Annotated in this window: 71 protein-coding genes and 1 pseudogene (1 of these 72 cut by a window edge); 30 read left to right on the plus strand and 42 right to left on the minus strand. The window is 70.0% G+C overall.

Annotated elements, in window-relative coordinates; genetic code table 11:
* From ACIRG9_RS27495 to ACIRG9_RS27505, 3 genes are all read right to left on the minus strand, one after another.
* Positions 1 to 644 carry the 5' portion of a protein phosphatase 2C domain-containing protein gene (locus ACIRG9_RS27495; protein WP_402861896.1) on the minus strand. Its footprint begins 154 nt before the window's first position, so the window shows 644 of its 798 coding nt (coding positions 1-644); its start codon is at positions 642 to 644; its stop codon lies off the left edge, out of view.
* 12 nt (positions 645 to 656) lie between these two features.
* Positions 657 to 1,604: a hypothetical protein gene (locus ACIRG9_RS27500; protein WP_402861899.1), complete on the minus strand. Its 948-nt coding sequence runs from the start codon at positions 1,602 to 1,604 to the stop codon at positions 657 to 659.
* A gap of 67 nt (positions 1,605 to 1,671) precedes the next feature.
* Positions 1,672 to 2,487 carry a TauD/TfdA family dioxygenase gene (locus ACIRG9_RS27505; RefSeq protein ID WP_402861902.1) on the minus strand — a complete coding sequence of 272 codons (816 nt, stop codon included), beginning with the start codon at positions 2,485 to 2,487 and terminating at the stop codon, positions 1,672 to 1,674.
* A 231-nt stretch (positions 2,488 to 2,718) separates the two neighbouring features.
* Here ACIRG9_RS27505 and ACIRG9_RS27510 point away from each other — a divergent pair, with 231 nt between their 5' ends.
* A complete protein-coding gene (locus tag ACIRG9_RS27510) occupies positions 2,719 to 3,984 on the plus strand; it encodes an endo-1,4-beta-xylanase (protein ID WP_402861905.1) in 1,266 nt (421 codons plus the stop codon).
* Positions 3,985 to 4,087: 103 nt separating this feature from the next.
* Here ACIRG9_RS27510 and ACIRG9_RS27515 read toward each other — a convergent pair whose 3' ends face one another.
* The gene (locus ACIRG9_RS27515) at positions 4,088 to 4,897 is read right to left on the minus strand and encodes an NmrA family NAD(P)-binding protein (protein ID WP_402861908.1); all 810 of its coding nucleotides are present in this window, start codon (positions 4,895 to 4,897) and stop codon (positions 4,088 to 4,090) included.
* Positions 4,894 to 5,496 (minus strand): glyoxalase, encoded by a 603-nt coding sequence (locus ACIRG9_RS27520; RefSeq protein WP_402861911.1) that lies wholly within the window; start codon positions 5,494 to 5,496, stop codon positions 4,894 to 4,896. The genes ACIRG9_RS27515 and ACIRG9_RS27520 overlap by 4 nt, the downstream gene beginning before the upstream one ends.
* Positions 5,497 to 5,738: 242 nt before the next feature.
* Between ACIRG9_RS27520 and ACIRG9_RS27525 the strand changes: the two genes are divergently transcribed.
* Positions 5,739 to 6,683: an acyltransferase domain-containing protein gene (locus tag ACIRG9_RS27525; RefSeq protein WP_402861914.1), complete on the plus strand. Its 945-nt coding sequence runs from the start codon at positions 5,739 to 5,741 to the stop codon at positions 6,681 to 6,683.
* A gap of 107 nt (positions 6,684 to 6,790) precedes the next feature.
* Here ACIRG9_RS27525 and ACIRG9_RS27530 read toward each other — a convergent pair whose 3' ends face one another.
* The 4 genes from ACIRG9_RS27530 to ACIRG9_RS27545 all read right to left on the minus strand — a co-directional run bounded on the left by ACIRG9_RS27530 (position 6,791) and on the right by ACIRG9_RS27545 (position 11,800).
* Complete coding sequence (locus ACIRG9_RS27530; protein WP_402862111.1) at positions 6,791 to 7,450, minus strand: DNA alkylation repair protein; 660 nt, start codon at positions 7,448 to 7,450, stop codon at positions 6,791 to 6,793.
* A gap of 93 nt (positions 7,451 to 7,543) precedes the next feature.
* Complete coding sequence (locus ACIRG9_RS27535) at positions 7,544 to 9,004, minus strand: nitronate monooxygenase (protein WP_402861917.1); 1,461 nt, start codon at positions 9,002 to 9,004, stop codon at positions 7,544 to 7,546.
* On the minus strand, positions 9,004 to 9,627 hold the full coding sequence (locus ACIRG9_RS27540) for a biotin transporter BioY (RefSeq protein ID WP_402861920.1): 624 nt from the start codon (positions 9,625 to 9,627) through the stop codon (positions 9,004 to 9,006). Before ACIRG9_RS27540 ends, ACIRG9_RS27535 begins: the two co-directional genes overlap by 1 nt.
* 253 nt (positions 9,628 to 9,880) lie before the next feature.
* Complete coding sequence (locus tag ACIRG9_RS27545; protein WP_402861923.1) at positions 9,881 to 11,800, minus strand: N-6 DNA methylase; 1,920 nt, start codon at positions 11,798 to 11,800, stop codon at positions 9,881 to 9,883.
* A gap of 99 nt (positions 11,801 to 11,899) precedes the next feature.
* On the opposite strand from ACIRG9_RS27545, the gene ACIRG9_RS27550 reads away from it, so the two are divergent.
* From ACIRG9_RS27550 to ACIRG9_RS27565, 4 genes are all read left to right on the plus strand, one after another.
* Complete coding sequence (locus tag ACIRG9_RS27550; RefSeq protein ID WP_402861926.1) at positions 11,900 to 12,430, plus strand: DUF4352 domain-containing protein; 531 nt, start codon at positions 11,900 to 11,902, stop codon at positions 12,428 to 12,430.
* Positions 12,431 to 12,526: 96 nt separating this feature from the next.
* Positions 12,527 to 14,287: a DUF6119 family protein gene (locus tag ACIRG9_RS27555; RefSeq protein WP_402861929.1), complete on the plus strand. Its 1,761-nt coding sequence runs from the start codon at positions 12,527 to 12,529 to the stop codon at positions 14,285 to 14,287.
* Between the two features lie 137 nt (positions 14,288 to 14,424).
* A complete protein-coding gene (locus tag ACIRG9_RS27560; protein ID WP_402861932.1) occupies positions 14,425 to 16,857 on the plus strand; it encodes an AAA family ATPase in 2,433 nt (810 codons plus the stop codon).
* Entirely contained in the window at positions 16,854 to 17,270 is a 417-nt protein-coding gene (locus tag ACIRG9_RS27565; RefSeq protein WP_402861935.1) for a hypothetical protein, read from the plus strand. Before ACIRG9_RS27560 ends, ACIRG9_RS27565 begins: the two co-directional genes overlap by 4 nt.
* Positions 17,271 to 17,351: 81 nt before the next feature.
* Here the strand turns inward: ACIRG9_RS27565 and ACIRG9_RS27570 are convergent, their stop codons facing one another.
* Positions 17,352 to 18,611 (minus strand): cysteine desulfurase-like protein, encoded by a 1,260-nt coding sequence (locus ACIRG9_RS27570; RefSeq protein ID WP_402861938.1) that lies wholly within the window; start codon positions 18,609 to 18,611, stop codon positions 17,352 to 17,354.
* Between the two features lie 224 nt (positions 18,612 to 18,835).
* Between ACIRG9_RS27570 and ACIRG9_RS27575 the strand changes: the two genes are divergently transcribed.
* From ACIRG9_RS27575 to fmdA, 5 genes are all read left to right on the plus strand, one after another.
* Positions 18,836 to 19,417 carry a helix-turn-helix domain-containing protein gene (locus tag ACIRG9_RS27575; RefSeq protein WP_402861941.1) on the plus strand — a complete coding sequence of 194 codons (582 nt, stop codon included), beginning with the start codon at positions 18,836 to 18,838 and terminating at the stop codon, positions 19,415 to 19,417.
* Between the two features lie 195 nt (positions 19,418 to 19,612).
* Positions 19,613 to 20,476, plus strand: a complete 864-nt coding sequence (locus ACIRG9_RS27580) for an alpha/beta hydrolase family protein (protein WP_402861944.1) — start codon at positions 19,613 to 19,615, stop codon at positions 20,474 to 20,476.
* Positions 20,477 to 20,574: 98 nt separating this feature from the next.
* Positions 20,575 to 21,417, plus strand: a complete 843-nt coding sequence (locus tag ACIRG9_RS27585) for a hypothetical protein (protein WP_402861947.1) — start codon at positions 20,575 to 20,577, stop codon at positions 21,415 to 21,417.
* 304 nt (positions 21,418 to 21,721) lie between these two features.
* The gene (locus ACIRG9_RS27590) at positions 21,722 to 22,000 is read left to right on the plus strand and encodes an FmdB family zinc ribbon protein (protein ID WP_402861950.1); all 279 of its coding nucleotides are present in this window, start codon (positions 21,722 to 21,724) and stop codon (positions 21,998 to 22,000) included.
* A 63-nt stretch (positions 22,001 to 22,063) separates the two neighbouring features.
* Entirely contained in the window at positions 22,064 to 23,320 is a 1,257-nt protein-coding gene (fmdA, locus tag ACIRG9_RS27595) for a formamidase (RefSeq protein WP_402861953.1), read from the plus strand.
* On the opposite strand, the gene ACIRG9_RS27600 is transcribed toward fmdA, so the two are convergent.
* Positions 23,317 to 23,781: a hypothetical protein gene (locus ACIRG9_RS27600; protein ID WP_402861955.1), complete on the minus strand. Its 465-nt coding sequence runs from the start codon at positions 23,779 to 23,781 to the stop codon at positions 23,317 to 23,319. The two genes, fmdA and ACIRG9_RS27600, sit on opposite strands and share 4 nt — an antisense overlap.
* 75 nt (positions 23,782 to 23,856) lie before the next feature.
* Here ACIRG9_RS27600 and ACIRG9_RS27605 point away from each other — a divergent pair, with 75 nt between their 5' ends.
* The 5 genes from ACIRG9_RS27605 (at position 23,857) to msrB (ending at position 26,765) form a co-directional block, all read left to right on the plus strand.
* Positions 23,857 to 24,321 carry an SRPBCC domain-containing protein gene (locus ACIRG9_RS27605; RefSeq protein WP_402861958.1) on the plus strand — a complete coding sequence of 155 codons (465 nt, stop codon included), beginning with the start codon at positions 23,857 to 23,859 and terminating at the stop codon, positions 24,319 to 24,321.
* Positions 24,322 to 24,324: 3 nt separating this feature from the next.
* The gene (locus tag ACIRG9_RS27610; RefSeq protein WP_402861961.1) at positions 24,325 to 24,684 is read left to right on the plus strand and encodes a hypothetical protein; all 360 of its coding nucleotides are present in this window, start codon (positions 24,325 to 24,327) and stop codon (positions 24,682 to 24,684) included.
* Positions 24,685 to 24,777: 93 nt separating this feature from the next.
* On the plus strand, positions 24,778 to 25,533 hold the full coding sequence (locus ACIRG9_RS27615; RefSeq protein WP_402861964.1) for a phosphatase PAP2 family protein: 756 nt from the start codon (positions 24,778 to 24,780) through the stop codon (positions 25,531 to 25,533).
* A 74-nt stretch (positions 25,534 to 25,607) separates the two neighbouring features.
* Entirely contained in the window at positions 25,608 to 26,216 is a 609-nt protein-coding gene (locus ACIRG9_RS27620; protein ID WP_402861967.1) for a hypothetical protein, read from the plus strand.
* Positions 26,217 to 26,324: 108 nt separating this feature from the next.
* Entirely contained in the window at positions 26,325 to 26,765 is a 441-nt protein-coding gene (msrB, locus tag ACIRG9_RS27625; protein ID WP_402861970.1) for a peptide-methionine (R)-S-oxide reductase MsrB, read from the plus strand.
* Between the two features lie 164 nt (positions 26,766 to 26,929).
* On the opposite strand, the gene ACIRG9_RS27630 is transcribed toward msrB, so the two are convergent.
* The 5 genes from ACIRG9_RS27630 to ACIRG9_RS27650 are packed head-to-tail and all read right to left on the minus strand — an operon-like array spanning position 26,930 to position 31,068.
* Positions 26,930 to 27,592 (minus strand): hypothetical protein, encoded by a 663-nt coding sequence (locus tag ACIRG9_RS27630; protein ID WP_402861972.1) that lies wholly within the window; start codon positions 27,590 to 27,592, stop codon positions 26,930 to 26,932.
* Positions 27,589 to 29,058, minus strand: a complete 1,470-nt coding sequence (locus ACIRG9_RS27635; RefSeq protein ID WP_402861974.1) for a hypothetical protein — start codon at positions 29,056 to 29,058, stop codon at positions 27,589 to 27,591. The genes ACIRG9_RS27630 and ACIRG9_RS27635 overlap by 4 nt, the downstream gene beginning before the upstream one ends.
* Positions 29,055 to 29,789, minus strand: coding sequence for an ATP-binding cassette domain-containing protein (locus ACIRG9_RS27640; RefSeq protein ID WP_402862114.1), 735 nt, complete (start codon positions 29,787 to 29,789; stop codon positions 29,055 to 29,057). The genes ACIRG9_RS27635 and ACIRG9_RS27640 overlap by 4 nt, the downstream gene beginning before the upstream one ends.
* 8 nt (positions 29,790 to 29,797) lie before the next feature.
* Positions 29,798 to 30,517 carry a hypothetical protein gene (locus ACIRG9_RS27645; RefSeq protein ID WP_402861976.1) on the minus strand — a complete coding sequence of 240 codons (720 nt, stop codon included), beginning with the start codon at positions 30,515 to 30,517 and terminating at the stop codon, positions 29,798 to 29,800.
* The gene (locus ACIRG9_RS27650; protein WP_402861979.1) at positions 30,514 to 31,068 is read right to left on the minus strand and encodes an RNA polymerase sigma factor; all 555 of its coding nucleotides are present in this window, start codon (positions 31,066 to 31,068) and stop codon (positions 30,514 to 30,516) included. Before ACIRG9_RS27650 ends, ACIRG9_RS27645 begins: the two co-directional genes overlap by 4 nt.
* 305 nt (positions 31,069 to 31,373) lie before the next feature.
* On the opposite strand from ACIRG9_RS27650, the gene ACIRG9_RS27655 reads away from it, so the two are divergent.
* The 3 genes from ACIRG9_RS27655 to ACIRG9_RS27665 all read left to right on the plus strand — a co-directional run bounded on the left by ACIRG9_RS27655 (position 31,374) and on the right by ACIRG9_RS27665 (position 34,342).
* Complete coding sequence (locus ACIRG9_RS27655; RefSeq protein ID WP_402861982.1) at positions 31,374 to 32,573, plus strand: aromatic acid exporter family protein; 1,200 nt, start codon at positions 31,374 to 31,376, stop codon at positions 32,571 to 32,573.
* Between the two features lie 53 nt (positions 32,574 to 32,626).
* A complete protein-coding gene (locus tag ACIRG9_RS27660) occupies positions 32,627 to 33,865 on the plus strand; it encodes a cytochrome P450 (protein ID WP_402861985.1) in 1,239 nt (412 codons plus the stop codon).
* 117 nt (positions 33,866 to 33,982) lie between these two features.
* Positions 33,983 to 34,342, plus strand: a complete 360-nt coding sequence (locus ACIRG9_RS27665) for a hypothetical protein (RefSeq protein WP_402861988.1) — start codon at positions 33,983 to 33,985, stop codon at positions 34,340 to 34,342.
* Positions 34,343 to 34,998: 656 nt separating this feature from the next.
* On the opposite strand, the gene ACIRG9_RS27670 is transcribed toward ACIRG9_RS27665, so the two are convergent.
* The 11 genes from ACIRG9_RS27670 to ACIRG9_RS27720 form a co-directional block, all read right to left on the minus strand.
* A complete protein-coding gene (locus tag ACIRG9_RS27670; protein ID WP_402861991.1) occupies positions 34,999 to 35,835 on the minus strand; it encodes an alpha/beta fold hydrolase in 837 nt (278 codons plus the stop codon).
* 159 nt (positions 35,836 to 35,994) lie between these two features.
* The gene (locus ACIRG9_RS27675) at positions 35,995 to 37,080 is read right to left on the minus strand and encodes a sensor histidine kinase (protein WP_402861994.1); all 1,086 of its coding nucleotides are present in this window, start codon (positions 37,078 to 37,080) and stop codon (positions 35,995 to 35,997) included.
* 10 nt (positions 37,081 to 37,090) lie between these two features.
* The gene (locus ACIRG9_RS27680) at positions 37,091 to 37,786 is read right to left on the minus strand and encodes a response regulator transcription factor (protein WP_402861997.1); all 696 of its coding nucleotides are present in this window, start codon (positions 37,784 to 37,786) and stop codon (positions 37,091 to 37,093) included.
* A gap of 58 nt (positions 37,787 to 37,844) precedes the next feature.
* On the minus strand, positions 37,845 to 38,498 hold the full coding sequence (locus tag ACIRG9_RS27685) for a VanZ family protein (protein ID WP_402862000.1): 654 nt from the start codon (positions 38,496 to 38,498) through the stop codon (positions 37,845 to 37,847).
* A 341-nt stretch (positions 38,499 to 38,839) separates the two neighbouring features.
* The gene (locus ACIRG9_RS27690; RefSeq protein ID WP_402862003.1) at positions 38,840 to 44,851 is read right to left on the minus strand and encodes a ThuA domain-containing protein; all 6,012 of its coding nucleotides are present in this window, start codon (positions 44,849 to 44,851) and stop codon (positions 38,840 to 38,842) included.
* A gap of 169 nt (positions 44,852 to 45,020) precedes the next feature.
* Positions 45,021 to 45,878 carry a sugar phosphate isomerase/epimerase family protein gene (locus ACIRG9_RS27695; protein WP_402862006.1) on the minus strand — a complete coding sequence of 286 codons (858 nt, stop codon included), beginning with the start codon at positions 45,876 to 45,878 and terminating at the stop codon, positions 45,021 to 45,023.
* Positions 45,875 to 47,050 (minus strand): substrate-binding domain-containing protein, encoded by a 1,176-nt coding sequence (locus ACIRG9_RS27700; protein WP_402862009.1) that lies wholly within the window; start codon positions 47,048 to 47,050, stop codon positions 45,875 to 45,877. The genes ACIRG9_RS27695 and ACIRG9_RS27700 overlap by 4 nt, the downstream gene beginning before the upstream one ends.
* A gap of 32 nt (positions 47,051 to 47,082) precedes the next feature.
* Positions 47,083 to 48,096 (minus strand): ABC transporter permease, encoded by a 1,014-nt coding sequence (locus ACIRG9_RS27705; RefSeq protein WP_402862012.1) that lies wholly within the window; start codon positions 48,094 to 48,096, stop codon positions 47,083 to 47,085.
* Complete coding sequence (locus ACIRG9_RS27710) at positions 48,093 to 49,118, minus strand: ABC transporter permease (protein WP_402862015.1); 1,026 nt, start codon at positions 49,116 to 49,118, stop codon at positions 48,093 to 48,095. The genes ACIRG9_RS27705 and ACIRG9_RS27710 overlap by 4 nt, the downstream gene beginning before the upstream one ends.
* A complete protein-coding gene (locus ACIRG9_RS27715; RefSeq protein ID WP_402862018.1) occupies positions 49,115 to 50,620 on the minus strand; it encodes a sugar ABC transporter ATP-binding protein in 1,506 nt (501 codons plus the stop codon). Before ACIRG9_RS27715 ends, ACIRG9_RS27710 begins: the two co-directional genes overlap by 4 nt.
* A complete protein-coding gene (locus ACIRG9_RS27720) occupies positions 50,617 to 51,744 on the minus strand; it encodes a Gfo/Idh/MocA family protein (RefSeq protein ID WP_402862021.1) in 1,128 nt (375 codons plus the stop codon). The genes ACIRG9_RS27715 and ACIRG9_RS27720 overlap by 4 nt, the downstream gene beginning before the upstream one ends.
* 132 nt (positions 51,745 to 51,876) lie before the next feature.
* Here ACIRG9_RS27720 and ACIRG9_RS27725 point away from each other — a divergent pair, with 132 nt between their 5' ends.
* Entirely contained in the window at positions 51,877 to 53,049 is a 1,173-nt protein-coding gene (locus ACIRG9_RS27725; RefSeq protein WP_402862024.1) for an ROK family protein, read from the plus strand.
* A gap of 320 nt (positions 53,050 to 53,369) precedes the next feature.
* Entirely contained in the window at positions 53,370 to 55,223 is a 1,854-nt protein-coding gene (locus ACIRG9_RS27730) for a xylan 1,4-beta-xylosidase (RefSeq protein ID WP_402862027.1), read from the plus strand.
* Positions 55,224 to 55,536: 313 nt separating this feature from the next.
* On the opposite strand, the gene ACIRG9_RS27735 is transcribed toward ACIRG9_RS27730, so the two are convergent.
* From ACIRG9_RS27735 to ACIRG9_RS27755, 5 genes are read right to left on the minus strand one after another with little or no spacing between them, the layout of a single operon-like run.
* On the minus strand, positions 55,537 to 57,081 hold the full coding sequence (locus tag ACIRG9_RS27735) for a glucoamylase family protein (protein WP_402862030.1): 1,545 nt from the start codon (positions 57,079 to 57,081) through the stop codon (positions 55,537 to 55,539).
* Positions 57,082 to 57,110: 29 nt separating this feature from the next.
* The gene (locus tag ACIRG9_RS27740; RefSeq protein WP_402862033.1) at positions 57,111 to 57,959 is read right to left on the minus strand and encodes a carbohydrate ABC transporter permease; all 849 of its coding nucleotides are present in this window, start codon (positions 57,957 to 57,959) and stop codon (positions 57,111 to 57,113) included.
* Between the two features lie 2 nt (positions 57,960 to 57,961).
* Positions 57,962 to 58,924: a carbohydrate ABC transporter permease gene (locus ACIRG9_RS27745; protein ID WP_402862036.1), complete on the minus strand. Its 963-nt coding sequence runs from the start codon at positions 58,922 to 58,924 to the stop codon at positions 57,962 to 57,964.
* Position 58,925: 1 nt separating this feature from the next.
* On the minus strand, positions 58,926 to 60,194 hold the full coding sequence (locus ACIRG9_RS27750) for a sugar ABC transporter substrate-binding protein (protein ID WP_402862039.1): 1,269 nt from the start codon (positions 60,192 to 60,194) through the stop codon (positions 58,926 to 58,928).
* 39 nt (positions 60,195 to 60,233) lie between these two features.
* Positions 60,234 to 61,268 (minus strand): LacI family DNA-binding transcriptional regulator, encoded by a 1,035-nt coding sequence (locus tag ACIRG9_RS27755; RefSeq protein WP_402862042.1) that lies wholly within the window; start codon positions 61,266 to 61,268, stop codon positions 60,234 to 60,236.
* A gap of 118 nt (positions 61,269 to 61,386) precedes the next feature.
* Between ACIRG9_RS27755 and ACIRG9_RS27760 the strand changes: the two genes are divergently transcribed.
* Positions 61,387 to 61,842: a beta-galactosidase gene (locus ACIRG9_RS27760; RefSeq protein WP_402862045.1), complete on the plus strand. Its 456-nt coding sequence runs from the start codon at positions 61,387 to 61,389 to the stop codon at positions 61,840 to 61,842.
* A gap of 3 nt (positions 61,843 to 61,845) precedes the next feature.
* A complete protein-coding gene (locus ACIRG9_RS27765; RefSeq protein ID WP_402862048.1) occupies positions 61,846 to 62,316 on the plus strand; it encodes a hypothetical protein in 471 nt (156 codons plus the stop codon).
* 101 nt (positions 62,317 to 62,417) lie between these two features.
* On the opposite strand, the gene ACIRG9_RS27770 is transcribed toward ACIRG9_RS27765, so the two are convergent.
* Together ACIRG9_RS27770 and ACIRG9_RS27775 are read right to left on the minus strand one after the other, a co-directional pair.
* Positions 62,418 to 63,107, minus strand: a complete 690-nt coding sequence (locus ACIRG9_RS27770) for a hypothetical protein (protein WP_402862051.1) — start codon at positions 63,105 to 63,107, stop codon at positions 62,418 to 62,420.
* A gap of 145 nt (positions 63,108 to 63,252) precedes the next feature.
* Entirely contained in the window at positions 63,253 to 63,993 is a 741-nt protein-coding gene (locus ACIRG9_RS27775) for a glyoxalase (RefSeq protein ID WP_402862054.1), read from the minus strand.
* Between the two features lie 230 nt (positions 63,994 to 64,223).
* On the opposite strand from ACIRG9_RS27775, the gene ACIRG9_RS27780 reads away from it, so the two are divergent.
* Positions 64,224 to 64,889: an ABC transporter ATP-binding protein gene (locus ACIRG9_RS27780; RefSeq protein ID WP_402862057.1), complete on the plus strand. Its 666-nt coding sequence runs from the start codon at positions 64,224 to 64,226 to the stop codon at positions 64,887 to 64,889.
* 4 nt (positions 64,890 to 64,893) lie between these two features.
* Here the strand turns inward: ACIRG9_RS27780 and ACIRG9_RS27785 are convergent, their stop codons facing one another.
* The 4 genes from ACIRG9_RS27785 to ACIRG9_RS27800 form a co-directional block, all read right to left on the minus strand.
* Positions 64,894 to 65,535, minus strand: a complete 642-nt coding sequence (locus ACIRG9_RS27785; RefSeq protein WP_402862060.1) for a response regulator — start codon at positions 65,533 to 65,535, stop codon at positions 64,894 to 64,896.
* A gap of 14 nt (positions 65,536 to 65,549) precedes the next feature.
* On the minus strand, positions 65,550 to 67,076 hold the full coding sequence (locus ACIRG9_RS27790) for a HAMP domain-containing protein (RefSeq protein WP_402862063.1): 1,527 nt from the start codon (positions 67,074 to 67,076) through the stop codon (positions 65,550 to 65,552).
* 71 nt (positions 67,077 to 67,147) lie between these two features.
* The gene (locus tag ACIRG9_RS27795) at positions 67,148 to 68,299 is read right to left on the minus strand and encodes an ABC transporter permease (protein ID WP_402862066.1); all 1,152 of its coding nucleotides are present in this window, start codon (positions 68,297 to 68,299) and stop codon (positions 67,148 to 67,150) included.
* Between the two features lie 34 nt (positions 68,300 to 68,333).
* Positions 68,334 to 69,431: a peptidoglycan-binding protein gene (locus ACIRG9_RS27800; protein ID WP_402862069.1), complete on the minus strand. Its 1,098-nt coding sequence runs from the start codon at positions 69,429 to 69,431 to the stop codon at positions 68,334 to 68,336.
* A 157-nt stretch (positions 69,432 to 69,588) separates the two neighbouring features.
* On the opposite strand from ACIRG9_RS27800, the gene ACIRG9_RS27805 reads away from it, so the two are divergent.
* Both ACIRG9_RS27805 and ACIRG9_RS27810 read left to right on the plus strand, forming a co-directional pair.
* On the plus strand, positions 69,589 to 70,110 hold the full coding sequence (locus tag ACIRG9_RS27805; protein ID WP_402862072.1) for a hypothetical protein: 522 nt from the start codon (positions 69,589 to 69,591) through the stop codon (positions 70,108 to 70,110).
* A 343-nt stretch (positions 70,111 to 70,453) separates the two neighbouring features.
* Positions 70,454 to 72,415 (plus strand): multicopper oxidase family protein, encoded by a 1,962-nt coding sequence (locus ACIRG9_RS27810; RefSeq protein ID WP_402862075.1) that lies wholly within the window; start codon positions 70,454 to 70,456, stop codon positions 72,413 to 72,415.
* A gap of 248 nt (positions 72,416 to 72,663) precedes the next feature.
* Here ACIRG9_RS27810 and ACIRG9_RS27815 read toward each other — a convergent pair whose 3' ends face one another.
* From ACIRG9_RS27815 to ACIRG9_RS27830, 4 genes are all read right to left on the minus strand, one after another.
* On the minus strand, positions 72,664 to 74,304 hold the full coding sequence (locus tag ACIRG9_RS27815) for an amidase (protein WP_402862078.1): 1,641 nt from the start codon (positions 74,302 to 74,304) through the stop codon (positions 72,664 to 72,666).
* The gene (locus ACIRG9_RS27820) at positions 74,301 to 74,600 is read right to left on the minus strand and encodes a hypothetical protein (protein ID WP_402862081.1); all 300 of its coding nucleotides are present in this window, start codon (positions 74,598 to 74,600) and stop codon (positions 74,301 to 74,303) included. The genes ACIRG9_RS27815 and ACIRG9_RS27820 overlap by 4 nt, the downstream gene beginning before the upstream one ends.
* 425 nt (positions 74,601 to 75,025) lie before the next feature.
* Positions 75,026 to 76,264: a sensor histidine kinase gene (locus ACIRG9_RS27825; protein ID WP_402862084.1), complete on the minus strand. Its 1,239-nt coding sequence runs from the start codon at positions 76,262 to 76,264 to the stop codon at positions 75,026 to 75,028.
* The gene (locus ACIRG9_RS27830; RefSeq protein WP_402862087.1) at positions 76,261 to 76,962 is read right to left on the minus strand and encodes a response regulator transcription factor; all 702 of its coding nucleotides are present in this window, start codon (positions 76,960 to 76,962) and stop codon (positions 76,261 to 76,263) included. Before ACIRG9_RS27830 ends, ACIRG9_RS27825 begins: the two co-directional genes overlap by 4 nt.
* 298 nt (positions 76,963 to 77,260) lie before the next feature.
* Between ACIRG9_RS27830 and ACIRG9_RS27835 the strand changes: the two genes are divergently transcribed.
* From ACIRG9_RS27835 to ACIRG9_RS27850, 4 genes and pseudogenes are all read left to right on the plus strand, one after another.
* Positions 77,261 to 78,655, plus strand: a complete 1,395-nt coding sequence (locus ACIRG9_RS27835) for a ferric reductase-like transmembrane domain-containing protein (RefSeq protein WP_402862090.1) — start codon at positions 77,261 to 77,263, stop codon at positions 78,653 to 78,655.
* 30 nt (positions 78,656 to 78,685) lie between these two features.
* Positions 78,686 to 79,201, plus strand: coding sequence for an FMN-binding protein (locus tag ACIRG9_RS27840; protein ID WP_402862093.1), 516 nt, complete (start codon positions 78,686 to 78,688; stop codon positions 79,199 to 79,201).
* 313 nt (positions 79,202 to 79,514) lie between these two features.
* Positions 79,515 to 80,543 (plus strand): hypothetical protein, encoded by a 1,029-nt coding sequence (locus tag ACIRG9_RS27845; protein WP_402862096.1) that lies wholly within the window; start codon positions 79,515 to 79,517, stop codon positions 80,541 to 80,543.
* Positions 80,540 to 80,832, plus strand: a pseudogene (locus tag ACIRG9_RS27850) (NADH-quinone oxidoreductase subunit I); the annotation flags it as partial. The gene ACIRG9_RS27845 and the pseudogene ACIRG9_RS27850, both read left to right, overlap by 4 nt.

Below are 80,832 nucleotides of genomic sequence, written 5' to 3' on the forward strand. Positions count from 1 at the left end.
AGCTCGTAGTCGGTGACCAGCCGGGCGAAGCCGTCGGTGCAGAGCAGGATGGTGTCGGTTGTCGCCCAGGCGCCGGGGAAGCTGTGTGGACGCAACTGACGCCGCGGATGGCCAGAAAAGACGGATTCGGCGTCGCCAGAGGTCATGGTGTAGAGCCGCCGCTCGTGCATCGCGGCGATCACCCGCTGAGAGTCGGGTTCGCCGACCTCGACTGCCGCCGCCTCTCGGCGGTCAAAGTACCCGGTGGCCAGGACGGCAGGTTCACGACCTGCGACGACGGCTGTGGCGTCACCGATCCGGCTGATGTCATACCGAACGCCCTGGTCAACGCAGAGAGCAATCGAACAGGCGGGCGGGACCCGATCGGTTGGGAACCCCAGCGCTCTCTGCTGCCTGGCGATACCGCCGGCGATGAGCTCAAGCAGAGACGCTGCAGCGCCGTGGTATCCGTCCTCGCCGGCGGAGGTCAAATGCTGGTCGATCGTGTCAACAAGCCACTGCACATCGCTGTCCGCAGGAAGCGCGCCATCCTGGTAGAGGTCGGTGGCACCGTCGATCACCCAGGCCAGGGTGCCCCGGTGGCCGGCGCGGTCTTCGTTCGCCCTCGCGCCACCCGCTGTGGTAATCAGTGCTTGCACCCTCACCGCTGGCTCGATTCACGACATCCACGCGGCCGGCACCAGAATCCCCGCCCCGATCAGTGCGCAGCCGATTACGACCGCGGCAAACACCCGGCGGATGCCGCTGTTGTTGACCAGGGAGAAGGTTCCGAACACGACGCCAACCGCGCCCGACGCCACGAGCATCAACCGGACACCGTCTATCCCTTTGCTCTGACTCGCGATGTTACCCGCAGTGGCAATGAATGCAACGACCGCCGCCAGCAGGCCGAGCAGTTGGAGCTGCTGTGCCTTGAACTCAGCCAGCTCCGTCCGGAACCGGCCATGGGCTTGGGCCCACCGGGCCCGCTCCTGCATCAGGTCGATCCGGATCCGGGTGGTTTGGTACTGGGTCAGTCGGCGAAGGTAGTCGCGGGAGGTGCGTGGCTCCAGCTCGATTGCCTGCGCGACGGCTGATCTGGCTGCCTCGAACTCTCCGCGCAGCGCAAGCAGACGGCCCTTCGTCTCGAAGTAGTGGGCAATCCTGCCCTGCGACAGGGTGATCGCTCGGTCGACGTATCGCTCCACCTCATCGAGGTCGCGCGCGCTTCCCGGCTGCTCCAGACGTTCCAGGAACTCCACCCAGAAGGCAGCCAGTTGGTGCACCACCGCCGCAACGCCGGGCATCGAGACAACTGCCTGCCGGGAGTACTCCACGGCGCTGCGTAGCGAGGCGAGGTCGCCCCGGGTACGGGCCACGATCGCTCGAAACGTGTCGAAGTACGGCTCCGCTCCAAATTCCCCCTCGTACTGTCGGACAACCGCGCTGTATTCAGCATGGCGTTCCTCGCGCCGCAGACGGAGCAGAAGCGCGTACAGCGCCGCGAACCGCAGCCGCGCCCGGGCGGCCCGGTCGTCGACAATTTGACGCAGGGCCGGCTCCGGGTCGGGGTGCGCCTCGAGGACCTCCCGGATCATCAGCGGAAAGGCGCTGTCGGCGGGCACCGGCACCTTGGCCAAGGCCGCCGCCAGCCGGACGCGTTCCGTGCTGAAGGCCGACGTCGGTCTGGGTCTAGGAATCCGCAAGTCGGAACCCCCGGTTCAGCCAGGTGTACGGGTGGCCGTCCTCAACCTCGGCAAGCAGCCGTACCAGGCGACGGCTACCGCTGAACGCTGTCCGCCCGTGCAGGACCCGATGGTTGTGGACGAGATAGCCATCGCCGGGGGCGAGACGAAGGCTGCTCCTCGTCGCGACGACCAGGCGACGGAGCGCCGCCAAGACGTCCTTCCGCCCGCTGGCGCTGTGTGGGCTGCCGATTTGGTCGTCGCGATAGCGAAAGCGTGCGAGACGGCCACGTAATTCGATGAGTGGTGGTCCGTTGCCGCTGCCTCTTGGCCCCAGTCTCAGCCCGGCGATCACCCCGTCGTCGAACTCTCTGCGGAGGAGGGCCAGCACGCGAGCCCCATCGACCAGTACGGACTCTCCGCCGGTGAGCGCTGGCACAACCATCACCGTGGCCAGCACGCTGGGTGGCCGTGCGACCATGCTCCGGTCTGTGTGCGGAGGCAAGGCAGCAGCGGAGAAGCCGGCGTCGTTCGCCCCATCGACGGACCGATGTCGTGGCACGATGACCGTCAACCCGTCGCTTGACTGATGTGGGTGGCTGACCGGCTCGGTCCAGTGACTGAGTAATTCCCTGACCCCATCGACACTGCCCTGCCGGATAAACACCAGCCCGTCGCGGGCGAGAGCGGAGGGCACACGATCGGCATCGATATCGGCTGCGCACCCCGCCGCCAACAGTCGCATGATCCGCCTGGCAATGGTCGAAGTGACGCGCTCCACGATCCATCGACCATAGCTGTTCGGGCAACCGTCACGCAGCATCGCCGCGAGCTGCTTCTGAGACCTGCATCCGGTTAACCGTGCCTATCGGCCACGGACTTTCACCTTGCCCCCGCAGCTGGCGCTCGCAGGCGAACGCGTTGCCCAGCAGTTCATCGCCCCGCCCGACGCGCCGCGACCGCTCCAGCAGCTCGGCCTCGTTGTTCGGTACCCGGATCTGCGATCATGCCGGGAGCATGATCACAATGGCGACCCTGGTGAAGGAGAAACGTCATGTCTGACAGCAGCGTGCGACACCGTATGGGCAGGACCACCCTCGTCGTCCGCGGGCCCGACCGCCGGCCGCTCGCCGACCAGGTTGTGACAGTTGCCCAGCAACGGCACTCCTTCGCCTTCGGCAACATCGGCTTCGACTTCGTCAGCCTGGTCGGCGGCCCCGAGCCGGAGGCCGTCGCGGACGTCGAGGGCTTCGGCGGCACGAACGACGGGGACCTGGAGCGGCTCGGCAACCTGTGGCTCAGCCCCTTCAACACCGCGACCCTGCCGTTCTACTGGGGCCGCTACGAGCCGCGGCGCGGCGTCACCGACACCGAGCGCCTCACGAAGACGGCCCAGTGGTTTGCCGAACGCGGCGTCACGGTCAAGGGACACCCGCTCGTCTGGCACACCGTGCAGCCGCCGTGGCTGCTCGACCTCGACCTCGACGAGGTCGAGCGGCTGCTGCGGGCCCGGATCCGTGACCTCGTCGGCGGGCTCGCGGGGCTCATCGACGTCTGGGACGCGATCAACGAGGCGGTCATCATGCCCGTCTTCGAGAACGGGGACAACGCGATCACCCGGCTCGCCCGGGCCCGGGGCCGCATCTACCTGGTGCGGATGGCATTCGAGGAGGCCCGCGCGGCCAATCCGGCAGCGACTCTGGTGCTCAACGACTTCGACCTCAGCTCGGCGTACGAATGTCTCATCGAGGGGTTGCTCGAAGCCGGCGTCGGCATTGATGCAATCGGGCTGCAGACCCACATGCACCAGGGGTACCGGGGCGAGGAGTACATGCAGCACATGCTCGACCGGTTCGCCCGGTATGGTCTTCCGCTGCACCTGACCGAGACCACGCTGGTCTCCGGCCACCTCATGCCGCCCCACATCGAGGATCTCAACGACTACCAGATCCCGGACTGGCCGACGACCGCCGAGGGCGAGGCCCGGCAGGCCGAGGAGATGGTACGCCACTACCGGTCCCTGGTCGCGCACCCGGCGGTCCAGTCGATCAACTACTGGGGGCTCACCGACAACGGCGCCTGGCTGGGCGCTCCCGCCGGCCTGCTCCGCGCCGACGGCAGCCGCAAGCCGTCCTACGATGCGCTCGAAACCCTCATCAAGGGCGAGTGGTGGCTGCCGCCCACCGACCTGCGCACCGACGCCGACGGCACGGTCACCGTGGAGGGCTTCCTCGGGGACTACACCGTTTCCGTCGGTGACCACACCGAGCGGTTCACCCTCAGCCCCACCCAGACCACCGCAACCGTGAACCTCGGCTAGCACCGACCACGGACGGTGATCAGCGCATAAGAGGGATCGCTGCATTCGTGGTGGACGGGATGATTCGTGGCCTCGCCGAGCTGCACGGGATGGACGGTTCCCGCTATGCCAGGCTCAAGCCGTTGAGGACATCCTGGAGGGAGGCCGGTTCGCGACCGGTCAGTTCGGCGACCGCGTCGGAGGTCGCCGCCCAGCGGCCCTGACGGATGGACTCGAACATGCTCGCGTACGCGTAGGTCCACCATGGCTCCTCGCCGTGGCGCAGCAGCCCGCCGGCGAAGGCGGCCGGCGTGGTGTCGGCGTACCGGTACCCCAAGGCTGAGGCGATCGTCTCCAGGGCGAGGCTCTCGCGCCCGGTCACGTCGTGATGCGCGTTGGTGGGTTCCCGCAGTGCCAGGGCGGCCAGGCAGCGTGCCACGTCACTTCGTGCGACCAGGGAGACGCGGCCGTCGGCGGCCGGGAGCGCGACCGTCCCGTCGGCGCGGCCCGCGCTCGTGCCGACCTGCCGGATCAGACCGAGGAAGAACTCGGTGAACAGGCCGGCGCGGACGATGGAGTACGCAAGGCCGGAGGCACGGAGCAGCCGCTCGGTATGACCGTTGGTGTATGCGTAACAGAACGGGGAGTCCACGTCCGCGTCCAGGCCGCTGAGCAGCACAACGTGCCCGACCCCGCGCCGGGTCGCGGCGTCCAGGACGTTGTGGTGGTGGACGACCACCCGCGCGGCCTCACCATCGCTGGACACGAACACCAGCGTGTCGACCCCGTCCAACGCGGCGCGCAGCGCCACGGGGTCGTCGTACGGCGCGGTCCGGCTCGACAGCGCGACGACATCGTGCCGTCCCTCGTCGGCCAGCAGGCGCACCACGTGACCGCCGATTCGACCAGTGCCCCCGGTGACCGCGATCCTCATTCCTCCCACCCGAACCCGTCCGGGTCGGTGAAGGGCCCGGCATCGCTGCCAATGACGATCCGGTGCGATCCGGTGCCGTCCGGGGAGACGCCGGCATCCTTCGCGGCGGCGCGCCGCCCGTACAGCGCCAACTTGACTGACGATTCCGGGGTGGCGAACTCGACGTACTTGCTGCCGAAGCTCTTCGCCACGACCAGGCCGCGGTCGACGTAGAACTGCTTGCTCGCCTTCACGTCCGCGACCCCGAGCAGCAGCACGATGTCGTCGATCTGCCGGGTCGCCGGGCCGGTGTCCTTCTTTGCCGACGTCGCGACCTTCCAGATCGCCCCGTCCGGGGCCTGCACGACGCCGCCGTACCCCCAGAACCCCTTCTTCGCCGGCTTCAGTGCCGTGGCGCCGGCGCCGAGCGCGGCGCCCATGAGGCTGTCGACGGTGCTCGGCTGGGACACCACGAGCGACATGATGAAGCCACGAAAACCGGTCGTCGCCGCCTCCAAGGCCCGTACCCGAACATGAGTACCCACACCGAACGCACCGTAGAACGCGCCGGCGGCAGTGGAGTCAGGCACTTCGAGGGTGACAGATTTGATCGAGGTCATGCGCATCACGCTACGGGCGGCTACGTGACCCGGGCTTCTTGATTCCTGACCGGTCGGGTCGGGGGCCGCTCGCCGACCAGGTTGTGGCGGTTGCCCAGCATCTGCTGGTACCCCTGACTTGCGATGGTTACGCCAGCGGGTATCGGAGGTCGCCTGACGGGTCACGTCGAGCGGGGTCTTGCGCGGCCGATCGCGGGTTCGGGCCTGTTGCCGCGGCCCCACCGGTCGGTAGGGTCGTCCGCGTGGATCTGGAGGACATCGCCGCCCGGCTCGGGGTGCCCGTCGAGGACGTCGACCGCGTGCACCGGCTCGCCGGCGACCGGCCGTCGGCTCCGCTACCCGCCAAGGCCGACGCTCCCGCGATCCTCGACCGGCTCGCGGTGCGGCCGGACGACGCCGCCGAGATCATGGCCGGCTGGCCCAATCCGGGCTCTCCGCTGTGGACCCCGGAGCTGCGCTGGCTGCTCGACCGCTCGATCGCTCTGGTCCGCGCCGATCTCGGGGGCCACGGCTGGTTGTCGCCCGGTCCGGAGCTGCCACGCGAACGGGGCCCCGCCTGGCGGCATCTCTACGTGTACACGTACCTGGCCCTGGTCGACGTCGTCACGGATTACCACCGCGACCACGACATCGCCGATGCCGTCTCGTGGGTGACCCTCGCGGATCTGGGTCGCAACCTCGCGATCGACCGGCGGATGCACCGCGAGGGCTGGCCGGTCATGCAGAGCTGGCTGACGCTGCACGCGCGCGGCGGCGTCTACGAGCTGGGCCGGCTGCAGCACCATCGCGGCAGCACCGCCATCGACCTGCACATCCCCGATTCGGGGCCGATCACCCCGGAGGCGGTCGCGGCGTCGCTCGACGAGGCCCGCGCATTCTTCCCGCGCCACTTTCCCGACGAGCGCTACACGGCGTTCTCCTGCGGCTCGTGGCTGCTCGACCCGCAACTGCTGGAGTACCTGCCCGGGGACTCGAACATCGCCCGGTTCCAGCAGAGGTTCGAGCTGGAGCCCTACGAGGAGCCGGAAGGGCTGGACGCCGACGTCGAGGTGCTGCGGTTCGTGTTCCGCACCCTGACCACGCCGCTCGACCAGCTACCGCGCCGCACCGTGCTCCAACGCGCGATCATCGACCACCTGAAGGCCGGGCGCCACTGGCAATGGCGCCGCGGCCGCTTCCCGATCTAATTAGATCCTTGGCCGCGAGAATCTGAACACGTGGGTCAGGTCTTCAGGCTGCGGTTTTGGTCACCGTACCCGCTGGGGTAGCGGTACGAGCGTGAGCGAGAACCGTCCTACTTGTCGCGCTGTCGGCTCACCATCTCGGTGATCCAGATGGGCGCGAACGGAGACGTGCAGCCCGAGGAAGTCGGGTAATCCTTAAGCACCTCCAGGCGCTCGCCGATGTCGATCGCACGGGCGCGGTACTCGGCGTGCTCGATCCCGATGTGGCCCAGGCACTCGTTCATCGCCCACTGCAGGCGATCTGGGGCGTCTTTCATCTCCGCCTCGATGACATCGAGCAGTCCTGCGAGGTCGAGGCCCTCGGGCTTCTTCGTCACGCGTTCGGTGGTCAGCGCCCAGCCGGCACTCGCTACGACAGGATCCGGATCGGCGGACCAGGCCAGGCGCAGCTCTTCGGAGTGCGGGTTCTTCTTCACCACATAGTTCACGAGCCAGTCGTGCACCTTGGGTGTGCGCCCCTGGCGCAACATGACATCCAACTCGTCACGCTCGAGCGCCTTCGGGCGGCAGATCAGCGTCGCCAACAGTCTCGCCGCGGTGTCACCCGTCTCCCAGAGCTGGCGCGCGAGTTCCTGCTGCGTCCTCAGCCGCTTCGCGAGCGCGCGCAGCTTGCCGAGGTTCACACCGTGATCGTCACCGTGTCTCTCGTTCACCTCACGTATTCTCGGGTCGTCGAGCTCGGCCAACTCGGCCATCACCTCGGCCACCATCGTCTCGGTCACCTCAGCCTCCAGTCCATCACGTGCGAGATTCAACCCTGCCGGATCGAGCCTCGACGGGCCCGACACGCGGACCCCGTGGTATCAGCCGGTACGCTGTTCCGACGGCCCGAGTAGATACGCGACAACGTCCGCGGCGGTGTAGTCGTAACCTCGGCGAATCAGGTGCGGAAGGAACGCCAGGTCCTGCCCGAGTGTCACCAGCGGAGGCTCGACGTAGCCGTCCGGCCGTCGCTGACCGAGCCCAACGGTGGCGACCAGCCCATTGCACAGACACCGGCTGCCTACCGTGTCGTCGACCGAACCGCCCTTGCGAACATACTGGTCGACCGGTTCCGCAGGGCAGCGGTATCCGACCCAGCCGTCCTGGCGTCGGTACGGCGTACGTAGGTACCCCAGGTCGCAGTGCCGCGGCCGGTCGGCGTAGACCTGCTCGTCGGCGGCGGTGCCGGGCAGGTGCACCAGCTTGAACGGAAACCCCGTCGGGGACGCCGCGGCGTGATTGCGTACGACGAGTGCGTCTCGCGCTGCGTCCCGCAGCATCCGTTGCCGTAACGCCGGGTCGAGGCCCGATTCGCAGCACAGCGCGAACGCGGTCCCTACCTGCACCCCCGTGGCGCCCGCGGCCCGGGCGGCGGCCAGCCGCTCCGGCCCGGTCTGCCCGCCGGCCACCCAGAACGGCAGACCCAGGTTCGCCACCTTCGCCACGTCCAGCCGGTCCCGCGGCCCATACACCGGCTCGCTGTCGGCACTGAGGGTCAGCGGCCCGCGGGGCCGCGCGCTGTGCCCGCCGGCGGTCGGGTTCTCCAGCACGAAACCGTCCGGGCGGGTGCTCTCGTCACGGGCCAGGTAGGTGGCCAGCGTGGCGGACGACACGATGGCCAGCAGCCGCGGCCGCCGCAGCGGTTGGGGCGCCTCGCCGATCAGCTCCCACGGGTCGAAGGCGAGTTGGTGCTGCTCGCCGGGCGCAGCGGCGTTCACCGCGACCGACAGCCGCGCCGGGACGTTGGCGGCCAGGGCGTCGAGCATGCGCGGTATCTCGGTGGGCAGGCCGGCGCCCATCAGCACATAGTCGACGCCGGCCAGCATCGCGCCGTACACCGCCGCCGGCGTGGCCAGCTGGATCTTCTCCAGGTAGTTCACCCCGACCGCGCCATCGTGGCCCTCCTTTGCCAGGAAGACCTCGACAAAGTTGGCGACCACCGTCAGTTCCTGCCCGCGGCACCCGGGCCGCAGCCGCAGCCGCGGCACCGGCCGGAACGGCTCGCCTTCTGGCCGCCCGCCGGGCACGAAGTACCGGTCCAGCACCCGTTGTGCCACGGCCGGGACCGGGAAGTGCCCGAGAGCCCGGCGGATGTGACCGCCGTCGTCGCCGCGCTGCAGGCGCCGGGCCAGCAGGGCATCGAGGGCGACGCCAGAGACCACACCGAGCTGCCCGGTGGCCGCCACCGCCCGCGCCAGCCGCCAACCGGAGATGCCGACCCCCATGCCGCCCTGGATGACGACCGGAGGGTCGAGCACGATCGGGGCCATTTCCCCGGCCATCAGCGGTTCCGCCGGTTGGCGTCGCGTGTGGGCAGCCTTCTCAGTAGCCGCCAGGCCCCGGGCAGCAGGCCGGCCGCCAGCACCGCCTTGAGCACGTCCCCGATCAGGTAGGGGACAAATCCCAGGGCGAGCGCCCTGGACAGGCTCACGCCCATCGCGACGGCCAGCCACGGCACGCCGACCAGGTAGATCAGCGCGTTGCCGGCCGCCATCATGCCGATGGTGCGCCATGGCCGTCGGTCCGCGCCAGCTACGGCGAGCCGGCCGACGAGCGCGGCGGCGAGCACGAAGCCCAGCAGATAGCCGAGAGTGGCGGTGCCCAATCCGGACGCGCCGCCAGCAAACCACGGTACGCCGAGGCCGCCGGCTACGACGTACAGCAGCATGCTGACCGCCCCGCGGGTCGGCCCCAACGCCGCCGCGGCGAGCAGCACGGCGAAGGTCTGCCCGGTGATCGGCACCGGCGACCCCGGCACCGGGAGCGCGACCTGTGCCGCAGCCCCCGTCATGGCGGCAGCGCCGACTACCAGGACCACGTCACGCGGAACGGATCGGCCCCACACCTCCGCCAGCACTCCCGGGGTGCGGCTGTACGCCGCCGCACCTACCACGCCTTCCGCCATTCTCGTCCCTCCTGCCGCCGCGCCCAGGTGGCTCGGGCACGGCTTTCAGCCCCGCTCGTGCTGTCACGACCGGAACGCGCCGCTGCGCTGTGGACAGACCGACAGCGACAGACGCGTTGTGCGAAGCCTGGGGCACACCTACCCGGTACGGCAGGGCCGTAGGTCCCGCCCCTCGGTTAAGAACCCGTGGGGACCAAAAGAACCAGATCCGGGTCGTACTCGGCGAGGGCTGGGAGATTCTGGAGGTCTGACCTCACCGTGACTCCCCGTCGGGGCGGACCACTCCGCGGGCCAACCCGTCGGCGGTGAGCTGGACCAACTCCGCGCCCAGCGTCGCCGCCTGCCGCATCGCAGCCTCGAACGCGTCCAGCCGCTGGAACGCCTCCCCCTGCGCCCGCTGCTCTTCCAGCGACAGCCGGCGCACCTGCGCCCGGCGGATGTCGAAGCGCAGCGTCCCGGACAGACTCGACGCCTGCTTCTCGTTCGCCGACGTCCGCAGCTGCCCGGCCAGGAACCACGAGTCCAGGGCCGCCGCGTTGGGCCGCAGCAGATAGAGGTTGCGCCCGAGCAATGTCCCCTCCGAGGTGACCACCCGGGCGGTGAGCTGCCGGGCGATCATCGGCACCACCACGTCCCCGACCGCGAGCGGGATCTCCTGGCCGAGCTTGCCGTCGTCCCGTCCGGAATGGCCTTCGCCGCTCAGCACGTCCTGCACGGTCAGCACCGGCGGCCCGCCCGCTGACGGTTCGCCCCCCTCGGCTGACGTGGCGCGGATCGGGCCGATCAGCTGCAGCGCGCCGGACCGGGTCAGCTCCCCCACCGACAGATACTGCCCGTCCGGGCCGTCGGGTCCGGGCGTGACCTGCGGCATCAGCGCCGGCAGGTCGCCGACGATGGCGGCCAGCCGCTCTCTGGTGCGTACCAGATGCTCGCCGGTGGCCGCGCCCGCGACGGCGGGTTGCCGGCGCGCGGGGGTGAGGTCGACCTCCTCGTCGAGCAGTTCGATCACCGGGACCGCGCGGGCGAAGCCGGGCTCCTCGAACTCGGCGTCGGGGGCGGCGGTGCAGGCCCGCCACGCGGCGAGGATTCGCGGACCGGTCTCGGTCAGGTCGCCGCCGGCGGCGTCGACCAGCAGCATCCGCGCCGGTGGCGGCACGTCGGGCGCGGGTCGCCGCAGCACCCACAGGTGCAGCGGTACGCCGTGCGGCGCGGCTGCCCCGGGCGGAAGCGCGATGACGGCGCGCAGGGCGCCGCGGCGCAGCAGTTCGGCGCGGATGCGTCGGCCGGCGCGGCGGCTGGCGACGGTGGGCGGCATCAGCAGTACGGCATGCCCGCCGGTCTGCAGGTGGGCCAGGGCGTGTTGGACCCAGGCGAGTTCCGGCTCGGTGCGCGGGGTGGTGCCGACGATCCAGCGTGGGTCGTGGCCGAGTTCCTCGTCTCCCCAGTTGGTGATGCCGAACGGTGGGTGATTGACGACGGCGTCGAAGGTGCGGCCGGCGAACGCGTCGGCGCGCAGCGAGTCGCCGGTGCGGAGCTCTCCCGGCACCTCGCGTAGGGACAGCCACAGTCCGGCGAGCCGGGCCAGGCTGTCGTCGAGTTCCTGCCCGTACGCGGAGGTGCAGCCGGCGCGGACGGCGGCCCGCAGGATGGCGCCGGAGCCGGCGCTCGGGTCGAGGACGGGGCCGTCGCCGACGCCGGAGAGCGCGACCATGAGGTCAGCGAGGTCGTCGGGCGTGGCGAACGGGCGGCCCGGCCCGGGTGCGGAGAACCGCTGCCACAGCTCGTCGAACGCGCCCTGCGGGCCGAGTTCGTCGGCGAGCGCGTCGATGTCGGGTAGCAGCGAACTGAGGTGCGGGTCGGCAGGCACGTGGGGATGTTGGCCGCGTTGCCCGGCCAGCAGGAGTGCGCCGACGGCGGCGAGGCCGGCGGCTGGGGATTCGCTGGCGGCGGCGAGGCGTCGCCACAGCCGCTCGGCGGTGGCCAGCTCGGGGAGTTTGCCCTGGACTCGGAGCCACTGCTCGACCTGGGTCAGGTCGAATTCCGGGCTGGCCGCGGTGCCGCTCACCGGGGCGGGGAAGTTGCCGTGTCGCTTGCGCCAGTTGCTGACGGCGGCGCGACCGACCCCGGCGAGCCGGGCGATCTCCGCCGCCGTGATGGTCGGGGTCTCCTGCACCTCCGCAGTGTGCCACACCCGTCAAGCATCCCGTCTGTTGACAGTGTTCTCAGATGATGCTCTCATTGACGCCGCCACGTTCAAAGCAGGAGGACAGCGATGCGCAAGACCACGACCCTCGCCCTGATCGCCACCGGCCTCGTCGCACTGGGCTGCGGCGCCGGCAGCACCGACGAGGGCACCAGCAGCAAGGCCGACGCCAGTGGAGCCAAGGACGACGACAAGCCGAAGACCGCGAAGATCGGCCAGCCGGCCCGGGACGGGAAGTTCGAGTTCACGGTGAAGTCGTCCAAGTGCAGCGTCGCCAAGGTCGGCAGCGACCTGCTCGGCGCGCAGGCGCAGGGCCAGTTCTGCCTGGTCACCATCAACGTCAAGAACATCGGCAAGGAATCGCAGATGTTCGACGGCAGCAGCCAGAAGGCGTACGCCGCCGACGGCACCGAGTACTCGGCCGATGGCAACGCCGCGCTCTACGCCAACAAGAACGCCGAGACGTTCCTCAACGACATCAACCCCGGCAACCAGGTCACCGGCGTGGTCGTCTTCGACATCCCGAAGAAGGTCAAGCTCGCCAAGCTCGAACTCCACGACTCGCCGTTCTCCGGCGGCGTGACGGTCTCCCTCGCCTGATCAACCGCTCGCCCCGGGGTGGGGCTCGCGACACCCGCCCCGGCGCGCACCCTACCGCACTACCGCCATCACGACTCTCGACGCGAGGAGATCGAAATGGGCCGCGCGAACCACGTGATAACGACCGAATCCGGCAGCCACCCTACGCCTCACAAGGACACCAGCCGACCGGCGAACGATCCGCCGACGCTGTTCGATCTGGACTTGCCCGAGCCTCCGGCCGGCACCTATCCGACTTCGGTCTACCAACTTGAGAGGGTGCCGCCAACGGTCGAAGGTCTCCGCGACGCGCTGGATTACCGCTACCTCCGCAAGCACGACTTTGTGATCGAGGAACGCCTGGTCGCCGGTGCTCCTGCTCTACTCGTGCACGGGATTGTGCCACGCGAGCGAGCCGACTGGTGTGACGTGTTGGCATCGCTGACTGGAGAAACGGTCGACCTGGGGTTCAGCAGTGGCGGCGCTGCCCTGCTCGTTGCGGTCGACGGCCACATTTACGCGCTTGCCTACGGCACTGTCGGTCGGCACATGGTCGACCTCGATCTGGCCAACGCCGGCTTCGGGATCGGCTTCGCGGTGCGTTCTCTCGCGCCAGACGAGATCAAGCAGGTGCGCCGGCGGGTGTTCGGTACCACCGGTCGGGTCGATCGCAACATGGTGCCTGGCGGCCAACACATCCGAATGTATGGAATCGACAAGTGGGGCGAGATCGTCGGTCAAGTCAGCGGCCGGGTGTTCAACCTCAACCTGACCGCCTGCCGGTCCAACCGCAAGGCCACCCCTGTGGAGGGCAGCGATGCCCTCCGCATCCACCTTGGTGTCGACCCGGACAACCTTCTGGCTGACCTTCGAGAGATCGACCGCGTCTGCAGGCAGGAGCCTCCGTTTGAAGACCTGGAGTTCATTACCCAAATTCGTCCCGTACCGGCCCGAGACCCTCGATTGGCGGAGCTCGAGGAGCATCTGGAACTACTGCTCGCGTCTTCCGACCCGGACGAGCTCGATCTGGCCGTGCCAGGCCGGGTCCTCGGTGAGATCGAGCGGATCCAGTCGTACAAGCTTCGGGTCCCTAAGTCTGGACTCCCCGCGGCGCGCCTTTCGGAACTCACGCTGGCCGATATCCTTGCTCAGACCAGCGGCGTGGCCGAGGGCGAGCGATGGGCTTCCCTGTGCAACGGGCGAGTCACTCTCTACACCGACACCGTCGGTGAGGAGGAAGTCGATTCTACAGCCGCATCGCGTTGGATCACTGCCCAGCTCTCAAACGATGCAAGTCAGCTCCTGCTGCATGAGGGCGGCTGGTACGAGATCGGCAACCAGCACCGCGAGTTCCTCCGCCACGAGATAGAGCAGATCTTGGCTAGGCCGGCAAGCATCGCCCTGCCTGCCTGGACTTCCGACTCGCTAAAAGAGGCGGACTACAACGCTCATGCTGCCTCCGTCTGTGGTCTGACTCTCCTTGATCGCCGTCTGCTACGCACGGCGCAGCACCACCGCGGCATCGAGGCCTGCGACCTGCTCGGGCCGGACGGAGAGTTGATCCACGTCAAACGGGCCAAGGGCAGCGCGCCGCTGAGCCACCTGTTCGCCCAAGGAGAGGTGTCAGTCGACGCGCTGCGGTACGAGCCGGATGCTCGAGCCGCACTGGTCGAAATGGTCCGCCAACACAGTTCCAGTCGCCCCATCGGCGTGGACTTCCGTCCTCGTAAGGTCATCTACGCCATTGCCCTCGGCGGTGGGCGGACGGTCACCGCAAAGTCGCTCTTCACCTTCGCCCAGGTCGCCCTCTATCGGGCGATGAAGGCGCTGCGCAACGAAGGCATAGAGGTCGAGGTGATTGGCATTCCGTCGGCCTGATCCGCCCACGGAATTGCCTTCGGCTCCGAGAACTGCGGCGAGTGGCGACCCGCTCACTGCCGCCACGTCCGCTTGCCGGGTCGAGGCGTACGGCTCTGCAAGCCTTCCCCACACCCGCATCAAGCCGAGGTCGCCTGATGAACCGCACCGAACCCCTGGTTGAGCTGATCTTCGACCGGCTCGCCGCCGACCGCGTACCCGATGACACCGCCGAGGTGGTCCTCGCCGCGCTCAGCGGCGAGGCCGACCTGGACTCCGCGCTCGGCGGCGAGCCGACTGCCCTGGAGCCACAGCGCACGGCGGCGGACGAGCCACGGGAGCGGATCTGGCTCTCGTCGGTCACCGTCGCCGGTTTCCGCGGCGTCGGCCCGGAACGCACCCTCGCCATCGAACCCGGCCCGGGGCTGACCGTGGTGGTCGGCCGCAACGGCTCCGGCAAGTCCAGTTTCGCCGAGGCGGTGGAGCTGGCCCTGACCGGGGACAGCGCCCGTTGGGCCGACCGCAACAGCGTGTGGCGGACCGGGTGGCGCAACCTGCACGCCGGTGACCCGTGCCGGATCGCCGTCGAGTTGCGCGTCGAGGGGTACGCTACGCCGACCCGGGTGGTCCGCTCGTGGCCCGCCGGGGCGGAGCTGGACGAGGCCGAGGTGAGTGTCACCAGCGCGCACGGCGGCCACAAGGATCTCGCCGAGCTGGGGTGGGCCCGGCCGCTGGAGCTGTACCGGCCGTTCCTCACCGCCGCCGAGCTGGGCCGGCTCACCGCCGGTACGCAGAGCCAGCTGTTCGACGCGATCTCCGCAATCCTCGGTCTGGAGGCGATCACCGACGCCGACCGCCGGCTGATGGCCGCCGCGCGGCCCGTCGACGCCGCCATCAAGGAGGTACGCGCACAGCGCGTCGCCCTCGCCGCGGCCCTTGCTGAGCTGCCGGACGACCGGGCGCGACGGGCGGCGGCGCTGCTCGTGACCCGCCCCGACCTGGCGGCGCTGGCCGCGATCCTCGACGAGCCGGACGAGCCGACCGCCGACGAGGCGGTGCTGCTGTGCCGGCTGCTGGTGACGATGCAACTGCCGGACAGCGACGCGGTGGCTCGGCTCGCCGGGCAGCTGCGGGACGCCGCCGCCGAGGCGCGCCGGCACGACGGCGGCCGGTCGCGGGCGTCGCTGCGCAGCGCCGAGCTGCTGCGGCTGGCCATCGAGCACCACGACGACATCGGTAGCGGGCCGTGCCCGGTCTGCACGACGGGCCGCCTCGACGGCGGCTGGCGGGTCAGCGCCGCCGCGTCCCTGGGCGAGCTGCGCGACCGTACACTCGCCGCGCAGGCCGCCGCCGCCCGGCTGAAAGCGCTGCTGCAGCAGGCGCACTACCTGATCGACGACCTGGACGTGCCCGACGGCACCGCCGCCGGCGTGCCGATCGACGAGCTGCACGCTGCCACCGCGGCACTGCGGCAGGCACCCGCCGGGCCTGAGGACCTCGCCGACCACCTGGCCGCGCGATACCCGGCAGTGCTCGCGGCCTCACAGGCCACGCAGGCGTACGCGAAGAGCCTGCTGCGCGAGCGCGACACCGGCTGGCAGACGGCGGCAGGCGAACTGCAGGCCTGGATCGTGGCGGCCGGGCTCCTGCCGCAGCGGGAACGCGCGCTGTCCCGGGTGAGGGCCGCGCGGGCATGGTTGCGGGCGACCGGGACGCAGTTGCGCAACCAACGGGTGGCGCCGTTCGCGGAACACTCGCAGCGGATCTGGGCGCAGCTGCGCCAGGAGAGCAACGTCGAGCTGGGCGCGATGACCCTGCAGGGTACGAACACCCGGCGGCGGGTGGTGATCCCGGTCAGCGTGGACGGCGCCGACAACGGCACCGCGCTCGGCGTGATGAGCCAGGGCGAGATGCATGCCCTCGGGCTGGCCACGTTCCTGCCTCGGGGCTGCGCGCCGGAGAGTCCGTTCCGGTTCATCGTGGTCGACGACCCGGTGCAGAGCATGGACCCGGCCAAGGTGGACGGGCTGGCGCGGGTGCTCGCCGAGCTGGCCGAACAGCGGCAGGTGGTGGTGTTCACCCACGACACCCGGCTGCCCGACGCGCTCGGCCGGCTCGACCTCGGTGCCGCCCGCATCATCGAGGTGACCCGCGCCGAGCGGTCGGTGGTGACCCTGCGGCCGGGCACCGACCCGGTGACCCGCTACCTGGACGACGCGTACGCCCTCGCCCGCAACGAGGAGATCGTTGCCGAGGTACGCGGGCCGGTGGTGGCGGAGCTGTGCCGCTCGGCGATCGAGGCGGCCTGCCACCGGATCGTGTGGCGGCGGCGGGTGGCCCGAGGCGTGCCGCACGACGACATCGAGGCGGCCATCGTGGCCGCGACCCGGCGACTGACCACCACGGTCGCGTTGGCGATGTTCGACGACGCCGGCCGGGGCGGGGACGTGCTCGGACATCTGGGCCGCCGACACGGGCAGCGGGCGGTGGGCGCCTACCAGGCGTGCCGGGAGGGCGTGCACGGGACGTACCTGGCGGACCTGCCCGGCCTGGTCGCCGACGCCCGCCACCTCGCCAAGGCCCTGCCGTGACCGCCGGGGTGACCGCGCCGACGCCGCAGCGCTGCCTGGCGGCGGCCGACCAGATGCTGCGCGGCGCCGGCTCGCTCGGCGCGACCGCGGTGACCGCCGGCTGGTGGCCTCGGGCGTGCGCCTGCCTGATCCGGCTCGCGCTGGAAGGCGGCATCGACTCCTATTGGCGGCGGGTCAAGCCGAGCGTGGCCGCGTGCCGGCAGGGCCGGGCGAGGCAGCTGATGCTGCGCGGCCGACTCGGGCCTGGCGTGGTCGTCGCCCGCCGGGTGGCGTTCGCCTGGGCCACCCTGTCGGCCGCCGCCCACCACCACTGCTACGAACTGGCGCCGACGGCCACCGAGCTGCGGCGCCTGCACACCGAGGTGAGCGCCCTGCTCACCCAGCTCAATGGAGGAACGGATCCGGAACGATGAGCTACCCGCAGCCCGCACCCGAGCCCGCCCTCCCGCAGCCGCCGATGCCCACCCTGTTGCTATTGGGGGGCGGGTTCGCGGTTACTGGGCAAGGAAGGCGGCCAGGCCGTCGAGGACGCGCGCGATGTCGGTGTCGTCGCTGTAGGGGGCCAGGCCGAGCCGAAGTGCGTGCTCGTCGTCCAGGCCGAGGCGGCGGAACGGCTCGTACGCGTAGAAGGATCCGGCGGGGGCGAGCACGTCACGGTCCAGGAGGAACTGGTACGCGTCCCAGGTCTTTCGGCCGGGCAGGGTGAGCAGCAGGGTCGGGGTGCGGTCGGCGGCACGGGAGTGGACCACGACATCGGTGCCCAGTGCCGCGAGTCCGTCTTCGAGTAGGCGACGAAGGCGCGTCTCGTGCTCGTCGACGGCATGCAGGGAGTCGCGCAGCCGCTTTCGGCGCGAGGACGTGCCGTTCGTGGCTCGGACGGCCGCGGGGGCGATGCCTGCGAGGAAGTCGACGGCGGCGGTGGCACCGGCGAGGGTCTCGTAGGGCAGGGTGCCAAGTTCGAAGCGTTCGGGGACGACGTTGGTGGAGGGCAGCAGCTTGTCCGGGTGCAGAGCCTCGAGCAGGTCCGGAGAGGCGGCCAGCACGCCGCAGTGCGGGCCGAGAAACTTGTACGGGGAGCAGACGAACAGGTCCGCGCCGAGGGCGGGGACGTCGACGAACTGGTGTGCGGCGTAGTGCACGCCGTCGACGTAGACCAGCGCGCCGACGGCGTGTGCAGCGTCGGCGATCGCCCGCACCGCGGGCTTGGTGCCGAGCAGGTTCGACGCGGCGGTGACGGCCACCAGTCGCGTCCGCTCGGTGACGGCGGCCTCGACGGAGGTGGAATCGATCTCGGCGGTGACGGGGTCGATGTCGATCCAGCGCACGTTCGCGCCGGCGTTCTCGGCGGCGATCAGCCAGGGCCGGACGTTGGCGTCGTGGTCGAGCCTGGTCACGACGACCTCGTCGCCCGGGTGCCACTGCCTGGCGATCGCCCGGGAGAAGTCGAAGGTCAGTTGCGTGGCGCTGCGGCCGTGGACGATTCCGCGGGCGGGGACGCCGAGCAGGTCGGCGTAGGCCTGCCGGAAGGCGGTGACGGCGGCGTCGGCGTTGGCCTCCGACACTGAGCCCGTGCCGCGGTTGGACAGCGGGCTGGTGATCGTGGCGGCGATCGCGTCGGCGACCGCTCGCGGCGTCTGTGTGCCGCCCGGACCGTCGAAGTGCGCGATGCCCGAGGCGAGGGACGGGAACTGCGCCCGCAGCGCGGCCACGTCGAGCTCGGTCGACCCACTGACGGCGGATTCATGGGAGGTCATCGTGAAGTCTCCTGAGGGTCGGGGCACACCGTCGCAGTCGGGGGCAGCACCGGAAGCGAGTCGTGTGGTCAGCTACTGGCCACCAATCGCCGGGCCGCTGCCCTCCGCTCGCCGGCACGTGCAATATAGTGCAGGTCACTGCCGTGTGCAATATGCTGCACGTTCGCGGCCGGGAGCCTGACGGACGAGTCGAGCGCCCCACCGGGCTGATTGCGGAGGTGTCGATGGGGGTCGAGGCCGGCTGGAGCGACCCGTTCATCGAACGGGTCGGCCAGGAGGTGCGCCGGCGCCGCCAGGAGGCCGGCATGACGATGCAGCAGCTGGCCGACGCATCCGGGGTGAGCGTACGGATGCTCAGCCACATCGAGCATGGTGAGGCCAACCCGAGCCTGGTCACCGTCGCCAAGGTCGCCCACGCGCTCGGCACTGACTTCGCCTCCCTGGCCCGTGAGACCCGGCCCGGCTCACTGGTCGTCAACGCCCCCGGCGCCGCCACGGGCATCTGGTCCTCGGCTGCTGGAAGTCACGCGGTGCTGTCCACCGCGAGCACTGTGCGCCCCACGGCAGCCTTGTGGGACTGGACTCTCGTCCCCGGGGACTCCTACCAGGCCGAGCCGGACCCGCATGGCAGTGAAGGGCTGTTCCTGGTCATCAGCGGCGTCCTCACCCTGCTCGCCGACGGCCACGACGACACGGTTCTCGAGCCGGGCGCATCGGCACGGCTCGCCACCGACCGGGACTACGGCTACCGCAACGATGGCAGCGATCCCGTCAGATTCATCCGCGTCACCCACGTCACCGCCTAGTACTCCAACGTCGGAGCCGGTTGTCGTCGGAGCGGCTGCGACCTCAGCCGTAGCAGGCCTAACCGGCAGGGTCGTGGACGGCGTCGGCTTCCCATCGCCGTTCGGCAATGCCACGATTGTCGGGCGGCCATGATCGGGGCGCGGGCCGGCTGGGGCTCGGCGCCCGCGCGGGCCACGACCTTTGGAGGTCGCATCGTGCGCCTGTTACGCCCGCTGCTCGCCTGCTCACTCCTGATGGCCGGCCTGCTTGTCGGATGTGGCCGTGGCGATCCGGCCACGTCCGCCACCATCGCCACCACCCCGCCAGCAGGTGTCACCGAGCGGACCGTGCAGGTCGCCAACGGTGCCGATCGGCCGTTGCCGACGCTGCTGGTCCACCCGACGGCGGCGGGCCGTTTCCCGGTCGTGGTGTTCAGCCACGGCTACACCCGCCGCCCGGAGGACTATCTGCGGCTGTTCCGCACCTGGGCGGAGGCCGGCTTCATCGTCGCCGCACCCACGTTCCCGCACTCGGCCCGCGGCTCGGAACTGCTCGACGACAAGGACATCGTCAACCAGCCGGGCGACAACGCGGCCGTGCTGACGGCCGTACTGGCCCTCGACACCACCCAGAGTGATCCCCTGTACGGACGCATCGACCGTGGCGCCGTCGCCGCGGCGGGGCATTCGTTGGGCGGCATGACGACCGTCGGCATGTTCACGAAACATCGCGACGACCGGCTCAAGGCGGGCATCGTCCTCGCGGGCGGCCAGTGGCCGTTCGGCGTGGGCTACTCGGGTGCCCCGGCGCCGATCCTCTTCGTTCACGGGCGCCGGGACACCGTCGTCGAATTCGCGGGCGGCACCGAGGCGTACGAGCCGCTGGCCTGGCCCAAGGCGCTGCTGGAACTGCCGGACGGCGACCATCTGGCGCCGTACCTCGGCCCGGACCCCGACTTCGACGTGGTGGCCGCGGTGACGGTTGACTTCCTGCGCTGGGCACTGCTCGGCGATCAGCCGGCGCGGGGGCGGATGGCTGGTGACGCGGGCAGCCGCGGAAAGGTGGAGGACCGTTTGTAACGGATCGTCGCGATCCTCCCCGCGATTCCGGCGCGTAGGCGGGTACGTCCAGGTCACCCGCCGACTGTTTCCGGCATCGACGACCCGGGGGGCCGATCATGAATTTTGGCTTCGTGCTGGCGCTGGGCGCCGCGTTCTGCGCTGCCACCGCCGCCACCCTGCAGTCGATCGGGGCGCGCCGGATCGCGGCCACGGAGCACCTTGATCCTCGGCTGCTGTGGCGGTTGCTGCGAGTCGGGCCGTACGCCGCGGGCCTGGCATTCGACGGAGCATCGTCCGGGCTCAGTTTCGCCGCACTGCGGACCGTGCCGCTCTTCGCGGTCCAGGCGGTGGGAGCGGCGAACCTCAGCATCGTCGCGCTCATGGCCATGCTGGTACTGCGGGTCCGACTTGTGGTTCAGGACGCCATCGCGATCGGCGGCGTGATCGCCGGACTGGCGCTGTTGGTGATCTCGGCCGTCAGTGGGCCACCGTCCGAGGTGCCGAGGGCGGCCGGTTGGTGGCTGCTGGGGGCGGTGATCATGTTGGTCGTCGGCGCGTATCTGGGCAGCCCTCGGATGCGTAGACCCGCCCTGCCGGGGCTGTTTGCCGGGCTGTCCTTCGGGTCCGCAGCCCTCGGTGCCCGGCTGCTCGGCCGGGTCGGCGCGGTCGGTGACCTGCTGGCCAATCCGATCACCTACGCGCTGGTGATCGCCGGCTTGAACGGGCTGCTCCTGTATGCGGCGGCCCTGCAACGTGGGTCGGTGACGATCGCCTCCGCGTCGACCATCGTGGGGCAGACCGTGGCGCCGGCGATCGTCGGTTGGCTGTTGCTCGGCGACCGGGTCCGGCCCGGGTTCGCGCCGGTGGCGGTGGTGGGCTTCGTGCTCGCTGTCACCGCTGCGGTGGCCCTCGCCCGGCATGCCCGGCCGCATGCGCCTCGCGCCGAGTGGACCCGGTAGCCGGCACTGACACCGGTGCCGACGCCGACGCGCCCCGACCGGATGGCCGGTACTGACGCATCGGCATCGGCGACCTGCCCTGCGGAAGGGCCGATGTCGCCGCTGAGCCCACCACCGCTCGCCCGCGGTTACACCTGCCCGTGACAGTCGAGGCAGGTAGACGGGGGGACGTGCTGCATCACGACCAGGGCGTCATTCGTCGTTTTGCGCCTGGCTTGCTGGCAGTCGCCCACAATTGGGGGGACAGGGCGAGCCGCCACGGACCGGCCACCGCCCGCACGGGAGGCTGGGACAGGGGACGGCGATGGCCACCTACGAGTACCGCTGCCTGCAGGACGGCAGCTTCGACGTCACGTTGCCGATCGGGACGGCCGGCCCCACGCTGTGCTGTCCGCGCTGCGGGGGCCCGGCCGGGCGGATGTTCTCCGCGCCGCGGCTCGCCCGCACACCGGCGGCGCTGCGCGAGGCGATCGACCGGTCGGAGCGCAGCGCGGAGCGGCCGGACGTGGTCGGGCGCGTACCAGGTGGTCACCCCACTCGCCGTTCGCCGAATCCCGCTCACGCCCGCCTGCCCCGATGGTGACCCGGCTCGGGCGGCCGCACCCACCTTCCCCGCGCCGGCGGGCGGATCGAAAGGCGGTACACCGTGCCTGAGCTGCTGTTCGCTCTCGACTCGAGCAAAAGGTTCACCGACCAGAAAAAGGTCGGGCACAACCGCTGGCATCCCGACATCCCACCGGTGGCGACGGTCCGACCGGGTCAGACGTTCCGCGTCGACTGCCGCGAATGGTTCGACGGGGCGATCCACAACGACGACTCGGCCGAGGACGTCCGGGACGCTCCGCTGAAGCGGGTGCACGCCCTCAGCGGACCGTTCGCCGTGGCGGGTGCCGAGCCGGGCGACCTGCTCATGGTCGACATCCTCGACATGGGTCCCATCCCGCAGGAGGACTCCGGCCCCCTGGCCGGCCAGGGCTGGGGTTACACCGGCATCTTTCCCACCAACAACGGCGGCGGATTCCTCACCGAGCAGTTCCCCGACGCCTACAAGGCAATCTGGGATTTCAAAGGCCACCAGGCCACATCCCGGCACATCCCCAGGGTCTCGTTCACCGGCATGTCCCACCCGGGGCTGATGGGCACCGCCCCGTCCGCCGCGCTGCTGGCCACCTGGAACCAGCGCGAGGGAGCGCTGATCGCCACCGCGCCGGATCGGGTGCCGCCACTGGCCCTGCCGCCCGAGCCGGAGAACGCGATCCTCGGCACCCTCACCGGCGCCGAGTTCGACCGGGTTGCCGCCGAGGCGGCGCGCACCGCTCCGCCCAGGGAGAACGGCGGCAACCAGGACATCAAGAACTTCACCGTCGGCAGCCGGGTCTTCTACCCGGTGTACGTGCCCGGCGCCAACCTGTCCGTCGGCGACCTGCACTTCTCCCAGGGCGACGGGGAGATCAGCTTCTGCGGTGGCATCGAGATGGGCGGCTTCATCGACCTGCACGTCGACCTCATCAAGAACGGCATGCAGACGTACGGCGTCGCCGAGAACGCGATCTTCCTCCCGGGAAACACCCCGCCCCAGTTCAGCCGGTGGCTCGCCTTCTCCGGGTTCTCCGTCACCCTCGACGGCGAACAGCGCTATCTCGACTCGCAGCTGGCCTACCAGCGCGCCTGCCTGCACGCGATCGAGTATCTGGCCCGCTTCGGATACCGGCCCGAGCAGGCGTACCTACTGCTGGGCGCGGCACCGATCGAAGGCCGGTTCTCCGGCGTGGTGGACATCCCCAACTCCTGCGCGACCGTCTACCTGCCCACCGAGATCTTCGACTTCGACGTACGCCCCACCGCCGCCGGCCCCACCAAAATCGACCCGGGCCCCGGCGCGCCGAAGGCCAGCATGCGTTAGCGCCGTTGAAGACGCGTACTCGGCGATCCGTTCGACGGTTCGGCCGGTCCTCGTCTCGACGAGGACTCAAGCCATGGCGCGATCCGTGGCGCGGTCACGACCAGCGCGACGGCGAGCACCGCGATCACCGCCTGCCCGATCCGGCCGGCAGTGACTCCTCCGGCGCGATCCAGCGCGTAGTTGGCGTACCCGTTCGCCAGGGCGTCGGTGGTGAGAACGACGCAGCCCAGCACCAGCCCTTCGACCCGGCGCAACGCCAGCAGCAGCGCGGCGAGCGGATCCAGCACCGTCAGCGACAGGAAGTAGAGGGACAGCCAGGCGGGGGTCGACGCGGGCGGACCGGCCCTGCCGCCGAACAGGTCGATGACGTGTACGACTCCGCCGTACGCGAACACGGAGGCGGCGGCCACGACGGCCACCCGAACCCAGCGCGGCGCGCCCGTCCATCGCCCACTGCCCACCCGGCCATCATCCCTCGCCGGCCCGGTCGATCCGCTCACCCGGTGCCGGCCGGGCAGAGGCACTAGGTTGAGCCCATGTATTCGACTCGCGTCTCGCAGCACGTCAAAGCCCCGCGCGCAGCCGTCTACCGAGCGCTGGTGGATGCCGACGCGATCGCCAGATGGCGGGTACCAGCCGGCATGAGCAGCCACGTTCATCACTTCGAAGCTCGTGAAGGCGGTTCGTTCCGCGTCTCGCTCACCTACGACACGACCGATGGTGCCGGCAAGTCGTCGGCCCGCACCGACACCTACCACGGTCGTTTTCTCCAGCTCGTCCCGGACGAGCAGGTGGTCGAAGAGTTCGAGTTCGAGACCGGTGACCCGGCGTTTCGCGGCGTCATGACGATGACCACCTCGCTCGCTGACGCGGAGGGCGGCACCGAGGTCCTTGTCGTACACGAGGGCCTGCCGGACAGCGTCCCCGCCGCCGACAACGAGACCGGTACGCGCATGGCACTGGCAAACCTCGCCCGGCTCGTCGAGACCGGCGAGGTCTGAGGCATGCTCGAGGCCGGCAGCCGCACGCGGGCGCAGCCGCCCCCACCGGCTGTCGTCTTCGAGGCGCTCACCGAGCCCGACCGCGACCCGGCGCGGCCCTGGCTGCGGCTGCTCGACGACGAGCAAGCACCCCGGATCCTGCACGCCGAGCACCCGCACCTGGTCGTCTGGTCATCGCTGTGGCCCCGGCGAGCGGACGCTCAGGTACGTTTCGACCTGGCGCCCGACGGCGGATCCGGTACGCGGTTGTGCTGGAGTCTGCTGGTCGCCGAGCCTTTGCCCGATCCGTCGCTGCTGGGACACCTGCGCAAACGGCTCAACGAACTGATCAACGCGAACCTGCGCTACGCCTTCGGCCAGTAGGCAGAGCCACCGACCCGGTCGACGTCCGCCGCCCTACGCCGCGGCGGGGTGAAGGTCCCCACGCGCTACTGTCTGCCGGGTGGTGATCAACGAATGAGTCCACGACAGCAGACTGCCGGCAGCATGGTCGTACGCTCCTGGCTGGCCGCCCGCCTCACGCCGGGTGGCGCGCTCGGTCTGCCGTTGACCGTCAGCTTCCTGATGATCGCCGCCGCCGGGTGGGGGCTCGGCGAGCTCGCCGACAGCGTACGGGAGAACGACGACCTGGCGGCAGGTGACGCCGGGGCGACCGCCTGGATGGTCGCTCACCGGACCGGATGGCTCACCGCCGCGCTGCGGGTCGTGACCGACCTGGGCGGGGTCTGGATGGCGTTGGCGTTGGTCGCCGTCGCGGCACTCGGCATCCCCCTGTCCGGCTCCCGATGGCGCACCGCGGCGCTGATGGCGCTGGTCACCGGTGGCACCAGCGCCCTGGTCAACGGTGTGAAGCTGCTGATCGCCCGCCCCCGGCCGACGCTGCCGGAGATGATCTCGACGGCGAGTGGCTTCTCGTTCCCGTCCGGCCACAGCGCGCAAGCGGTCGCGGCGTACGCGTCGCTGGCGTACCTGATCGGTCGTCGCTGGCCGGTGCCGGCGGTGCGGGTGTCGGCCTGGGCGGGCGCCGGGCTGGTGGTGCTGCTGGTCGGCTTCTCCCGGCTGTATCTGGGCGTGCACTGGCTCACCGACGTGCTGGGCGGCTACCTGCTCGCCGCGGCGTGGACGACCGCAGTCTGGGCGGCCGTCCGGCTCGCTACCTCCAGCGGCGGCGCCGCGTCGCGCCGGCAAGATCAAGGTACGGCTGAACCGTAGTCGTTGTCGGGTGCGCCCTCGCGGTCGGCCCGGACCTTCGTATCCTGGCCATATCCAGGACCGTGGGGGGCGGCATGGACGACGACGCGCGCGAGCAGGCACTGATCACCGCCCTGACCACCGAGCATTTCGTGCTCCAGACCTCCCGCAGCGCCACGATCACCGAGTCCGTCGGGCGGGCGACCGTGTTCCTGTCGCTGCTCTCCGCCTCGCTGATCGGGCTGGGCTTCGTCTCCAGCAGCGGGCACCTGACCAAGCCGTATCTCGGCGCGGTGCTGCCGACCCTGGTGATCACCGGGCTGCTCACCTTCGGCCGCCTGGTGCAGAACATGGTGGAGAACTCGCTGGACCTCAAGCGCATCCAGCACATCCGCGCGTATTACCACCGCCGGCTCGCCGGCGAGCACACGTTCTTCGCCGACGCCGTGACCGGCGGGGGCGACGTCCAGGCGATCTCGGCGGCGGTGGCGAGCAAGCCCGTTCGCTGGCAGTTGCTGCTGACCACGGCGGCGATGGTCGGCGCCGTGAACGCGCTGCTGATCGGCCTGTGCGCGGCCCTGCTGACCGGGGTGCTGGGCGGATCGGCGGGGCTGGCGATCGGGCTCGGCGTGCCGGTTGCGCTGGTCGCCTTCGCCGCTCAGGTCGCGTACATCAAGCGGGCCTCGCTCTGGCTGACCGGCTGACCGGCTGACCGTCGCCGTGCCGCGTGGTTAGTCACCCGCAGGCGGGGTACGCGTGCGGCGGCCGGCTGAGCCTCTCCTGCCCACTACCCTGTCCGGGAGGAACAACCGATGTCACACGACTATCGCAAGACCTCCGAGGCAGTCTCCCAGCTGTCGCCGGAGCAGTACCGGGTGACTCAGGAAGCCGGGACGGAACCAGCCTTCGACAACGCGTACTGGGACAACAAGGAGCCGGGCATCTACGTCGATGTCGTCTCCGGTGAACCCCTGTTCGCCTCGGTCAACAAGTACGACAGCGGAACCGGCTGGCCGACCTTCACCATGCCGGTCGAGTCACGGAACGTGGTCGAACGCGAGGAGTCCAGCCTCGGCATGGCCCGTACCGAGGTCCGGTCGGCGCACGGGGACAGCCACCTCGGGCATGTGTTCGACGACGGGCCCGTGGAAACCGGCGGTTTGCGGTATTGCATGAACTCGGCGGCGCTTCGGTTCGTTCCTCGGGACGACCTCGAACGCGAAGGCTACGGCGAGTATCGCCGACTGTTCTGAGCATCGTCGCCGGAACCACCCTGTTGCCTCGGCGGCGGTGCGCTCAACCGGCGAGACGGCGCAAGCCACCGCGCCACCGCCACTCGCCGGTCAGCCGCCCGGTGCGGCCCTCGCGCGAACGCCCTCCATTCCGGTGAACGACGGTCCAATCGGCGTTGGTCGGGTCAGCCGACGGGATCGCGGGCTCCGCGCACCGTGACGAGCGCCAGCCCGGTGGCGAACACCAGTCCGGCACAGAGCATGGCGCCGACGTCATGGCCCGGACGAGCCGGCCAGATCCAGGGGGTGGTCAGGGCCGGGCCGTGCCACTGCGTGTACAGCGCGTACACGGAGATAATCAGGTAGGCCGCCGGGCCGGTCCAGGCCAGCGCTCCGCCGAGCACGGCGGCGCAGAGCAGGCCGACGCCGGTCACCCCCGCCGTGTTGCGCAGCACCTCCAGGGTGCCGCCCGCCAGGTGCATTCCGGTGCCGGCCGCGGCCAGGGCGCCGGCCGCGACGGTGGTCAGCGCCAGCACCGTGCTCAGCCGAAGGATCGGCAGCCACCGGCCGGTGGCGCGTTCCGGGCCGCCGAACGGGCTTGCGGTGGCGACCACGATGACCGCGGCGCACCCGGTCTCGAAGATCAGCGGCAACTGCAGCGCGCCGTACGCGTTCCAGGGCCGGTGCAGCGCGACCCGCAGCAGGACAGCGCAGGCCGCGATCGCGGCCAGCGCCGCCGGGACCCGGCGGCTGGCCAGGTGCAGACGCGTCAGGCGCAGGCCCGGCCGAAGCGCCCGGCCGAAGCCCACTCCCCCGGCCGGCGCCTGACGTGCTTCCTCCGCGGTCATGGCAGCTGCGCCAGGCTGATGTGGCCGGCCCGCAGCGCGGCCAGATGTTCCCTGAGCCAGGCTCGCCGGGCCGCGACCGGCAGCGCGGCGAAGCGCTGAGCCGCGGCGGAGATCTCCGGGTCCGGCTCCGCGGCGTTGGTGTTCAGGATCGCCGCCACGACCGCCTGCTGTGCGGGGCTGGTCTTACGGCCCGCGTCCACGACGCTCGCCACGATCGCGCGTCCGCCGTCCGTCGCCACCGCGGCGGCCAGTTCGCGGGTGGTCTTGGTGGGGCCGAGCAGTTGGTTGGGCAGGAGCAGGTGGAACACCGGCATCGGGCCGCTCGACGACGGGGAGTCCGCGCGGACCTCGACGGTGTTGTCCGGTCCCTGTTGATATTTCGCGGCGGCTTGTTCGATGCGAACCGGCGCGCCGGGCAGGCCCGCCACCTCGTTGAGCACCGGTTCGAGGGCGTCCGCCACCACGGGCAGGTAGAAGGCGTGGGCGGGGTGCAGGCAGACCGGGATCGACGTGTGGCTACAGACCGGTGTGTAGCGGATCGGACGCTCGTCGGCCGGATCGTGCAGGGCGGGGATGGAGATCATGCCGTGCGCGTCGAGCCGCCCGGTGCCGGCCAGCGCGACGGCGGTGCCGGCCGCGAGCAGGCCCGCCGCGGTGCCGGCCGCGGCACACCGGCGCAGCCGCCGACCGCCGGCGCCGGTGGGCAGACCGAGTACGCCCAGCAGCGCCGCGGTGAGGCCGGCGAGGAAGATCACCTGGGTGATGGGCAGGTCGGGCAGGTAAGGGTGGAAGATCGCGGCCCCCTCATCGGGGCCGATCTCCCAGGGACCGGCGACCAGCGGGGATATCTGCCAGTACGACTGGTCGCCGTGGATGAACTGCACGCCGATCTCGAGCGCGAGAAACGCGCCGACCGCGACCAGTGGTGGGGTGAACCGGCTGGGGCGCAGTGCCCCGGCGACGAACCCGAGCGCGGTGAACGCCGGAACGCTCGCCGCGCCGACCACCGCCGGCCACCACAGTGGCCCGCCCCAGGCGCCCTGCCAGGCGGTGGCAACGTACCCGGCACCGACACAGCCGAGGTAGGCGACGACCGCCCACCCGGTGGTGGCGGCCCAGGCGGCGAGTTGGCGGGCCCAGCGCGGTCGGGCGGTCCCCACCACCAGGTCGGCCAGGCCGTGGCGGCCCTCCCGCGACCCCGTCCAGGCTGCGGCGCCGACCACCGTCGGCGCGAAGACCGACACCGCGCCGGTCTGCATGGTCATGGCGCGGACATTCCACAACGGCGGGTACGCCATGCTCTGCCGGTAGCTGACGAGCCAGAACAGCGCGGCGGTCAGCGGCAGCATCCACAGCATCGCGTTGCGACGCAGTTCCAGCCGCAGCAGCCGCCCGGCCGCGGCGAGCCGACGGTGCGGGGCCAGCACCGTCCGGGCCGGTGCTGGCGCTGCAGGCGCGGCGGTCATGACCGTGCCTCCGCCAGCATCGCGCTGTATCCGCGTTCCAGCGGGGAATCTCCCGCCGCGTCGGTGCCCTCGGCGCGGACGGTCAGCTCCTGGGGTGTGCCACGGAAGACGATCCTTCCGCGATCCATCAGGCCGACCTCGGTGCAGGCGGCGCCGACGTCCTCGACCAGGTGCGTGCTGACGATCACGGTGGCGCGCTGGCCGACATCGCGCAGCAGGGCACGCAACGCCACCCGCTGCTCGGGATCCAGCCCGGCTGTCGGCTCGTCCAGCAGCAGCAGTTCGGGATCGTTGACGATCGCCTGTGCGATCCCCACCCGGCGCAGCATCCCGCCGGAGAGGGTACGCAGCTTCGCCTTCGCCTGATCGCCCAGGCCCACCCGCTCGACGGCGGCCGCCACCGCGCGGTGCACCTCCGCCGGCGGCATCTCCTTCAACAGGGCGAAATACTCGACGAACTCCACGACCGTGAACCCCGGGTAGTAGCCCAGGTTCTGCGGCAGGTAGCCGAGCCGGCGTCGGATCTGCTTGCGCTGCCCGTAGTCGCGGGGATCGCGGCCGAGCAGCAGCATCCGCCCGGATGAGGGCGGCAGCACTGTGGCCAGCATCCGCAACAGCGACGTCTTGCCCGCCCCGTTCGGGCCGAGCAGTCCGAACACTCCGCGTCCGGTCGCCATCGTCACCCCGGCCACGGCCTGGGTTCGGCCGAGCCGACGGGTCAGGTCGGTGATCTCGACGTTCACGACACTCCTCTCGGGATCCGGGTCGCGTACAGCACGATCGCCGCGCAGCTGCCGGCGACCGCCAGGTAGGGAAGAACCAGTGCGGCCTCGGTGGCCGCGGCGGTCAGCCGCCCGGCGACCGCCTGCGCGGACAGGACCGTGATCACCCAGCCGGCGACGCCCGCCGCCACGCCCACGTTCGCCGATCTGGCGAGCGTCGCGGCCGCCAGGGCCAGCGCGCACACCGCGGTCATCGGGACCAGCCAGCCGAAGGTGACCGCCGTGGCGACTCCCGACGAGGCCGAGGCGGCCACCCCGAGCACCGCGTTCAGGCCGAACACCGCCAGCGCCCGGACCAGCAGCACCATCCGGTCGCTGACCGCCATGCTGTATGACAGTTCCCAGGCGGGGTCGACCCCCGGCCCGTACGCGTACGCGATGCCCGTCGCGGCGATGCCCGGGGCGAGCAGGGCCACGTACGGTGTCCCGGTCCCCCGGGTGGCCAGCGTTCCGGCGGCCAGCACCACCGCGGTGGCAATGACCCACCCGAGCAGCAGCGACGGTGTGGTCACCAGCGCCCGGGCCAGGCCGGGCGAGCGCAGCACGCGCGCGGTCAGTCGCTCCACCGGCCCGGGGCGGCGCCGCCACACCTGGGCGGCCACCCCGATCCACACCCTGCGCAGATCGACGTCCACCGGCTTCGCGCGCTCGCCGGCCACCTCATGGCCACCGGTCATCGTCCGCTCCCGTCCCGCAGCGGCCGGTGCCGCCGCAGCGCCTCCCGCAGCAGCCGGCGGACCTGGTGCGCGCGGCTCTTCACCGTGCCCTCGGGAACGTCCATCAGCTCAGCCACCTCCGCCACCGCCCTGTCCTCGACGTACATCAGCCGCCACGTCTCGCGCTGCGGGCTGCCCACCGGGCCCAACGCCTCGACGGCGTCCGCCAACTCCAGCCTGGACAGTGCTGCCTCCACCGGGTCCGCGGTCTGCGGCTCGTGGGTGACGCCCACCGCGGACAGCGACGCCTCGGGCTGCCCCCGCCGGCGCAGCCACAGCGCGGCCTGCCGGCGGGCTATCCCCCACAGCCACCCGCCGGCGCCCTCCAGCCGGTAGCCCCCCGCCCCGCGCCAGGCCGCCAGGAACGTCTCCTGCAGCACGTCCTCCACGTCGGCGGCAGGCAGCACCGCGCGCAGTCGGGCGGCCACCCACGGCGCGTGTCGCGAGAACAGCTCGCGTAGTGCCGTGTCGTCACCGCCCGCCATGGCAGCGATCAGCTCATCGTTCTCCATCGCCTTCTCTGTTGCGTCTCGGCCGCAGGAGGTTCACCGACAACCTCACATTCTTTCTCGGCTGTCGCGCGCCCCTCGCCGGCCGCCGTGGTACGCGGGCCCGCCGTTCGGCGCCGCGAAGGAGCCGTCCGGGCGCGGGAGCAGCGCGACGGAGCCGGCGAGGTCGAAACCGGGCGCCGCGCTCACCTCAACGGCGAGCGCGGCTCCGTCGGTGCTCGGGCCGGGCAACTCTGGCCGGGGCTCAATCCTCCCGGATCCGGCGTCCGGTGACGGAATTGTTTCCGGCAGATCGGGAAGGCCGTCCCATGGCCTTTCGGGGTGCCCGGAACCAGCGTCCCCGCGATCCGGCAGGGCCCGAAGGCCGGGCGCGAGAACTCGTACGGCATTTTTTCGCCACCCGGCAGCTGGCCGCCATCGGGGTGATCGCTGTCCAGGCCGGGCTCGCCACGGCCACGGCCTGGATCATCGCGACGGACTTCCTCGGCCGGAACGCGCCGGTCTTCGCACCCGCCGCCGCCCTCGCCACCATCGCCTCCGCCACCGGTCAACGCACCAGGCAGACCGTGGAACTGCTCATCGGCGTGGGGCTGGGCATCACGGTGTCCGACGCCTTGCTCTATTTCATCGGCAGCGGGCCGTGGCAGATCGCCCTGGTCGTCTCCAGCTCCATCGCACTCGGTCTGTTGGTCGCCGGCCGCAGCGGCGCCCTGGTCAGTCAGGCCGGCGCCACCGCCACCCTGTTCGCCACGCTCGCCGGCAACCAGCGCAACCTCGAACTGCCCCGCATCCTCGACGCCGCCGTGGGCGCCTCGGTCGGTTTCCTCGCGGTGGCACTGCTGCTGCCCCTCGACCCGCTGCGGGCCGTCGACCGCGCCGCCAAGCCGTACTTCGCCAACCTCGCCGCCGCCATCCACACCACCGCCCAGGCCCTCGCCGCCGGCGACCGGAGCCTGGCCATGCAGGCGATGGGCCGGCTCGACACCGTCGACACCGAGGCCAAGCGCCTGAACGAAGCGTTGCTGGGCGCCGAGGAGGTGGTGACCATCGCCCCGTGGTGGCGTCGCCAGCGCCGCCGCCGTTACCAGCAGATCCGCGCGGCCGCCGACCATCTCGACGGCTTCACCACCGACATCCGGGTGATGATCCGTCGGGTTGCCACCCTTCTCGAATACCACGAACCACTCCCGCACACCCTGCATCAGGGGGTCAGTGCCCTCGGCGACGCCCTGGCCCATCTTCGCCAAGGGTTCGCCACCGACGAAGAGTCAGGACATACCCGGCAGAGCATCCTGGATGCGGCGCGCTTGGCCGGGCAGAGCGACCGGCAGCAGATCGGCGCGTTCGGCGAGACGATCACGCTGCAGATCCGCAGCGCCGCCAGCGACCTGTTGCGCGCGACGGGCGTCACCCCTCAGGAGGCCAACCAACTGGTTCGGGAAGCGGCCACCGACGCCGGGAGGGACCGACAGGGCGGGCGGAGCGGGAATGACCAAACGGCGACATAACGCTTGGCTATCGGTTGATTTCTGAGCGTACCGGTCGATGAGATCGTGTGGAGATGATCACCGCTGGTCACGACATCGCTGCTGGATTGCCGCACCCCTTCCACGTCGACGCCGACGGCGTGAACCGCCCTCCCGGCCCCGAGAAGCACCCGTACTACGCACGATTCGCCGCCTCCGGATCCGGCGTGGTGCCGATCGTCCGCCAGGTCGCCGGCGAGCTGGTCCCCGCCTTGCTGATCTGCCGGTACGCAGACGTGCGGGAGGTGCTCCGCCGGCAGGACGTGTTCTCCCGGGCAGCCGCCGCGCACGCCGACCAGATCGACGTGACGGGAACGATGCTCGGCATGGACGGCCCGGAGCACGCACGGGTGCGGGGCACGGTCAAGGACTCGTTCACGAAGCCGGCGGTGGCCGAACTGCGCCCCACCGTACAGGCGGCGGCCGAGGCCCGGCTGGCCGAGCTGATCGCCGGCGGCCGCCCGGCCGATCTGGTCCGGGACTTCGCCATCCCCTTCACCCTCGATGTCGTCTGCGACCTGCTCGGCCTGCCCCGGGAGGATCGCTCGCAGTTCCGCCGATGGGGCGACATGTTCCTCGGAGCCGGCGATCTCAGCCGCGCCGACGCCGCCCGGTCCGCCGGCGAGATGGGCGGCTACGTGTGGAGCCAACTCGACCAGCGACGCGGCTGTCCCGCCGGCGACCTGCTGACCCGGATCGCGACGGCCGCCGCCGACCAGCCGACGGACATCCAGGTCAAGTTGCCGATTTCACTGGTGGTGGGCGGTTGGGAGACCGCCGCCAGCTCGATCGCCACCTTCGTCCACGTGCTGCGTTCCCGCCCGTACGAGGGCACCCGGACCGGGTGGGAGCACCTGCTCGATCATCCGGAGCAGGTGGACTCCGCCGTCACCGAGCTGGAACGGCTCTATTCCACCTCCAACGGAGACGAAATGCCGCGCCGCGTGATGGCGGACGTGGAGCTGCCCAGCGGCGCCCGGCTCGCCGAGGGCGACATCGTCATCCCCTCGCACGACGCCGCCAACCGCGATCCGGCGGTCTTTCCCGATCCGGAGCGGATGGACTTCGATCGCGATCCGAACCCGCACCTGTCCTTCGGGTACGGCCCGCACTACTGCATCGGCGCCCACCTGGGCGCTCTCGAGGTCCGTACCGCCATCGCGCTACTGCTGCGCGAGCTCCCCGGCCTGCAACTCGCGGTGCCCGCCGAGGAGGTGTCGTGGAAGGCGGGGCACGCGATCCTCGGCCCGACGGCGTTGCCGGTGACCTGGTGACCGGCCAGCCGTCGCAGCCGAAGATTTCCAACAGAAGTGCCGCCTGACATTGAAGCTTCTTTTCGAAAGCGGATAGGCTCCCGGGAAGATCTACCGTCCACCTTGGAGGTACTGACCATGCGTAAGCTGATGTCAGCGGTCGGAGCGGGCGCGTTGCTGACGGCGGGGCTGTTCGTCGGCGCCGCGCCGGCACAGGCGGCGACCTGCACCCTGGTGCAGTCCGAGATCTACAACGGGGCCAACATCATCGCTTGGGCGCGGGGCCTGCAGGGCTGCGCCGGTGACGTCTACTGGGAGATCCAGTCGGGCGACAGCGGCGGCTGGCAGGTCACCGAGAACGGCACCACCTACTACGACAACCAGGTCGGCAACTACTACGGCGACATCGACCTGCCGTGCTACCTGCGCGTCTACGCGAAGTTCGGCGCTCAGGAGAAGCTGACGCAACCGGTGCGCAACAACAACTGCGGCGGCTGACAGCCGACGCCGGGCGGGGCACCACCCGCCCCGCCCGGCTCACCACCGGTTCGCGCACCGAGGGACGATGTCGGCCACCAGGCAACGGCCTCCCGCCCCTCAGATGGCCCTGGTCCCGGCCCGGGCCCACGCACCTGGCGCACGGGCCCGGAGTGCTCGGGCTCGCTCCGCCACCCGTTACCGGGCGCCAGGCCGGTGATGGGGCCGGCCACGCAATGTCGTCGATGGCGAGCCACGGCGCGACGGCCACGGCCGTGGGCGTAAGCCCGGCGAACGCCTTGACCTCGCGGTGAAGGTGGGCCTGGTCGACGTGGCCGGTCTCGGTGGCAACGCTGCCGCCGCGGCCGGTTCCAACCGGATCTGGAGGCACTCAGCGACCCCGCCACCGGTTGCCCGAAGATCGCCGGGCAGGAGCCCGATGACGACAGTGCCGCAGTCGTGTCGGCCGTGGGTGTCGAAGACGAGGCCCTCACCCTCGGTCAGGTCGACGATCAGGGTGACGGCTGGGTGCGCGACCATGGCGACGTCCACGAGTGCGGGGACACGTTGGCGGAACCCGGCCATGCTGATCCCCGAAGCCGGTCTGACGGGCGCGGGACTGCGATCTCCACCGACGCCCAGTCGGGTGGCAACCCGGTCGACAGCACGTGAACAGTCTATGCCTGAGAAGTCACGGGCGAGGTTCCAGCGGCCGTTGCCGTAAAACCCAGCAGCAGTGCGCTGGTCCTCTCGGGCTCTTCGAGCATGGGCATGTGCCCGACGCCCGGCAGCAGCTCGACCCGCGCCTTCGGCACCGTGTCGTACTGGTGCGCGGACGACGGCTCCCAGCGGGGGTCGGCAGCGCCGAAGATCACCAGCACGGGGACCTTGAGGGCGGCGAGGCGTTGGGGCACGCTCCGCTCGGCGAGGTACGCGGTGTAGCGGCGCAGCAGCGTCCGCATCGCGCGGTACGTGATACCCCGTACGTCGGCGACCAGGTCGTCCGGGATCTCCACCGGGCGGGCGCACGCCACGCTGATCCCCCTGCGGATCATCGCGTCGGAGCGCCTCCACCAGAGCAACGGACCGAAAGGCGGGGCCAACAGGGCCCGAAGAAGGACCGGCTGCGGAAGGAGCGCACCGGTACTCGGGCCGGTGCTGATCAACGCGAGCGACCCCACCAGGTCGGGGCGCTGTTCGGCGAGCGCGGTGGCGAGGTAGCCGCCGCTGGAGTGCCCGACGACGGCGACACGACGAAGGCCGAGATCGTCGAGCACCGCCGCCACCCGGCCTGCCTGCACCGGCACGTCGTATGAAAGGCCAGGCGGCGACTGGCCACAGCCCGGGAGGTCAACCCGGATGACGTGATGGTGGACGGCCAGTGCCGGGACGACCGGGCTCCAGGAGGCGCCCGAGGCGCCCGATCCGTGGATGAGTAGCAGCGGCGGCGCCTGCCGCGGGCCGTCGTGGACAACGTGCATTGCCTGCGATCGCTCGACGTCGTACTCAGTCATGAACGGGATCGTGCATGGTCTGCCGGCCGGAAGTCTTGGACAAATGTCGTCGTGGAGTGCGCCCGGGGCCGACCCTGAGCTGACGCGGCCTGGTGCGAGGTGTGCCTCCGGTCTGCGTTCGACGGCGCCGGCCCGGACGAGGCGCCGCTGGGGAGATCGCTACGGCGTGCCGGGAAGCCGCACCGTGACGAGGAGTCCGCCGGCGGGGCGGGGGACGAGGTCGAGGGTCCCGTCGTGGGCGCGGACGATGCTGTGCACGATGGCCAGGCCGAGACCGACGCCGGCGTGCTCGTCGGCGCGTACGCGTTCCGTTCCGCGCTGGAAGGGTTCGGTGAGGGTCGGTACCAGTTCGGGTGACAGCCGACGACCCGTGTTCTCGACCTGCAGCACGCTCGTGTCGCCGTGCGCATCGGTGTGGACCCGCACGGTGCCGCCGGCGGGGAGGTTGTGGACGATGGCGTTCTGAACGAGGTTCATCACGATCCGCAACAGCAGCTCCGCGGAGCCGCTGGTGTGGGCCGCCCCGCCGGTGACGTCGAGCGTGATCCGGCGCTGTTCGGCGAGGGGAAGCAGCGTTTCGGCGGCTTCTTCGGCGAGGAGGGAGAGGTCGGTCCTCTCGCGGGTGACGTTTCCGCGGTCGCCGCGGCTGAGCAGCAGGAGGGCCTCGGTGAGGTCGATCGCCCGCGTATTGGCAGCGTGCAGGCGTTCGATGAGTTCGTCCCGGTCCCGCGTGGATTCCTTGCGGGCGACGTCGAGCAGCGTCCGCGAGATCGCGAGCGGGGTGCGCAGTTCGTGGGAGGCGTTCGCGGCGAACCTCTGTTGTTCGGCGACGTGGGACTCGAGTTGTTCGAGCATCGAGTCGAACGCGTCGGAGAGCTCACGGAACTCGTCCTGGCGGCCCTGCATCCGGATCCGGTGCGATAGCGACCTGTTTCCGGCCAGCCGTGCCGCATCCGTGATCTGTGTCAGTGGTGCGAGCATCCGGCTGGCGAGAATCCACCCTCCGACGAGGCCGAACGCCAGTAGGAATGCCAGCACTGCGGCTGCCCTCGGAGCGAAAACGTGCAGGAGGTTGGACCGAACAGGAAAAACGCCATTAGCGGGAATGCCGGTGGAGGCGGAGACGATAAGTGCACGCTCGGGGACATAACGCAGGAGGAACACCCATACCGTCGCAAGCAGCAGAACGCCGGCAAGCATGAGGAATCCGGCGTAGCTGAGGGTGAGTTTGACCCGAACGCTCAACCCAGGGGCCCTATCCACGCTCGCCTCCCTCGTGTCCGGCCTCTGATCGCGGGTCGATGCGGTAGCCGACACCTGGCACGGTGGCGATGAGCCATGGCTCGCCGAGTCGTTTGCGCAGTGCGGAGACGGTGATGCGCACGGCGTTGGTGAGGGGGTTGGCGTTCTCGTCCCAGGCCCGTTCCAACAGGTCTTCGGCGCTGACGACACCGCCTTCGGCGGCGACGAGGACTTCGAGCACGGCGAACTGCTTGCGGGTGAGCGCGACGTAGCGTTCGTCGCGGAAGACCTCCCGGCGGAAGGGGTCGAGCCGCAGGCCCGCGATCTCGCGGACCGGAGGCCGGGCGTGCCCGCGTCTGCGGTCGAGCGCTCGCAGACGCAGGACGAGTTCCCGGAGCTCGAACGGCTTGGTGAGGTAGTCGTCGGCACCGAGCGCGAACCCGGAGGACTTGTCGTCGATCCGGTCGGCAGCGGTGAGCATGAGGATCGGGATGCCGCTGCCGGAGGCGACGATGCGCCGGGCGACCTCGTCGCCGGAGGGGCCGGGGATGTCGCGGTCGAGAACCGCGAGGTCGTAGGAGTTGACGGTGAGCAGCTCCAGGGCGGTGTCGCCGTCGCCGGCGATGTCGGCGGCAATCGCCTCCAGCCGCAGACCGTCACGGACAGCTTCGGCCAGGTGAGGCTCGTCCTCCACGATCAGCACGCGCATACCGGAAGCCTATTGTCCGCACGAACTGTCGCCCACACGTGCACACCCGGACAACGGCTCAACCTGCCGATACGGGTGTGGGGCGAGGCTGATCCGGCGACACCTGCGCCGTGGTGCGCCACCAGCGGCGCGACGCCAGCCCGGCCAGCACGGCGCCGGCCGCGTTGACCAGTACGTCATCCACCGACGACACCCGATCCAGCCGGAAGACGTATTGTGCGGTTTCGACCAGAATCGAGCAGCCTGCCCCCAGTGCCAGGATCCGCGGCACGGACGCCAGCGCCGCGAATCGCATCGGCGCGAAGAACCCCAGCGCCGCGAAGATCAGCAGATTGCCGCCGATCCCGACCGGCCCCATCGTGACCAGATCCCGCAGCGGGACCAGGCTCACCCGGCCGGGGACGACGCCGACCCCCGGCCCCGGCATCAGGGTCAGCCATACCATCGGCACCGTCCCGTAGGCCATGCCCACCTCGGCCAGCGACGTCCGCCATGCCGAGGTGACGCCGGCGGCACGCCGACAGCGCGCCAGCGCCCACACCACCAGAGCGGCCAACGGCAGCCCGACCAGCATCATGAGCAGCACACCGTTGAACGTATCGAAGCAGCCGTGCCACTGCCCGGCCATGCACCTCGGAGCGGACATCAGGAGCGGGCGCCGCACGACGAACGCCACGCCCGCCAGACCGAGGATCGCCAGGCCAACGCCCACGATCCTGCGCGTACGGCGGGGCGGTGCCGGCAGGGATGAACTCTGGTTCACGCCCCCATCAGAGACGGAGGGCCGTTGCGATGGCGTATGCAATTTTGCATACGCCCGCGATACACGGCATCCCCGGCGTCCTTGCCCGGCACCGCGGCCCCGACCAGTGCCCGCAGCCGACCGTCGACGTCGATGGGCAACCGGCCCACGACCCGGACGGTCACCGTGTGCTCGGCCTGTTACCGAGCGAACGCAGGCCACGCGGACGTGGAAGGCCGAGTGCCGGAGCACGCAAGGCGTGCTCCGGCACCGGTCGGGGAGCCAGCCGGCACCGGCTCGCCGTCATCTCCTCACAGGCGGGCCTTCAGGTAGGCGCCGGCCGCGAGCAACTGCGTGCGGGCCGACTTGTTGGTGGCGGTGCTGGCCGCCTCCGCGTACCGGTCCAGGGCGGCCTTGGCCTGCTCCGGCCTGCCCGCCGCCGCCGTGCTCTTGGCCGCTTGGAGCTGGCCGAACAGGTGGTCGGCGAGGTCCTCGCTGATCAGTCGGTCCGCCTGGTACCGCCGCACCAACGCCTGGGCGTTGTCGTAGGTGGCGACGACCTCGAAGGCAACCGTCGCCTCCGTGGTGTTGCCGGCCAGGTCGGTCGCCGCGACGGTCAGCTTGTGCTCGCCGGCCGTCGGTGCGACACCCGCACCGCTCTCGATCGCCGCTCCGTCCAGTCTGAGGGCCACCGAGTCGACGCCCGACGTGGCGTCCCGTGCCGTGGCGGCGATCGGCAGTGACCTGCCGAGGTCGTACCTGCCGCCGTTCGCCACGCCGTCGACGGTCACCACCGGGTCCGTGGTGTCAACGTTCAGGGACACCGCTTTCAGCGCGGAGATGTTGCCGGCCTCGTCGATCGCCCGGAGCCGCAGCTCCCGCCGGCCGTCCCCGGTCACCTGGATCGGCTCACGGTACTGCGTCCAGTCGCCGTCGCCGTCGACGAACTCGATGCGGACGGGGCCGCCGCGGTCATCGCTCGCCGAGGCGGTGACCGTCACCGCCGAGTTGTACCAGCCGCGCTTGCCGTTCGGCTCCGCCGGGTCGACCGACACGGTCAGGCTCGGTGCCGTCGTGTCGAGAATCCGGAAGTAGTCGAAGCCGACCGTAACCGGCTGCACCTGCTCCGGACCCAGCGCCATCAGGCCGAACGAGGTCATCGCCGCGTCGTTGGTGACCGGCTGGCCGAGCGAGGTCCAGTTGACCCCGCCGTCGCTGATCTGGGCCGAGTAGGTGTTTCCACTCCGGCTCAGCCGCAGGTAGTACCAGCCGCTCTCGGACGAGTCGGCGATGTCGATCGACCGGTTCCCGCCATTGCCGAACTGTGCGTTGCGTTCCGAGACGAGCTCGGCGCGCAGGTCCGTCGGCGTTCCGACGTTGTTGTTGGCCACGACGTCGAACTTCACGTAGTTGTCGTCGTTGTTGTAGACCAGGAAGCCGGCCAACTGCCACTTGTGCAGCATCGTCGGCGTCAGCCGGGTCTCGATCGTCCAGTCGCCGGCGGCGACGTCAGCGGGGATCTTCTGCAGGATGAAGTTCCGCGGCGAGTCGTTGTTGGTGCCGTTGATGTCGCCCGGCTGGGTCTCGATCCGCAGCGCACCGCCGCTCACCGCTGCCTTGGTCGAGTCGTACCGCACCACCGAGTTCCATCGGCAGCCGTCGAGCGTGCTGCCGTCGAACTCGTCGCTGGGCGCGCGGACACCGTCGTCCGTGCCGTCCGGCGTGATGGTGAAGTGGTCGAACACGGCGTTGACCTGTGCCGTCCCGGTGTCCCCGGCGGCCATCGGGCCGACGGTCGCGTTCGGGATGACGTTCGCGGAGCCGGCGAGCGCCGTCCAGGTCTGGCCGTCGGCGGAGTACGCCGCGGTCAGCTTCTGGCCGTCGCTGACCAGTCGCAGGTGCGCGGTGGACGGGAAGTCGGCGGGCAGGCCCACGTTGGCGTGCCAGGTCCGCGTCCCGCCGGCCTCGGTCTGGAACTCCATGATCCGGCCGCCGGACGAGTTGCGGGTGAACGCCAACTTGACGTAGTCGTTGTCGGTGCCGTGCATGAGCAGGCCGGCGTGCTGCCACTCACGGTTGTGGGGGACGGTCACCTTCGTGGTGATCGTCCACGGTCCGACCTTGGCGCGCTGGCCGGTGTAGCTGATCGGCCCGGTGTTCGCCTCGTTGATGTCGCCGTTGGTGACCGGCAGCACCAGCCCGCCGTTGGTGACCCGCACCGGCAGGTTCGGCGCGTTCCGCACCGTGGTCCACCGGTTGGTGTTCAGCGTGTCACCGTCGAAGGTGTCCGAGCCGCGGATCGCGCAGCCCGGAGCGGTCTCCGGCGGTGCCGGGTGGATGGCCTTGTCGACCAGGGTGAAGCCGGTGAACTTCGCCTCGCTGGTGGCCGAGGCGTTGTGCGCGGTGACCGCGAGGCCGATGTCCTGCGGGCTGGCGGCGCCGGGCAGCGTCACCGGGTCACCGACCAGGGTGAACGACTTCCCGTCCTTGCTCCAGTAGCCGTAGTACTTTCCGCTGTCACGCACGATCCGCACCCAGGCCGGGTAGCTCGTCGTGCTGGCGCCGGTGCTCGCGTCGAGTTGGCCGTTGCCGTCGGTGTCGCGCAGCCACTCGAACCCGGAGCCCGCCCGCATTGTCATCGCCGCGTACCCGGGCGACTTTCCGGGCTGGGTGATGTCGTTGCGGACGATCAGACCGGCCTTGGCGGAGTTGTTCGTGTTCGTCTGGCTCTCGATCTTCACGGTGGCGGTCCAGGTGTTGCCGGCTCCCGCCGGCAGGTACACCGAGCCGTACTGGTCGGTGCCCTGCCACATGTTCTCGCCGCCGGCGTTGATGATCCACGTGTCCTGGTCCGGCCGGTCGAACGCGGCGGTGGTGTTGCCGTAGGTCTGCCAGGCTCCGTAGAGGTCACCGACCTCGACCTGCACGACGCGGGACCTCGTTTGGTGGCCCTTGTTGTTGGTCGCGACCGCGGTCAGCTGGTAGCGCTTCTCCGTGGACGCGTTCCACTTCATGGTGTACGGCGCAGTGGTGTCGATGCCGATCGACGTGCCGTCCACGAAGAACTCGACCTTGGTGATCGTGTTCTCCGCGTCGCTCGCGGCTGCGGTCACCTGGATCTCGCCTGGCTTCAGTGAGTCAGCCGGCGTCGGGGAGGTCACCGCGATCTTCGGCTTGCTCGTCGGCGAGACGCCCTTGCCGTCGGCCTCGATGAAGTTCAGGCGCCGTTCACCGGCACCCGGGAACACCGCGTACAGGGTGAACGTTTCGCCGGGGTCGGACACGTCGACCGGGACGTCCACGTAGCCGCCGCCGCTGGTCGGCGGCACCTGCGCGGTGCCGAGCAGCTCACCGTCCGGCGCGCCCCGCCGCAGTTCGATCCTGCTCGCGGTGGCGGCCGACGCGCGCACGATCAGTCGGTCGACGTTGCGCAGGTTGACCGGGTCGTACGACGCCCAGGCCCCGTTCTGGCCGACGATGGAGCTGCCGTGGCCCTCGACGTCCCGCGACGAGACGACCGTCATGTTCGACGAGTTGTCGAAGAACTCCGCCTCCCGCTGCTTCGGGAACATCAGGGTGGTGTCCGAACCGGTCAGGCTCGGGATGCCGCCCGAGCCGCCGGAGTCGGCGTAGCGGCCGTCGATCGCGTAGAAGACGTTCATGTCCTCGCCGTGCCCGCCGCCGAGGTCGGCGACCACCTTGCCGGTGCGTCCGTGCAGCGGTTCGGCCGGGTGCGCGTGCTCGTCGTGGCCCATCGCCGGCTGGATGATCACGTCGGCGTCGTCGATCTGGGTGTCTTCGGCGTCGGTGACCGACAGGTCCCAGCTGATCTCGTCGCCGAAGTCGAAGAACGCGCCGTTGGGCGGCAGGTTGAACTTCACCTTCGGTCGGGTGTTGCCGACCGTGATCGGCACCGTCGCCGTCCCGGTCTTGCCGGCCGGGTCGGTCACCGTGAGCCGGGCGTTGTAGACGCCGTTCGTGGTGTAGGTGTAGCTCGGCTTCAGCTCGGTGGAGTCGACGGTGCCGTCACCGGTGAAGTCCCACTCGTAGCGCAGTTGCTCGTTCTCCGGGTCGGTGCTGCCGGAGCCGTCGAAGCGGACCTGCAGCGGCGCCTGTCCGGAGTCCGGCGACGCGCCGATCTTCGCCGTCGGTGAACGCGAGCCGGAGATGTAGTCGACCCGGTACAGCCCCGAGTTCGGGTTGTCGCGGCCGAAGCCGCCACCCCAGTCCAGCACGTACATCGAGCCGTCGGGGCCGAACTTGGAGTCGATCGGGGCGAGGAACTCCTGCTGCGGAAGGAATGGGTTGACCTTCTCGACCCCGCCCTGCCCGTCCGGGAGGATCGAGTACATCTTGTTCCGCGACCACTCGTAGAAGAACGGTTTGCCGTCGTAGGACGCCGGGAACTTGGTGTCGGACTCCAGGTTCGGGTCGTAGTTGTAGAACGGGCCGCCCATCGGAGCCAGGCCGCCGCCCTGCGGGATGACCGACGGCACCGAGGAGCGCTTGTAGCCGTACCACATCTTGGCCGGCTTGGCGGCCGGCAGCTCGGTGAGGCCGGTGTTGCGAATCGAGTCGTTGATCGGCTTCTTGCAGTCGAAGTACGGGCCGACCGTCACCGGGTTCGTCCGGTAGTCCACGTCCCGGAACGGCTCGTTGTTGCCCATGCACAGCGGCCAGCCGTAGAAGCCGGGCTCGGTGATCAGGTTCCATTCGGCGATGCCGGCGGGTCCGCGGTCCGGGTTGTCGTTGCTGTTGTCCGGCGAGTAGTCCGCCATCCCGATGGCCCCGGTCTTCGGATCGATCGAGAACCGGAACGGGTTGCGGAAGCCCATCGCGTAGATCTCCGGCCGAGTCTTCGCCGTGCCCGGCGCGAACATGTTGCCCGCCGGGATGGAGTAGGTGCCGTCCGGCTCGGGGCGGATCCGCAGCAGCTTGCCGCGCAGGTCGTTGGTGTTGGCCGAGGTCGCCCGCGCGTCGTGGAACGTGCCGTCCCGTTCGGACAGTGGCGCGTAACCGCCGGACGGCTCGGAGTGCGGGTTCACGTCGTCGCCGACGCTCAGGTAGAGGTTCCCGTCCGGGCCGAACGCGAGGCCGCCGCCGGTGTGACCGGGCTCGTCGGGTAGCCGGCGGGCCGGCACCTCGAGCAGGACCTTCTCCGTGGCGCGGTCGATCTGCGAGCCCGGCCCGACGGTGAGCCGGGACAGCCGGCTGAAGAAGTTCGCCGGGTCGCTGTCGTTCGTGCTCGCCGGCGCGTAGTAGATGTAGAGGTAGCCGTTCTGGGCGAACTTCGGGTCGAGCGCGATGCCGAGCAGGCCGTCCTCACCGCCGGAGTACACCGGGATCGTGATCGCGGTGGAGGTGGTCTTCGTCCGCGGGTCGTACACCCGGATCTGGCCGCGCACCAGCTCGGTGAAGAAGACCCGGCCGTCGGGCGCGACGTCCATGGCGAACGGGGCGCTGGTGTTCTGGTCCAGCGGGACCCGTTCGAACTGGTCCCACACCGTGCCGCCGCAGTCGCCCTCGACCAGGCCGGCCGCCCACCGCACACCGCCGACGATGTGCTGCACCAACCCTGGCTCGCCGGTGTAGTGCGCCCCGAAGTGGCCCATGCCGGTCATCCAGGCGCGGCCGCCGTCGTACGGCTTGCACCACGAGATCGGGTGGTCGTAGCCCATGGCGTTGCCGCCCGGGTCGTACGTCGTTTCGTCCATCGTGGCGAGCACGTGCGCGTTTCCGCGGACGTTGAGCGAATAGTTGTACCACTCGTCGGCGCGATCCCACCGCTGCGGCAGGTGCGCGGTCGACGGGTGGCTGTGGTCCTCGACGCGGACGGTGCCGGGCAGGCCGGGGCTGGTGCCGGTGGCGGCATGGCCGGGCATCAGCGCGCCGATCATGTTGTCCCACCACGCGTAGTTGCCGCGCATGTCGGTCGCGTTGTGGATGGCGACGATGCCGTGGCCGGCCTTCATGTAGCGTTCCATCGCCGCCTTCTGGTCGGCGGTCCACGGGTCGCCGGAGGCCTGGAACATCACCAGGGCGTCGAAGTGCGCGAGGTCTTCGTCGTTGAAGATCGACGAGTCTTCGGTGTGCTGCGAGGTGATCCCGGCGCTGGCGAAGGCGGCCTGCAGCACGGGAACGCCCTGCTCGATCGCCTCGGTGTGCCGGAACTGCGTGGTCTTGGTGAAGATCAGCACGTGGGCTTGGCCGTGGTCGCCCGGGTGTGCGGCCGCCGGCGCCGGGCTGATCATGGACAGCGCGAGCGCGCCGACGACGGGTATCGCGAGCAATCGTCCCCACCGGGGACGCCAGGACACGTTCATCAGATTCCTTCCGTGGATACCCCGGCCTTCGGGCCGGGGAGGAAACGGACTCGCCGATGAAGCAGGAAGATCCACCCTGCGAGGGGAGGAGTCCCCCGCCTTCAGGCGGGTGGAGGAAGTCAAGACCGTGCGGCGTGCCGGCGCCGTCGGACTGGCGTGGAGTTGGTGGTCAGCTCCGGGGCATCACCGACCGCAGGAACGTGAGGCCGTCCACGGCGAGCGCGTCCTGGCTCGCGGCGAGCGGACGCCAGATGGAGGCGGCCGTCGCAATCGACGCGTTCTCCGCGGTGAACGACTCGATGCACAGCGGGCCCGTATAGTCCGCCTTGTCCAGCGCGGCGAGGATCGCCGGCCAGTCCAGGTGGTCGGTGCCGGGCGTGCCGCGGTCGTTGCCGCAGACCTGGACGTGCGCCACCCGGCCGGCGGCCGAGCGGATCGCCGCCGGGATGTCCGTCTCCTCGATGTTCTGGTGGTAGACGTCCAGCGCGACCCCGCAGTGCGGCAGGTCGCCGATCGCCTCGAGGGCCTGGCCGATGGTGTTGAGCAGGCTCGTCTCGTAGCGGTTGAGCGGCTCGACGGCCACCGTGACGCCGGCCGCGCCCGCGTGCTCGACGACGGGGGCGAGGCTGTCCCGCAGCTGCGCGTACGCCGCGGCCCGCTGGGTCGGTGACAGCCGCCAGGTCCGGCCGACCGAGGCGTACGCCGGTCCGGCGATCACCGGCGACCCGACCGTGGCGGCGGCGTCCACTACGCCGAACAGGTAGTCCTGGGTGGACCTGATGGTGGCCCGGTCCGCCTCGACCAACTCACGACCGGGTGGCATGACGAGACACACGGTGGCCCCGAGGCCGTGGTCGGCGAGCACCTGGGCGGCTCGCTTCGGCTCCCAGTCGCCCAGATTCTCCACCGGGAGTTCGAGCACGTCGAAGCCCCAACCGGCGACCTTGGCCGCGAGGGCGGCCAAGGTCGCGTCGGTCAGCGGCGAGGTCCACACCCAGGTGTTGACCCCGAGCGGATGTCTGCTCACTTCCAGGGTCCCGGGTAGCCCGGCATCGCCTCACAGCCGCACATCGCGTAGTGCAGTGGCGGCATGTCCTGCTTGACGTAGTCCTTGACGTCGTCGCCGGTGATCCGCGGCTGCGGCAGCACCCACTCCTTCGGCACCTGCTCGCCCTTGAGGATCTTCAGCGCGGCGATGATCGGGGTGCGCCACTGGTAGGTGGGATAGGTCGGCGCGACCGCGGTCAGGTTCTCGTCGACCCACATCCGCAGGAAGTCCTGCTGGTCCTCGCCGACGATGGCGGGCACGTCGACACCGGCGTCCTGGAACGCCTCGACCGCGGCGACGGCGGTCGCGCCCGCGTCCATCCACACGCCGTCGATCTTTCCTTCGCGCTGGATGTAGTCGGCCACGATGCTCTTGGTCTTGGCCGCGTCGCCGTCGGTGAACTCCACCCCGGCCACCTTGAGCTCGCTGCCGGCGAAGATCTCGTTGGCGGCCGCCCAGCGCTGCTCGAGCACGTCCACTCCGGGCAGGATTCGCAGGGCGAGGATCTTGCCGCCCGGCTTGACCTTTTCCTTGAGGAACTCCGCGCCGTTCGCGCCGAAGGCGAAGCCGCCGATGGGGTGGATGAAGGTGACCGGGCAGTTGGTGTTGACGCCTCGGTCGAACACGATCACCGGCACTCCGGTAGCGCACGCCTGCTCGACGGCCGGCGTCAGCGTGGCGGTGGTGTTCGGCGAGATGATGATCGCGGCGCATTTCTTGGCGGCCAGCGACTGGATGTCGCTGATCTGTTTGTCGTCCTTGGCCTCCGCATCCAGCACGGTGAAGGTGGTGATCTCCGGATGCAGCTTCACCTCCTGCTGCATGGTCTTGAAGCCCACCTGCCGCCACGGGTTGTCCACTGCCGCGTTGGAGAAGCAGAGGGTGTAGTTCCCGCCGGGCTTGGCGAACTTCGTGGTGTCGACCAGTTCCGGCTTGAGCATCTGCTCCCACGGTTTGCCGTCCGGCCCCTCTGGCGTGGCGTTGCGGAACGCCAGCTGGCGCTCGTACTCAGCCTGGTCGAAGAACTTCGACTTGCCGGCGGCCGAACTGGGTGATCCGCTGCCGGCGCTCTGGTCGTCGGGCAGGTCGCTCGAGCACCCGGCGAGCGCGAGCGCGCCCGCCACAGCCACCAGGGCCCATCTCTTGGTCATTATTTTTGTTCTCCTTACTAACCTTGGGGACTTCAGGAGGAGGCGGGTTGCGCGGGGCGCGCGCCGTTTCGTTGTTTCGACCACGACCGCAGCCGCTGCCGCCCGCCGCTGCCGAGGGAGGCGTAGGCGACGGCGGCGATGATGATCACGCCCTGCACGGCCGACTCGAGGGCGCCGCTGACGCCGAGGAGGTTCAGCAGCGTGAACAGGGCCTCCAGGGACAGCGCGCCGGCGGCGGCCGCGACCACCGAGCCGCGTCCGCCGCCGAGGAGGACGCCGCCCAGTACGACGGCGGTGATCGCCCGGAACTCCAGGCCGTTGCCGACCTGCGCCGAGACGCCGGCGAACCCGCCGAGCAGGATCGCGGCGACCGCGGCGAGCACTCCGGAGAGGACGAACGCGAGCAGCCGGAGCCGGTCGACCTGGCCTCCGGACAGTCGTACGGTGGCCTCGTTGTCGCCGACCGCGACCAGCGCCCGGCCGGTGCCGGCGCGCATGAACAGCGCCGCGGCCACCAGGATCGCCAGCAGGATGAGCACTGACCAGGGGACGTCGCCGAGCAGCGGGACGTCCACGGAGCCGCGTCCGAACGTCCGGAATCCGGTGGAGAGCGCGCCGCGTGGGGCGCCGCCGGTCCACAGGAAGATCGCGCCGTTGAGCACGAGCAGCATGCCGAGCGTGACGATGAACGACGGCACCAGGAGCTTCGTCGTGACCAGCCCGTTGACCAGTCCGACCAGCAGGCCGAACCCGAGCACGAGCAGGATCACGCGCGCCGTTGCGGACTCACTTCCGTTGATGAGCCGGGCGGCGATGACCACCCCGGCGGTCACCAGTGCGCCGACCGACAGGTCGAACCCGCCGGAGACGATGACGAAGTACTGCCCGATCGCGAGGATCATCAGGGGTGCGGCCCGCTTGAGCAGCGCCAGGTAGCCGGACGGCTCGTGGTAGGCCGGGCCGACGATCGCGAGGCCGACGAGCAGGACGAGCAGGACGACGAGCACCGGCGCGGTGCCCTCGGCCAGGCGGGGACGCCAGGTCATGTCAACCTCCCACGAGCGCGGTTGGCCATCATGCGCCGGGCGTAGAGCGCGACCGCGGTCACGAGTACGACACCGCGCACCACGTCCTTGAAGAACGGGTCGACCTCGAGGTCGTCGAAGATCGTGTCGAGGGTGGCCAGGATGAGAACGCCGCCGATGGTGCCGACGACGCCGCCCCGGCCACCGGCGAGCAGCGTCCCGCCGAGCACGACGGCGGCGATCGACTCCAGGTCGTACCCGGCGTCGGTGCCGACGTACGGGGCGCCCGAGCCGAGTCGGCTGGCGAGGTAGATCCCGGTGAGGCCGGCGGCGACCGAGCACAGCACGTGCGCGGTGACGATGACCCGACGGGCCGGTACCCCGGACAGCCGGGCGACCTCGATGTCGCCACCGACGGCGTACATGTGGTAGCCGGGGCGGGTCCGCGACAGGTACCACCAGGTGAGTGCGGCGACGGCCAGCATGAGTAGCGCCGCGACCGGCACCGGGCCGATCCGGTCGTAGCCGAGGTGCTGGAAGCCGCGCGGTACGTCGCCGGTCGGGCCGGTGTAGGTGTCCTCGAGGTAGCCACGCAGGATCAGCGCCATGCCGAGCGTCGCGATGAAGGCGTTGGCCTTGAGGACGGTGATGACCAGCCCGTTGACCAGGCCGACCCCGGCGGCCACGGCGAGCGCGAGCAGCACGCCGGGCACGACCATGCCGTCCCGCCCGGCCATCGTCCCGGCCGCGATCAGTGAGGTGAGGCCGACCAGGTAGGCGACGGAGAGGTCGAGGGATCCGGTGAGGATCACCATCGTCTGTCCTATCGCGACGAGACCGAGCGCGGTGGCGCGGGTAAGGATGTTGAGGATGCCGGCCTGGTCGAGCAGGACCTCGCCGCGCAGCCCGACCAGGACGCTGCCGACGACGAGCAGGGCGACGAGTGCGAGGTAGACGATGGCGACCGGGGTGAGCCGCCGGAGCGATGCCGGCCGCGCGGCCGTCCGCTTGACCGCCAGGGTGTTCTCCTGAAGGGTGCTCATGCCGCCTCCTCACCGATCCCCTGCCCGGTGGCCAGCGCCATCACAGCCTCCTCACTGGTGCCGGCGGGCAGCTCACCGGCGAGCGCACCGTCGTGCATGACGAGGATCCGGTCACTCAGCCCGATCAGCTCGGGGAGCTCGGAGGAGATCATCAGCACCGCCACGCCGCGCCGCGCGAGATCACGCAGCAGCACGTGCACGGCCCGCTTCGCGCCGACGTCGATGCCGCGCGTCGGTTCGTCAACCACCAGCACCCGCGGCTCGATCGCCAGCCATTTGGCGAGTACGACCTTTTGCTGGTTGCCGCCGGACAGGAACCGGACCTCCTGGTGCTCGCCACGGGACACCACGGCGACCAGGTCGAGCAACGCCTGCACGTCGGCGCTCGCGCGGGAGCGTGCGCCGCGCAGCGCGGCGCGGCGCACCAGCAACATGTTGTCGCGTACGGACTGGCGGAGCGCCAACCCGTCGCCCTTGCGGTCCTCGGTGACCAGCGCGATCCCGAGGCGTACGGCGGTGCGGGGTCGGTTCACCCGCTGCGCCTGCCCGTCCACCTCCACCTTGCCGCGGGTGAACGGTTCGACGCCGAACACCGCGCGTGCGACGGCCGAACGGCCAGACCCCTGCAGCCCGGCCAGCCCGACGATCTCCCCGGCGCGTACCTCGAGGTTCACGTCGCGGAGGCGGGCGTTGCCGGCACCGCGCAAGGCGAGGCGGACCGGCCCGAGGTCGTCGGGGGCCGCCCGGTCCGGGTAGTACTCGCCGAGTTCGCGGCCTACCATGTGCCGGACCAGGTCTTCCGAGGTCAGCTCGCTGGTCGGGGCGCAGGTGACGAGCCCGCCGTCTTTGAGCACGGTGATCCGGTCGGAGAGGTCGAACACCTCGCGCATCCGGTGCGAGACGTAGAGGATCGCGATGCCCCGCTCGCGCAGCCGGTGGACCAGGTCGTAGAGCAGTTCGACCTCGTGATCGGCGAGCGCGGCGGTCGGCTCGTCCATGCCCAGCACCCGAGCGTCGGTCGACAGCGCCTTGACGATCTCCACGACCTGCTGCTGGGCGACCGACAGTGATGCCACGGTGTCGGTCGGATCGATGCCGTCTTCGCCGAGCCAGTCCAGCAGCTTTCTGGTGTCGGCCACCATGCGCCGCCGGTCGACCTGCATCCGCCGCACGGGCTCGCGGCCGAGGTAGACGTTCTCGGCGACGCTGCGGTGCGGCAGGAGGGTGAATTCCTGATGGATGATCGCGATGCCGGCCCGCTGCGCGTCGGTGGGGCTGGCGAAGGAGGTCTCGACGCCGTCGACCTCGACGGTGCCGCTGTCCGGTCGGTGCACCCCGGCCAGCACCTTGAGCAGTGTGGACTTGCCCGCGCCGTTCTCGCCCATCACCGCGTGTACCTCGCCGCCCCGCAGTTCCAGGTCGACGCCGTGCAGCACCGGCACGCCGAGGAAAGACTTGTTGATGCCGCTCAGTCGTACGCTCGTCGTTGTGCCGGGCGTCATGCCGGCACCTCGGTCCACGCGCCGTCCGCCGCCGCCGACGCCAGCACCGTCTCGGTGAGTCGGACGGCCCGCAGGCCGTCCGCGAACGTGGGCAACCCGTCCGGGACGTCCTCGCCGCGCACCGCCCGGTAGGTGTCGGCGACGAACGCGTCGAAGCAGTCCTGGTAGCCCTGCGCGTGTCCGGCGGGCAGCCGGACATAGCGCGCCGCGGAGGGATGCAGGCTTTCCGGGTCACGCAGCAGTGTCTGGCCGCCCTCGCGCCGGCCGATCCACAGCCGCTCCGGGTCCTCCTGGTCGAATCCGAAGCTCGCCTCGGTGCCGGAGAGCTCCAGGTGCAGCCGGTTCTTGCGGCCCGCGGCGACCTGCGACACCACCAGCGTGCCAACCATCCCGGCGGCCGTGGTGAAGTGCACGGCCGCCAGGTCCTCGGTGGGCTCGCTGTTTGCGCGGACGCGCTCGTGCACGACCGCGGTGCGCGCGGACAGCCGGGCGATCCGGTCGCCCGTGACGAACTCGAACAGGTCGCACCAGTGCGAGCCGATGTCGGCGAACGCCCGTGACGGCCCGCCGAGCGCGGCGTCGACCCGCCAGTCGTCGTCGGACGGGCGGGACAGCCAGTCCTGTAGGTAGCCACCGGTCACGCTGGCGACGATGCCCGCCTCGCCCGCGGCCAGCCGCGCTCGCAATTCGCGCACCATCGGGTGGAAGCGGTAGACGAACGGCACCGTGGTGACCCGGTCGCCGGCCGCCTGCACCAGTGCCCTGGCCTCGGCGCTGCCCGTGGCGAGCGGCTTCTCGCAGATGATGTGCACGCCGGCGGCGAGCGCGGCGGCGGTGACGGGGGCGTGTAACGCGTTGGGTGTGCACACGTGCAGCACGTCGATATCGGCGTCGTCGAGCAGGGCCGCCAGGTCCGGGTAGCCCTCGTCCGCGCCGACGGCGCGCGCCGCGGCGGCGGCTCCCTCGGGGCGTGATGCCACCGCGGCCACGACGGTCGCCCCCGCGCGCCGGGCGGCCTCCGCGTGCACCCGTCCCATGAACCCCGCGCCCACAACCGCCACACGCAGGGTGCGCTGCTCGGACTCGAGCCCACCAGACGTCTTTATGACATCGGCCACAGACATGCGGCGACGATAGCGCCGACTTATGGCGGACGTCAATCAAAAGTCTCGCCCCGGTCGCCGATACCGCGATGATCAACACCTCAAACCCTCACCTCCGCCAACGAAACCCGGAGGCTTCGCTTTAATTGAGGTATGAACCAAGGGCAAACCACCGTCCCGGCGTCGCCCGGCGAGCTGCTACGGCTGCTGCGCGACGGACAGGCGCGCACCCGTGCCGAACTGGCGACCGAAACCGGGCTGGCCCGGTCCACCGTGCGCCTGCGCCTCGACGCGCTCATGGACGCCGGGCTGGTGACGGACTGGGGCAACGACGCCGTCACCGGCGGCCGGCCCGCAAGCAGGTTCGTGTTCAACGCCCGCGCCCGACTGGTGCTGGCGGCCGACGTCGGGGCCACCCACGCCACCGTCGCCATCGCCGATCTCACCGGTGAGCCGCTGGCCATCGAGGAGCTCACACTGGACATCGCCGACGGTCCCGACGCGGTGCTCGGCCTGCTCATCGACACCTGGCGCCGGATGCGCGCCGACCACGACGCCACCGCCCCCGTCGCCGGCGTCGGCATCGGGCTGCCCGGCCCGGTCGAGCACTCGACCGGCAAGCCGAACCACCCGCCGATCATGCCGGGCTGGAACGGGTACGACGTACCCGCCCGGATCGCCGCCGACTTCGCCGTGCCGGTGCTGGTGGACAACGAGGTCAACCTGATGGCGCTCGGTGAGCATGTCCGCTGCTTCCCGGCCGAGGCGCACATGATCTTCGTCAAGGTCGCCACCGGCATCGGCTCCGGCCTCATCAGCAACGGCCGACTGCACCGAGGCGACGTCGGCGCGGCCGGCGATCTCGGGCACATCCTGGCCCCACACGCGGGCGACGTGGCCTGCCGCTGCGGCAACACCGGGTGTCTGGAGGCCGTGGCCAGCGGTCCCGCCATCGCCGCGAAGCTCCGCGCCGCCGGCCTCAACGCGATGACCAACGCCGATGTCGTGGCACATGTGCAGGCCGGCAGCCCGATCGCCGGTCAAGCCGTACGCCAGGCCGGCCGGGACATCGGCGAAGTCCTGGCCGCCTGCGTCAGCCTGTTCAACCCATCACTGATCGTGATAGGCGGGGCACTCGCCCAGGCCGGCGAGATGCTCCTGGCGGGGGTGCGGGAGTCGATCTACCGACGTTCCCTGCCGCTGGCCACCGAGCGTCTGCGCATCGTCACCTCACAGGCCGGCGCGAACGCCGGTGTCGTCGGCGCGGCGTCGATGGTCGTCCAGCACGCCCTCTCCCCCACCGTGCTCGACCGCGAGCTGGCGTGACCGTCGGCGAGCCAGCCCAAGCCTGCATTGAGCCGGTTTAGGCGCACTCCACGGTCGCTTGGCGTACCCGCTGCGCCACGATCACCATGTCCAGGTATCGGGTGACGGCTGGCCCGACAGGGTGCCACCGGCTCCGCGCAGATGCCGGTGGAGGAGGGCGGTCACGTACGCCCGGACGGTCGCCACGCTGCGGGCCGCGTCGATAGACACGGCTGCGTGACAACTCCCGCCGACTTCCGTGACCTCGGCGGATCGCACCTTCGACGGTAACCGGTTACAGTCCTCGAACCGGATCAACCACGACCGTCAGGAGGTACCCGGTGACGAACGCCAGCGGACCCGAGCCGTCCGACGCCCGGACCGATTGGGAAGCCCGCATCGCCCGCCGCAGCGACGAAGACGGCACGGCCGCGCTACCCGACCTGCCACCGCCGGCCGGGCTGACCGCCACCCCCGGCCACGGACACGTCCGCCTCTCCTGGCAGCCCGTCGACGGCGCGGTCGGCTACCTGGTGCATCGTGCAACGCTGGACGGCGACCGGGTGTCTGGGCCGTTCACCCCGGTGGACCACCTCGGCGGAGATGTGCTCTCCGTTCCCGACACCTGGTACGTCGACACCACCGGCACCCCCGGCGAACGGTACGGGTACGCCGTGGCCGCCGTACCCGAGGTGACCGTGACCGGCGCACTGAGCGACCCGGTCCCGGCTACCGCCCTGCCGGCCGCCGGTGATCCGCCCACCGTCACGCTGCACCTCGACCCGGAAGCCGCGGGCACCGACCTGCACCGGCCCTGGCAGCCGATGATCGGCAGCGAGCGGCTGTCCCAACTGCTCTGCCGGGACCGCTCCGGCGGCCGGGAGATCGGCACCGAGCTGCTGGCCGCGCTCCGCCGGGTACGCGACGAGATCGGCGTGACCACCGTGCGGGCGCACTCGATCCTGCATGACGACCTCGGCGTCTACCGCGAGGTCGACGGCGAGCCGGTGTACGACTTCAGCCGGGTGGACCGGGTTTACGACCTGCTCCTGGGCATCGGAATGACGCCGGTGGTGGAGATCGGGTTCATGCCCCGCGCCCTGGCCAGCGACCCGGAACGGACGGTCTTCGAATACCGGGGCATCATTTCCCCGCCCCGCGACTGGGACCGATGGTCCGGCCTGGTCCGGGCGCTGGTGGCCCACCTGCTGGGCCGGTACGGCGAGCAGGTGCTCGGTTGGGACTTCGAGGTGTGGAACGAGGCCAACCTGGAGGTCTTCTGGTCCGGCAGCCGGGAGGAGTGGTTGCGGCTGTACGACGTGACCGCCCGCGCCGTCAAAGACGTCGACCCGCGCATCCCGGTCGGGGGCCCGTCCTCGGCGGCCGCCGGCTGGGTGGACGCGCTGCTGGAGCACGCCGTCCGATCCGGGGCGCCGGTCGACTTCATCTCCACCCACACGTACGGCAGCCCGCCCCTGGACCTGCGGCCCACGCTGGCCCGCTTCGGCTTCCCGGACGCGCGGATCCTGTGGACCGAGTGGGGCGTCACCCCCACCCACTTCCACCCGGTCAACGACGGCACCTCGGCTGCCACGTTCCTGCTCACCGGCATGCGGTCAGCCGCCGGCAGGGTCGACGCACTGTCCTACTGGGTAGCCAGCGACCATTTCGAGGAACTCGGCCGACCGCCGAGGCTGCTACATGGTGGGTTCGGATTGCTCACCGTTGGCGGCATCGCCAAGCCGCGGTACCACGCGCTGCGCATGCTCGCCCAGCTGGGTGAGACCGAATTGCCGGTGCGGGCTGTCGGCGACGGCGCCGACGGCCTGGTGCAGGCCTGGGCCAGTCGGCGCGCGGACGGGAGCCTCGCCGTCCTGGTCTGGGTGTCCACCCTCGACCAGAGCAAGCGGGACGGGGATCCGGCGCTGGCCCGGCGGATCAGGCTGGTCATCGACCATGCCGCCGGGCGGCCGGCGCTCGTCACCCGGCTGGACCGGGAGCACGGCGACATCACCACCCTCGCGGACCGGCTGGGCGTCGCCGACTGGCCGACCGACGAGCAGTGGGCGGCCGTACGCGCCGCTGACCAGCTCACGGCGGAGAAGGTGCAGCCGGACGTTGAGGACGGGGCCGCGGTGATCGAGTTGGTCCTGCCGCAACCCGGCGCGGTGCTGGTCGAGGTCTCCGGGGCTTGAGGGGGCCCGCCCCGTCCCATCAATGCCTTGTCTCCTGCGCGACCGTGGCCTGCTCAGGGAGCCGGGAGGCAAGATTCTGGCGGCGTCGCCGTCGACGACCCAGCCGTTGACGGGTACGGCCGTGCGGTTCTGGGGGCTCGTGCGGTCTCTCGCCAGATCGCGCTTCGGGAAGTAGGCCCTCAGCTGTTGCTGAGGGCCTACTTCCCCGATCAAGGGGGACCGGGGCCCGTGCCTGACCGAACGACGCACGCCCTCATGGCACGATCCACGGGTTGGACAGGTACCTACACCTGCGCCACGATGTCACCCAGCGTCACGAAGCGGCCCCGCGCAGCTGCGGAAGGTTCTGGTTGGCCGGAACGTTGAACGTCTCCTGTGCGATCAGCGGGCGAATCCGGCGTTCGAACTCCGGCGAGACGAACGCGCGGCGGACAAGGTCGTTGGCGAGCTCGTTGCCGAGCGCCCCCATGATCATGGCTTGGTCGAGCGAGAGGTGGCGCTTGGCCACGGTGCCGCTGCCGACCGCGATCGCGTCGTAGAAGCCGCCGGGGCCGTACGAATCGAAGTTGGCCCTGAGCCGGGCGAGGTTGTCGACGACCGCTCCCTTGGCGTACGGGAGAGCGAGGAACGCCGCGTGCGGGGTCACCACGCCGTCGCCGTAGTCGGGGTCCGGGCCGGCCGAACGGCAGTCGCCGAACCCGGCGTCGTACTTCGAGCGCTCCATATCGGACGGGTAGCCGTCGGTGTCCATGCCCATCGCGTCGACGCCCCAGGCCAGGTAACCGCCGGCCGGGTCGCTGGCTGGGGAGAAGCCCCAGTAACCGTACCCGGCGTCATTCATCCCGTGCTCGATCTGGCCGGCGACCGTCGCGGGATGGTTGCGGCCCCAACTGTTGGGTGCCCACCGTGCTTCGGGCACGAACAGGTCGGGCATCAGCGCCTCGAACATGTCGCCGCCCCAGCTGGGTACGAACTGGATGCCGCGGTACTGGTACGCGCCCTCGTACACGGGAACGCCCTCGTAGGAGGTGTTGAAGCCGACGGGCTGCATCTCGTGCCAGCTCCAGTCGCAGGTGGCCGGCAGGGTGCGCATGGTGTTGTAGTAGGCCTTTGGCGGGATCTGACCCATCGCGATGCCGAGGTACGTCGCTATGCGCGGTTCGGTGACCGTGATGTCGTAGTGGTTGCAGGTGAACCAGACGCCGTCGCGCTGCTGAGAGCACCCGGGGGGTGGCGCGTCCCAGAAGCCGCCGGCGATCAGGCCGCTGGCCCCGAACGGGGTCGCCGCCGTGGGGTTGTAGTAGAAGCCGAAGTTCATCTTTCGCAGGATCGCGTCGGCCTTGCCGCGCAGCTCTGGCACGGCGCCCTTGACCACGTTGAGCGCGGCCGCGAGCCAGCCGTTGTCCACGCTGGACAGGAACGGGTACACGGTGTTGCCGTTGTCGGGCCAGACCGTGACGACCGAGCCGTCCCGCGGGTCGTACCAGTTGTAGTACATGCCCGACGCGGTGTGGTGCTTGAGCCGGGCGAGCGTGTCGAGGGTCTTGGCGATCCGTTCGCGGGCTTCCGGACGCGAGATGATGCCGAGCTTGCTGGCGACCACGGCCGACCACAGGTAGCCGCCGATGTTGGTCGGCGATGTGTAGGTGGCACGGCCGCCGGCGGCCAGATCACCGGTGATGTTGTCGGCGACGAGGCCGGTGCCGGGGTCGGTCATGGCAGCCATCGACCGCCACGTGTCCTTGGCGTAACCGAGCAGTGCCCGGTCGGCGCCGCGCTCGTCGGGTGCCGCGACGGCGGCCGAGCCGCCTGTCAGCACGAGTGCCAGCGCGAGGAGTGGTGCGAGAAGGCGTCGCATGGGTCTCCTTGTCTGGTTCCGGGGATGGATTACTTGATTCCCGTGGTCGCGATGCCGCGCAGGAAGTGCCGCTGGAGGAGCACGAACACGACGAGGACCGGGAGCACGACCACGACCGCGCCGGCGAGGAGCAGGCCGTAGTTGCGTTCGTTCTCGCCGACGCTGTAGAGCGCGAGGGCGACCGGCAACGTGTACTTGTCCTCCGTGGTGGCGACCACGAGGGGCCACAGGAAGTTGTTCCAGGATGCGAGGAACGTGAGGATCCCGAGGGCGGCCAGGGCCGGCCGGCACAAGGGCAGCACCACCCGCCAGAAGATGCGGAACTCGCCGGCGCCGTCGACCCGGGCCGCCTCGATGAGCTCGTCGGGGATCGACTGGAGGAACTGCCGCATGAGGAAGACACCGAACGGCCCGACGAGGAACGGCAGGATCAGACCGGCGTACGTGTTGGTCAGGCCCATGTTGCTGACCAGCACGAACTGCGGGACGAACGTCACCATGCCGGGCACCATGAGCATGCCGAGCACGGCTAGGAGGAGCGCCCGCTTGCCGGGGTAGCGCAGCTTGGCCAGCGCATACCCGACGAGCGAGCAGAACAGCAGGTTGCCGACCATGACCAGGGCCGCGACCAGGGCCGAGTTGAAGAAGTAGAGCGGAAAGTCGAGCCGGGAGAACAACCCGCGGAAGTTGTCGAGCGTGACCGTCTCGGGCCACCATGTCGGCGGCACGTCGCGGATCTCCCGCTCCGGCTTGAGTGACGAGATCGCCATCCAGACGAATGGCCCGGCCACCGCGAGCAGCCCGAGGGCCAGGACAACGTAGAGCACGATCTTGGCGACCCGGTCACGGGTGCGCAGGGCGGTGTTCATCGTGGCCATCGTCAGTTCCTCTCCCCCAGCAGGCGGAACTGCACGAACGACAGCGCCACGATCGCGAGGAAGAGCACGTAGCTGGCAGCGGCGGCATAGCCGTAGTTGCCGAAGCCGAACTGGTTGTAGATGTGGAACGAGACCGACAGCGTCGAGGACAGCGGGCCGCCCTGCGTCATGACGAGCGGCTCCTCGAAGAACTGGAGATAGCCGATGCCGGTGACCACCCCGCCGAACAGCAGCGTCGGCCGGAGCATCGGCAGGGTGACGTTGCGGAACTGCTGCCACCGCGTCGAGCCGTCGAGCGTCGCCGCCTCGTAGAGGTCGGCCGGCACCGCCTGGAGTCCGGCCAGGAAGATCACCATCAGGAAGCCGAAGTTGCGCCACGCCGCCATGACGATCAGCGACGGCAGCGCGAGCTTGGTGTCGTACAGCCAGTTCGGCCCGTCGATCCCGACCAGTCGCAACAGGTTGTTGACCAGCCCGACCTCGGGGTCGAGCAGGAAGCGCCAGACCACCGAGATCGCCACGATGCTGGCCACGACCGGCAGGTAGAAACCGACCCGGAACAGCGCGCGGAAGCGTACGAGCCCGGAGTTGAGCGCCGTCGCTGCGGCCAGCGCCAGCACCATCGTCAGCGGCACCCCGACGACGACGAAGCCCAGCGTGTTGACCAACGAGCGCAGGAACAGGTCGTCGGAGAACAGACGGGTGTAGTTGTCGAGGCCGACGACGTTGACGGCGAGCGGGTTGCGCAGGTCGGTGGAGCGCAGGTCGGTGAAGCTCATGACCAGCGACGCCACCACCGGCAGCGCCATGAACACTGCGAACAGCACGGTGAAGGGCGCGGAGAAGGCCCAGCCGGTCAGCGCCCGCCGCAGACGCTGTCGCCGCCGGACCGACCCGGCGGGCCGGTCGGGGCTGGTCGCCCCGACCGGTCGCGCCGGTGCCGTCGCCGCGGACGCGCCGGTCATGTCAGCTGCCGGTTCCGATGGCGCTCGCCTTCTCCTGTATCGCCTTCGCGGTCGCGGCCGGGTCAGCGTTCTGCTTGCACAGCTTCTCGACCTCGAGGTCGAAAGCGGCCGCGATCTGCTCCCAGGTCGGGATCGACGGCGGTGCCTTCGCACTCTTGAGCTGCTGGCCGAACGCGGCCAGGAACGTGTCGCCGGTGAGCGTCGAGTCGGTCCAGGCCGACTGGACGGCGGGCAGGTCCTTGACCGCCTGGTACCACTTGACCTGCACCTCGGGCTTGCTCAGCCACTGCACGAACTTCCAGCCGCCGTCACGGTTCTTGGCGTCCTTGAAGACCGCGAGGTTGCTGCCGCCGATGAACGAGGTCGACGCCTTCTTCGTCGGCATCTGCGCGACCGCGTACTTGTCCTTGAAGCCGGCGCCGCCCTGCTCCTCGACGATGCCCATGTGCCACGGGCCGGAGATGAACGCACCGATCTCACCGTTGACGAAGCCGGGCTCGAGCGAGCCCTCCGGCAGCGCGGTCGGGGACAGGCCCTCCTTGAAGAAGGACTGGTAGTAGCCGAGCGCCTCGGTCATCTCCGGGGTGTCGAAGCTCAGCTTGTCTGCGCTGGCCACGTCGGCGCCGTTGGACCAGGCGAACGGCAGGACCGACTGCCAACTGCCGGTCTTGCCGGGCTGGAGGTTGAGGCCCCACTTGGCGCCGGCCTTCTCCTTCATGCCCTTGGCCATGGCCTTGAGGTCGTCCCACGTCTTTGGGCCGTCCGGGAACCCGGCCTTGGCGGCCAGGTCCTTGCGGTAGTAGATCAGCCGGGTCTCGACATACCACGGGACGCCGTACGGGGTGCTGTCGACGATCGTGGTGTCCCAGGCGCCGGGGAAGAAGTCGTCTTTCTTGATCAGATCCGGCGGGGTCGGGTCGAGCGCGCCGGTCTTGGCGAACTCGCCCTGCCAGGTGGTACCGATCATCGACACGTCCGGCGTCTGCTTCGCGGCGATGGCGCTCGCGATCTTCTGGTGCGCCGCGTCCCAGGGCACCGCCGTCACCGAGACCTTGGCGTCGGGGTTCTCGGTGGAGAACTCCTTCGCGAACTCGGCAAGCTTCTCGCCTTCGGTGCCCATCGCCCAGACGGTGATGTCCCCGCTCGCCTTGCCTGCGCCGACGGACTTCGCCTCTTCCTGGCCGCCGCCGGAGTCACGGCCACAACCGACCAACGCGACCGACGCGGCCAGAACGACCCCAGCCGCGGCGGCTAACCGCCTGCTTCTCATGTCGTACCTCCAGGGGTTGGTGGTTTTCCAGGGTGTGAGCTATTCACCTGCCGGTACCTCCGGTCGGGGCGCCGGGCAGCCGCAACTGCGGCGCAGGACGAGTTCGGTGGGCAGCACGAGACTGCCCGCAGAGGTGTCGCCGGGCTGGCTGGCGGCACGCAGGATCAGCCGGGCCGCCTCGGCGGCGAGCTCGCGGACGGGTTGCCGGACCGTGGTCAGGGCGGGGGTGACGAGGGCGGCGGCCGGCATGTCGTCGAAGCCGGTGAGGATCAGGTCCTGCGGCACCTGCAGGCCCCGGCCGAGGGCACCGACCAGCACACCGAGAGCGGTCTCGTCGTTGGCGCAGACCACCCCCGCGGGCCGGCGCCTGCCGCCGCCCAGCAACTGGTCGGCGGCGAGCACCCCGTCGGCCTGCTGCATACTGACCGCGACCGGCTCGGCGGGCGGCTCGATGCCGAGGTCGCGGTGCGCCCGCCGGAAGGCGGCCCAGCGTTCACTGACGTCAGGCGAACCCGCCGGGTTCCCGACGAAGACCAGATCGCGCAGGTCGTGGTCGGCGAGCAGGTGCCGGGTGAGCGCCAGCATGCTGCCGGCGTTGTCGGCGCGTACCGAGGGGATGTCGCCGGGACCCTCGCCGGCGACCACCACCACGGGGACCATCTTGGCGAGCCGGAGCAGCGTCTCGTCGGAGATGGTGCCGCCCATGACGGCGATACCGTCCACCCGGCGGCCCATCTCCAGCACCTGGTCGTCGGAGTCGGAGCGCAGGTGCGTGCAGAGGATGTGCACGCTGGCCCGGGATGGCACCGCCTCAGACTCGAAGCCCTGGATCAGTTCGGTGAAGTAGGGGCCGGACAGGCCGGGGAAGACCAGGCCGAGAGCGCCGTGCCGGCCTGCGGCCAGGGCCCGACCGAGGTGGTCGGGGCGATATCCGTGCTTCTCGATCGCGTTCAGCACCCGGCGGCGCATCTCCTCGGAGACCTGGCCGGTGCCGTTGGAGACCCGGGAGACGGTGGCCACGGAGACGCCGGCGAGCTTCGCGATCTCGCGAACCGTCATGCGGCTGTTGCTCATCGCTCCCTCGATCCGTAACGTTCAGCTGACAGAAACCGGTTTCAGCCGACCATAGGCAGCCGAGACGAAGTTCACAAGTCTCTGATCCACAATCTCCCGGGTGAGGAGCTCTGCCCATATGACAGAAGTGCTGCTCCGGGATCGGAGGATCCTCGTCGACGGCCGGCCCGAGCTGCTGCTCGCCGGTGAGGTGCACTACTTCCGCCTCGCCCGGGCCGACTGGGCAGACCGGCTCGACCGGCTCCGCGACTGCGGCGGCGACACCGTCGCCACCTACGTGCCGTGGCTGTGGCACGAACTCCCCGACGGCTCGGCCGACCTGACCGGGCGTACCCACGAGCAGCGCGACCTGACCGGCTTCCTCGACCTCGCGCACCAGCACGGGCTGCGGGCCGTGGTCCGCCCCGGCCCGTTCGTCATGGCCGAGCTCAAGAACGAGGGCATCCCCCACCGGGTGTACGACGAGCATCCCCATCTGCTCCCCACCACCTGGGACGGCGCGCCGATCAGCACCCGCGCCATCGACTACCTCGCGCCCGAGTTCCTCGCCGCGGCTGACGGCTGGTACGCCTAGGTGATGCCGCTGGTCGCGGAGCGGCTCGCGCCGCGCGGCGACCCCGTGGTGGCGGTCCAACTGGACAACGAGATCGGGACGCTGTCCTGGGTGACCAACTCCCCCGACCTCACCGATGGCCTCTGCGCCGACCTGGCACGATGGGCCGTCGAGCGGTACGGCAAGGACACCGCCGCGGCGCGGATCGGCGCCGACCCAGCCGATCCGGCGGCGTGGTCTGCCGCGCTGCGTACCCCGGTCGAGGAACGCTCGCTGGCGCTGCACGACGACCTCGGGCGCTACATGCGGGACCGCTACCGCCGGTACGCGACGGCCCCGGCTCCAGCACGACGCAAGCGAACCCGGGCTGCTGCTCACCTCAACCGTGGACCGATCCGGCCAACGGCTGCTTCACGCTGCTCCGGCCGACCCAGGCCGAGGATGTCGCCGTGTTCACCACCGAGAGATCCGTACGCGCCGACCGGGGCGAGGTGACCGTGGCCGACGGTCAGACCACCCTGACCGTCCGGGCCCCGGATGGCGAACCGGTCCGGGTCAGCATCGGCTGATCCTGCGGACATGCCCCGGCCGGCGCTTCAAAGAATGATCGTCCTCCCGACGACTCCCGCCACCACAAGCACGCCAAGCACGAGTAGCGCGACGATCGCCGTGACAGCGGACAGCGTCCACCACCTCCGTGCCCGGCCCGCACCCAGGCCGATCCAGCCGAGCACACCGAAGGCCAACCCTTCCACCAGGAACCACGGCTCGTTGAAGAACAAGTCCTGCAGATCAGCAACCCGATGATTCACCGATGCCCACATCGGCGGATAGTCGATGTCCACCGTCCCGGTCAGGCTGAGCACCCGCTGGGTCATGGCGACGAGCGCGTGCATGCAGCAGCCCACCGCAACCACCCAGCACAGAGCCAACAGCATCCGGCGCGGCCAACGACGCGGCCACAAGGGCAGTATGGCGACGGGCAGGACGGCGGCGACACCAATGATGACGGCGCCGACCAGGTTGACGAGCCGGAACTCAGCTTGCGAGCCCTCCCGGATCGTTCCCGGCAGGAACGCCGTACCACCGGCCGCGTAGTAGCCGCGGTAGATCGTGTACCACAGAGCCCAGATCCCGGCGGCCACACTTACCCGGACCAGTCGGCGGCGCTCAGCATCCCCCGCCACCACCGCCACCTCCCGTCGTTCGACGGCGGTCATCACCCCGTTGTTCGCCACACCTTGATCATGCCCGAGGCCCACGGCCGCGCCCATGTCGGTATGCATCCGTCGAGTCGCTGAGGCGGCCCGCACCCGCGGACCAGCGAAATCCACGGCGTACGTTACGAACGCCAACCGACGAACCTGACCGGGTTGCGCTGCTATGACGCTGTGGAGTCTTCCTCATCGGCGTCACACCGTGGCCGGTGCGTCAGGCCGTGTCGGCCATCCATTGCTCGAGCAGCGTGGGATCGGCAATGGCGGACTCGACCTGACGACGCTCCTCGTTGGTCAGGCTGAGTTGCCGGAGCCTGGTGCCCCACTCCGGTACCCGATCCGACTCTTCCAGTGCCGTCGACAGCTCGATGAGCACGGCCAGCGCCACTGCCTGCTGCACGGGCGGCGCGCTGTCGCCGTGGCGGCGTAGTCCCGAGTTCAAGGCTCGGAAGGCGGCCCGGTCGTCGTTCTTGAACTCGCGCAGGATCCGTGCGTTGTCCAGAACCCTTGCCAGCCCTTGCAGCTGCGTGGAGCCGCCGTAATCCAACTCCGTCGGCTCATCCCGCTGGATGAAGATGATCGAGTTTCCCGACGGGTCCGTGACGGTGAACCGTGAGGCGCCGGGCCGGTACCGCGTTATCCGAGGTAGCCCTTTGGCAAGCACCTTTCCGTACGTGCGGCGCATCGCGTCGATGAACGCTGCGTGATACGGCGCGACCGCATCGACCATTACCAGGCACCCGCCGGTGTTCTCCGACGGGTCCAGGTTGCTGGACGCGCGCCCGTAGTGCAGCTCGAATCCGCGCCACCGGAACGCCAGGTACAGGTAGGGCTTCGTCTGTTCGTAGGTCACGGCGAAGCCCAGGGCGCGCCAGAATGCCAGGGTTTCCTCCGGCGCCACACAGGGCAGCATCGGCACGGTCGTCTCGTTGGGCTGGACACCTTCGTCAAACATCGTCAGCACCTCATTTGTTCGACGGGCATTCGACGCAGCAGTCTGCCAAACCCGCGACCATCACGCACATGCGAGAACTCGACGATCGCTGCTCGGACGTGACAGGGCTGCGCCGTCGCGCACGCCTCATGCCGCATTGCGGCGGCGGCAGTTCCTCACCCCCAAAGGGACCCACCCGCTGCCCACGTTTTGGGGTGCAGCCGGGACGGGCGGGTCGCGATCATTGACGTATGCCGGTCCTGGAGCTGCATGACGTACGCAAGACCTATCCCGGTGAGCCGCCCGTCGAGTCGGTCCGCGGGGTGAGCCTCGCCGTCGAGCCGGGCGAGATGCTCGCCATCACTGGCGCTTCCGGTTCGGGCAAGTCGACGCTGCTGAACCTCATGTCGGCGCTCGACCGTCCGACGGAAGGTTCGGTACGCCTCGATGGCCAACCCGTGGAGGCGCTGCGTGACCGCGAACTCGCCGGGCTGCGGGCGCACCGGGTCGGCGTTGTCTTCCAGCAGTTCTTCCTGCTGGAGGCGCTGAACGCCGTGGACAACGTGGCGCAGGGACTGCTGTACCGCGGTGTCCCGGCCGGCACCCGGCGGGCCGCGGCCGAGGCTGCGCTGCATCAGGTCGGCCTCGGGCACCGGGTCCGCCACCGGGTCACCAAGCTGTCGGGCGGTGAGCGTCAGCGCGTTGCGATCGCCCGTGCGGTGGTGGGGCGCCCGGCGATCGTGTTCGCCGACGAGCCGACCGGCAACCTGGATTCGGCCACCGGCAAGGAGATCATGGCGCTGATCGGTGAGCTCAATCAGGGCGGCGTGACGATGGTGATCGTGACCCACGAGCCGGCCGTGGCGGGCGCCTGCCATCGGCATGTGATGATGCGCGACGGCCGGCTGGTCGGCTGACCCGTCACTCGTCCGAGCGCAGCGCCTCGCCGAGCGGCACGACGCCTTGCTGGAGGCCGAAAATCGCGGCTTGCGTGCGGTCTTTCAGGTCAAGTTTGGTGAGAATGCTGGAGACGTAGGATTTCACGGTCTGCTCGCCGAGCAGCAGGGCTCGCGCAATCTCGCGGTTGGACCGTCCCCGGGACAATTCGGCGAGCACGTCGCGTTCCCGAGCCGACAATCGGCCGAGCGGTCCCGCGCCCTCCAGCTCGCGCAGCTGACTGACCAGCGCGGCGGTGACCCCAGGTTCCAGTACGCTGCCGCCCGCCGCGGCTGCTCGTACCGCGCCGATGACACGGTCGATCGCGGAGCTCTTGGGCAGATAGGACAGTGCGCCAGCGCGTACCGTCGCGATCGCCGCGTCCTCGCCGGGATAGGAGGTCAGCACCACCACCGCTGGGCTGGATTCCGCGTGCCGCAGCATGTTCAGCACGCCGCTGCCGTCCAGGACGGGCATCATCATGTCCAGCAGGATCACATCCGGCGTCAGGTCGCGGATCGCCTGCAGGGCCGCCCGCCCGTCGGCAGCCTCGCCGATCACCTCGATGTCGGGCTCCTGCTCCAGCACGAACCGCAGGCCCTCGCGTACGACCTGGTGGTCGTCCACCAGAAGTACCTTGATCACAACATCACCCGTACCGTCGTTCCCTGTTGTGGGGCAGTGACTACGTGGACGGTGCCGCCCAGTTCCTCGACCCGCTCCCGGATCAGATCGAGTCCCATCCCGCGCCGCTCCGCGACGCGTTCGAGGTCGAAGCCTGTTCCGTCATCTCGAATCGTCAAGGTGACCTTCTCTCCCGCACCGGTCACCTCTACTTCGATCGTCGTGGGATTGCCGTGGCGTACCGCGTTGCCGAGCGCTTCCTGGACCACACGCAGCACCGCGTGCTCGACCGCGGGAATCACGTCCGTCAGCTCGATCCGTGCGGTGATCGGGATTCCGAGCCGGGCCTCGTACGCCCGGCACATCTCTTCCAGCGCGGCGGCAAGGCCCGCGTCCTCCAGCGCGACGGGCCGCAGTTCCATCAGCATCGCTCGCATCTCCCTGCGGGTCCGTTCCAGGGTGACCTCCATGGATCCGGCCTGGCGCCACAGCAACGTCTCGGACGGCAGCGCCTTGCGCAGCCCGCCGGCCACCAGGCTCGCCGAGAACAGGTCCTGGGAAATCGAGTCGTGCAGCTCGCGGGCGATCCGCGTACGCTCGGCGCGCCGGGCCGCTGAGCCGGCGGCGTCCCGTTCGGCTGTGATGGCCTGTTCCAGGCGCTCGGCCATGGTGTTGAACGCGTGCTCGAGCTGGCCGACCTCGTCGCCTCCGGAGATGGGAATGCGGGATCGCAGGTCGCCGTCCGCCATCGCCTCGGTGCCGAGTGCCAGCCGCCGAATCCGCTGGATCAACCGGCCGGTGCTGAACAGGCCGAAGAGAGCGCCGACCGGGACCAGCAATACGAGAATCAGAGCTCCGGCGGTAATCAGCCCGGTGACGCTCTCGGTCATCGGCCTCTGGCTGTTCGAGATCGGTGTGGTCGCCGTGTCGGCGGGTGGGCTCGGCAGTTCCTCGTAAGCCAGCCCGATGGTCCGGGCGCCGGGCTCGTCCGAGGCGTTGGTGATGGCGATGGGCTGGACGGCCCAGGCCCGGGTTCGGCCATCGACGGTCTTCAACCCGATGCGTGCGCCGCCGGACAGCGCCTCCGCCGGGATGGTCGGCGTGCTGATCCCCATCGCCAGGACAATGTCGCCGCCGACGGTTGCCACTGCCATCGTCGCCTCGGTGGTGTCCGGGTTCGGTCCGGTCGAGGCTTCGCCACCGTCCGTCGTGTTTGGGCTCCCGATCAAGGACGTGTCCAGCTTCTTGGCTGCCTTGGCCAACAGTCTGCCGTCGCTCAGCTCTGGCTGGCCGGTAGCGAGGAAGCTCGCGGACGACCCGACAGTCGATGCGATTCCGATCGCGGCGACTCGTGCCTTGGCTTGAGCCTGGCTGGTCTCGGCCCGCTTCGCCTGCTGCTCGGCGGTCTGCGCGCTGTGACGAGCGGATTCGATCTGCGGAACGGCGATCGCCAGCAGAATGCCCTCGACGATCAGCACGGCCGCGGCCGACACGGCCACGTAGGAGGCGGCCATCCGGAAACGCAGCCCGAACCGCGAGAACATCGGCCGCCTCCTGTGATGAGCGCCGTCGAGGGCCTACCAGTGCCGTCCACGCTACAGTCGCGATGGCCGGGTCAAGTGGTGCGCAAAGCGTCCGTGGGAGGAATGCCTGCGGCGCGCAGAGCGGGATAGAGCCCGGCGATTGCACCGGACAGGACGGCCACAGCACCGCAGCCCCACAGCGCCTGCGACGGGATCAGGACGACCCAGCCATGGGTCCGGGCCATGACGCCGGTGATGAATATGCCAACCGCGATTCCCGCGACACCGCCGAAGACGGACAGCACCAGCGACTCGGTCAGGAACTGAGCGGCGACGTGAAGCCGGGTGGCGCCCAAGGCACGGCGCAGCCCGATCTCCGTACGCCGCTCCAGAACTGAGATGATCATGATGTTGGCAATACCGATGATGCCGACCAGCAGAGCGATAGCGCCGAGGCCCAGGATCAGTGAGCCGGATGCGTCCTTGACGGCGAGCTGGGCGGTGAGGGCGTCCGATGGGCGGCTCACGACCACGGTCGAGGGGTTCATCGGATTTGCGGTGCCAGCCAGCACCTGGTGGACCTCGGGCACATGGTCCGGGTCGGCCCGGAGGTAGATGCGGCTGGGATGCCCGTCGTAGCCGAGCAGCCGGGTGGCCACGGCGAACGACACCAACGCGGACCGGTCGATCTCGGGGGCCAGTGGCACGGGTTTGAGGATGCCGATCACCGTGAACCAGCGTCCATCCAGCCAGACCTGGCTGTCGGGGCCGGTGTTCGTCACGCCGAGCGTGGTGGCGGCGTCGTATCCCAGCACCGTGGAGTTGGTCGCGCCGCCGTCCAGGAAGCGACCGGCGAGCAGCGATCCGTCCAATGTGCTCAAAAGGCTGTCGTCGCACCCCCGTACCGCCAGACCACCGGCCAGCCCTTCTGGTACATGGTCGTTGCGGTAGACGTTGGCGTCGGTGATCTGGGCGGTGGGGGCCACGCTTCGGGCGTACCGGATCAGCCGGACCATCGACGCGGCCGAGGCCGGAAGTTCGGCCTCGTTGCCGCTGGTGTCCTGGCCGTTGACGACGGTGAGCAGGTTCGTCCCGAGGAGGTCGAGCTGTGCGAGGAGATGGGATTCGCTGGAGCGAGTGACGCCCAGGACGGCGACGATGGAGGCGATGCCGATCGCGATCCCGACGCCCGACAACAGCGCACGCAGCTTGCGGGACCGCAGTCCCAACGTGCTGATCGGCACCAGGTCGGCGAGGCGCAGCGTACTCCGGTGTTGTTCAGGCGCTGCCACTCGGCACCTCCACCTGCAGGCCCTCGCTTAGGCCGGGTCCGGACACCTCGGCTTGCCGGGCGATGTCGTCGAAAAGCCCGACGGTCACGGGCACATGCCGGCTGCCGCCGCTGTCGACCACAACCACCTCGTACTGGCCGTTCGGCAACGCGCGCAGAGCGACGATCGGCACCGCGAGCACGGCCTTGTGCAGGTCGGCGGTGATGAATACCTGCACGTGAGCCTGCTCGATGAATCCTGGTATGGCGCCGTCGACTTCGATGGAGACCTGGGCCGTCGGCTCGCTGCCGCTGCCGCTGCCGTTCGACGATCCGGTAGGCGTGGCAGCCGCGCTGACGGCGATGATCCGGCCCTGGCGTTGGGTGTGTCCGTCGGGCAGCAATACCATGACGGAATCGCCGACCTTCGTGGTCGGCAGGTCGGCAGGAGGCAGTTGGACGATGACCACCCGCCGCTCGGTGGTACCTGTCTCGACCGGGGTCTGCGGTTGCACGGAAGCACCGAGTTCGACGCTGTGGCCGGTGATCCGGATCGCCTGAGGAAGGAACACGATCTGCCCCAGTGGCACCTCGCCGGTCACTGGCAGACCGGCTGCGGCCTGCCAGCGGCGGATCGCCCAGTGGGTAAGGCTGGAGAAGTGGTTGCTGACCTGCAGGTTCGGTCCGTAGCCCAAGGCTTTGAGCGCGGCCTGCAGCTGCTTCACGTCCGCTCCGTCAGACATTTTCGCCGAGAAGGCGCGCCATACCGGCACCTTGCCGTACATGAGGACCACCGGCTTCCCATTGACCTCGTAAAGGCTCTGGCCCTGATGCACGACCTGCCCGACGTCGCGAAAGCCGGTCAACGTACCGCTCGCCGGAGCGATCACGGTGTAGGCACCGGCGTGCCCCAGCGATCCGGAGAACTGGTTGCGCTCGGCCACATCCGCCCGCACCACCTTGGCCTGGCCGGTCAGCACCGTGGTCGGGACGGGTTGGCCCGTAGGTATGGATCTGTCGCCGAGCACCAGCCAGCCCAACGTGCCGGCCAGTCCGGTGACGAATACGCCCACCGCGATCAGCAGGCCTGATTTTTCGCGTGCCATGGCGTTCAGGTTGACGGATCCGGCTCCACCGGCACCTCCCCAAAACGTCACACGTTCTTCCACTCTTTCGGGGGTCAGAGCGAGTCCCCCAAATGAGGTCTCCGCAGCAGAACATTATGGGGAAGCGTGAGCGCCCTCGGCGCGCGATGGTGAAGGCATGGACAATCTTCGTGGCGTGATCGGAGTAGCGGCTGCGCTCCTCCTTCTGGCGGGCTGCAGCGGCACACACAACTCCGCCACCCCTGCGGCCTCAGCGCCGCTGGGGAAGGACGATCAGAAATCTGCTTATCTCCAGTTCGCCCAATGCATGCGGAAGAACGGGCAGCCGAACTTTCCGGACCCGATTCAAGACGCCAACGGCGATTGGGGATTTCCGGTATCGGCCGGCAAACCGGTGGCCCCCGCAGCGTGTGAGGCGGCCTATCGGCAAATGCGGGCCGTCAATCAGAACATCGCGGAACAGGCGGCCCATGTAGACATAACGAAGTTGCGGGACTTCGCGAAATGCATGCGCGACCACGGTCTCTCCGATTGGCCGGACCCGACCTCGGACGGGTTGTTCCCACTTCCCGGCCGATACGCGCCGCCGGACGGCAACCGGCTCATCGAGGCGCCGCTTCGGTCCTGCCCGCATGACGGCATCAATATTCAGCTGCCGCGCTACGCCGACCGCAAGTGAGCCGCCCCCTTGGGGCCGACGCCGTGAGGTGACCACTGCTCAGCAGTCCGAGATCGGAGGCTGGTCAGCTACAGCTCAGCGCGTCGAGGGTCTTGAGGAACGTCGACCGCCGCTTGTGCTGCACCGGCAACTCCGCAACCGTGATCGAACGGCGGCTGCGCTTGTCCCGGCACCTGTAGCCGCAGCTCAACCCTACGATGGCTCCGGGGAAGGACACGGTCCGGTGCCACTTTCCGGCCAGTTGGCAGGATGTTGGACGCTCTCGAAGCCCGCCGTGCTGGTGGCGCCGCCGGTATGGTCCGGTGGCGGCGGCTAGATCATCGACGTTGAGCAGGGGTTTCAGGTGTTCCTCTGGGTGCATTATACCGACATGGTGATGGCGTTGCTGGCTGTGCCCGCTGCCGTCGCGGTCTGGGCTGGCGTGCGTCCGTCGGTCTCGCCAGGCTCAGGGCCTTCGCGGATGTGGCGTCTGCTGTTCGGGCTGCTGCTCGGCGGGGCCGCGCTGCGGATTGTTGCGGCTCTGCTCCTGCTGCCGAACGGGTGGGACTTCGCCGGGCCGAGGTTGGTGTTCGTCGCCCCGGCGCTGGTGGTGGTCGCGGCCGTGTATGGGGTGTGGGTGCGCCCGATGCTGGGGCCGCCAGGTGGTGAGTGGCGGGTGGCCAGGTGGCCCGGCGACTACTGGGCGATGACGGTCGCGGTAGGTGCGGTGCTGGTGGCCGGTGCGGCGCAGCTGACCGGCGTGGGCTCCGCTGCGGTGACCGGTGTGGGTGTCCTCGGCATTGCCGCGGTGAGATCGGTGTGGCGGCGGACCCGGTGGAGCCGGCGCTTGGCCGGTCGGTGGTGGCGTGTCGCGGCGAAGGGCCTTCTCGGCGCCACAGTGGCCGCTGCGGTGCTCGCGGCGATGTCCACCGCCAGCCGGCTGCCAGCACGCAGCAGCATGACCGGCGGCCCCGCCGACATCGGCGGCGGCAGCATGATCAGCCACAGCCACCACGGTGGTGTCGGTGTGACCACGTTGACCGGCACCGATACCGAAGGTGTACCGGTACGCCGGTTCACCTTGACCGCGCAGGCCGCCACGATCGAACTGGACTCGGGCCAACAGGTGGAGGCGTGGACGTTCAACGGGATGACGCCTGGCCCGCAGCTGCGGGTCCGGCAGGACGACCTGGTGGAGGTGACGTTGGTCAACCGACTGCCAAACGTGGGAGTGACCTTGCACTGGCACGGCGTGGACGTGCCCAACGCGATGGACGGGGTCGCGGGGGTGACCCAGGACGCCGTCGCGCCGGGAGGTCGTTTCGTGTACCGGTTCCGGGCCACGCAGATCGGCACGTACTGGTATCACTCCCATGAGATGTCCTCCGTGCAGGTCCGTCGGGGCCTGTTCGGGGCTCTCGTGGTCCTGCCCGCCGAGGTGCCAGGGCAGGGCGATGCCGTTGATGAGACGGTGCTGCGGCACAGCTGGGTCGACGAGGACGGTGTGGCGACGCTCGGCGTGACCACCGGTGTGCAGCGGCGACAGGTGCCGGCCGGCCGACAGGTGCGGCTGCGGCTGGTCAATACCGACGGCAAGCCCGCCACGTTCACCCTGACCGGCGCCCCGGTACGGGTCGTCGCGATCGATGGCACCGACGTGCACGAACCGAGCGTTCTCGACGGCGTACGGATCCTGGTCGGCGGTGGGGCCCGCTACGATGTCGCGTTCACCATGCCCGACCAACCGGTAGTCCTGCACGCTGGTGGCCCGACGATCGTCTACAGCCCTGGCGGGAACGCAGGCCCGGGCCGCGAAGGTCCGGTGCCGGCGTTGCTGGACCCGGCCCGCTACGGCACCCCTGCCGCCACTCCGTTCGGGGCGGCCAGCCACGTCGACCGGCGTTTCACCCTACGCGTCGACGAGCGCCTCGGGTTCTACGACGGCCGCCCGACGATGCGGTACACGCTCAACAACCGGTCGTTCCCGGATGTGCCGATGCTCATGGTCTCCCCCGGTGACCTGGTCGAGGTCACCTACGTCAACCGCAGTGGCCAGCACCATCCGATGCACCTGCATGGCCACCACATGCTGGTGTTGGACCGTAACGGCCGGCCCGCGAGCGGGAGCCCGTGGTGGGTCGACACTCTCGACGTCGGGCCAGGCGAGACCTACCGGGCTGCGTTTCGGGCGGACAACCCCGGGATCTGGATGGATCACTGTCACAACCTTGAGCATGCCGCCAGCGGAATGATCCTGCACCTGGGCTACGCAGGCATCACTACGCCCTTCCGCACCGGGCGCAGCACCGTCAACCATCCGGAATAACCCTCCTGTGAGGCGTGGTCGAGGGTGAACCCGGCACGCGCTCGACGCTGGTAGGCAGGGCATGGCTCCGAGCACAGGGCGGTGGTGCCACCACAACGAAACCGGCGCACCCACCCGGCGGCGCCAGCACACGGACCAGCAGCGGGGCTGCGTACGAGAAGCTTGCTTGCTCTGCTGTGGTCTCGCCGCAACTCGCCTTTCAGGCAGGTGCGACACGGAGGGCGGGAACCTCCCGCCCTCCGTCCGCGCTACTGGGTGAGTTCAGCAACCTGCTCGGCCGTCAACCGGGGCGCCTCAGCCGGGGCCTGCGAGCGTGCCGTGGGTGCGGCGGGCGGATCGGCGGGCCGCTGCAGATGCCAGTCCGTCGTCGCCTGGTAGGCGGCCACCACCGACAACAGGCGATCCTCGGCGTACGGCAGTCCGCCGAGGATGGTGCCGATCGGCACTTTGGCGGCGGTGAACCCGATCGGGAAGGCGATCTCTGGCAGGCCCAGGATGTCGAAGGGCACCGGGTCGGTCTGCACCACCACATCACACGCGTCGAACAGGTCGTTGAGCACCCGTTCCATCAGCAGCAGTTTGGCCCGCTGACCGGTGAGGAACTCATTGCCGCCCAGCAACGCTCCTTGCAGCCAGCTGGTCACCGATACGCCGAAGCCGCGCAGGTCGGTACGCAGGTACGGCATGAACGGCTCGCTGCGCTCGGTCAAGCGAACATTGTTGAACGTGCTGCCGGTGAGCTGGCTCCACTCGTCGGGCAGGGGCACGTCCACGAGCGTGACACCGGGGATCGTGGCAAGGTGGGCCAGGTACGCCTGGCGGGCCAGCGCGGTGGCCGAGGTGCCGTTGGTGAATCCCGGCAACACGCCGATTCTGGTGTTCCAGCGCAGCTTGACCCGGTTCCTCTGGTACACCGCAGTGGCCGCGTCGATGAGGTTGGGCACGTCGGGCAGCCCTTGACTGCGCGGGTCCGCCGGGTCCTCGCCGGCCATTGCGGTCAGCATGATGGCGGCGTCCTTGGCATCGCGAGCAAGTGGGCCGGGGTGATCGCGGGTGTAGGTGAGCGGGATGATGCCGGCCGCCGAGACACGGCCCATGGTCGGCTTGAGCCCGGTCAGGTTCTGGGCGTTCGACGGAGCGGTGATCGAGCCACCGGTCTGGGTGCCGATGCCAGAGGTGGCCATGCGACCGGCCACCGCGGTAGCGGTGCCGGTGGAGGACCCGCCGGGGTCGGTGTTGCGGTTGGTCGGCGTCCAGGCATTCACCGTGGTGATCACGCCGGCCGGGGTGGTGGCGCGGGTGGTGGCCAGCGGGCCCATCTGCGTCTTGCCGAGGATGACCGCGCCGCTGGCTCTGAGTCGGGCCACGGCGGTCGCGTCGTACGGCGGCACGAAGTCCTTGAACAGGAAGGAGTTCGCGGTGGTGGGGACGCCTTCGGTGTAGTAGTTGTCCTTGATCACCACTGGGATGCCGTGAAGCGCGCCGTGCCGGGGCCCGCGGACGGCATCGCGTGCCGCCGCCAGGGCCGCGTCGGCGAGCACCAGGTTGAAGGCCTGGTAGATGCCGTCGTACGCGGAGATCCGCGCCAGGTATGCCTCGACCAGCTGCTCGGCGGTGAGTTTGTTGGCACGGATGAGCCAGGCCGCCTCGGCGATGGTCAGCTCGGCCGGATCCGCGGCCGCCTCCGGGCGGGGCTTGGTGTAGGCGTTGGGCTGGTCCAGCGCCCGGTTTCTGTTCCCCGCTCCCGGGCTGGCCAACAGGGCGTTGCTCGCCATCGCGATGGGGGGCGCGGCGACGGTGGCGCCCGCGGCGGAGGCAACGGCCAGCGCGGCAGCGCGGGCCAGGAAGGCCCGGCGGTCGACCGAACGGTCAAGTGGTTCGACGCTCATGCCTTCCGCCATTCCGTGCTGTTCGAGGGGTACAGGATCGGCACTCGTTGCTGCGACAAAGCCTTCCCCGTGTCGGGATCCGTCGCGCCGGCGGGCAACTGGTAGGCGGCCAGCGCCGACACGGTGCCCCGGAGGAATGAGCGCAGCGAGGCGAGGACGGAGTCCCGGCCGGGCGCGCCGGTCTCCGGGTCGGGGGTGGTGCCGGGCGGAAGTTGGTCAAGGTCGATGCCGAGAGCGGCCAGCCGAGCCCGGATCAAGACATTCAGTTCGGCGTCGGTGGGCGGCGTGAGTGCCATTGTGCTCCTCTCGCGGAGGTATGTCGCCGTGTTCCATCGAAGTGAGCCGAACTTAGGTCGGTCACCGCACCAGGGCGCACCTCGGGCGGCGAAATTGAGGGACTTTTGAGTCTCCCGGTCCGAACTGGACGGCAGCGGACCACGCTGAGCGCTTCCGGAATGGGTCGTGCAGGGTAAGGCACCGTGCCGCGTCAGGGTGAGGGTGAGGCATTCCACGCGGTCGGCAATTCCCCGCCACACGCGACGCAGGTGAAGTCGTCGTCCTTGACGATGGCACGCAGATCGCAGGCCCGGCAGCGGCGGAACTCGAACGCCGTGGTGAACCCGCCGGGATACGGCAGGCCCGCCCTCTCGCGACCGTGAACAGCCCACCGGACAGGTCGCTCCCGAGCGGTCAGGCCGGCGAGAGTGACTACCGGTGGTGGTTACACTACGGCCGGAAGCGTCATCGTGAATCTGGCGCCCTCCCCCGGGCGGCCCTCAATGGTGAGCGATCCACGGTGAGCGTGCAGCACTTCCCGCACCAGAGCCAGACCCAGGCCGAATCGACGGCCCCCGCCGCTGGCCTGCGGGCCCCGCGCGAAGCGCTTCAGGAGCTGCTCGGCCTGCGCAGGGTCGAGTCCGTCGCCGTCGTCTTCGACCGTCAGGTCCACCCAGTGTTTTCGCCGGTTGGCGTGGATGGTGACGGTTCCGCCAGGATGGTTGTGCCCAAGTGCGTTGTCCACGAGCGCCGCAAGGGCGCGCCGCAGCGACGACCGGACGCCGAGGACGAGCAACGGCTGCCGGTCGCTGATCTCCACGTGCAGGACGAGACCGCGTTCATCGGCGTGCGGCCGTACCGATCGGACGAGATCGCAGACAAGTTCACCGACGTCGACCGGTTCGCCCGCTTCGGGCTTGCGCTGCAGCTCTGCGGAGAGCAGCAGGTCTTCGACCACCTCGCCGAGGGCTCGGGTGTCTGCCGTCAGCTGGCGGATGTGCTCGTCGAGGCGATCGTCGGCCGGTCGCCGGCCACCGTGTCCGGCGTCGGACAGCCGCCGCGCGATCAACTGGGCGCGGGTGTGCAGCACAGCCAGGGGCGTACGCAACTCGTGGCTGGCGTCGGCGACGAATCGACGCTGCAGAACCAGCGCCCGCCCTAGCGGGCGGACCGCACGCCGCCCGAGCAGAATGCCCAGTAGCGCCGCGCCGGCGACGCCCACGACACCGGCCCAGAGCAGGGAGGTGGTCAAACGCTTCCCCGACTGTCGCCGCTGGGTCACGTCGAGCATCCCCACGACGCGCCGCCCGTCGGGGTGATCAACGACGAACACCTCGTAGTCCTGGCTGCCGATGCGGGCCGGCGAGAGGCCTACGGACAGGTCGCGTGGATTCAGGCGTCGCAGGTCGGCTGACGCGTCGTCGCTGGCGCGCACCTGGCCGTCGGGCAGCTCCTCGATCAGTACCACCCCGCCGCCCGGATCGGTGACATCGCGTGCGGCGACGGCGGCCTCCCGCACGGCGCGTTCCTCCGCGGTGTGCTCGGCACGGATGGTCAGCGAGTAGGCCAGCAGGCCCACGACGAGGAGGGTCGCGGCGACCGCGGCCGCGATCTGGGCGGCGATCGCGAGCCCTGCCCGGCGCAGCAGCAGTGCGTCGTCGCCGGTTCTCGGGTTGGCGGTCACGCAGAGCCCATCTGGTAGCCGATGCCTCGTACGGTACGTATCGCGGCATGGCCGAGCTTGCGCCGCAGGTAGTGCACGTATGTGTCCACGGCGCCCGGGCTTTCGGCCTCGTCGAAGGCGCGGCTCAGCAGTTCCTCGCGGGTGAAGGCGCGGGTGGGGCGGCTGGCGAGAACGTGGAGCAACGCGCACTCGCGGGCCGACAGGGTCACGGTCCTGCCGCCGGTCCCCAGCTCGCGGACCTGTCGGGTGGTGACGTCCAGGGTGTGCTGGCCCAGGGACAGTACCGGGGACCGGTCGGTGTGACGGCGCAGCAGTGCGCGGAGCCGGGCCAGGAGTTCGTCGACGTCGAAGGGCTTGGTGAGGTAGTCCTCGGCTCCGGCGTCGAGGCCTTCGACTCGGTCGGCGATGGCTGCGCGGGCGGTCAGAACGAGCGCCGGGGTCGTGACGCCTCTGCTGCGCAGGCGTCTCAGCAGGTCCACGCCTTCGATGGCAGGCAGCCCGCGGTCCAACACGATCACCTGGTAGTCGCGGCTCAGGCCGAGATGCAGCCCGGCCTGCCCGTCTGGTGCGTGGTCAACTGTGTGGCCCGCCTCGCTGAGCAGCTCGACGAGCATGTCCGACATCTGCGGATCGTCTTCGACGAGCAGCAGGTGGGGCTGGTCGACACCTGGAACCGCAGGTGGCGTCAGTTCTGTCACCCGCTGATGGTGACACGCTGTGCTAAGAATTCTCCAAGATCCCGCGGGCATCGTGGTGCCTGACGTGCAGTTCCGCGCCCGTCCACGCCTGCCGAGGGGATCGCATGCTCGACACCATCAACCAAGCGTCGCCGCTTGCCGGCCAGCCGGTTGCCAGGTGGTGATCTCTGTGCTTGCTATCGTCGGCGCCGGTTTCGACCTGGCGCCGGTGTACTGCGTGGGCGACCCGGACGCCGGCGCGACGTGGAGCAGCGTTGGCGGTGCCATGCCCGCCATGAGCCGCTAACGGTACGTGACGATGTCCATGACAACCGTCCAGCGGCCGCGGCGCCGAGCCGGCACGAGAGCGCCGCGTACGCCGGCGAGTGGTTGGTGGCCCGACGCGATCGGCGCGACCGCGGTGTTGACCATGCTGGTCGTCGTCGCGCTGTGGGTCCACGGCCGCGGCCTGCAGGACCTTGCCGCCGTGTGGACCGGGGTGAGCTCGGTCGGTCGGCTGACCGGTCTCCTGTCGGCCGACCTTCTGCTGGTGCAGGTCATGCTGATGGCGCGGGTGCCGTGGGTCGAGCGCACCTACGGTCAGGATCGGCTGGCGCGCTGGCACCGGCTCGTCGGGTTCACGTCATTCGACCTGATGCTCGCTCACATCATTCTGATCACGGTCGGCTACGCCGGCACCGGCCACCTGGACGTCGTGGCGCAGGCGTGGCAGTTGATCACCACGTACCCGGGCATGCTGCTGGCGACGGCCGGCACCGCCGCCCTCGTGATGGTCGTCGCCACCTCGGTACGCGCTGCCCGGCGGCGCCTGCGCTACGAGTCCTGGCACCTGCTGCACCTGTACGCCTATCTCGGGGTGGGCCTGTCGCTGCCGCACGAGCTGTGGACGGGTGCGGACTTCATGTCCTCCGGGCTGGCCAGCGCCTACTGGTGGACCGCCTACGGCGTGGCGGCGGGTAGCGTCCTGGTATTCCGGATCGGGCTGCCCGCCTGGCGCAGCTGGTACCACCGTCTCGAGGTCGAGCGGGTGATGCGCGAAGGCCCCGGCGTGGTGTCGGTGTACCTACGCGGCCGCAACCTGGACCGGCTGCCGGCACGAGCCGGCCAGTTCCTCCTGTGGCGCTTCCTCGACGGCCCGGGCTGGTCGCGCGCCCACCCGTACTCGCTGTCCGCCGCTCCACGGGGCAACCAGTTACGAATCACCGTCAAGGCGGCCGGTGACGGCAGCACCCGGGTAACCGGGCTCCGGCCGAAAACAAAGGTGCTCATCGAGGGTCCGTACGGCCAGCTGGTCGCGCAGCGCCGCCGCACCCGCGGCGTGGCGCTGCTGGCCTGCGGCATCGGGATCACGCCGCTGAGGGCCCTGCTCGACGAGCTTCCACCCCGGCAGACCGTCCTGCTCTACAGGGCGCGCAGCGAGGCCGACCTCACTTTCCGTGCCGAACTCGACTGGTTCGCCGACCGTCGGGGCGTGCGGGTGTGGTACCTGCTCGGCTCCCGCCCGGACGGGCGCTCCTGGTTGCCCGCCGGGTATCCACCGGACCAGCAGGTGCTGCGTGAGACCGTGCCCGACATCGCAGGGCGCGACGTGTACCTGTGCGGGCCGGACGACTGGATGGACCTCGCCGAGTCCGCCGTCCGCCGCTCGGGAGTGCCGGACGAGCGCATCCATCTCGAACGGTTCACCTGGTGAACCCAAGATTCACATCGAAGGAGATTGACGGTGCGCCGCATCACGCTGTGGGTCCTGTCGACGGTGGCCGCCCTGGTTCTGCTGTTCAACTACCGCACCAGCACCATGGGCGCCACTCCGTCGCCGGCCCTGGCTGCGGCTGCCAACCCGCCCGGCATCGTCTCCGGCCCAGCGCCGGCCGAGCCGGCGAACCCCGGTTCGGGTGGCCCGATCGAGACGTCCACGCCACCCCCCGGCGCCAGCGCGGCGCCGAAGCGGGCCAGCAGACCGCTCGTCGTCAACGGCACGGTGGTCCAGACGCCGTACGGCCCGGTGCAGGTCCAGGTCCACATCACGAACGGCCGGATCACCGACGTCGTCCCGCTGCAACTGACCAGCGGCAAGCGCCGCGACGACGAAATCAATGCCTACGCCGTACCCCGCCTGCACGACGAGGCCCTCACGGCCCAGAGCGCGAACATCGATGTTGTGTCCGGTGCCACGTACACCAGCGACGGCTACATCACATCGCTGCAGGCCGCGCTCGACGCCGCGCACACCCGCTGACGCCTTCGATCAGCACCGGAGGGCCAATACGCCGCCCCAATCCTTAAGTTATTCATAATTTCGTTAAGATACCTTATATCCCTGTTGCCCGCTATGTGCGGAACTGGTAGAAATCCGCGGGGCCTCCGGCCGATCGGTGTAAAGCCGGAGGCTCGGCATCGCGGAGACTGCCGGAGAAGCAGCGCAGCGCACCGTGAAAGGGAGAGATGACATGGACGGCGCCAGGACGACCCGGTCGCCGCTTCGCGCCGCGGGACTGGGGGCTCGGCCCACGCGTCGCCGTGGCACGCGGCGAATTGTTGTTGGTGGGGCTGTGGTCCTGGTCGTCGCTGCGGCTTTCACGCCGTTGGGTAGGGCCGCGATCGCTGGTTCGTTCTCGTTCCTGGAGTTCTTCACCGGTGTGTTCAGTCTGGTGGGTCTGTCGATCACGGTGATGGTCGGGTTGGTCGCGACCGACCGGTTGTTGCTGTTGATCCGTCATCGGATCTTGCTGCAGATCGTGCATCGGGCGACGGCGTCCACGGCGATGGTGTGCCTGGCGATCCACGTCGCGACGAAGCTGATCGAGGCGCACGCTCACCTGTGGGATCCGGTGGTTCCTTTCCTCGCCAGTCACCGGCCTGTTGAGGTGGGGCTCGGCACGCTGGCGAGCTATCTGATGATCGTGGCGACGTGGACCGGTGTCACCCGCGCCTCGTATGCCGGGAGCCGGCGGCCGGGTCTGTGGCGGGGTCTGCATGTCTCCGCGTACGTGGCGTGGGGTTTTGCTCTGGTTCATGGGCTCACATCCGGGCGGCCCGCGCCGACGTGGGTGGTGGTGAGTTACAGCATCTGCATCGGTCTGGTCTCGCTGGCGCTGTTGGTGCGTCTGTTTGTGGTGTTGAGTCGCCGTACGCATCTGGCTTCGGCGCAGACCACCCGCCGGATGCGGCCGGTCGGCCGGCCGGACGCGGTGGCCACCGCCGCGCCGTTGGCCACGAACGTGCTCATCCCCACCCTGGCGGGAACCGAGTGGGACGACGTGGAAGCAGACAGAGCGGTTCACCGGCCGGCTCACGCGGCTACCGCAGCCTCGACCGACCGCACCATGGCCGCGCCATCGGCCGAGCACGCCGTGGCCGCGCCGCGCCAGAGCCGGGCGAGCGACTACCGGCCGGCCCGCGAGGAACGACCGATGTCCCCACCGCACAGCCCAGCCCCGGCCGACGCCCACCACCCGGAGCCGACGCGCCAGGAACGCACGGAACCGACGCGCCAGCCCGCCGCGCCCCGATTCGACGAGACCGCCGTGATCACCGACGAGCAGTTCTTCGCGTACCTTCGTGACGAGGTCGGTCGGTGACCGTTCCCGTTGTCGGGCATCTCGGCCGGCCCCGGTTGACCGCCGGCCTGGACCGGGCCGAACGCCTGGACCACCGGGCACACCAGGCCGTACACGGACAACTGCGCCCGCTGCGCCTGGCGACGATCCTCGACCTCGCCAAGGAGATCGGCCTGAAAGGCCGCGGCGGGGCCGGGTTTCCGTTCGCCCGCAAGCTCGACGCGGTCGCCCGCTCGGCCAAGCAGCGGGAGCTTCCGGTCACCGTGGTGGTGAACGGCACCGAGGGCGAACCGGCCAGCTGGAAGGACAA

Origin of the sequence: Micromonospora sp. NPDC093277 (assembly GCF_044765245.1) — a bacterium.
Lineage (GTDB): Bacteria > Actinomycetota > Actinomycetes > Mycobacteriales > Micromonosporaceae > Micromonospora.

Excerpts from the sequence above, each read along its gene's own strand:
- ACIRG9_RS27505 (WP_402861902.1), bottom strand. The coding sequence starts at position 2,487 with ATGCTGCGTGACGGTTGCCCGAACAGCTATGGTCGATGGATCGTGGAG.
- ACIRG9_RS27510 (WP_402861905.1), top strand. The coding sequence starts at position 2,719 with ATGTCTGACAGCAGCGTGCGACACCGTATGGGCAGGACCACCCTCGTC.
- ACIRG9_RS27515 (WP_402861908.1), bottom strand. The coding sequence starts at position 4,897 with ATGAGGATCGCGGTCACCGGGGGCACTGGTCGAATCGGCGGTCACGTG.
- ACIRG9_RS27520 (WP_402861911.1), bottom strand. The coding sequence starts at position 5,496 with ATGACCTCGATCAAATCTGTCACCCTCGAAGTGCCTGACTCCACTGCC.
- ACIRG9_RS27530 (WP_402862111.1), bottom strand. The coding sequence starts at position 7,450 with ATGGTGGCCGAGGTGATGGCCGAGTTGGCCGAGCTCGACGACCCGAGA.
- ACIRG9_RS27535 (WP_402861917.1), bottom strand. The coding sequence starts at position 9,004 with ATGGCCGGGGAAATGGCCCCGATCGTGCTCGACCCTCCGGTCGTCATC.
- ACIRG9_RS27540 (WP_402861920.1), bottom strand. The coding sequence starts at position 9,627 with ATGGCGGAAGGCGTGGTAGGTGCGGCGGCGTACAGCCGCACCCCGGGA.
- ACIRG9_RS27550 (WP_402861926.1), top strand. The coding sequence starts at position 11,900 with ATGCGCAAGACCACGACCCTCGCCCTGATCGCCACCGGCCTCGTCGCA.
- ACIRG9_RS27555 (WP_402861929.1), top strand. The coding sequence starts at position 12,527 with ATGGGCCGCGCGAACCACGTGATAACGACCGAATCCGGCAGCCACCCT.
- ACIRG9_RS27560 (WP_402861932.1), top strand. The coding sequence starts at position 14,425 with ATGAACCGCACCGAACCCCTGGTTGAGCTGATCTTCGACCGGCTCGCC.
- ACIRG9_RS27570 (WP_402861938.1), bottom strand. The coding sequence starts at position 18,611 with ATGACCTCCCATGAATCCGCCGTCAGTGGGTCGACCGAGCTCGACGTG.
- ACIRG9_RS27575 (WP_402861941.1), top strand. The coding sequence starts at position 18,836 with ATGGGGGTCGAGGCCGGCTGGAGCGACCCGTTCATCGAACGGGTCGGC.
- ACIRG9_RS27585 (WP_402861947.1), top strand. The coding sequence starts at position 20,575 with ATGAATTTTGGCTTCGTGCTGGCGCTGGGCGCCGCGTTCTGCGCTGCC.
- ACIRG9_RS27590 (WP_402861950.1), top strand. The coding sequence starts at position 21,722 with ATGGCCACCTACGAGTACCGCTGCCTGCAGGACGGCAGCTTCGACGTC.
- ACIRG9_RS27605 (WP_402861958.1), top strand. The coding sequence starts at position 23,857 with ATGTATTCGACTCGCGTCTCGCAGCACGTCAAAGCCCCGCGCGCAGCC.
- ACIRG9_RS27610 (WP_402861961.1), top strand. The coding sequence starts at position 24,325 with ATGCTCGAGGCCGGCAGCCGCACGCGGGCGCAGCCGCCCCCACCGGCT.
- ACIRG9_RS27615 (WP_402861964.1), top strand. The coding sequence starts at position 24,778 with ATGAGTCCACGACAGCAGACTGCCGGCAGCATGGTCGTACGCTCCTGG.
- ACIRG9_RS27620 (WP_402861967.1), top strand. The coding sequence starts at position 25,608 with ATGGACGACGACGCGCGCGAGCAGGCACTGATCACCGCCCTGACCACC.
- msrB (WP_402861970.1), top strand. The coding sequence starts at position 26,325 with ATGTCACACGACTATCGCAAGACCTCCGAGGCAGTCTCCCAGCTGTCG.
- ACIRG9_RS27630 (WP_402861972.1), bottom strand. The coding sequence starts at position 27,592 with ATGACCGCGGAGGAAGCACGTCAGGCGCCGGCCGGGGGAGTGGGCTTC.
- ACIRG9_RS27635 (WP_402861974.1), bottom strand. The coding sequence starts at position 29,058 with ATGACCGCCGCGCCTGCAGCGCCAGCACCGGCCCGGACGGTGCTGGCC.
- ACIRG9_RS27645 (WP_402861976.1), bottom strand. The coding sequence starts at position 30,517 with ATGACCGGTGGCCATGAGGTGGCCGGCGAGCGCGCGAAGCCGGTGGAC.
- ACIRG9_RS27650 (WP_402861979.1), bottom strand. The coding sequence starts at position 31,068 with ATGGAGAACGATGAGCTGATCGCTGCCATGGCGGGCGGTGACGACACG.
- ACIRG9_RS27655 (WP_402861982.1), top strand. The coding sequence starts at position 31,374 with ATGGCCTTTCGGGGTGCCCGGAACCAGCGTCCCCGCGATCCGGCAGGG.
- ACIRG9_RS27660 (WP_402861985.1), top strand. The coding sequence starts at position 32,627 with ATGATCACCGCTGGTCACGACATCGCTGCTGGATTGCCGCACCCCTTC.
- ACIRG9_RS27665 (WP_402861988.1), top strand. The coding sequence starts at position 33,983 with ATGCGTAAGCTGATGTCAGCGGTCGGAGCGGGCGCGTTGCTGACGGCG.
- ACIRG9_RS27670 (WP_402861991.1), bottom strand. The coding sequence starts at position 35,835 with ATGACTGAGTACGACGTCGAGCGATCGCAGGCAATGCACGTTGTCCAC.
- ACIRG9_RS27680 (WP_402861997.1), bottom strand. The coding sequence starts at position 37,786 with ATGCGCGTGCTGATCGTGGAGGACGAGCCTCACCTGGCCGAAGCTGTC.
- ACIRG9_RS27690 (WP_402862003.1), bottom strand. The coding sequence starts at position 44,851 with ATGAACGTGTCCTGGCGTCCCCGGTGGGGACGATTGCTCGCGATACCC.
- ACIRG9_RS27700 (WP_402862009.1), bottom strand. The coding sequence starts at position 47,050 with ATGACCAAGAGATGGGCCCTGGTGGCTGTGGCGGGCGCGCTCGCGCTC.
- ACIRG9_RS27705 (WP_402862012.1), bottom strand. The coding sequence starts at position 48,096 with ATGACCTGGCGTCCCCGCCTGGCCGAGGGCACCGCGCCGGTGCTCGTC.
- ACIRG9_RS27710 (WP_402862015.1), bottom strand. The coding sequence starts at position 49,118 with ATGAGCACCCTTCAGGAGAACACCCTGGCGGTCAAGCGGACGGCCGCG.
- ACIRG9_RS27715 (WP_402862018.1), bottom strand. The coding sequence starts at position 50,620 with ATGACGCCCGGCACAACGACGAGCGTACGACTGAGCGGCATCAACAAG.
- ACIRG9_RS27720 (WP_402862021.1), bottom strand. The coding sequence starts at position 51,744 with ATGTCTGTGGCCGATGTCATAAAGACGTCTGGTGGGCTCGAGTCCGAG.
- ACIRG9_RS27725 (WP_402862024.1), top strand. The coding sequence starts at position 51,877 with ATGAACCAAGGGCAAACCACCGTCCCGGCGTCGCCCGGCGAGCTGCTA.
- ACIRG9_RS27735 (WP_402862030.1), bottom strand. The coding sequence starts at position 57,081 with ATGCGACGCCTTCTCGCACCACTCCTCGCGCTGGCACTCGTGCTGACA.
- ACIRG9_RS27740 (WP_402862033.1), bottom strand. The coding sequence starts at position 57,959 with ATGGCCACGATGAACACCGCCCTGCGCACCCGTGACCGGGTCGCCAAG.
- ACIRG9_RS27745 (WP_402862036.1), bottom strand. The coding sequence starts at position 58,924 with ATGACCGGCGCGTCCGCGGCGACGGCACCGGCGCGACCGGTCGGGGCG.
- ACIRG9_RS27750 (WP_402862039.1), bottom strand. The coding sequence starts at position 60,194 with ATGAGAAGCAGGCGGTTAGCCGCCGCGGCTGGGGTCGTTCTGGCCGCG.
- ACIRG9_RS27755 (WP_402862042.1), bottom strand. The coding sequence starts at position 61,268 with ATGAGCAACAGCCGCATGACGGTTCGCGAGATCGCGAAGCTCGCCGGC.
- ACIRG9_RS27760 (WP_402862045.1), top strand. The coding sequence starts at position 61,387 with ATGACAGAAGTGCTGCTCCGGGATCGGAGGATCCTCGTCGACGGCCGG.
- ACIRG9_RS27765 (WP_402862048.1), top strand. The coding sequence starts at position 61,846 with ATGCCGCTGGTCGCGGAGCGGCTCGCGCCGCGCGGCGACCCCGTGGTG.
- ACIRG9_RS27770 (WP_402862051.1), bottom strand. The coding sequence starts at position 63,107 with ATGCATACCGACATGGGCGCGGCCGTGGGCCTCGGGCATGATCAAGGT.
- ACIRG9_RS27775 (WP_402862054.1), bottom strand. The coding sequence starts at position 63,993 with ATGTTTGACGAAGGTGTCCAGCCCAACGAGACGACCGTGCCGATGCTG.
- ACIRG9_RS27780 (WP_402862057.1), top strand. The coding sequence starts at position 64,224 with ATGCCGGTCCTGGAGCTGCATGACGTACGCAAGACCTATCCCGGTGAG.
- ACIRG9_RS27790 (WP_402862063.1), bottom strand. The coding sequence starts at position 67,076 with ATGTTCTCGCGGTTCGGGCTGCGTTTCCGGATGGCCGCCTCCTACGTG.
- ACIRG9_RS27800 (WP_402862069.1), bottom strand. The coding sequence starts at position 69,431 with ATGGCACGCGAAAAATCAGGCCTGCTGATCGCGGTGGGCGTATTCGTC.
- ACIRG9_RS27805 (WP_402862072.1), top strand. The coding sequence starts at position 69,589 with ATGGACAATCTTCGTGGCGTGATCGGAGTAGCGGCTGCGCTCCTCCTT.
- ACIRG9_RS27815 (WP_402862078.1), bottom strand. The coding sequence starts at position 74,304 with ATGAGCGTCGAACCACTTGACCGTTCGGTCGACCGCCGGGCCTTCCTG.
- ACIRG9_RS27820 (WP_402862081.1), bottom strand. The coding sequence starts at position 74,600 with ATGGCACTCACGCCGCCCACCGACGCCGAACTGAATGTCTTGATCCGG.
- ACIRG9_RS27835 (WP_402862090.1), top strand. The coding sequence starts at position 77,261 with ATGTCCATGACAACCGTCCAGCGGCCGCGGCGCCGAGCCGGCACGAGA.